The organism is Haloferax gibbonsii ATCC 33959, assembly GCF_000336775.1.
Taxonomy (GTDB): domain Archaea; phylum Halobacteriota; class Halobacteria; order Halobacteriales; family Haloferacaceae; genus Haloferax; species Haloferax gibbonsii.
Genome location: NZ_AOLJ01000001.1, coordinates 1 through 115,343, shown reverse-complemented (window position 1 = coordinate 115,343; position 115,343 = coordinate 1). Strand labels below are relative to the sequence as shown.

Annotated in this window: 90 protein-coding genes and 11 pseudogenes (1 of these 101 running past the window's edge); 43 read left to right on the top strand and 58 right to left on the bottom strand. The window is 55.8% G+C overall.

Annotation, left to right across the window (positions count from 1 at the left end):
- The 3 genes from C454_RS00420 to C454_RS00405 form a co-directional block, all read left to right on the top strand.
- Positions 1 to 719: the 3' portion of a hypothetical protein gene (locus C454_RS00420; RefSeq protein WP_004971401.1), read on the top strand. It extends 169 nt beyond the left edge of the window; only the last 719 of its 888 coding nucleotides appear in the window; its start codon lies off the left edge, out of view; its stop codon occupies positions 717 to 719.
- A gap of 677 nt (positions 720 to 1,396) precedes the next feature.
- Positions 1,397 to 1,837, top strand: a complete 441-nt coding sequence (locus C454_RS00410) for a DUF4231 domain-containing protein (protein ID WP_004971395.1) — start codon at positions 1,397 to 1,399, stop codon at positions 1,835 to 1,837.
- Between the two features lie 44 nt (positions 1,838 to 1,881).
- On the top strand, positions 1,882 to 2,349 hold the full coding sequence (locus C454_RS00405) for a TIR domain-containing protein (protein ID WP_049904856.1): 468 nt from the start codon (positions 1,882 to 1,884) through the stop codon (positions 2,347 to 2,349).
- A 56-nt stretch (positions 2,350 to 2,405) separates the two neighbouring features.
- Here C454_RS00405 and C454_RS00400 read toward each other — a convergent pair whose 3' ends face one another.
- The 3 genes from C454_RS00400 to C454_RS00390 form a co-directional block, all read right to left on the bottom strand.
- On the bottom strand, positions 2,406 to 3,095 hold the full coding sequence (locus C454_RS00400; protein WP_004971392.1) for a DUF6735 family protein: 690 nt from the start codon (positions 3,093 to 3,095) through the stop codon (positions 2,406 to 2,408).
- A gap of 66 nt (positions 3,096 to 3,161) precedes the next feature.
- Positions 3,162 to 3,542 (bottom strand): hypothetical protein, encoded by a 381-nt coding sequence (locus C454_RS00395; RefSeq protein ID WP_004971390.1) that lies wholly within the window; start codon positions 3,540 to 3,542, stop codon positions 3,162 to 3,164.
- 91 nt (positions 3,543 to 3,633) lie between these two features.
- Positions 3,634 to 3,822, bottom strand: coding sequence for a hypothetical protein (locus C454_RS00390; protein WP_004971389.1), 189 nt, complete (start codon positions 3,820 to 3,822; stop codon positions 3,634 to 3,636).
- A gap of 284 nt (positions 3,823 to 4,106) precedes the next feature.
- Between C454_RS00390 and C454_RS00385 the strand changes: the two are divergent.
- Positions 4,107 to 4,624: pseudogene (locus tag C454_RS00385) on the top strand (DUF7342 family protein).
- 43 nt (positions 4,625 to 4,667) lie between these two features.
- On the opposite strand, the gene C454_RS00380 reads toward C454_RS00385, so the two are convergent.
- The 4 genes and pseudogenes from C454_RS00380 to C454_RS00365 all read right to left on the bottom strand — a co-directional run.
- Positions 4,668 to 5,489, bottom strand: coding sequence for an SWIM zinc finger family protein (locus C454_RS00380; protein WP_004971387.1), 822 nt, complete (start codon positions 5,487 to 5,489; stop codon positions 4,668 to 4,670).
- Positions 5,490 to 5,491: 2 nt separating this feature from the next.
- A complete protein-coding gene (locus C454_RS00375) occupies positions 5,492 to 5,944 on the bottom strand; it encodes a hypothetical protein (RefSeq protein ID WP_004971386.1) in 453 nt (150 codons plus the stop codon).
- Positions 5,941 to 6,453: a winged helix-turn-helix domain-containing protein gene (locus C454_RS00370; RefSeq protein ID WP_004971385.1), complete on the bottom strand. Its 513-nt coding sequence runs from the start codon at positions 6,451 to 6,453 to the stop codon at positions 5,941 to 5,943. The genes C454_RS00375 and C454_RS00370 overlap by 4 nt, the downstream gene beginning before the upstream one ends.
- Before the next feature lie 77 nt (positions 6,454 to 6,530).
- A pseudogene (locus C454_RS00365) lies at positions 6,531 to 6,803 on the bottom strand (transcription initiation factor IIB family protein); the annotation flags it as partial.
- 116 nt (positions 6,804 to 6,919) lie between these two features.
- Here C454_RS00365 and C454_RS00360 point away from each other — a divergent pair.
- Complete coding sequence (locus C454_RS00360; RefSeq protein ID WP_004971384.1) at positions 6,920 to 9,457, top strand: HsdM family class I SAM-dependent methyltransferase; 2,538 nt, start codon at positions 6,920 to 6,922, stop codon at positions 9,455 to 9,457.
- A 2-nt stretch (positions 9,458 to 9,459) separates the two neighbouring features.
- Here C454_RS00360 and C454_RS00355 read toward each other — a convergent pair whose 3' ends face one another.
- A complete protein-coding gene (locus C454_RS00355; protein WP_004971383.1) occupies positions 9,460 to 9,768 on the bottom strand; it encodes a hypothetical protein in 309 nt (102 codons plus the stop codon).
- Positions 9,769 to 9,959: 191 nt separating this feature from the next.
- On the opposite strand from C454_RS00355, the gene C454_RS00350 reads away from it, so the two are divergent.
- Positions 9,960 to 11,663 (top strand): hypothetical protein, encoded by a 1,704-nt coding sequence (locus tag C454_RS00350; protein ID WP_004971381.1) that lies wholly within the window; start codon positions 9,960 to 9,962, stop codon positions 11,661 to 11,663.
- 84 nt (positions 11,664 to 11,747) lie between these two features.
- Positions 11,748 to 12,386, top strand: a complete 639-nt coding sequence (locus C454_RS00345) for a hypothetical protein (protein WP_004971379.1) — start codon at positions 11,748 to 11,750, stop codon at positions 12,384 to 12,386.
- A gap of 562 nt (positions 12,387 to 12,948) precedes the next feature.
- Here C454_RS00345 and C454_RS00335 read toward each other — a convergent pair.
- On the bottom strand, positions 12,949 to 13,848 hold the full coding sequence (locus C454_RS00335) for an OB-fold nucleic acid binding domain-containing protein (RefSeq protein WP_004971377.1): 900 nt from the start codon (positions 13,846 to 13,848) through the stop codon (positions 12,949 to 12,951).
- Positions 13,849 to 15,041: 1,193 nt separating this feature from the next.
- Between C454_RS00335 and C454_RS20975 the strand changes: the two genes are divergently transcribed.
- On the top strand, positions 15,042 to 15,263 hold the full coding sequence (locus C454_RS20975; RefSeq protein ID WP_004971376.1) for a hypothetical protein: 222 nt from the start codon (positions 15,042 to 15,044) through the stop codon (positions 15,261 to 15,263).
- On the top strand, positions 15,247 to 15,489 hold the full coding sequence (locus tag C454_RS19640) for an outer membrane protein assembly factor BamB family protein (protein WP_338072482.1): 243 nt from the start codon (positions 15,247 to 15,249) through the stop codon (positions 15,487 to 15,489). The genes C454_RS20975 and C454_RS19640 overlap by 17 nt, the downstream gene beginning before the upstream one ends.
- A gap of 58 nt (positions 15,490 to 15,547) precedes the next feature.
- Here C454_RS19640 and C454_RS00325 read toward each other — a convergent pair whose 3' ends face one another.
- The 8 genes from C454_RS00325 to C454_RS00290 form a co-directional block, all read right to left on the bottom strand.
- The gene (locus C454_RS00325) at positions 15,548 to 15,940 is read right to left on the bottom strand and encodes a hypothetical protein (RefSeq protein WP_004971375.1); all 393 of its coding nucleotides are present in this window, start codon (positions 15,938 to 15,940) and stop codon (positions 15,548 to 15,550) included.
- Positions 15,941 to 16,189: 249 nt separating this feature from the next.
- The gene (locus tag C454_RS00320) at positions 16,190 to 16,699 is read right to left on the bottom strand and encodes a hypothetical protein (protein WP_004971374.1); all 510 of its coding nucleotides are present in this window, start codon (positions 16,697 to 16,699) and stop codon (positions 16,190 to 16,192) included.
- Positions 16,696 to 17,292, bottom strand: coding sequence for a DUF7437 domain-containing protein (locus tag C454_RS00315; RefSeq protein WP_004971373.1), 597 nt, complete (start codon positions 17,290 to 17,292; stop codon positions 16,696 to 16,698). The genes C454_RS00320 and C454_RS00315 overlap by 4 nt, the downstream gene beginning before the upstream one ends.
- A 50-nt stretch (positions 17,293 to 17,342) precedes the next feature.
- Positions 17,343 to 17,678, bottom strand: coding sequence for a DUF7558 family protein (locus C454_RS00310; RefSeq protein ID WP_004971372.1), 336 nt, complete (start codon positions 17,676 to 17,678; stop codon positions 17,343 to 17,345).
- The gene (locus tag C454_RS00305; protein ID WP_004062225.1) at positions 17,678 to 17,968 is read right to left on the bottom strand and encodes a hypothetical protein; all 291 of its coding nucleotides are present in this window, start codon (positions 17,966 to 17,968) and stop codon (positions 17,678 to 17,680) included. Before C454_RS00305 ends, C454_RS00310 begins: the two co-directional genes overlap by 1 nt.
- Before the next feature lie 159 nt (positions 17,969 to 18,127).
- The gene (locus tag C454_RS00300) at positions 18,128 to 18,592 is read right to left on the bottom strand and encodes a hypothetical protein (protein ID WP_004971371.1); all 465 of its coding nucleotides are present in this window, start codon (positions 18,590 to 18,592) and stop codon (positions 18,128 to 18,130) included.
- Positions 18,589 to 18,840, bottom strand: coding sequence for a ribbon-helix-helix protein, CopG family (locus C454_RS00295; protein ID WP_004062230.1), 252 nt, complete (start codon positions 18,838 to 18,840; stop codon positions 18,589 to 18,591). Before C454_RS00295 ends, C454_RS00300 begins: the two co-directional genes overlap by 4 nt.
- A gap of 305 nt (positions 18,841 to 19,145) precedes the next feature.
- The gene (locus C454_RS00290; protein WP_049904864.1) at positions 19,146 to 19,568 is read right to left on the bottom strand and encodes a hypothetical protein; all 423 of its coding nucleotides are present in this window, start codon (positions 19,566 to 19,568) and stop codon (positions 19,146 to 19,148) included.
- Between the two features lie 248 nt (positions 19,569 to 19,816).
- Here C454_RS00290 and sugE point away from each other — a divergent pair, with 248 nt between their 5' ends.
- Positions 19,817 to 20,140, top strand: a complete 324-nt coding sequence (sugE, locus tag C454_RS00285; RefSeq protein WP_004967623.1) for a quaternary ammonium compound efflux SMR transporter SugE — start codon at positions 19,817 to 19,819, stop codon at positions 20,138 to 20,140.
- 175 nt (positions 20,141 to 20,315) lie between these two features.
- Here sugE and C454_RS00280 read toward each other — a convergent pair whose 3' ends face one another.
- The 10 genes and pseudogenes from C454_RS00280 to C454_RS00235 form a co-directional block, all read right to left on the bottom strand.
- Positions 20,316 to 21,512, bottom strand: coding sequence for a phage NrS-1 polymerase family protein (locus C454_RS00280; protein ID WP_004971368.1), 1,197 nt, complete (start codon positions 21,510 to 21,512; stop codon positions 20,316 to 20,318).
- A gap of 317 nt (positions 21,513 to 21,829) precedes the next feature.
- Positions 21,830 to 26,325, bottom strand: a pseudogene (locus C454_RS00275) (primase-like DNA-binding domain-containing protein).
- Positions 26,318 to 28,754: pseudogene (locus tag C454_RS00270) on the bottom strand (VirB4 family type IV secretion system protein). The pseudogenes C454_RS00275 and C454_RS00270 overlap by 8 nt, the downstream one beginning before the upstream one ends.
- A pseudogene (locus tag C454_RS00265) lies at positions 28,747 to 29,870 on the bottom strand (hypothetical protein). The pseudogenes C454_RS00270 and C454_RS00265 overlap by 8 nt, the downstream one beginning before the upstream one ends.
- A gap of 2 nt (positions 29,871 to 29,872) precedes the next feature.
- Complete coding sequence (locus tag C454_RS00260; RefSeq protein ID WP_049904853.1) at positions 29,873 to 30,934, bottom strand: hypothetical protein; 1,062 nt, start codon at positions 30,932 to 30,934, stop codon at positions 29,873 to 29,875.
- The gene (locus C454_RS00255; protein ID WP_004971367.1) at positions 30,927 to 31,799 is read right to left on the bottom strand and encodes a hypothetical protein; all 873 of its coding nucleotides are present in this window, start codon (positions 31,797 to 31,799) and stop codon (positions 30,927 to 30,929) included. The genes C454_RS00260 and C454_RS00255 overlap by 8 nt, the downstream gene beginning before the upstream one ends.
- Positions 31,796 to 33,706 (bottom strand): hypothetical protein, encoded by a 1,911-nt coding sequence (locus C454_RS00250; protein ID WP_049904852.1) that lies wholly within the window; start codon positions 33,704 to 33,706, stop codon positions 31,796 to 31,798. The genes C454_RS00255 and C454_RS00250 overlap by 4 nt, the downstream gene beginning before the upstream one ends.
- Positions 33,707 to 33,735: 29 nt before the next feature.
- Positions 33,736 to 34,152, bottom strand: a complete 417-nt coding sequence (locus C454_RS00245; RefSeq protein WP_004971365.1) for a hypothetical protein — start codon at positions 34,150 to 34,152, stop codon at positions 33,736 to 33,738.
- A 97-nt stretch (positions 34,153 to 34,249) separates the two neighbouring features.
- On the bottom strand, positions 34,250 to 34,498 hold the full coding sequence (locus tag C454_RS00240) for a hypothetical protein (protein ID WP_004968218.1): 249 nt from the start codon (positions 34,496 to 34,498) through the stop codon (positions 34,250 to 34,252).
- Positions 34,499 to 35,092: 594 nt separating this feature from the next.
- The gene (locus C454_RS00235; protein WP_049904851.1) at positions 35,093 to 35,467 is read right to left on the bottom strand and encodes a helix-turn-helix domain-containing protein; all 375 of its coding nucleotides are present in this window, start codon (positions 35,465 to 35,467) and stop codon (positions 35,093 to 35,095) included.
- A 226-nt stretch (positions 35,468 to 35,693) separates the two neighbouring features.
- Here C454_RS00235 and C454_RS00230 point away from each other — a divergent pair, with 226 nt between their 5' ends.
- The 10 genes and pseudogenes from C454_RS00230 to C454_RS19625 all read left to right on the top strand — a co-directional run bounded on the left by C454_RS00230 (position 35,694) and on the right by C454_RS19625 (position 44,306).
- Positions 35,694 to 36,014: a hypothetical protein gene (locus C454_RS00230; RefSeq protein WP_004971363.1), complete on the top strand. Its 321-nt coding sequence runs from the start codon at positions 35,694 to 35,696 to the stop codon at positions 36,012 to 36,014.
- A 671-nt stretch (positions 36,015 to 36,685) separates the two neighbouring features.
- On the top strand, positions 36,686 to 37,543 hold the full coding sequence (locus C454_RS00225) for a ParA family protein (RefSeq protein ID WP_049904850.1): 858 nt from the start codon (positions 36,686 to 36,688) through the stop codon (positions 37,541 to 37,543).
- Entirely contained in the window at positions 37,543 to 37,974 is a 432-nt protein-coding gene (locus C454_RS00220; RefSeq protein ID WP_049904849.1) for a hypothetical protein, read from the top strand. The genes C454_RS00225 and C454_RS00220 overlap by 1 nt, the downstream gene beginning before the upstream one ends.
- Positions 37,975 to 38,116: 142 nt before the next feature.
- The gene (locus C454_RS21315) at positions 38,117 to 38,269 is read left to right on the top strand and encodes a DUF7837 family putative zinc-binding protein (RefSeq protein ID WP_439650168.1); all 153 of its coding nucleotides are present in this window, start codon (positions 38,117 to 38,119) and stop codon (positions 38,267 to 38,269) included.
- Positions 38,270 to 38,806: 537 nt separating this feature from the next.
- Complete coding sequence (locus C454_RS00215; protein ID WP_081605166.1) at positions 38,807 to 40,090, top strand: orc1/cdc6 family replication initiation protein; 1,284 nt, start codon at positions 38,807 to 38,809, stop codon at positions 40,088 to 40,090.
- A 981-nt stretch (positions 40,091 to 41,071) separates the two neighbouring features.
- Positions 41,072 to 41,647 (top strand): DUF7342 family protein, encoded by a 576-nt coding sequence (locus C454_RS00210; protein WP_004971357.1) that lies wholly within the window; start codon positions 41,072 to 41,074, stop codon positions 41,645 to 41,647.
- Positions 41,644 to 42,090, top strand: a complete 447-nt coding sequence (locus C454_RS19630; RefSeq protein WP_081605161.1) for a hypothetical protein — start codon at positions 41,644 to 41,646, stop codon at positions 42,088 to 42,090. The genes C454_RS00210 and C454_RS19630 overlap by 4 nt, the downstream gene beginning before the upstream one ends.
- Positions 42,091 to 42,348: 258 nt before the next feature.
- Positions 42,349 to 42,600, top strand: coding sequence for a hypothetical protein (locus C454_RS20190; protein ID WP_152421501.1), 252 nt, complete (start codon positions 42,349 to 42,351; stop codon positions 42,598 to 42,600).
- A 212-nt stretch (positions 42,601 to 42,812) separates the two neighbouring features.
- Positions 42,813 to 43,541, top strand: coding sequence for a HEAT repeat domain-containing protein (locus C454_RS20185; RefSeq protein ID WP_152421500.1), 729 nt, complete (start codon positions 42,813 to 42,815; stop codon positions 43,539 to 43,541).
- A gap of 84 nt (positions 43,542 to 43,625) precedes the next feature.
- Positions 43,626 to 44,306 (top strand): annotated as a pseudogene (locus tag C454_RS19625) (IS6 family transposase).
- Positions 44,307 to 45,230: 924 nt separating this feature from the next.
- On the opposite strand, the gene C454_RS20180 reads toward C454_RS19625, so the two are convergent.
- Complete coding sequence (locus C454_RS20180) at positions 45,231 to 45,875, bottom strand: hypothetical protein (protein WP_152421499.1); 645 nt, start codon at positions 45,873 to 45,875, stop codon at positions 45,231 to 45,233.
- Positions 45,876 to 46,449: 574 nt separating this feature from the next.
- Between C454_RS20180 and C454_RS00200 the strand changes: the two genes are divergently transcribed.
- The 5 genes from C454_RS00200 to C454_RS00180 all read left to right on the top strand — a co-directional run bounded on the left by C454_RS00200 (position 46,450) and on the right by C454_RS00180 (position 51,836).
- Entirely contained in the window at positions 46,450 to 47,169 is a 720-nt protein-coding gene (locus tag C454_RS00200; protein WP_152421498.1) for an FHA domain-containing protein, read from the top strand.
- 165 nt (positions 47,170 to 47,334) lie between these two features.
- Complete coding sequence (locus tag C454_RS00195; protein ID WP_004971353.1) at positions 47,335 to 48,564, top strand: vWA domain-containing protein; 1,230 nt, start codon at positions 47,335 to 47,337, stop codon at positions 48,562 to 48,564.
- A 19-nt stretch (positions 48,565 to 48,583) separates the two neighbouring features.
- On the top strand, positions 48,584 to 49,819 hold the full coding sequence (locus C454_RS00190) for an FHA domain-containing serine/threonine-protein kinase (protein ID WP_004971352.1): 1,236 nt from the start codon (positions 48,584 to 48,586) through the stop codon (positions 49,817 to 49,819).
- A gap of 1 nt (position 49,820) precedes the next feature.
- Positions 49,821 to 51,329 carry a protein phosphatase 2C domain-containing protein gene (locus C454_RS00185; protein WP_004971351.1) on the top strand — a complete coding sequence of 503 codons (1,509 nt, stop codon included), beginning with the start codon at positions 49,821 to 49,823 and terminating at the stop codon, positions 51,327 to 51,329.
- A gap of 24 nt (positions 51,330 to 51,353) precedes the next feature.
- Complete coding sequence (locus tag C454_RS00180) at positions 51,354 to 51,836, top strand: CAP domain-containing protein (protein WP_004971350.1); 483 nt, start codon at positions 51,354 to 51,356, stop codon at positions 51,834 to 51,836.
- Between the two features lie 122 nt (positions 51,837 to 51,958).
- Here the strand turns inward: C454_RS00180 and C454_RS20175 are convergent, their stop codons facing one another.
- Positions 51,959 to 53,053, bottom strand: coding sequence for an FHA domain-containing protein (locus tag C454_RS20175; RefSeq protein WP_152421497.1), 1,095 nt, complete (start codon positions 53,051 to 53,053; stop codon positions 51,959 to 51,961).
- 125 nt (positions 53,054 to 53,178) lie between these two features.
- Here C454_RS20175 and C454_RS00170 point away from each other — a divergent pair, with 125 nt between their 5' ends.
- Positions 53,179 to 54,000: an IS5 family transposase gene (locus C454_RS00170; RefSeq protein WP_004971346.1), complete on the top strand. Its 822-nt coding sequence runs from the start codon at positions 53,179 to 53,181 to the stop codon at positions 53,998 to 54,000.
- Positions 54,001 to 54,021: 21 nt separating this feature from the next.
- On the opposite strand, the gene C454_RS20170 is transcribed toward C454_RS00170, so the two are convergent.
- Positions 54,022 to 54,225 carry a hypothetical protein gene (locus tag C454_RS20170; protein WP_152421496.1) on the bottom strand — a complete coding sequence of 68 codons (204 nt, stop codon included), beginning with the start codon at positions 54,223 to 54,225 and terminating at the stop codon, positions 54,022 to 54,024.
- A gap of 239 nt (positions 54,226 to 54,464) precedes the next feature.
- On the opposite strand from C454_RS20170, the gene C454_RS00165 reads away from it, so the two are divergent.
- On the top strand, positions 54,465 to 54,842 hold the full coding sequence (locus tag C454_RS00165; protein WP_004971342.1) for a zinc ribbon domain-containing protein: 378 nt from the start codon (positions 54,465 to 54,467) through the stop codon (positions 54,840 to 54,842).
- Positions 54,843 to 55,006: 164 nt separating this feature from the next.
- On the opposite strand, the pseudogene C454_RS00160 reads toward C454_RS00165, so the two are convergent.
- Positions 55,007 to 55,933, bottom strand: a pseudogene (locus C454_RS00160) (RNA-guided endonuclease InsQ/TnpB family protein); the annotation flags it as partial.
- A gap of 597 nt (positions 55,934 to 56,530) precedes the next feature.
- Between C454_RS00160 and C454_RS00155 the strand changes: the two are divergent.
- Positions 56,531 to 57,286, top strand: coding sequence for a hypothetical protein (locus C454_RS00155; RefSeq protein WP_152421495.1), 756 nt, complete (start codon positions 56,531 to 56,533; stop codon positions 57,284 to 57,286).
- Positions 57,287 to 57,900: 614 nt separating this feature from the next.
- Entirely contained in the window at positions 57,901 to 59,115 is a 1,215-nt protein-coding gene (locus C454_RS19620; protein WP_081605160.1) for an FHA domain-containing serine/threonine-protein kinase, read from the top strand.
- Between the two features lie 116 nt (positions 59,116 to 59,231).
- On the opposite strand, the pseudogene C454_RS20970 reads toward C454_RS19620, so the two are convergent.
- Positions 59,232 to 59,411 (bottom strand): annotated as a pseudogene (locus tag C454_RS20970) (cold-shock protein); the annotation flags it as partial.
- Between the two features lie 87 nt (positions 59,412 to 59,498).
- Positions 59,499 to 59,678: pseudogene (locus C454_RS20965) on the bottom strand (cold shock domain-containing protein); the annotation flags it as partial.
- Between the two features lie 371 nt (positions 59,679 to 60,049).
- On the opposite strand from C454_RS20965, the pseudogene C454_RS19610 reads away from it, so the two are divergent.
- From C454_RS19610 to C454_RS00140, 5 genes and pseudogenes are all read left to right on the top strand, one after another.
- Positions 60,050 to 60,256 (top strand): annotated as a pseudogene (locus C454_RS19610) (IS5/IS1182 family transposase); the annotation flags it as partial.
- A gap of 228 nt (positions 60,257 to 60,484) precedes the next feature.
- On the top strand, positions 60,485 to 61,000 hold the full coding sequence (locus tag C454_RS20165) for a hypothetical protein (protein WP_152421494.1): 516 nt from the start codon (positions 60,485 to 60,487) through the stop codon (positions 60,998 to 61,000).
- A gap of 70 nt (positions 61,001 to 61,070) precedes the next feature.
- Positions 61,071 to 61,322 (top strand): hypothetical protein, encoded by a 252-nt coding sequence (locus tag C454_RS20160; protein WP_152421493.1) that lies wholly within the window; start codon positions 61,071 to 61,073, stop codon positions 61,320 to 61,322.
- A gap of 21 nt (positions 61,323 to 61,343) precedes the next feature.
- A pseudogene (locus C454_RS19605) lies at positions 61,344 to 62,191 on the top strand (IS5 family transposase).
- On the top strand, positions 62,184 to 63,350 hold the full coding sequence (locus tag C454_RS00140; RefSeq protein ID WP_004971333.1) for an ISH3 family transposase: 1,167 nt from the start codon (positions 62,184 to 62,186) through the stop codon (positions 63,348 to 63,350). Before C454_RS19605 ends, C454_RS00140 begins: the two are co-directional and overlap by 8 nt.
- Positions 63,351 to 63,507: 157 nt before the next feature.
- Here the strand turns inward: C454_RS00140 and C454_RS20155 are convergent, their stop codons facing one another.
- The 7 genes from C454_RS20155 to C454_RS00110 all read right to left on the bottom strand — a co-directional run bounded on the left by C454_RS20155 (position 63,508) and on the right by C454_RS00110 (position 71,683).
- Complete coding sequence (locus C454_RS20155; protein ID WP_152421492.1) at positions 63,508 to 63,831, bottom strand: hypothetical protein; 324 nt, start codon at positions 63,829 to 63,831, stop codon at positions 63,508 to 63,510.
- A gap of 97 nt (positions 63,832 to 63,928) precedes the next feature.
- Positions 63,929 to 65,128, bottom strand: coding sequence for a tyrosine-type recombinase/integrase (locus C454_RS00135; protein WP_049904862.1), 1,200 nt, complete (start codon positions 65,126 to 65,128; stop codon positions 63,929 to 63,931).
- Positions 65,129 to 65,726: 598 nt separating this feature from the next.
- The gene (locus tag C454_RS00130) at positions 65,727 to 66,551 is read right to left on the bottom strand and encodes an IS5 family transposase (protein ID WP_004971331.1); all 825 of its coding nucleotides are present in this window, start codon (positions 66,549 to 66,551) and stop codon (positions 65,727 to 65,729) included.
- A gap of 439 nt (positions 66,552 to 66,990) precedes the next feature.
- Positions 66,991 to 68,169: an NAD(P)/FAD-dependent oxidoreductase gene (locus tag C454_RS00125; RefSeq protein WP_004971330.1), complete on the bottom strand. Its 1,179-nt coding sequence runs from the start codon at positions 68,167 to 68,169 to the stop codon at positions 66,991 to 66,993.
- A 528-nt stretch (positions 68,170 to 68,697) separates the two neighbouring features.
- Positions 68,698 to 69,672: a Gfo/Idh/MocA family protein gene (locus C454_RS00120; protein ID WP_004971327.1), complete on the bottom strand. Its 975-nt coding sequence runs from the start codon at positions 69,670 to 69,672 to the stop codon at positions 68,698 to 68,700.
- Between the two features lie 152 nt (positions 69,673 to 69,824).
- Positions 69,825 to 70,718 carry an ABC transporter permease gene (locus C454_RS00115; protein WP_004971326.1) on the bottom strand — a complete coding sequence of 298 codons (894 nt, stop codon included), beginning with the start codon at positions 70,716 to 70,718 and terminating at the stop codon, positions 69,825 to 69,827.
- On the bottom strand, positions 70,718 to 71,683 hold the full coding sequence (locus C454_RS00110; protein ID WP_004971324.1) for an ABC transporter permease: 966 nt from the start codon (positions 71,681 to 71,683) through the stop codon (positions 70,718 to 70,720). Before C454_RS00110 ends, C454_RS00115 begins: the two co-directional genes overlap by 1 nt.
- 119 nt (positions 71,684 to 71,802) lie before the next feature.
- Here C454_RS00110 and C454_RS00105 point away from each other — a divergent pair, with 119 nt between their 5' ends.
- Complete coding sequence (locus C454_RS00105; protein ID WP_049904846.1) at positions 71,803 to 73,875, top strand: dipeptide ABC transporter ATP-binding protein; 2,073 nt, start codon at positions 71,803 to 71,805, stop codon at positions 73,873 to 73,875.
- A gap of 349 nt (positions 73,876 to 74,224) precedes the next feature.
- Here C454_RS00105 and C454_RS00100 read toward each other — a convergent pair whose 3' ends face one another.
- Together C454_RS00100 and C454_RS00095 are read right to left on the bottom strand one after the other, a co-directional pair.
- Positions 74,225 to 75,841 (bottom strand): ABC transporter substrate-binding protein, encoded by a 1,617-nt coding sequence (locus C454_RS00100; protein WP_239639819.1) that lies wholly within the window; start codon positions 75,839 to 75,841, stop codon positions 74,225 to 74,227.
- A 446-nt stretch (positions 75,842 to 76,287) separates the two neighbouring features.
- The gene (locus C454_RS00095; RefSeq protein ID WP_004971318.1) at positions 76,288 to 77,067 is read right to left on the bottom strand and encodes an IclR family transcriptional regulator; all 780 of its coding nucleotides are present in this window, start codon (positions 77,065 to 77,067) and stop codon (positions 76,288 to 76,290) included.
- Positions 77,068 to 77,272: 205 nt separating this feature from the next.
- Between C454_RS00095 and solA the strand changes: the two genes are divergently transcribed.
- The 3 genes from solA (at position 77,273) to C454_RS19600 (ending at position 80,698) form a co-directional block, all read left to right on the top strand.
- Positions 77,273 to 78,433, top strand: coding sequence for an N-methyl-L-tryptophan oxidase (gene solA / locus C454_RS00090; protein ID WP_004971315.1), 1,161 nt, complete (start codon positions 77,273 to 77,275; stop codon positions 78,431 to 78,433).
- A gap of 66 nt (positions 78,434 to 78,499) precedes the next feature.
- Entirely contained in the window at positions 78,500 to 79,330 is an 831-nt protein-coding gene (locus tag C454_RS00085; RefSeq protein ID WP_004971314.1) for an IS5 family transposase, read from the top strand.
- Positions 79,331 to 80,698: an AMP-binding protein gene (locus tag C454_RS19600; protein ID WP_081605159.1), complete on the top strand. Its 1,368-nt coding sequence runs from the start codon at positions 79,331 to 79,333 to the stop codon at positions 80,696 to 80,698.
- A gap of 603 nt (positions 80,699 to 81,301) precedes the next feature.
- Here C454_RS19600 and C454_RS00080 read toward each other — a convergent pair.
- The 7 genes from C454_RS00080 to C454_RS20960 are packed head-to-tail and all read right to left on the bottom strand — an operon-like array spanning position 81,302 to position 100,060.
- Positions 81,302 to 83,278, bottom strand: coding sequence for a phospholipase D-like domain-containing protein (locus C454_RS00080; protein ID WP_004971312.1), 1,977 nt, complete (start codon positions 83,276 to 83,278; stop codon positions 81,302 to 81,304).
- A complete protein-coding gene (locus C454_RS00075; RefSeq protein WP_004971311.1) occupies positions 83,268 to 88,727 on the bottom strand; it encodes a DEAD/DEAH box helicase in 5,460 nt (1,819 codons plus the stop codon). The genes C454_RS00080 and C454_RS00075 overlap by 11 nt, the downstream gene beginning before the upstream one ends.
- Positions 88,724 to 94,213 carry a DEAD/DEAH box helicase gene (locus C454_RS00070; RefSeq protein ID WP_004971310.1) on the bottom strand — a complete coding sequence of 1,830 codons (5,490 nt, stop codon included), beginning with the start codon at positions 94,211 to 94,213 and terminating at the stop codon, positions 88,724 to 88,726. Before C454_RS00070 ends, C454_RS00075 begins: the two co-directional genes overlap by 4 nt.
- A gap of 39 nt (positions 94,214 to 94,252) precedes the next feature.
- Complete coding sequence (locus tag C454_RS00065) at positions 94,253 to 95,008, bottom strand: hypothetical protein (protein WP_004971309.1); 756 nt, start codon at positions 95,006 to 95,008, stop codon at positions 94,253 to 94,255.
- A gap of 2 nt (positions 95,009 to 95,010) precedes the next feature.
- Positions 95,011 to 98,370, bottom strand: a complete 3,360-nt coding sequence (locus C454_RS00060; protein ID WP_004971308.1) for an Ig-like domain-containing protein — start codon at positions 98,368 to 98,370, stop codon at positions 95,011 to 95,013.
- A complete protein-coding gene (locus tag C454_RS00055; RefSeq protein ID WP_004971307.1) occupies positions 98,367 to 99,230 on the bottom strand; it encodes a hypothetical protein in 864 nt (287 codons plus the stop codon). Before C454_RS00055 ends, C454_RS00060 begins: the two co-directional genes overlap by 4 nt.
- Positions 99,231 to 99,232: 2 nt before the next feature.
- Positions 99,233 to 100,060 carry a hypothetical protein gene (locus tag C454_RS20960; protein WP_239639818.1) on the bottom strand — a complete coding sequence of 276 codons (828 nt, stop codon included), beginning with the start codon at positions 100,058 to 100,060 and terminating at the stop codon, positions 99,233 to 99,235.
- A 349-nt stretch (positions 100,061 to 100,409) separates the two neighbouring features.
- Between C454_RS20960 and csa3 the strand changes: the two genes are divergently transcribed.
- The 4 genes from csa3 to C454_RS19595 all read left to right on the top strand — a co-directional run bounded on the left by csa3 (position 100,410) and on the right by C454_RS19595 (position 104,270).
- Positions 100,410 to 101,060 carry a CRISPR-associated CARF protein Csa3 gene (gene csa3 / locus C454_RS00045; protein WP_049904844.1) on the top strand — a complete coding sequence of 217 codons (651 nt, stop codon included), beginning with the start codon at positions 100,410 to 100,412 and terminating at the stop codon, positions 101,058 to 101,060.
- A gap of 61 nt (positions 101,061 to 101,121) precedes the next feature.
- Positions 101,122 to 101,595 (top strand): hypothetical protein, encoded by a 474-nt coding sequence (locus C454_RS00040; protein ID WP_193363447.1) that lies wholly within the window; start codon positions 101,122 to 101,124, stop codon positions 101,593 to 101,595.
- Positions 101,595 to 102,638, top strand: coding sequence for a hypothetical protein (locus tag C454_RS00035; RefSeq protein ID WP_049904843.1), 1,044 nt, complete (start codon positions 101,595 to 101,597; stop codon positions 102,636 to 102,638). Before C454_RS00040 ends, C454_RS00035 begins: the two co-directional genes overlap by 1 nt.
- A 1,170-nt stretch (positions 102,639 to 103,808) precedes the next feature.
- Positions 103,809 to 104,270, top strand: a complete 462-nt coding sequence (locus C454_RS19595) for a 6-pyruvoyl trahydropterin synthase family protein (RefSeq protein WP_081605158.1) — start codon at positions 103,809 to 103,811, stop codon at positions 104,268 to 104,270.
- Between the two features lie 24 nt (positions 104,271 to 104,294).
- Here C454_RS19595 and C454_RS00030 read toward each other — a convergent pair whose 3' ends face one another.
- The 8 genes from C454_RS00030 to C454_RS19585 form a co-directional block, all read right to left on the bottom strand.
- A complete protein-coding gene (locus C454_RS00030; protein ID WP_004971301.1) occupies positions 104,295 to 105,452 on the bottom strand; it encodes a BREX system ATP-binding domain-containing protein in 1,158 nt (385 codons plus the stop codon).
- Positions 105,452 to 106,348 (bottom strand): hypothetical protein, encoded by an 897-nt coding sequence (locus tag C454_RS00025; RefSeq protein WP_004971300.1) that lies wholly within the window; start codon positions 106,346 to 106,348, stop codon positions 105,452 to 105,454. The genes C454_RS00030 and C454_RS00025 overlap by 1 nt, the downstream gene beginning before the upstream one ends.
- Entirely contained in the window at positions 106,345 to 107,379 is a 1,035-nt protein-coding gene (locus C454_RS19590; protein ID WP_160163075.1) for a tRNA-guanine transglycosylase, read from the bottom strand. Before C454_RS19590 ends, C454_RS00025 begins: the two co-directional genes overlap by 4 nt.
- Positions 107,380 to 107,458: 79 nt before the next feature.
- Positions 107,459 to 110,353, bottom strand: a complete 2,895-nt coding sequence (locus tag C454_RS00020; RefSeq protein ID WP_004971299.1) for a hypothetical protein — start codon at positions 110,351 to 110,353, stop codon at positions 107,459 to 107,461.
- A 150-nt stretch (positions 110,354 to 110,503) separates the two neighbouring features.
- The gene (locus C454_RS21310) at positions 110,504 to 110,860 is read right to left on the bottom strand and encodes a DUF7344 domain-containing protein (RefSeq protein WP_455428720.1); all 357 of its coding nucleotides are present in this window, start codon (positions 110,858 to 110,860) and stop codon (positions 110,504 to 110,506) included.
- A 173-nt stretch (positions 110,861 to 111,033) separates the two neighbouring features.
- Positions 111,034 to 111,318 (bottom strand): hypothetical protein, encoded by a 285-nt coding sequence (locus C454_RS00015; RefSeq protein ID WP_004971298.1) that lies wholly within the window; start codon positions 111,316 to 111,318, stop codon positions 111,034 to 111,036.
- A gap of 224 nt (positions 111,319 to 111,542) precedes the next feature.
- Positions 111,543 to 113,276, bottom strand: a complete 1,734-nt coding sequence (locus C454_RS00010; protein WP_004971297.1) for a DUF262 domain-containing protein — start codon at positions 113,274 to 113,276, stop codon at positions 111,543 to 111,545.
- 199 nt (positions 113,277 to 113,475) lie between these two features.
- Positions 113,476 to 114,402, bottom strand: a complete 927-nt coding sequence (locus C454_RS19585; RefSeq protein WP_081605164.1) for a transcription initiation factor IIB — start codon at positions 114,400 to 114,402, stop codon at positions 113,476 to 113,478.
- 374 nt (positions 114,403 to 114,776) lie between these two features.
- Here C454_RS19585 and C454_RS00005 point away from each other — a divergent pair, with 374 nt between their 5' ends.
- A complete protein-coding gene (locus C454_RS00005) occupies positions 114,777 to 114,962 on the top strand; it encodes a hypothetical protein (RefSeq protein ID WP_049904842.1) in 186 nt (61 codons plus the stop codon).
- A 35-nt stretch (positions 114,963 to 114,997) separates the two neighbouring features.
- Here C454_RS00005 and C454_RS19580 read toward each other — a convergent pair.
- A partial coding sequence (locus C454_RS19580; RefSeq protein WP_004971294.1) for an SWIM zinc finger family protein occupies positions 114,998 to 115,343 on the bottom strand: 346 nt, incomplete at its 5' end.

The window sequence follows — 115,343 nt, the reverse complement described above, 5'->3', positions numbered from 1 at the left end:
ACCCGAACCTCGAAACGATGAGTTACGGGCTATGCTCAACCTGTACCCGGGACATCCGATCCGGCCTGGTGAAGAACAACCGGCCCTATATCTTCTTCTGCACGAACTACAAGGGAGAACGGCATCTCGCCGGGTACTACCATATCGGTTGGTACTCGCTTGGCCCTCCGCTACTCACCAACTACAGGAACGGAAGCATCCGGGACGACTACCGTCTTGTGGCGGACGAAATGAAATGGCTCTACCCGCCGATTAGCTTCGACACGGTAGCCGACGAGACTGGATTTGGCGGCATCCTATCTGGGTTTAGAAAGAAACTCGTCTCCCCTGAGACGACTGACGCCCTCCTCAGCTTGTTCGAGGAGCGGGAGGACTGTTCGCAGCAGTACCTTAACGAGATTCGGCGATTGGAGCTGGTCAATAAGCGGTATCACGAGTACCGATACCCGACCTGGGAACGGGAAGCCGGATTCAGCTGGGGGTCTGTCCAGAACTACGTCGAGATGATGCAGTCGGGCGAGGAAGAGGACACCAAGGAGATCCTCGAAACGAAGGTGGAGGAGATGGACGTCGATCTATCCCTCGTCGCCTCAGAGAGCGTGTCCGACTGGTACTGTCTGATATGTGACCACGAGTTTGAAAATGAGGCACCGCTGAAATTGTGCCCTAACTGTGATAACGGTGGAGGAATTATTCCCGAAAGAGCGATCAACGCATGAGCGACTCCACAGGACTCCTGGATCTGCAGAAACAGCAACAAGAACACGACAAAGGGCATCACCGCGATATTTTCACACTCCCGTATCCTGATAGGATGAACCACTACGTCCTGCACTTCTCGAAGTACGTGGGCCGGATGTCCCGTGACTATGCCGATGATGATATGCGAATCCAGCAAATCGAGAAAACACTAGCGGACAGCTTCATCGTCGGACTGGCAGCGGCGAATACCCTCAACCTTGACCTGCAGAGCGAACTGGAGGAGATGTTCGGTCTGGAAGCCGATGGCGTAGACGAATGGGGGAAAGCACTGAATCCATCGGAGGAGGTGATGGACTCGGAGGAGTTGCAGGATTGGCTGTTCGAGCGGATGGCTTCACCTGCTGGCCGTATGGCGAACGCGATGGAGTCGTTGGACCNGATGGACTCGGAGGAGTTGCAGGATTGGCTGTTCGAGCGGATGGCTTCACCTGCTGGCCGTATGGCGAACGCGATGGAGTCGTTGGACCACATGGAGCCGATGAATACTCGTGAGGTCCTGGAAGAAGAAACGGTCGAGATCGTGTCCGATCTTCTCATCGCCGCGGAGAACCTGGGGACTGACATCGAGCAGATACTGGATGACAGATGGACCGAGATCGAAGAAGAGTCCATCCTGTAAACCGGGGCTTCGTACATGGTAGAGAACTTCGACGAATTCTACGAGGGCTTCTATAAGCAGCAGTTCGAGTGGTACGACTCGAAGGCGATCAGCAACAAGAAGTATCATCGGTGGATGAAGATATCCCAGATTGTCTTGGCCGCGATCCTACCGGTTGCCGTAACCTTGTTTCCAGTGACGTCCAGCGCGTTCTGGAAGTACGTGATTATCGTCGCCTCTGTGCTACTTATCATCCTCGAAGCTCTTGAGTCGTACTTGAACTACCAGAAGAAGTGGATGAACTATCGAACCACCGCCGAGGGACTGCGACGCGAGGAGCAGATGTTCAAAACGGGGACGAAGGAATACGAGGGCGCGGAGAATCCTGAAAAACTGTTCGTTGAGCGGGTGATGGCGCTCACAAGTCAAGAGAACCGGTACTGGGAGATTACTACGCGAAAGGCACAAGAGGCCTAGTCACGTTGTGTCATTAAGCACGGCTTACCAGGCCGCATGGAAGAATGACGACCCGTCGAGTATTCATCAGTTACGAGGGAAGCGACCGGATGAAAGCGAAGGGCTTCCGGCTACTTCGTTGGAACAAGAACGTCGATGTCGAGTTCCAGGACCGCCATCTTCTAGACCCAGTTGACAGCACGAACGACCAGTACATCCGGCAGTGTATCCGGGACGAAATCCATGGAACCTCCACCACAGTCGTCTTGGTAGGCGAGAACACGAAAGACAGCGATTGGGTGGACTACGAGATCGAACGGTCACTGAAGGACGGGAACGGCCTGGTCGCGATCAAAGTTGACGACAGCATTAGCGACGAGGATGTGCCAGACAAGTTGAAAGAGAACGGAGCCGAAATCATCGATTGGAACCCAGACGAGTTCGGCGATGCGATTGAACGCGCTTCGAGCCAGCGTAGCAAGGTCGGCCAATCGACCGTTAGAGGCCGTGTTGGAACCGGTTGTGGCCGCTAATGGCCTCTATCTGGACATATAATCGGTAGTGATTGTTCTCAGTCCTTCTAGTCGCATCAACTCGGACCATCCTTTCTGACCCACCATGAGCGGTTCAGACTCGCCTTCTCGAAGGGTAATTCTCCAGTCGGAATGAGCAGCACCTGTCGGTCTTCGACCCGCTCGGCCAGCTTCCGTTTCAGGTACTGCCTCGCCGTCGACGGCGTGAAGACCCCCTTGTCAAGCATGTCGCCGACGACGTCTTTGAGGGCCGCGAACTGTCCCTGCAGGTGGCCGTCGCCGACCGGCTCGCCGTCGTACCAGCGCACCGTCGCGAGCGCGCCGTTCCCGACTGTTTCTCCCTGTTCGACTGTCTCCGAGTCGTACTGGAGCCCGAACCACAGCGTCCGATAGGCGGTCACCTCGAACGTCGTCGACACCACGAAGAACGCCTCGTGGTGGAGGTAGTCGAGATGGTCAGCGACGATCTCGTCGAGGGTGAGCCCGGTGGCACGAGGCTTCGGTTCGACGACCGTCGACGGTCGATCCTCGTCAGCGAGGTAGCCGTCGACCGCATCTGCCTCGAGGCCATCGGCCAGTTCCGCCAGCAGCTGTTTCGCCCACTTTGAGTCGGTGTCGTCGCCACCGAACGGCGACTCAGCCGAGATGCGGCGCTTGAGCTTCAGGTTCGCTGCGCCCCAGTGGCTGTAGTGGAGCGTGTACTGTCCGTCCGTGCGTTCGTACGCAACGAGTGCGCGGTGTCCCATCGAGCAATCACCTCACGGGGCGACCGCGACTGGATCGCCCCGCACCCCTCCCGGGGGACGAAAACGCTACTCGTCGATCGGGTCGGGGGAACTGAGGTCCGCGTGGAGGACTTCGCCGTCGCGAACGACGTACCGCTTGGCCAGGACTGGGAAGCGGCATTTGGTGAATCCCGCTGTCTGGATATCGAACTCTTCGTTGGCTTCGAGGTGGTCGGCGAGTTCTCGCAGGAATTCGTGGGTCACGATGCCGCCTTCGTAGTCCGGCAGGCCGTTCTCCCGCGCCTCGTACACCTCGAAGTCGTCGTAACCCCAGATGGTGAACTCTCCGTCTTCGGTCACCTCCCAGTCGAGCGTCCCGAAGCAGTAGCTCTCACAGAGCTCGCGGACTGCCTGTGGATCCGATACGATCGCGCTGGTCGACGTCGTCGCAGCTTGCAGTGTGGCCATATCTGGATTTTACGGGGTCGCCCCCGCACCCCTCTTGGGGGCGATAAACAGACGCGAGAAGCCCCTCGCTTGGCGTGGTCGGGGACTCTAGTCAGGAGTCTGCGTGGGCGTCCGCCCCGGCTCCGTCGCCCGGCCACATGAGAAAGCTCACCTCTTCCAAGAGATCTCTCGCGGTCTCGACTCGCTCACGATCCGCCTCGTCCAACCGGTCGACGTCGAGCCGGTTGAGATTGCTGAGGACACGGTGCATCCGGTAGCCTTCCTTGAACTGTTGGTCCATCAGAAGCGCCTCACCGCTCGCCAGCGCGGAAAGACTCCCAACCGGGACTGGCGTCGGGGGTGGAGGAGGTAAGATCGTAACCAACAAAACTCGGTGATACTCGCAGGCTGTTGGTTAATCAATATCCAGTACTAATGCTACTCGAGACTAGGGCCGTAGCGATCAGAGCCACACACCCGGCACTTCCAGATCGGCTGTCCCGTCCACACCTCATCCGGGATCGACTCGTGGGCCTTGAACCGATACTTCGTGAACCCCGGTCGGNCCCGGCACTTCCAGATCGGCTGTCCCGTCCACACCTCATCCGGGATCGACTCGTGGGCCTTGAACCGATACTTCGTGAACCCCGGTCGGTTAACTAGATCAGCGAGCAGGCCGCGCCGCCTGGAGCACGACCAACGAGGAGCACCAGGCGCTCGTCGACCAGGGCCAATTGCGCTGCGTCGAGGCGGGCGAGACGACGCGCTATCAGCCGGACTACACGCGACTGCTCTTCGAAGAAATCTGCACGCTCATCGAGGAGAACACGCGCGAGGAGTTGCGGAACGAATTGGTCGCGATAACCGAGGAGACCGAGGAGTGGCAGGCGACCTACAACGTCGAGACATGGGAAGACTTCGAACAGTCGCTCGCCGACGGCGACCTCGCAAGTAGCGAACTTCGCGAACGCCGCGACGTTATTGGACGTTGGGAGGAGTACCAGGAAGACCGCCGACTCATCAAGCACGCGTTGGCACTCTACTCAGATGTCGAAGCCCCTCGCGAACAGATGATCGATGTGGCTGACCGTGACACAAACTAATTTTCGCGGTCGTCGAACCTGCGGGCGTCATAGGGCGACACAGCTATTCGTCGGACTGCTCGCCCAACTTCTCTCGAAGCTCGACCGCGGCCTTCTCGAAATGTTCCGCGAGGAGCGGCGTTCCCGATGTCGCCCGCTCGTCGAGGAATGCGACGGCGTCAGTGATTGCATCAGCGTCCCGTTCTGCGGTCATGACACAGTCGACATACCCGTCGAGTGCCCGACTGAACGCACGCGAGAAGTGGTCGTACGCGCCGTCGACGCGCTCCATGTTGTCGTCGAGCGACTCAACGAGTGCCCGGTAGACGGTCGCCGCCGACGCGTCCCGCTCCTGCTCGCGGTACTCGCTCGCGAGATCGAACCACTGCGTGAAGTTGATGGGCTCGAAGACGACGGGGTACTCAGGGTTCGTTTCTTCGAACCGCCGGTCGATCGCGGTGCGATGCTCGTCGACCGACTGGCTCGTCGGCTCGCCAACACGGGCGAGAAACCGATCACGGAGATCCGTATTGGTCGCGAGTTCGTCACGCAGGAACGCACGGAGTTGGTCGGCGTCGGCACCGTCAAGTGTGGCGTCAAGTCGATCGCCTTCGTCTGCAGGTGGTTCGTCGACACACCGAAGCAACACGGCGACGACGTGCTTGCATGCTCCCGGCCCGTCGTACGGACAGTCGCACCACGGGGCAAACCCGTTGGTGGCGAGGTCAACACGGACATCGTACTGACGGCTGCCGCTCACGACTGCGGTTACAGTAGTGTCGATGCGGTGAATCCCGTGGATACGGCCCTCCTCACGGTATCGTTCGCCGCGTTCGAAGACTGCGTCCGTGCAGATGTCCCGGACTGCGTCCTCGGTTACATCCATCTTTACGGTGGGTTTGACGAACTATTCAGCCGATCCAGTGCATCATCCTCGTACGCTGTTCGCCACATTGCATGGATGGCACGCGTCACGAGTGACGCCTCGGTCACGTCGATACAGGACGGTTCGGCGTCCGTCGTCGTGGCCTCGGGCGGCGGGTGGAAATGGATCTCGGGGGAGTGTGTGTTCGGATGGCGATCGAAGCGCCAGTTGACGTCGTTGCTATCGACGTAGTGGAACGAATACATCCCCAGTTCGCTCCACTGGATATCGAGCCGAGCATTCTCGGCGTCGCCCAATCCATCGCTGAGACTGATCTGCAGTTCCGTAGGGGCGACGACATCATCATACGCCGTTTCGTCGACGAGCGGCTCAAGTTCGAGCCAGAGGTCACGAATCCGCTGAAGTGCCGGAAGATAGATCGGCCCGAACTCGCCGGCGCGGTCGTTACCGTTCATACAGCGAGCTGGTGGCTGGCCTCGTCGTAGGCGAGTGCAGCTTGGGCGACGGCGAGATTCTGCCGCGTCGTGCGCCACGCGGTGAGGTCGTCCCAGCCGTCCGTCTCGCCGGCGTCGAGTTGCTGGGCGAGTTCCTCGGGTGAGACCACATCGTAGCGGTCCTCGTAGCGCCGGATCTCGGCCTTCATCTCCTGGATGCTGTCGAGCAACTCGGGTCGAGTAACTTCCTCACGTAGCTCACGGATTCGGGACATCAACACCCGGTCGCTGTTGCGCTTGTACAGCGTCGTTTGGCCGTCCAGTTCGGTTTCTGCGAACCCGGTGTTGACGAGCGCCTTGCAGTGGCGACGTGCTGTCGGCTCGCTCACGAGGGCCCGCTCGGCAATCTCGGCTGCCGATTGCCCATCGTGGGTTTGTTCGACGATTTCGTACACTCGCTCGAACGGAGTAGTGTCGTCTTTCCAGTCCGCCTTGACCTGCTCGTTGACGTCGTCCCACGTCTCGGTCATACTGGATGCTACGCAGTCTAGAAACAAATAGTTTTCTGGGAAAATTATCTAACGGTAGTAGGTGTGCAGGTGCGTTGTCAGGCTACCTGCTCCTCTAACGTCTCGTGATGCGTCCGGACAGTCGTTGGCGTGACGTTCCCTGTTTCCGCGACGTCACTTTGCGTCAGCCATTGCCCCTCCTCGCGACCGGCCTTGTAGAGGCAGGCCGCTGCAAACCCGGCTGGATGGACGCCGGTCGTGACGCCACGCTCCTCGGCCTCCTCCGCGAGGGTTCGGGCCCGCTGTCGGATTTCGTCTGGACACTCGAGGTCCGACGCAAGGCGGGGCACGAACATGCTGGGGGAGACGCGGTCAAAGCTGCTTCTGACCTGTTTTCTAAGCCCGTGGTGTTGTTGTTCGAAGCTGGTTCGTATCCCCTTGATTGACCTAACGCTGAAGAGAGTTGGTGTCGAAAACTGTGACAATAATGATTCGTGAGCGGTCTCCGGAAATAGATCTTCATTCAGTTTCTGAGGAATTGGAGTCGGTCTCTGAGGTACTATCTGCGACGCTTGATAGAGGCGGTTTAGTCGTCGAGCTGGAGGACCAGTCTCTCCGGGTGATCCCTACAGATCGTTTCCATTCGGCGGAGGGAGAGCCGGAAGACACGGACAATGTGCTGTATGCAACTAAAAACGGCTTTATCGAGCTCAGTGAGGAGGGATTCTTTCAGTACGAACTTTCGGACTCCACGGACCACAGCATACTGCTAACCCAGATCGTTACCGGAGAAGGAAGCTCCAGAGAGATAGATTCGTTTGAGATGATGGATTTGCTTGCTGATGCAGGCTATTTGCCGCCTTACACTCCGGAGCCTCTGAGAGAACTGATGGCGGGTTGGGCCGTTTCAGAGAAGGACTATTCAGTGCTCGATATCGCTGCGGGAACAGGATCTCTAATGCAAAAAGCCGCTGAATACACAGAAGGCTCGAAATTGGTAGGCATCGAAATCGAACCACTATACGCTGATTTAGCCCGTAACAGGCTAAAAGAGAATGAGAACGCCGAAATAGTTACTCAAGACTTCTTTGAATGGCAACTACCTGGGACATCTTCAGGTGACGAGGAGGCGGAGAAGTTTGATGCGGTCATTGGCGACCCGCCCATGGGAAGGCTGTTCCACGTCAGCCCAGAAAGACGTGAAAGGATCCAAAAATGGGCTCCTGGCAGAGGAAAGATCGCTTCAGCAGCCTTTGTCACTAAATCTGTTTCACACCTGAAAGAGGGTGGTAGAGGGGCGTTCTTGCTTCCGAAAAGTGCATTGAAGCAGGGCTTATTAGAGGAGTTGACTGAAAGCTGCGGGATCCACCGGGTAATTGAACTGCCTGTTGGTCCGATAGGCAGTGCTCGTTCCACGGAGTTGGTACTGCTCACGGTAATCAAGGAAGATAGACCACGAGATGTACGTGAGACAGGGATTGGGAAATTCAATCAGACGGAGTTACCTGAGAACGCTCGGGGATTGTTCGAGCAACCGCTCGACATGATACTCCAGAATCGCTACAACCCCTACAACGTGGAGTTGGTAAAGGCGTCCCACGAGGATTTGGAAGCTAGGAACGTGGTGCGGATCCTGTCGAACCCGCCTATCTATGATATCATCACTTCTGACGGCTTCACTCGTTTCGGCGATCTCTCAGGTGTCGAGGCAGGAAGCGGGCTCAGTACAGGAAACAACGACTTCTTCTATTTCAGCGAAGAGGAACGAGAGGACTCCGGTATCGATGACAAGTTCTTCCGACCGGTAATCAAGAACCCATCCAGCGAAATCAGGGCTATCACCTCTGATGACATTGATCTGTACCTTCTAGATCTCCAGTCCTACACGGACGAACTCGAATCAGAGGGAGTAGAGATTACTGAAGCTAATGTAGTAGAGGAATTGAGAGAGGATGGCCACAACGAATTGGCAGAGTATATCGAAAATGAACCAAGGCGCTACAACCAGGAGGGCCCGGTATTCGAAGTAGATTATCGGGGTGTGTTCGAGAATCCAGACCTGGTTATCCCTAAGATTTTCGATAACCAGCGTTGTTACAGAGTTGAGGTTGAGGATGCGTTGTTTGATACTGCTATGATCGGATTGCAGGCAGAGACCGATGAGATACGGGATTCTCTGGCTCGGCTATTGAATACGCCGTTGTATAAGGAATTCTTCCAGACGTATGCCGATCCGATAGACTTGGACTGGTACCGGCTCAATTTTGGATCTCTACGAGATATCCCCATTATCAAGGGTGCCCTGAGCCAGGACCTGTTCAACCGTATGGAGCCGTTCTTCCCTCCCGAGGATGACGGAGACCTGGTCAGTTTGAACCAGCTCTTGATAGAGAGCTGTGAGAGTGATAGTGAGAAGGAATCAATCCGCCGGTACCTTGCGTCCAGAGATGATTTCGCATGGTCCTGGTTTATGACTCCATCTGAGTTTGAAGAGTTTCAACAGTTACTGGAGTCAGATGAGGAAGCAGCCCGTGAGTTCATTGTTGAACGGTTTGAGGAAGAGCTTCTCGACAAGGCTCGGAATACATTCGAGAATATCGGGTTTTTTGAGGATCGGAGTGAGTTGTTGAACGACTTATTGATGGAGTTTGAGCAGGGGCATTACAGAGGTTTTCTTGCTGGTATTGTTCTCCAATTTGAGGGGGTGCTGGGAGATTTAGTGGAAGAAACAGGCGGGGAGATTATCGAGAAGGATCATGAGACGAAATTCAAGATGCCGGGAAGAGGCCGGACCCAGACGAAGAATCTGGGTAGTCTGATATCGCACTTCTTTGATGGCGTATTCAGCACTTTCTTAGATGAGACTGTAAGGCAGAGACGTAACAAGATCGCCCACGGCGACATTATCGAGAACAGCCGCGAGCTCTCGATCTACTTCTTCATATCATTCTATGCACTCTGCAACGCTTCTCTGAACGAATACGTGCGGCTAGCTGAGGAAGATCAAATCGGAGTATCCGTCTGATATCATCCGAGCTGAGCTATCCGTGACAGGAGACCCTTGTTTTGGTTGATGTTGAAGGGGAACCCGTTTTGGAGTGTTTCGTCGGCTTTGATTTGGATGTGGTTGCCGTCTTGTGTTGCGCGTGCTTCGCTGGGTAGTGTGCGGGCGTATTTTCTGACGCTGCTGTAGACGCCGAGTGAGTCGTCGAATTTGGCGATGAGGTTGCCGTTCCGTCTTTTGAATTCGTCGAAGCCAGTTTCGTAGATGTCTCTGGTTGCCATCGTTCTCACCGTGTTCAGGGAACTCGCCAGTACAGCGAGCCCCTCACCCATTGAGGGGACAATAGACTCTACGCGGGAGTGAAGTGCCTATACCGGGCGTAGAAGACCTCCCTCAACACGAGACACCATTTACAGCAAGCAGTCTGCTACTCAAGACATATGTCACTTTATTGGTTCAGGGATTAAGAATCCGGAGTCAGGTGTTAAACACCTACGGAAGATATAATGAGAATCAAGCGCTGATGTACGTCTACGTGCCTTCTATAGAGACTATACAGGAACATTGGGAGAAGGCTGAAAAAGAACCCAGAGAAGCCTTTAGCTTCACCTCCGACTTAGAGATCTTTATCCGGTTTATCGACGACAGCCCAGAGACAGCGAACGAGAAGATCCCAGAAAAATTAGGGCCGATAACCCATTTCCACCCTCTGATAGCAGCAATCGAAGCCCTGCGCCAGTGGAAGATCAACAATGGATCTTACGACCACGCACGAGCCGCGAAACACCTCCTCAGCAAATCGCTTCAGCAGGGACTAAGAGAGGAGCACGATTCGATCATCGTCAGATCTCTTCAGGAACTGGTCGATCTCCAGGCCAAACTATCTCACGACAACTCGTCTGAACTCTCCACCGCTGTCGACTTCTTAGACGACAGATACTACGAAGAGGAGAAAGGCACGAGAACCGGATTCGAGGAAACGATAGACCTCGTACTTGAACACACGGACCCTGACAAATCCTTCGACCGAGGTCTACTCCAACGGCTCTTTGTGATTTGTATCGTCCGTGCGAACCGGTATAGACAGGAAGACCACGAACTGGGGGAGAATGTCACCGACCAGAACGCCTGCCGCGATTTCCTGGGAAAAGCCATCGAGATCGGAAGAGCACTCGATATCGACGACGCCGGCCTCAAACGGAGATACACGGAAGAATACTGGCGATACGTCGAAACACAAGGCGAGCGAGACGCCTTGCTGAAAGGCAATATAATCGACGAGGCTCTTCGTGACCCGATCGTATCTGAAACGCTGGACGACGATGAAAAGGTGGAGTGGAAGAACGAGATGCAGGACTCGATCCGGGAAGGCGGACGAGAGCTGAAGAACTCCGGGAAGAAAATCCAGAAAGCAGCCCCAGGAACGCTGAAAGCACAGTCAGAAACTCTTCAGGATATCTTCAAAAATATCGCAGTCCACGACAACCCTACGAAGGCACTCTACTGGCTTGTAAACGAGTTCGAGCTGCTCCCACCGTTTGGAGAACAGGACCCGGAGCACTTCGCGCTAATTGATCACGTAGACAACCTTCACCCGCAGCTGTCAGGCCACCTCACTCAGGTCGGTCCTGACGACGACATCACTCAGGACTACGCTCAAGACCTACTCCAATCCCATGTAGTGATCTCCGGAGCGGTCATTAGACTGATCGAAGAAGGATGGCTTCGAGAACGGGACTTCTTCCGTCTACTGAACATGGTCTCCGGGCTTTCAAACCACACCATCTGGTACCTTACGGATGCCGTCAACCACCTTTTCGACAAAGAATATGCCGCCTCCATCCACATCAGCATCCCCCGACTCGAATCAACCCTCTACGAACTCCTGAACGATCTCGGAGACGACGTCGTCCGGCAAATGGACGGCGGCACCGGCACAAGAACACTCACACCACTCATCTCCCAGATCGACACCCACGCAGGAGAAGAATTTCAGGAATACATCGAGTACGCGTACAACGAGAAAACCGGAGAAACCGCCGACGGCAACATGAGAAACCGGACAGCGCACGGTCACCTTCGAATAGGACAGGACCACCACATCAACGCCGTCATGCCAATAGTAGACATCCTCCGGATCGGTTACCAGCTCAGACCTACCCCCTTCGTAGCGAAATTCGGCCATCCATGTAAATATCTCTACGTCAACGGTGGTCCGCTCCCGTAACCAAAGGTTCAGGAATCCGGTGACTATCACCGTCAGTTCGCTTAAATACAAGCTTCTCATATATATTTGCCAAGACGGTGCTACGTGGCCGTGTTCGGGAAAATACAGTCCGGGCTGACTCAACTCTACGCAAAGAACCTGGGAGGAGTTACCGACACCGGAGAATACTCTGCCAGCGGGATCTCACGGACCGTGTACTGGTTCCACGACGAGAGTAAACGGATGGGAGACTACTCTCCGCTCGGCACCCTCCTGATGAACGAGCAAGCCAAAGAAGACTTCTCAGAAGATGTCGTCGACTACGTTTTCCTCCATGAGGTTGGCCACGACCAGATGGGATTCATTGGGAGGGCCCTATTCTGGACGTTCTACCTAACGTTCGGCCTGCTCTTCCTCGCCGGGATAATGGCCTTACCACGCACACTCGTTGTAGCCTTCCAGTTCGCACCCTCCACGGTGATGCTGCCTGCCTACCTGATCATAGGGCTCGGAATCACTATCGCCGCCATACTTCCGTTCGTAGCCGTTTGCTGGATCGATGAGACACTGGCCGAACTCTTTGCTATCTCCAAGATCGGACGATCACAGTATCGATCCGTACTCGACGAGGTCAAGGAAGAATCCGATGCTGGACTCCTTCACAATATCCGCCTCCGAATCCAGTACCCGCCCGAACCACTGATTCTCTGGATCGCACGTAAGCGAGGGATCGGCGGCCAATAGAACCCTACACCCGTGAGAGAATTTATCCGACTCCGTCTGAAAGGGAACAGGTAAGGAATGGTGGGTGTCCTCGGGACAATTCGATACGTCATCAACACCTATCTCAGTAGTGCCGTCGGTAACTTCTTCCAGTTCGGCCGCCAGCAATTAGCTCTTCTCGTAGTATTCGCCCTCGCCGGATCAGCACTCCTCGGTGTCTCACCGGTAGAAGCCATCAAAACAGTGGGAGCGATAAGTCTACGCCGAACTACCGCTCTCTGGGGAATCACCTCTGTGCGGCGAGCTGTCACCACTGGCCTAATCGAGGTTCTAGTCTGGGAAGGAATTGCCTTCCTCGGGTGCGCTGTCAGCGGCCTCCGGCTATACCAAAACACGGACTGAACCACAACAATCCCTCCGAACTCATCTCCTTGACTGTCGAAGCATGGACAAGTTCTGACGTGATTGGCTGGTTACGAAGGTCGTGGCTGCGCGCGCAGCGAAGCGAGCACGGAGCGGTGGGTGGGGCGGTGGGGTCTGGGTTGGTCCGGCACACAGCAAAAAAGAGGGCAGCGTCAGCTGGCTATTCTTCCCACCACCGACCGCGCTCAGGGAAATGCAGGGTCGACCACCCAGTGACGGCCAGTGAGACGCGTCCCTCGTACCAGTTCCGTGCCGCCCCGTGAATGCGAACCTGCTCGCCTTCCTCGATCAACGGTGCATCCGACTTTTCCCAGATTGTCACCCGCGTTTGGCCACTGTCGTCCGTGATGAGTCCGACCTGAGCGATGCTCGGATGGGAGGGATCCCACAATTGCGTCACACGACCCTCGATGCTCACCTCTTTGCGATTGACGTCCTCGAGCTTTCCGATGGGAACCACCTGCCCCGGCGCAGTCTGCAACTCCTCGAACACCCCGACGACCGCGCTCATCAGGTCTTTCCCACCGACGACGGCTTCACCCAGCCGCCGACCAATCGCTGCTCGCGACCAGCCATCCAGCTTCTTTGCCAGCCGCATCGACTGCTTGTTCACCGCCGCCAACTGCTCCTGCGTGAGTTCTGCACGGGGATCACCTCGTTCCGGGTCAGCCATCGGGTTCACGCTCGCCGCCCGCTTCTGGAACTCTGCACGCCGCTCAGCGCTCCGCTTCGCCGCAATCTCTCGCGTCCGCTTCTCCCGACCGTCCTGCGTTCCCAGCTCGGCCTGGGCACTGATGCGCTCCAGTTCGGCTTCCCGCGCCCGAATGCGCTCTTCCTGTTCGAGGGTGACGCCGTGAATCCGCTCGTTGCTCGTGTCTGCGATCCCGTCTGGGTGGTTCGCATCCACCTTCGCCTGCGTCTCCTGCTCGACCGCCGCCTCGAACTCCGGCGTCTCGTCGACGACCGGGAAGCCGTCTTCATCGACCGCCTGACCGCCCGCTTTCTCGAATGCCTGTTCATCGACCGTAACGACCTTTCCGCTAGCGTTGTTACTAGACATTGGAGTTCACCAACTCCGAAGGCGCTCACGCGCCCGACACCGCGATGCCCTTACATCGCGGTTTTCCGACGACACCGACCGACAGAACCATCTGCGCGCTCTCGCTCGCGCCTTCGCGAGCGCCCTACCGGGCGCGAGCGAGAGCGCGCCTGCATGAGGTGGCCCCAACCAGCACCGCGCGCCGACCCGCCCGGAGCGAGCGACCAGCGGAGAAAGCGTGGGGGGTGAGCAGCCACGCCGCGCAGCCCCCCGCGCTTTCCCGCTGGCGTCGAGGGAACATGCACTTTAGCCCGGCAGTCCGCCCGCTACTGCAGGCAGACCGCCCGGAATGGTCGGTCGCGAGCGACGCGGAGGGCGGAACGCGGCGAGCGGTGCGAGCCGTATCGTACCACACTAGCCAATCGGTAGAGCGCGCTTGCCCAGCAATAGCCCCCAGGGCGGGACTGAAAGGGGCCGGGGGGCTCGACGTCCCCCGGCGACGCAAGCACCGCAGGAAGGAGGCGCGCAGCGAGTCGCGGTCGTCGAGCCCCCGGGGGCTTTCGAGGAGGTCCCATTTGACGCTAATAGCTGTTTGTCCCTCCAGAAGGGTTTACCCCAGCGCTAGCCAAAGCGTATATAGCCCGCTGACGCGTCGACAGCTCCTCCAACACACGACGGCCGGCGGAGGTATCCTGGCCCTCGCCCGCTGTACCACCCCGAACCTTCCCGAGCACTCAGATGGCGAGTCGGTTTCGAAACCGTTCACGAACGACGCGTACACCGGAGCTACACGACAGTCGATCGCTGGCTGCAGGAAGGTCACGATGGTGGCCGAACCGGGAACGCAGCCTCCAAACTCTTAAACGGCGACGTCGACGTCGCCTCTCTGGACGATGGACAAACAGGTGTTTGAGCGACCACAAGACCATTAGCTGTACTGAACAACAAGAACAGATATGCGCCGCCGTACCGTCCTCGCGACGACAGGTGGACTCCTCACGGGCGGCCTGGCTGGCTGTCTGGCTAGTCCGGGCAGTGGAACCGATACTCAGGGGGACCAAACGCCGTCGACTGACGACTCCATCCCCGCAGGGACATGGCCCCAGATCGGCTACGACGCCCGGAACACACGCCACACACCGGAAGCGCGTGGCCCCCGTGACGATGCGACGATTGCGTGGGAGCAGCTTGGCGATCGAGCAGTGTATCCCCCAGTGGTTGACGACGACCTCTATCTCACTGAGGCATGGACCGGTGGAACAGCGTTCGCGCTGGCGGCGGATGACGGGACAGAGCAATGGTCCAACAGTGACCTGCCCCCAATGCGCTGGGCACCGGCGCTTCACGAGAACCGGCTGATCGTCATCACCCGCACGGAGGAGAACGTCGTTCGACTCCACGCGCTGGATCGCACGACCGGTGATATGGACGTATGAGACCGACACGGGAGCTGTCCTATCGCCGACTGTCGCGGGGGATACAGTGTACTTCAGTCAGGGTGAGGAGCTTGCAGCTGTCGCACGGGCGGACGGGACACGTCGATGGCGACTGGACATCGGGGAGCGGACTGGCCCTCCGGTTGTCGTCGGGGAGACGGCATATATCCAGACGAATCCGGGGCATAATTACGAGAGCCGGCTACTCGCGGTTCGGGAGCCGTAATTTTGGCAAGTAGGCGCTTGCGGTGCGGCCCGGGTGTACACACCTGCATCAGTATAAGTTAGAAGAGATTTCGAAGCCGCTCTTTCAACGGTTTGTACTGCCACCCGCAGCGATGGCACGTGAGATAGTCATCCTCGTCGTATCGGCGGACATACGCCTGACAGTTGGGACACACTCCCTCTTCGGAGGTGGTTTCGTGGTACTCCGATTTCTGCTGTGAGAACACGTGAATGTCCCGCCCATGAACGGACGAAACTGCGAGATAAACATAGTTGTCTCCCTGATAGACCTCCCGAGCAGCGTCAAACCCAGCAGACTGGTCGACGCCATCTGCTGTCGCACTCTCGACGATCCAGTCTGGGGGATCAGCGTAATACTCCCACCCCTCATCTTCGACGGCGTCAATCAGTTCCTCCTCATCTGCCCGTCGTTGGTGCCCTCCATTTGGCATACTGAGGGGATATCTCAGTTGCTGGAGTTAGTTGTTGGTGGTAGACCCAGCTGCAGACCGAAATCTTACTATGCGAAATCGACTCTGGAGCAACCCGCCTCCTGGCGGACTCAGAAAGGGCGAGGCCGCCTCGGCCGTCCCCCGACCCCGCAAGCACCGCAGCCCCGAGGCGCGCAGCGGCGGTCGCGGGACGTCGAGCGGCCGAGGGCTTTCGAGGGTCCTCTCCCACCGAATCAGATTAGCAATCAGTCAGCTGTCACCGGCAATCAGATCCTCGATGAACCGAAACCCGTTCACGTACGTCACCGAGTCCCCGTACCCTTCACTCCCGAGTACGGTTTCAGCCCCCTCCCCAGCCGCAATATCGGTCGTGTAGATGTAGACCTCGGTTGCCGTTCCCGCGCTGAGGTGTTGGGCAGCCAGGGCGGCGAGGGCGGCGTCCGCACGCTCGACCTCGTCGGCAGGGCGGTCGTCGGCGTTCGCGATGTACCGCTGGACGCCGTCCATCACCCGCGAGACGACCGGCTCTGAAAACTCCAGCGGCGGCGCGACCGTCGCCCAGCCCTCGTCGATCGCGGTGTCAACTGGCACGTCCTCAACGTCCGGATCGTCGACGGTCAGCTCCTCGTACACTCGTTCGGGCAGGACGAAGGCGATGTCGTTCCGGCGAGCGAACCCCCGGACGGCCTGGTACCGACTGTTCGACGGTTGCCCCATCGCGACGAACAGGCCGGTGTCAGCGATGTGGAGCCGGCTCACGCGTCGTCAGCGCTGTCGCCGTCGATGTCCAACTCGTCGAGTCCCGCCCCTGTGTCCTCGATGGCGTAGTGCTCGTGGACGACGGGCCGGAGCGCCTGGAGAATCATCTCCGCAGCTAGCGGCGAGATGTCCAGATCCTCGGCCATCAGGCGGTGGGTTACTTCCCCACGCTCCCGAGCGACGGCGTAGGTGAGCGCGGTCGCGAGGCCGGCGACGCCGTGGCGGTCGATGTAGGTGTCGATGTCCGCGTCCGTCTCCCGGCGGCCGACGGCGTCGATCAGCGCCGGCGTGATCGTGTACTCGCGGTCACCGGCGGCCGTCGTCACGGTCAGGTCGATCTCACGGGCGGCGTACCGGCGCGGCTGCTCGTCGTCGGTGACGTCGACGACGCCGGCGTCGACGAGCCGGTTGACGTAGCTGTAGGCCGTCCCCTGGGCGAGTTCGAGGTCGTCCATCACGTCCTGGACGGTCGCCTCGCCCTCCCGAGCGAGGTACGCGTACAGCTGAGCCAGCTGTGGCTCCTCGAGGAGGTCCGCGACCGAGAGGAAGTCGCGAACGATGTCGCCGTCAGAGCGATTTGAAGTGCGTGACACGGATCGTTCTTGATTACAGTTTACAGCGAATCAGTAAAGAGTGTTTGGGGTCACTCCGCCGGCGTCGCGACGAGATGTTCCTCGAGGTCGCGCGTCCAGTACGTCGCGAGCCCGCCCGGACTACAGCGGGCGCACAACTGCAACGGGCCTTCCAGATGCCCCAGTTCGACCCGGAACCGGGTGAGGGCTGCGAGCGTGTCGACGACCAGTCCACAGCCGTCACAGGCGACGTGATCGTGCTCGTCGGGATCCGGCTCCGTCTGAATCGCGCAGTCGACGCAGATCGGGTGGGTGACCCGCTCGTCTTGCCCCCAGGTGTGGGCCTCGCCAGTCTCGGTACCGGGCGGGGCGTCGCAAAACGCACAGCCGACGAGGTTCTGCTGCATCACTCGCCCTCCCCGTCGGCGTCGCGGCCGGTCGTCCAGCCACGGTGGAAGACGGCCAGCTGTGTCGTCGAGTCGAACGTGGTGCCGCTCGGCTCGTGAACCAGAACTTGGTCCTCGGGAACCAAAGTGACGACGGCCGCGTCGACGAGGTCATTGACCAGGCGCTGGGCCGTCGCGTCGTCGACGTCCGCCGTGTCGACGCCGATGGCGTCGCGGTCCTGGGTGAGCTGTTCTTTCTCGAACTGTTCGTAGTCGCAACTCGTGTCGTCGTGCGGATCGGGACTAGGCATGGAGAGTCACGCAGCGCACCCTATTGCGCGCTGCACGCCTCACGGCGTGCACGAGAAACAGCCCAGTCGGAGAGTCAGTCCAGTTGCAGGTTGCGATAGCCGACAACGGCAACGCCGTCGATGAACAGAACAACCTTCGGAAAGTCGAGAACCGACAAATTAGCTCTCATCGAGGAGTGAGATACCGTGCTCAACCACAGCGTCAGTAACGAAGAGACTCGTTTCAGTCTGGAGCGCTCGCATCAGCTCAGCCGCCGCTGATTTCTCGAGTTCTCCCCGTGTAGACGCAAGCACGAGAATCCCAATCGAGCCATGGACTTCCACATCGCGATCGTTCGCAGCGTCTCGTGCTGCAAGGTCGTCAGTCAGGAGGACGGCAGCGCGTTCAGATGCGACGGCGAGTGCAGCTGTCTCACCGGGGTCCAACTCGACGCCAAGGCCGGTTGTATCACTCTCGACCAGTTCGTACTCAATGGTTTCGAGCGCAGGTGGGACCATCCCCGCCTCGAGTTCTTGGTAGACAGTCTGTGGAATCAGTAGCTCGTCGACGACTGAGAGCAATGCAAGCGCGTCAATCTCGTCGAGATGAATAATGGGGCCCGCATCAGCAACCGCGAGGATCACGCATTCAGTCCCCACCGAACATCGTCTTCGACGGCCTGTACCTCCTGCTCTGCTCGCTTGACACGATCTCGACCGACGAGGTTGATTGCGGTCTCGCGGTCGATGTCGTCGTCGATGTATCGCGAGAGGACGAGGTCAACCCAGAGATCTTCGACGCCGCGTTCCAACGCCTGTTCGAGGATCTCTGATTCGGGGATACCCCGCGCTTCGGCGATTTCTTGCACCCGTTCAGTGAGATCCGTGGCCATGGGTAAATGATTGCTCTGTGGTGACTTAAACATCTGTGGACCCCCTCTAGGGGTTCTCAGAAACGACCTTGGACAACCGTTTCGTTCATGCTCACATCGACAGCATCCGAACCACCACTCTTCGCGAGATGGAGGTTCCGTTGGCGCTCGCTGCCACGCCGTTAACCAACATCGCGGAAGTCTGCGGTTCTGTGTTGGTTAACAATATAGTGGGCTCAGAACTGATGAAGAGACATCNCGCTGCCACGCCGTTAACCAACATCGCGGAAGTCTGCGGTTCTGTGTTGGTTAACAATATAGTGGGCTCAGAACTGATGAAGAGACATCACGCGGAACGTATCTGGCTCAGCATTCGGCGGCTCGTCAATTCGGTCAAGGGATAACCGCGAGAGTCGGTTAACCAGCTCGTTACGAACTGTTCTACGGCTGACTATTGTTTCGTCCCAGCCGAGACGGTCGTCGAAATACCGCTTCTGGAACCGCTGGCCGGCGTCTTCGACGCCGATGAACTGCGTCCGCTTCACCCCCGCTAGGTTCGTCGAGACGAACTCAGCTCCGACGTCTTCGTGGGTAAGTTCGACGAGTACACGCTCGACAAATGAGACGATGCCAGTCGGACTTCTGTTGTGAGGGAGCGCCAGTTCGAGATCTGTCCACGGTTCGTCGCTCGGTTGTTCAGTATGCTCGCCAGAGAGTCGTGATCGCTGTTGCTCGTGGTCGGAAGACATAGATTGCATGGGGTGCTGACTCCTCCACCCCTCAATGGAGGATAAAAACAGCCACAGCAATTGTTCACGTACTAACGGAGTTCATTCAGACACCCCTACCGTGAGGAATATCTTCCAGACAAAGAAGACGATCAGGAATGCGGATCCGCGAGTACACAGCCCAGCGCCCGTGCCAAGGTTAGTTGAATCGGTCTCATTCAATGGATAGCAGAAGCTATAGACAGATTGGACAGCGAAGCAGAGACGTCATGTCGTGGTATATCCTCATACTCGCAGGCCTGTTTGAGATTGGTTGGGCAATTGGACTCGAATATTCGGACGGACTCTCAAAGCCAGTGCCAACAGTCGGTACTGTTGTCGCTCTCATCATCAGTATGGTACTCCTGGCTCAAGCCGTCAAAGATCTCCCTATCGGGACAGCATATGCTGTCTGGACAGGTATCGGGGCCGTTGGGACAGCCACGCTTGGAATTATTCTCTTTGATGAACCAGCCGCTCTCGCCCGAATACTCTTCATCGGCGTGATCGTCGTCGGTATCGTCGGTCTACACGCTGTCTCGGGTGGACACTAAACCACTAGTTGTCATTTGCATCGTCTGAACCCTGCCTAGACACAATTGTCGGGACACACGCACATTGACTGGCCGGCTGTTTCGCAGGACTGCTCGTCTGAAGGAGAGAGTTTCAACAGGGCCGCGTCGTCAGCAGAAGTATCTCACTATCAACCCATGTTGCGGTGACACGGTCTCACTTCAACCATGATCGTGTTCGCTCCCACATTGATGCAGATTCCGTGTCAGGATCTTCATCCTGGTCACGCGGTGCTACTGCCTCGACACGCTGCTCAAGCCGGTCAACAGTCGCTTCCAACTCCTCGATGTACGCCTGTTTTTCCGCGAGGGTTGCCTCGAGCGTTTCAACTCGCTCAGTCAACACCCGGTTCTTCTCGGCGAGATACGCTTTGTCCTGCGTTGATTGCGGTCCCACACTCTGTTTCGTCGTAGTTTCGTGGTCCTCACGAGGCTGCGTGTCTGGGTCGTAGAACTCCGACGTCTGCTGGACTGCTCGCTCAAGTGTCTTCTTACCGTATGTCGACCCGTCTGCATAGTGGACTTCGTCCCATTTCTCGCGGTACAGCCCCGAGTCCCGAAAGAGGCGGTCCATCTGTGGGTGGTTCCCGCCCGTCCAGAACGCGAGCAGACAGCAGAGTGCCATATCCGCCTCCGAGTGGCTCTCATACCCACTTGTCTGCCCTCGCCACAGTCGATCGAACTTCTCACCGTTCGCTGCCTCCCTCGCTTTTGTCAGCACAACCTCGTCATTGAGGGCAGGCTCACTCGCGTCATCACGTGCTGCTGCGGGTGGTGTTGTACTCGGTGGCTCCACTGTTGACTCAGTATCGGGCTGGACGTATTCACGATGAACATCGACAAGTGCGTCCTGTCGATGTGTGATCTCTGTCGGCGTCCCCGCAACGTGGGCACCGGTTACTGTGAAGAAGCGCGCCGTATCGTAGCACTCGACACTCCCGCGGCGATTCCGTCCTGCAGGAAGTTCACCCGCAACGAGGATGTGGAAACCCGTTCCCGATGGCGACACCTCCGTGTAGGAATCTAGCTGTGTGATTATCGCCTGTGCGTCGTCGTCAATCGTACCCGTCTCAGGGTCTCGACAGTCGTCTAAATCCACACCGACAAACGGGTCGTCATCGGTGAACACAAACCCAATCCCATCAGTGTCGTCTGACTCGACAGCCGCAACCGCAGTATTGAGATCAGCCCATGTCACGGAATCGGTTGCCGAACCGAAGCCGCCAGTCGCAGGGTTGACGGGGACCTTCGTCGCTTTGTCATCTCGCATCTCACTCCGCCAGCAAACCCACTGCTCACGCTCGCGAAGTTCGGGTGGCAGCTGGTCTATATCGAGGTCAATTTCATCACACATTCGTTGTTCCTCGCTGACTCGCAGTCATTTCAGAGTCCAAATACGTCTGCATTGTCTGCTCACTTTGACAATACCCAGTTCCGACGGGGTCCCCCCTGTCTATACTAGTCGGATTCTGTCGTAACCGACAATCCGAATCTGTCCAAAATACACCGTTCAATCCCGCTATTATCCGAATTCTATCGTAACGGCTGTCGTAACTCTGGATGGGACTATCGTAACCTGTCGTAACCATCCGTCTGAACACTCCTTTAACCGGTTTCTGGCTGAATCGGCCGTTGTTCGTCTGACCGGGGACAAACGCTGACAGACCAGTATCAGTCATTAGATAATTCCTCCTGAGTGAGGGCGAGCCCATCGTAATGACGAGTTGTGGCATTCCCGTCTTTCTTGACCGTGCTATCGAACTCGACGTGCTGTCTCAGCCGGCGTGTGAACCACCGCTTTGAGTCCGGTGAAAGCCCCTGTTCAGTCACCCACGACTGATAGCAGTTGTAAACCCGTTCAGAGGAGACAGATCCGTGGGCTGTCTCACGGAGGAACTCCTCTGCGAAGCAGCCCACAACAGCATCAGGGTCGTCTGCAAGCTCCGATACGTCGACCAGAGACTCGTCCGACTCGTCTGATGTGGGGGTTGCGGCTCTTTCGGCCGCTGCGGTATTGGATCGGGTTGGCTGTGCGACGAGATCCAGCTCCGAGAGGTCACTCAAGGGCCGTACTGTGCCGTCCCGATAAATCACTGCGTCACCGTCGTTCCGAAGAATGACGATAAGATACTGCTCACTACTGAATCCTGGATACAGCAGTTCATCTTCGGGGACGAATGGCCGCTTGAGCTTAGTCCAGTCAGCAGTAAACGCCTCTTTCGAGTCGTAGACATACTGCTCGCCCTCCGCGTAGACGACGTACTCATCGGCCACCGAATCATAGCTGTAAACCGCAGGCAGTCGGCTCTTCGAGAGTTCGTCTAATGACTCAACTCGAAGCAGTTCACCCCCAGCACCGTCTTCCAAAACAAGATCCCCATCGACTCGTGACCAGATCGTCTGTGCGCTCTCAGGCGACACGGGTCGAAGTGCCGTCAGACCACCCTCCTCGCTCGCACCACCATTGAACGAGATCGTTGTATCAGTCGTATAGAACCGCGTGTCTCCTGACTGGAGTTCGCGAAGCGGTGGCGACAGCACCTGTTCGACACGTTCTGCCCAGTAGGGTTCCGGCTCACCAGCCCGAACGACAAACATCGGGATTTCCCCCGCCTCCTGTGCTTTGCGGAGGTTCGTGAGGACTTTCGCAGGCTTCCCTGGCGTTGTCGTCTCGACCTCGATGGCAAACGGAGCGTCAAACGCAGGGTGCGTCGCACACCCATCCGGTTTCTCGCTCCCGTCTTGGCTGAGTATCGATACTGTACAGCCATGGGTCGTCAGCTCTGCTTCGATTTGCGCGAGAGCAGCGTCATGCTTCGAACTACCAGCAGATTGGACTGTCCCAGTATCAGGGGTAGCAACCGCTTCGCCCGCTTCAGTGAGACGAATCACGAGTTCGTCTTGATCGAGATGAACCGTCGTTTCAAGGAAGCGAGAGCGCTGGCGAATCGTCGATAGTTCGTCGTACGTCGGTGCATCACCACCCGATTCGTCACACAGACGGCGGAGTTCATCATCAACGGTTTCGACTGGAACCCAGCCGTTCGTCTCACGTTCGGACAGCCGAAGTTGCACCGCTCGAACGACTTTCGCAAGAGCCGTGTCGAGTTCCCCATCGGTAATGTCAAGCGTGGTACTGAGTTTGTCGGGGAGTTCTGCCGTCGGTGCCTCAGTCGTGGTCACGCCGTACGTCTCGTCAACGTGGCCCTGCATCCGACTGAGTGTCTCACTAAATCGAGACTCCTCACTCTCGGTAAGAGGGCGGTCGCTCTCAGGATGCCCATCCGGAATCGGAAGCGGAGCGAGACTGAACGGATACGGTCCAGTCTCACCGAAGATCGGACTTGGAAGATTCGCAATCCACTCACCACGCGGAAGTGACCGGATTCGGTTCGCGAACGCTGTTGGGTCCATTTCCTCGTGAGCCATCGCCCGGGCAAGCTCGCGGTCAACGTTGATTTTCCCCACAATCGGACTCCCGATATTGTTGAGAACGTTGAGGTAGGCGCGCCGTCCCCCTTCCGCTTTCATTTGCTCGGGGAACTGCATCGAGAGCCCGACTGACAGCCGGAAACTCCGCCCTTGTTCGAGCAACGTGTTCATCACGTCCGAAACAGCAACCGACGCTGCCTCATCAATCAGGAGATTAACCACGTAATCGTCCGGCCGCTTACCGACATCCTGATTCTCTTCTTTCAAGGCGTCCTCAAGGTTGGTCAGAATCACACCGGTCATGACGCGAGCGGCATCCTCACGGAGATCACCCAGATCAAAGAGGATCACCGTATCGTCGTCGATGACATCGCGGAAATCAAACCGTGGCTCAGTGTTGTTGAAGATTCGACGCAGATGTGTGTCGTCCGAAATAACTGAAAGACGATTACCGACACCACCCAACACATTCGAGAAGGTCGTCTTGTCTGCCTGTAACTGTCGTCGGAGTGACCGCGAGACAGCCTCGTCACTCGACTTCGGAGCAGCACTCAGATCTGGCTGGGGTGGCCCTGCCTGCCAAAGTTGATCAAGCACATACTCTAACTGCCGATGAGCGAAGTAGTCCGCTGACTCGCGATACTGGCCGTTTTCGCGACCATGCGTCTCATCGAACAACACTTTGATCAGCGACTTAATCAACCCAGGTGCGACTGTCGCCCGCTCGTAGCGGTCAACCCCCATAACGAGTTTCAGAATTTCCTCGTAGTGGTCGGCCTTGCGCTGGACAGCGTCTTCCCGCCGGAGTCCGTTTTCAAGCGACGGCTCGAGATTGAAAAACGAGAAGCCGGGGAGGACATCTGGGAGAGAGAAGTAGATAACATTCTCGCTGAGGTCGTCCAAGCCGAAACGCGCAGCATGCGCACGCATGTAGTTCTCCGCCATACCGTCGCCCTTCGGTTCGATGAGAATCGACGGCCCAGTCGTCGTCTCGTAGAGTGAGAGGAGTTCATTGATCTGTGCCTTGGACTTACCGGCCCCAGTCGTCCCAAACCGGCCATAGTGTGTCGGTAACAGTCCGGGAGGTATTCGAGTCGGTTGCTTCTCCGCTTCACCAGTCTCATCAAGCGCGTAGCCGATTGCCATGCCCTCACGGAACTCGGTCATGAGATCCGGATTCGGACGGGCAAGCGGGTTCCGGCTCTGTTGCTCAGCACGCGTCCCACGAGAACCCTCCATTGTCAATCGTTCCGACGAAGGGACAACCACGAAGTTCGCAAGCTCAGCCCCACAGAGAACCAACTCCGGCCGGGTCTTACCACGTCCAGTCGCTACCTCTCGCGAGAGGAGTCGCTGGAGCGCTGCTCGCGCGTTTTGTTCTTTCTTCGATTGTCGGAAGCCACGATCTCGAAGTCGCGTCGCTTCNGAGCGCTGCTCGCGCGTTTTGTTCTTTCTTCGATTGTCGGAAGCCACGATCTCGAAGTCGCGTCGCTTCGATCTCGTAGAACGGGCCGTCGAGTGGGTCAAAGACCGGCGCGAGTGATGACAGGCGGTCATCAAGGGCATCGCGACCAACCTCACTCGTTGGTACGCCAATCGCCCGGATATTCGTCGTGTACGAGCGCTTGGGATTGACCGCATCAATCGCGTCAAGCCGCTTGACGACGATGTCACTCAACTCATCACGAGTCCGCCGTTCGTACTCTAATTCGGGGTCAAGCAGGTCGCCAAGGATCTTCTGCGACAGCGTGTCCCGGCCATCATTCAAGTCCTCTTTGCGGAGTTCCGCATCCGCTTGCCAGCTCTTTCGGCGCTGAAACACGACTTGGAACGCGAGCGGTTCGCGTGCATCGTTCAGATGGTCGATCAGCGATGCGAGCACAGCCCCCGGTTCGTCGACCGCCGGCAGCGTGCTCTCGTCAGGCGTCGCCGTCAGCGGTGTCAACGACGACATCCAATCCTGTTTCCGAACTGCCGACCCACACCACCGCACGCCCTGTGGTGAAACGGTGTCGACCGCGGGGCGGGCGAGAATCGTCCCGTCTGCGGCGACTGTCGGCTTCTCGACCGACGTGGGCGAAACCTCGTCAGCGAGGGAGTCAGTCGTTTCGAGTTCGACAACTGTCTCTCCGACCGACACCAGTCCGTCCGCCGTTCTGCCACCCATCTCGTCGGCAGCGTCCGTCGGTGAATCCCCAGACTCACGTGTCATGGTTGTGTCGCCGTCGGGCGTCACGTCCGCGTCGCCATCTGCGGTCGAGTACTGTTCGTCGTCGGCGAACTCGTACTGCAGGTCACCCTGCTGGTAGCGTTCGACAAACTCCTCGTGAGACAATGCAACCGGATGAATCAACTTCGACGCGACATCCACCTCGACACGCTCGATGTCGAACGTTTTCGGATAGATCGACCGAAGCCGCTCTTCGAGTGTTCCGAGATAGTCGTCAGCACCATAATAGAACTCGACCGGCGCATCTTGTCCCGTGCTAAGCGCAAGGAACTCGAAGCGCGGTGGTGTCGCGGATGTAAACGGGTTGAGTTTCGACCACAGCCCCGAGCTGTCAGGGGTCAGTTTGTGGAGACTCTCGAGCGTTTTCGGGATGCCACGAGGAGTAAGTTCCTCTNCCCGAGCTGTCAGGGGTCAGTTTGTGGAGACTCTCGAGCGTTTTCGGGATGCCACGAGGAGTAAGTTCCTCTGAAGTGGGTGTCACGCGGAGATACTCACGCTCACGCATCGTCGGTACCTCCAAACTGGCCGTTGTCAGTTGCTGTTGAATCAGTCTGCATGTCTTGTGACTCTCCGTTTGCTTGCTGCGCTAACTCCGTCCGAAAGGCCTCAATCTCGGGTGAGACTGCCGTCTCACCAGCACCGGGCAGCGACGCCCGCCGCTGCTCGGTCGGGTCGAAGTCGATGACCTCCGTTTCCTTGGGCATCGCTTCGACTCTGATACCACGCCACTCGCCGTCGACGCCGACAAGTGCCTCGGAGAAACCAGCGTCTTCGTTCCCGGGCACCGCGTCCTGTACGTACCGCATCTGGGCGTGATTCAGGCCGAACTCGTCGGCCCATTCCTTGTCCATCCCATCCAAGCGATGGAACTGCTTAACGGCACACTGGTCAAGGATAGCCTCACTTTCAGCGTGCTCGAAGAACTCGTCGACGGTCTGGGTGACGAGACGAATCGAGAGGTCGTGGTGGCGGTGGTGTCGAAACACCGTTTCGAGGAACGCCAGACTCGCGGCGTCCTGCATGATGTACCGCGCTTCGTCGATGACAAACACGACCTCTTTGTCCGTCTCTTTCGCTCGCTCGTAGACGAGCGAGATGAGCAACTGCATCGTCAGNACCTCTTTGTCCGTCTCTTTCGCTCGCTCGTAGACGAGCGAGATGAGCAACTGCATCGTCAGCGCCGTACTGCTGTCGACGCTCCCCTCCTGCTGGGCGAGGTCGAGATAGATGACTTTCTCGTCGCGGATGTCGAACTCCGATTCTTTTCCGAGGTTCGCGTAGCGGCCCGCTTCTTCGAAGGGCCGCAGTTGGTCGATCAACCACGTCGCGTCGTCGCTAAGTTTCTCGGCTTCTGCGTCCGACCGAACGACGAACGATTCGGGGTCGTCAACCATCTCCTCAAAGACGTCTAACATTTCCCGAATCGTCGGGCTAGGGTTTCCGTGCGTCGTGATATCACCCGTAATGCCATGACGCTCGTAGGCGTGTCTGAGACCGAGTTCGAGTGTCGTTCGCCGGTCGCCGAGTGAGATGCCACGGAGAGCGAAGAAGTTCGTCAGGAAGCTCATCGCGTCGTCGAGTTTCTCGTTGAACGGGCTCGCGTCTTCACCCATTGCTCGTTGGACGTGTTCGGGCGTCTGGCGGATTTCGAGCGGGTTTAGTCCGAGTGTCCCACCGACGGTAATGCGCTTGGCATCGAGTGCTTCGGAGACGCCCGCCCAGTTGTTGAGCGGTTCGAGAATGATCCCGATGCGGTCCTTACTCTGCTCAATCGACCGGATGAAGTTCTCCTTCGCACCGAACGATTTGCCAGAGCCGGTATCTCCCACCGTAAACATCGCATAGCCGTTATCGCGGGCGAACGGGTCGATGACGACCGGGCTCTGGTTGTCCTTGTGGATCCCGAATTCGACGCCTCCTTCTTCGAGAATCGTCGCGTTGTGTGGCGACGCTAAGAGGGAACCAACAGCACCGCCGAGGGCAATCGACTCCCGACCAAAGACGTTGTCGCCNGCCTCCTTCTTCGAGAATCGTCGCGTTGTGTGGCGACGCTAAGAGGGAACCAACAGCACCGCCGAGGGCAATCGACTCCCGACCAAAGACGTTGTCGCCAATTGGCGCGGCGGACTGGAGTGCGAGGTCCTGCCGGCAGATAGCCGTCTTCGGCGTGAGATTCGCCGGTTCGTCACGGAGCGCGCTTTTGACTGCTCTGACGGCGTCTTGGAGGTCGTCCGTGTCGTCGGCGCGGACGGTGACGAACAGGCCTTGGTCGAACACACTCGCGCCGCTCTCGACGGCCTTGTACGTTGCCGCCGCCTCGTTCGCCCGCTCTTGGAGGTACTCACTCCGGACGCTCTGTTCTAAATCCGCGTCGACCTGCAGGTCGTCCGCGATATCCTGTAGTTCGTTTCGTGCGCGTTGCTGGTTCTTCGGCGTGATGTGCGCCGTGAGGTCGAACTCGACGTCGGTCAACTCGAAGAGGTCGCTCAGATAGCCGTCGTTCGGGTAGTCGGCGTAATCAGCGATGTACAGCGTCGTCGTCCATTGCTCACCGACACGGGCAGCTCGCGTCTCCCATTCGATTGCCGCCGGNATGTACAGCGTCGTCGTCCATTGCTCACCGACACGGGCAGCTCGCGTCTCCCATTCGATTGCCGCCGGTGCTGTCGCCGTCTTGTGTGACTCCGAAATGTCGTCGAGAAGTTGGCCTTCTGCCTCGCCGGCTTCAAGCGTCTCTTCGTCGAGGACATCCGAAAAGTCGACTTCCGGCTCGTCGTCGGTGCCGTACCGCTGCCAGAGGGCTGTCCCGCCGACGCCGAGCACCACGATAGTCCCCAGATAGAGTGCTGCACCTTCGGGGGAGGTTGGCTGTTGAGCCCACTGGGTGAGTTGTGAGAGAATATCACGACTCGACTGCAACGGGAGGTTACGCATTGAACGCCTCCTCCCGGCGTGAGCGGCCGAGAATCGGCTGTTCGCGAATTACGTCTGCTTCGGTCTCGAAATCGTGTTCCTCGCCGTTCCAGAAGTCCATATTCATGACGAACAACTCGACCGTGCTGAGTCGGTGGGCAGACCAGCCGGATGCCTGCTGGATGAACTCGGAACGGACATCCGCAATCCGGTCGTCCAGCTTCTCGAACATCTGGGCGCGGCGTTCGACGTCAGAGAGGTCCTCTCGTCGTGTGACGAAGGGGTTGAACAGGATGCCAATCACGGGGAACTGCGTCAGCTTTTCAGCCGGCGTTCCCTCGTCACGGTATCGGTCGTAGACTTCGAGTGGCGAAACTTCCACGCCGATGTAGTATCGAACCTGCTGAATGCCGCGGTCACGCATTTCTTTGGGCCGCGTCTCCCGATACTCCTCGAGTAGTTCCCGGAAGATCGGGTTCTGTGTGACGTCTTCGTCGGTGAGTCGCTCCTCGATTGTCTCAGTGATCTGTTCGACCGGGAATGACCGGGTTGTTGCGTGGAATTTGAGCTTCGAGTCGAGTTCTTTGTTGGCGAACTCGGTGCCTGCGTCCTGGAGNGTTGGGCCCAGTCGTCGGCCATCGCGAAGTCCATGTTCCCCGGGTCGATTTCGATGAACGCCTCCATCGCGCCGTCAGTCCGCTGAATCGCGCCGGCGCCGGGCCACGCTCGCTCGATATTCGTGAGGTCTTGGGTTCGTTCATCTGGTGTGAATGGCGTGTAGTTCGCGAGTCCACCCTCGTTGCGCACGGTCTCGTTCGTCTGGCTGTCTGGCTGGGCTGGCGCGCTCAACGTAACCCGGGGCCGTTTGGCGTAGCGATAGACGTCTTTCGTCCAGGTCCACGCGTTCAGATGGTCGGGGGTGACGTAGACGATGGCTGCGCCCATCCCGAGGCCGCTTGCGATAAGCGGGACGGCGAGTGATTCGATGCCCGTGAGGCCGGCGAGGAGCAACCCACAGATGGGGAGAGCGATGAGGACGCCAACGTCGCCCTCTTCGATGTTGAGGTAGGGGATGCGACTCGCTTCGCCGAACTGGTCCATGATACGCCGGGCGGCTGTGTCTTGATCTGTCGACATGGTTAGCGGGTGCGGGGTTCGTTTTCGGTCCGCCGGTACGACGGCAGTCCGTCGCTGTCATCAGTCGAGTCACGCTGTGCGGCTGCTCGCTGGGCGAGTGCTTGGCCGGCGGCGGCTTTCGGCCCCCAGCGGGCGGCCGTCGTCGCGACGCCAGCGCCGCCGACATACGCGCCGGCTGCGACGCCGCCGACCAGGGCTGCGCCTCGCGTTGCACCACCAATTACCTTCGCGGTGAGGGGTGTCGCGTACGTGAACGTCTTCCACGTGAGATAGAGCGCGATTAGTGGAAGTGACGTTGCTACAAGATACCTCAAGAATGGACTACTTGGAGCAAGAGCATTCTGTGAGAACAGTAGGTCGTACCCTTTGAATACGACTGCTGCAGGGAGAGGAAGTACTGCAAGAGGAACAAAACGTTTGCTGAACCCAACTGCGATATCAGAGATGACCGGGAGGTTACCGTAACCGAGGGCGAACGCAATCGGCATCCCATACACGTAGACATAGATGAGAACTTCACGGATGTAATAGAACGCCTCAAGAGACCACATTGACAGTCCGCCAGCAACACCGAATAAAAAGGCGAGAACGGGGTTAGTTAGCGACACCTCTAGAAGTTCGAACATCGTGTCTCCAAGTGAACTCAGACTCGGCATCAAGGCGATCGTGAAACCGTCAACGAGGTAGAGGGACAGAATACTAACCCAGTACCAAGATACGATGAGGAGCGCACCAACCCACGCAGTTTTCTTAGTGCGTCTTGCCTCGTACGCACTCCCGATATTGAAAATTCGGAGCGCATGACGCCCCTGAACACACATTACCAACAACAACAGCGAGATCAGCATAATCTCACCGCCAACTAAAGCGTCTTGTATCGCAGGCCACGGCCCATTAGACGCTGTTCCAAACACAATTGGCCCATCAGTACGTGGAGTCGGAGTTCCAAACATACCCTCCGTGAGAGACTGATATCCAGTTCTCAGACCCCGCATGAACAGGCCAGTCAACCAGCTAAGCGCCTCTTTGAATCCCTCAAGTACAACGTCAATTAGATCAACCATCGTGCTCTCCGATGGAGATACTGCAACCCTCAGTACTAGTCGAGTCTGTATACTGAACGTTGTAGGTCTTAGACACCTCAGAAGCAGCTACACGTGTTTTGAGGATGAGGTTGAACTCACCACTCTGCTCCCCGTCTTGACACGAGATATCTGAACCGGGAACAAAAGCGAACGGAGACCGAAAGCTGTAAATCGTGAGTTGCTTCCCGGCTGGAATAACAACTTCAGCTACTTCAGAGTCAGACTCGGGGTCATAGATCCCACTAACATCGTCATGGTTGGCGTAGTTCGTCCCCTCTTCATCGGAGGGATACGGAACGTCTCCGATGAAGAGTAATTTCGTGACTGCGTTTGGCCCCGTTCCACGGTTCTCAACAGTCACAAACGCCTCATCAGTAACTTCGTCACCCGAAGAGTTCCACATCTTCTCTGGCTGATTTCTCCCAATCCCCATCTCGACGATGCTGAGGTCCGGTTGAATCGAAAGTGAACTCTCAGCAACAGTTTCGTCACCATCCAACGCGACGACACGATACTCTCCGGGCTCGTAGGCAGTCCCGATTTCGAACGAAACCTGTCGTGCGCCGGCGGCAAGCCCACGCTTCCCGAACAGTTCCCCATTCGGTTGGATGAGGTTCACCTGTTCGACGGGTGCGTCAGCATCAACCTCAACAACGATGGCTTGCCCCTCGACAGCGATGCGTGAAAGCGGGCCAGCACGCTCGGTTGTCGTCGACGTCTGGTCAGATGTCGTTGTGCCCGAGTTACGGTTACCATCGAGGCAGCCGGCAACGCTGGCGAGGGCGGCCCCGCCGAGGGTTCGGAGGACGGTACGTCTATCAATCGGTGAATCGGTTGGAATCATTGGTTTCGGTAGTAGCTATCTGTCGGACCAAACATGCGGAGGAGTCGGCGACCAGCGTAGAACGTCACGACGAACGGAATCGCCTGCCAGCCGACCTCGAACACGAACGCAACCCACCCCTCGAGAGTTCCGAGTGGGTGCCAACGAACGGAGGCCGTATCACCCACATACGCCGGGTCGTGGCCAAGCCACGTGCCGGGGTGGTAACGGGCGGTGTAGATCCCCGGCTCGTCGAGGGTGACGACCGCGATGCCACTCTCGTTGGTCTCAACGCGCCGGTCACCAACGGTGATGTAGCCGCTGTGTGACGACCCGCCAATCGGGTACTGTCGATCGCTTCCATTCGACGCGATTGGCGCACCCGTCTGATTATCGCGCAACTCGACTCGGAGCGTCGCGTTCGACGTCGTCTGCGAAACGAGCTCAACAGAGAGGTTACTCTCNCCCGTCTGATTATCGCGCAACTCGACTCGGAGCGTCGCGTTCGACGTCGTCTGCGAAACGAGCTCAACAGAGAGGTTACTCTCGCGAAGCTGGCGCGCTGACCCGACTTGGGGGTCGACAATCGTGGCATTCACGCCGCGAACGATCCCACCCACCCGAAGCGCCTCCCGATCGACGGTCTCTGCGCGGACGGCCAATCCGTACGTGGGCGTGTACGACTCGTTGACGACCTCGACAGTCACGTTCTCGCCGATCGTCCCGCGAGGTGACGCTCGTTCAGCCCCCCACGTGTCGATGATATCCGGGCCATCGCGAACCGGCTCTGCTCGCGGCCCGATCTGTGAGGGATACGCGTGAACTCGGACGGGAATCGCATCCGACTGTGCCGTGGTTGTCGTTGACCCGGTCGATGTGACGAGGGTGTCCCAGTTCGTGTTGCGAGCGGTGTAGAACCGCCACACACCACGGACCCGAGAGTTCTCATCGTCGGTGAGCGTATAGCCCTGCCACGGCCGGGACTGGAAAATCGCGACGCCAGTATCCCCGTTCGGGTACTGCGCGTAGTAGGGGTACGCCGCGAGGTCGTAAATCTCGGTATCGAGTGTATCCGAGACGGTTCGTGTCTCCGTCCGGTAGTTGACTGTCGTCTTAGATTCGCCACCAACCGTTGTCTCGACGGTCTTCTTGAGCCGGACTGAGATGTTCGCTTCGAGCGTGAGATTCGCGCTCCACGAGTGAGTAGTCTGATACTGTAATTCTGGCGTGTGAGTGCCGCTCGCAGTTGCNGAGATGTTCGCTTCGAGCGTGAGATTCGCGCTCCACGAGTGAGTAGTCTGATACTGTAATTCTGGCGTGTGAGTGCCGCTCGCAGTTGCGACTGGAATGCCATCGATTTTCAGACGGATGTTCTCAATTTCGTGGGAGACGAGTGCCCAGTCGGTAGTCCGATTACCCGTTTCGGTCCCAGTTGGAACGCGAACACGATAATCGACGAGCCCGCGAACTGTCCCGTTAGGAGCGATATAGAGGGGTGTCTCACCTGCATCGAGATGGCCACGCGTCGAGGGTGTGACCGCGAAAATCGTCGCGTGCGCATCATCGATGAACGTCCCATCTTCGAGTGACGCGTGGGGTGGGTAGGTCGACGTGTCGGGCCCGCCGGCGTCGAGATCAGCGAAGTCGTTGCGCGTCCACGTCGCGGCCGTTGCCGGCGGGCGCGTGAACGTGATGTCAGTCCCGTTGGCGAGTTGGTGGAGCGCCGTTCGGTCATCGCCGTACTGCTGCTGGTAGGCCTGTTGGCTGACGTAGCGGTCGCTATCACGAGACCAGAGCGTTGCCGACTCGTTTTCCGTGAGGCCGTTTGTTTCAGTCCCTGGTCTCGGGGGCTGTGCCGTGGCGAGGCCGATAATGGAGCTCGACACGAGTAAAGCGGCTACCAGTACGGAGGGTACTCGATGCTCCATGGGAGGGCAAAGGTGGATTGGTGGGGCGCTTACCAGGGAGTGAGATTCATACAGTCCCCAAGTGGGAGGCCCATAATCGACGCCACAACGGAATACAGCGGGCCGAGCACTGCCAAGATGAGGGCGGATTTGAGTGCTGCGCGCTTGTGGACTTTGAGTCGCTTTTTCTGTTCGGGGCTGGCGGTGAAGATCTCAGCGAGGGAATCGGCCTGCCAGATGACTGCCAACCCAATGAAGCCGAGCGTCGTCGTGATCTGGAAGAAGCCCTCGACCATCTCCGGCAATTTCTCAGCGCTGCAGACCACGCTGTCTTGTGCGGCAACTGGCTGGACAGCAGCGATCGTGAACAGGACGCTCCCAATTGCGACGTGTCGGAGGATGGATCGGGAGGGCCATTGCTGGTCGGCGGAGCGAGCGTCAGCAGAGGACTGGTGTGAGTCAGACATGAGGTCACTCGGTGTGGTCGTACACGAGCGCTTGGAGGTCGGCGTAGCGACTCGTCATGGTTGCAATCTCATCGAGCNGTGTGAGTCAGACATGAGGTCACTCGGTGTGGTCGTACACGAGCGCTTGGAGGTCGGCGTAGCGACTCGTCATGGTTGCAATCTCATCGAGCGAGTAGCCCAACTCACGCGCTTCGGTGAGTTGTGCGCGGAGTTTGTGCGGCTCAACGTCGCGAAGTTGCATCTCGTCGCGGAGGGCTTGCCGATAGAGGGCCGATGCGTTGAGATGGTCGTTCCACCTGAGGAACAACTCATCGATGTCTTCGACGGTGACTGAGCGGGAGATCATGTGTTCGGTATCGTTCCNGGGCCGATGCGTTGAGATGGTCGTTCCACCTGAGGAACAACTCATCGATGTCTTCGACGGTGACTGAGCGGGAGATCATGTGTTCGGTATCGTTCCGCACCGATTGTCTTGCGGTGCGTACATGTCAATCAGATTGGTGGAATATTATATATTTACTGGCCGATACGAAGTGTGGTAGCATGCCAAACTAGGTACTATATTATCTGGCTGAATTAGAACACCGACGCTCCCGTACCTAACGATGCAGAGGGATGTCACTCGACATATCGTGTCTGTCGAGAGGAAGCGCTATCTGTGAACTCTGAAGTGACCTGAGCAACTGCACGCTCGATATCACTATCCATCAGCGAGACGATGGCCCACGGCGAAACAAACGACTCACAGTCTAGCGTTCCGGTCTTGTATGCGCCAGCAAGCGGAAGACTGTCCGAGTACTCCTTCGTCGAGATCCCGAGTGCAATATACTGGTTGCCGGCAAATGGATGACTCGAGTCGCTGAGGATGAGATACGGACGTCGAGGAGTATGCCCGAACGGATCTGTGGCGACGACAATTACCCCACGCCATACATCAGATCTACTCCGCACCCGAGTCTGCATCTTCATACTCATCGAGATCAGGGAGATTTGCATCCCAGTCCGGATTCTCGTCGTAGTAGTCGCCCTCAAACTGCTCGCTCACGGCGGCCAAGCCAATCAAGCTCGCAGTATGTGCATCGTAGGCGTCGGGATTGATCGCCCAATACTTGCCCTTGTGACGCACAAACCCCTGATTATGGAGTCTGCTGAGCGTCGTCCCAACACTTCCTCGTGGGATGTCGAGTGCCTCAGCAATCTCACCTGCTCGATAGCCTGTTTCTGGAGTCGCTGCGAGGAAGCGAAGAATGGTCCGCCCATTCGTATTCGGTCCTGGAAGATCCGATGGCTGGTAATTTTCGAAATCAACGGGCATATGTAACAGTATGTAACGGGGAGTAATAGACTTGGTGGAGTAGCTGTTCCAGAGTACTCTTCTGAGATGAGACCGACGGAACACACCGACAAATTACGACCGAAAACACACCTATTCACCAGTTTCGGGGGCGTTACAAACAGAGAAGAACAGGGGTTCAGAATTGCTATTAACCAACGAAATTTTTGATTAGTGTCTCTTGTTGGTTAACACGAGGTAGCAGCCGATGTCTGACGAACCACCGACACCGCCGACAAATCTCCCCAGCGAAGTCGTCAATGCTCTCAATGAATCACCACCGAACCGTCTTCGAGACGTTGCCCGCTATGCCGAAGAGTTGGCCGAACACAAGGAGCGCGAGGTTCGTCTCGAGGAAGAGCCACCGGAAAGGGAACTCGAAAAACGGCCCGACGATCTACCAGACGATGTCCCCACAAAGGCGACGATTACGATCAAGGAGATCAACGACAATCGGTACTACTACTGGCAGTGGCGAGAGGGTGACAAAATCAAATCCAAATATAAAGGCCCAGTCAACGACAACTGAGTTGGTTCTGGTTAGGCCTCCTCATTGGGGAGAGTTATTACTATAACTTTGAGATACAGGTGCAGACTATAGTTATGAATTGTAGTTGTAGTTCGCTTGCTACTGCTGAGCTATTCAGTTGATGCCTTTAATCTGACCGATTGACGTGTGCTGCTGGAAAGTACGCCTATTCTTTACGCCGTTCTCACACGACCACACACTTGATAATCTTCTCCAGAGCCTCATTTGAGCATGGAACTGCTCAGTGTCTATTAGAATACTGAACGACTATCGCTGAAGAGTATAGGTGGGAAATACAACTATAGTCTGCAACTGCTCTTGTCTATATCGCCCCTCAGGATGGCATTGATTGTAGAATTGGTATAGCTAGATAGTATAGTCATACACTATAGCTATAGCAGAAGTGGTGTCTGGCCTACACACTCGTCAACCCCCAGTCAAGAATCACAGGGATATAGTCAGGATATAGGGGTATAGGTGACCAGCGAATCCCTACTGTTAGGATTCTTAACGCCGAAATTCCGATTTAGTCCACAGATTATGGTTCGGATCATCAATGGTCAGCAAAACCAATAGGTATAGCCATACACTATAGCTATACAATATAGTTGGATGATGTCGCTACAATGTCTGACCTAGATTTATATTCATGTCTACTGTATACTCTTGTAATGCTCACTTATGCCCCCGTCTCGGAGGCTGGCGGCGTCGGCAAAACGACGACTACCGCGACGCTCGCAGCGAGTCACGCACGCGCAGGACACGAGGTCCTCGTAATCGATATGGATACACAAAACGGGAGCCTCACGTACTTCTTCGGCCCTGACTACGATCGCGGTGACCCAGAAGTCGACAACCTCGTCCGACATCTCGTCGGCCGTCCGAAAGGTAATTTCCACGACCTCACCATCGAAGTCGAGAGTGGGATCGACCTCATTCCCTCGCACAACATGCTCGAGGACCTCCATGAGTTCCTCCTCAACGAGAAACAGCAGGCCGAGAACTTCGGAGAGTCCTACAGTATGTACCACCAACTGCATCGTGTCCTCCGTGAAGCGAACGTCCGAGATGAATACGATGTAATCATCGTCGACTCTGCTGGTAAGGCAGGTCCCATCCTCTACAACGCTCTAGTTGCTGTCAGAAACGTCGTGATACCGTTTGAGGCGACTGCAAAAGGACAAGAGTCGATTGAAGGGCTCGATGACCTCGTCGACGGGTTGGAACAGAGCATCGACGTCGATGTGGGAGTTCTGTCAGTCCTCCCTATCGGATACAAAGACACACGTGACCAGCGGGAGATCCTCGAAGAACTTCGTGAAAGTGGCTTCCCTGTCCCGGTCGTGATCGGGGAACGTGGCTCTCTGATGGAAGGGTGCTGGAAACAGCAGTGTAGCCCATATAGATACGTGGAGGAACATCGCGACCGAAAGCGTGACTACGAACTCAAGACACTTGACCAATTCGATGAACTCGCCCGATATCTCGAGAAACAAGCCGAGCTTGAAGCTCCCGAGGTGACTGCGTGATGGGACTCAAATCTGGCTCACGAGATGCTGGTCTCGACGATTCTGAAGGTGATGTTGAGCAACCTGAAGAACAAGGAATCAACGAAACAGTAGACGACACCGCTACTGAACCCCTGTCCATCGACACCGAAGAGACCGAGACGGAGTCAAAAGATAAGTTAGACCACAAATCCGAATCTCAGCGGCCGACGATGGATTCACTCCCGTACAAGCTCCGCCGTGATAAGGTAAATGAGGGTCGCGAGCAGGTTCCGTACTTTCTTCGTGAAGAGGTAATTGATGGCGAGGCCGAGCTTCAGGATACACTCGAAGAGTTACTGGATGAGAAGGTCTACAAATCAGACTACCGAGAGGCTGCGATGGTTGTTGCCCAGCGGAACCCCGAGCTAATCGCAGAAGTTCTTCGTGAGTGGGGATACGACCTGAGATGACTTGTTGAGACGTAGTATCTCGTGATTCAGTAAACGGCCTTGGGTGGACACCACGTTGGTACTTGGCCAAACATCTTTGCTGTGACACCACGTGGTTACTACTGGAGACAATCTGTGTCACACACGTCTCCACAACTCCCCCATGACGACTGATTCAACGATACTTGGTCGGTGCCCTGACTGTGGTGACGAGCTTGCGCCGCATCAATTGCTGATTGAGTTTGAAGAAGCAGATGGTACAACCGGCGTGTTCGCGGAGTGCTACTCGTGTGATGACGTTGTTCGACCGGAGTGACCCCTTTTCTTTGTTGTATATCTGTACGCAGGAATCGACTGTTACACATCGATGATGGGGGGTGCCGTATATGCAGGAGAGTACCAGTCGAGGGCTGCAGGAGATGTTCGGTTTACACATCGATGACGGGGGGTGTGACTGACAAATTAATTGAATGACAACAACATAGTAGTATCCAAACTCAGTCGAACTGCCTGATTTTACACTTCGAACACGGGGTGTGGGTCGCTACAATATACTTCGTAGCCGGTACTCACCCAATAAAATCCAGAATGTCGAATTCAGGAGTTAGATCAAACAACGCGGAGAGATATACATCGACTGAGGTCAATCTTTTTAACCCCTCCGACACACAGCAGAAGTATGGCCGGCAGCAACCAGGGTGGTACTGATCAATCTACGTTGGAAGATGAAAGAACGCAATCACAGACAGAAGACGCGTCCAAGGTCACTCAGAGAGACACTGCTGTCGACAACGCGCCCCCCAAAGTTTCCGAAGGCGAGGCTGAGAGAAGCACACAGCAGTCGATCCGAGATATGCTCAACGAGGATGGTGGCGGGTCAGTCTTCGTCAACCGTGACCTCGTCGAGCCCGACACCATTATCGACGAAGAGCGAATCGTCGGCCGCGACGACCAACTCGAGTCCGTCGTGTCGTTCTTGAAACCAACACTCCAAGGAAACCGGCCGCCAAATATGCTTCTCTACGGCCCTGCCGGTACTGGTAAATCACTTATTATCGGCGCCGTGACGCAGCAGATCGTCGATCTCTGCAAATCGAGGGGTGAGAGCTTCGGGGTTGTCGATATCAACTGCCAGCCGATCAATACCCTCGACCAAGCCGTCTACGAACTCGTCCAGACAGTCGCAAAAGACGTCGGCGCAGAAGTGGGCGTGCCCGAAACTGGCGTGTCGACTAAACGGAAGTACCGACGTCTCTACGAACTTATCAACACCCACTACGACTCGGTCATCTTCATCCTCGATGAGATCGACCTCCTAGTTGGACGCCGTGCTAACGACGAACCCGCCTACTCGAAGTTGCTCTACCAGCTCTCGCGAGCCAGCAACACGAACGAGATTGAGGGACGAGTATCCGTCGCAGCGCTGACGAACGATCCGAAGTTCATGGAGGACATCGACGGCCGAGCCGAGAGTTCGTTCAACCCCCGAGACGTATACTTCCCGGACTACGACGCTAACCAGTTGCGCGAGATACTCCAGAATCGCCGCGACGCCTTCCGAACGGATGCGCTCTCTGATGACGTGATTCCACTCGTCGCTGCCTTCGCAGCACAAAGTCACGGCGATGCTCGGAAGGCCATCGACCTGTTCCGTGGCGCTGGCGACCTCGCCGATGAACGTGGTGACGATAGCGTTGAGGAACACCATGTCCGCGAGTCACAGGAAGAGATCGACAAGGATCGTTCACTAAAGCTCGTTGAGGGACTCACGACACAGAAAAAGATCTCCCTGTATGCTACTGCTGCCATCGCACATTACGCAAAGCGCTCAGGAAGTTCCGTTCCGAGCCCCGTCGGATTCAAAGTGTATCAGTGGGTAACGGACGAACTCGACGCGGATCAGATGACTCGGGAAACGTACGTCAAGTACATCAAAGAGCTGTCCACGTATGGATTGATTTCGACGTCAAGGAAGAGTCGAGGTCGCGGTGGCGGGATGTACATGGAGTTCACCTTCACGGGTGACCCCACGGGTATCATGAAACGGATCACGGAGGATACTCGTTTGGAGAGTATTGCCGAGCAAGAGGAACTCCTCCGAACGGTGGTCAATGCACAACTGAAGGACTTCCATTAGAGCTGAGGTGGACGCTTTTCGTGGAGGACGAGTGTAGACACACCCCCCGTCGTCGATGTGTAAGTTCCCAACCCCTCCCCCCGTCATCGAAGTGTAACTGATATCGACAGAGTGACTGGTTGTACGAAACCTATCAAGGCAGTCTAGTGTTACTGAACGAGGAGTTCAAGTCGCCAATACTGCAGGCCATTCTCGTGAGAGTCTACTGATTAGGAAGATCGCTCGCCCAAACGAGGGAGGAAGGCTTTGACGAGTTATCTCGAGTCAATAACGCAACCCCCTCCCCCCGCAATCGATGTGTAAATCACCGATAGACGATGGGTAGAGACGACAAAGCGAACGGACTCAATCAAGAAGAAAACGTCTAACACTAGTGTTACCAGGGAAGAGAGGGACCAAAACAACGGTCATTCAAACCAGCAGATCTTGTTTGGCCAGATAGAGTGTCTCTTATTCAATATTTAGTTTAGCTCCACTACGGATTTGGTTAACTCGGTAGATACATAAAACTTCGTCAGACAATAGTTATAAGTTCTAGAGAGGTTATTTCTGGACCGTTACAGCCTCTCGTGCGGATATACGGCTGTTACGTTCGGTTTACCCTCATTACGTCTCTTCCCCCCACTCCCATCTCACGGTTTTACACATCGATGACGGGGGGGGAGGGTCTTCAATCTCGACCTCGATGAACACGTCAGTCGTCGGGTTGAGTGTGCCAAATGGTTCGTTGCCCAAACCTACTTCCTGCGGCGAGATCCTGTCTTGGGTGGCGAACTAACGCTACTCAATCTCAACGTCCAGATGTCTCATTTTCGATGTACTTGTAATAAAGCACTACACCAGATATGAGACATCGACAACTATGTTAACCAACAACTGGGCGTATCTAGCCGGCCTGTTGGTTAATACAGCCTCTCGAATCATGCAAACGGAATAATCCGTGCCAGCAAGATTTATTCCTGTTAATCACGTGGTGTGAGTATGGAAGAACCGCGCTCTGAACTACAGGCCAATGCCGAGGAGCGAACTAAAGCGCCAGATTTCGACGTCCTGACCTCGCCAGAGGAACTTGTCCGTGGAGAGCGGACGCGAGACGACTTCTTTGACGCTGTGCTTGGGCTCAGCACTCCAGCGACCGCCAGCGAAGTTGCTGACCTCGCAGGCCACGGCGTTGACGCCGCGAGAGAGTATCTTGAGTGGTTCGAACAGATGGGTATCGTGAAGCAGGTTACCGAGTCGCCGGCCACGTATGTACGCAACCAATCATACTTGAACTGGCGACGGGTCCAAGCGCTCCAAGATGAATATTCAACGGCGGAGCTCCTTGACTTCTTGAAAGACGAAGCAGCACGGACAGAGGAGTTGTCCGAGGAGTTCGATGTCGCGTCGCCGGAAGCGGTCTCTCTCTCAAAGCATGCATCGACTACTGATCAATCGATAGAGGATGTTTGGGAGGCCGTTTCTGCGTGGAAGACCGCTCGCCACCGGGTTGTTCTGCTTGAGCGGGCATTAGCAACCGAGTCGGGTGACGCTGCTGATCAGCGAACGGCGGTATGACAGGGTGGGATGAGTGTAGTGGGTCCCATTCAGTTTCAGGTGCCCCAGTTGATTTTGACCGCTTGGACGTCATCCGAAACCGATTTGCTACCGACGAGCGGTTCGATCAGATAGTCGACCGACCTGAATTCGCCCCTGAGCGGCTGGTCTGCGTGTACGATACACGGTTCTACCCATCGAGTGTTCAAAATGCTCGAGTAGAGATTGTCTGGTTCGAGAACGGTGACTTCTCGCTCCACTACCACGAAGATCACGAGCAGGGAACATTCGATCATCGATGGGACCGCCACCCGTCGGAGCACAACGCTCGCGACCACATCCATCCCGGTCCAGATGCACCGACTCCTGGAGATGATTTACTGCATCCCAGCGATTGGCGCGATGTCCTCTCAATGGCTCTTGTCGAGATTGAAGCCAGGCAGCGTGCATTCTGGGAAGGCTGACCCACCCGTTATGGTGTCAATCAATCCGTCTGTTGTACGCTTCATCGAGGTCTGACCTGACTCGAAGGTCGAATTGGGGTTGAACTCGACTCACAGGGTACATGTCCGGATAACTCGCTTAGGTGGAAAAGTGCCAGTACAGGTTAAAGTGTGTTGGTTACTGAAATATAGGCCCTCTCGCGCCAGAAATGTTGAAAGAAGTACAGAAAGAAGTTATTGTTGAATTCACCATCCATGATGTCAAATGCAACCTAGCAGATGGGGGAACAGATCGAAACCACGGTTATTGATGAGCGAGTGAGTGGGGAAGTGATGGGTCCCTCTCAGAAAGGGTATATGGAAATGTCAATGATTGGTGCATTGAACGAGCATCTTTCAGATAAAAGAGAAGCAGACCCTGTGAGAATGTCAATAGACATACACAGAGTCATTCATGCTGATACTGGAGCGATCGACGAGTTTGATACTGATGGAACAGGCGACTCATCATCAGACACTAAAATTTACTAGCGATTTCTCTGTCTGAAATGTTAGCAGCAGACATTGTGTAGCGCTCTAATACCGCTCCAGAGACACTAATGCGAAAGCGTTCGCTATCCAATTCCAGTAGATATGAAGGGGAAGTTCACTACATCCTGTATCGCGTTTAGCGTGAAAACCTCTACGACACACTTTACCATCTGTCACTACTTATTTATGTCCCTAATCTCAAATAATGTAATATGTTTGGAAAAAGTGAGATTGAGAAAGCACAGGAGATGAAGAACCGAGTGAAACCAGGTGTTACTGGCGCCGGTGAAGCGTGTGAGACTTTTTCTGAAACACGTAAAGCGATTGATTTACTCCAGCATACTAATCCAAAAGTGCGCACGTGTGCTGCTCAAACGCTGTACTACGTATCCAACAGGAGCGAGACCTCGTATAAGAATGTGCGAGGATGGGAAGATCAACTTATCAAACACCTCGATGATGGCAATGAGGAGGTGACACGGCGGATTCTTGGAGCATTATGGAGTATCGGAGTACAGGAACCGGACCGGATACGTGATTACCTTCCAGCATTCGCCAGTAAGCTCGAGGCCCCATCGGAAAAGGTCCAGTATCAGGCAGTACTCGCTATGCAAGTAATTGCGTACACCCACCCACAGTATGTCGAAAAACACCGTGAGAAGCTAGGGCGCATTGCCGATCGCGGAAATAGTGCAAGTGCTGCTGCTGAGTTGGCTATTGAAATTATCAATGCATCGACTGTGAAAAAATGCCCCAAATGCGGGTCTTTAACGTTTGATTCCGAGGAGCAATACTGTTCTAAGTCTGGCAAGTATTCTTCAGGTTGTGGTGTTGCTTACGAAGTGATTAGGACTGAATCAACAGGAGGGAGTTCGAGTTCAAACACGGAAATTTGGTCAAACGATCCGGCTTCGGACACGGAAATTTATCGGAAAGAATGAAAAAAGAGTCTGATAAACAAGAACTCACGGTACCGTCTATTTAAGCCAGTTTGAGGAACGAGCAGGTCGTTGAGTGTGTTTGGGATGAAGCTCGCAGACCTGCTCAGCGGGTGCTTTGCGGCGGATTTAGAAGAAACTTGGGAGCGTGAGCGGACAGCGACGCCCGTCAGGGCGTTTGCTGTCCAGCTCCACGCGACCGGATGTTCGCTCAGAGAAATAAAATAGATTCTTCGATACCTCAGCGTTGAACGCTCGCACCAAGCTGTTTGGCAGTAGGTACATCGGCTTGCTGACAGCGGTCACAACCCGTCTGAGGCGAAGCCGAAGCGGGTTGCGGTCGATGAGACCGCTGTCAAAATCAATGGCGGGTGGTCTTGGTTGTACGCCGCAATAAACATCGAGACAAAGCTGATTCTTGACGTCGAGTTGTTTGGACGGCATGGTTCCGACCCGGCTGCTGCGTTTCTCCACCGACTCTCGGAGAAACACGATCTCTCAGACGCTGTGTTTCCCGTTGATGGCTACGGTTATCAGACTGCCCTCTTTCGATTAGGATTGGGCGGTCGGCTTGACTACGTCGAGCGAAACCTCATCGAAAAGTGGTTTCACACCCTCAAAATGCGAGTCGACCGCTTCCATAATTCGTGGGTGGGCAGTCACGGGAGCGTCCGCGAGTGGCTTATACAATTTGTGCAATACTACAACTTTCAAAGACCGCATCAAGCGCTCGATGGACGAACCCCAGTCGAGGAGGTTACTAACTAGACAGTGCCGTTCGAAGTAATCAGACTAATTGTGGGGGAGATCACTAGGTTGAGCTCTGGTAGTTGTCGAGGTATTGGTACCTTTTCCTGACAACATTGTCCTACTCAGATTTAAATTACAAAGATATCCTTGTAATATGTCTAAGGAATTATATTCTAAAATTGCATATTGAAACTAGATACTATTGGTATATCTCTGTTGGCCATACCCAGGTTTCGGTCGTAGACGTCCGGATTGACTAGTTCACAGCAGCCGAGAGATTCTATACAGCGTCGAGTGCTGGTAGACGGTGAATCCGCATATGGAGGGGTAGCCGTGGCTGATTTTTTAACTCGAGAATCTGATTTTAGACTTCTGGCCGGACGAGATTGGAGAAATCCAGTTCGCCACTACTGTCGTACAGGTCTTCGAACGGCGGAAGGATGTGGGGCGAGGTTGCTGACCAATACGACGATGTGTCGGAACTACTCGTCGGCTGAATTCAGTTGTTTTCCGAAGCGGACCGCCCGGTATATCCAGCGCTGGATACATAGGCTTGGTCCGGTGCTCCGCTTGTGGGATTGAAGAACGAGCGGATGCGCTCGTATGTGCCCATCATGGTCACGTCAGTATCTTTAGGGAGGTGCTTGATGTACTCAGATCTGAAGTTGTCGGGTAAATATTATTTTCTCCACAATGGCTTTGTAACCCCCTTCACGTCTTACGATCTGCTGAGAGGCTAGCTTCAAACCGGATCGACGAAATCTGGTAGAAAGAGTAGCCCTTTACAATGTCAACGCTGAAGATTTCAACAGAGCCTCCACAGTATCAATCATCTCGTCCAGATCAACGTTTAGCGTTATAATTTTCGCCGCATTGGGACAGTAGCTCGATTTTTTGTTAGAATTTGTTCCCACAGTAACCACAAAAATGGAATTATTATTTTTACTTTCTGAATATCTCTGTGGTCCTATTGATCGCAGTGGACGAGGCGCTCGCTGTACCATCACTAGTTTTTCCCTCCTCCCCGTTTTTTCGCGTCTCACTTGTGCTCGAGTCTGGGACAGCAGGGAAATATATCACCGTCAGTATTGTACGCGTAGCGAACGCTACAATAACAGCAATAAAAATGATGGTCATAAAATTTGATAATAATCCTGCGAAAGCGAATAGGCCGAACGCAGGGAAGAGCGCAAACAGAAGGTTTCCATCGTAACCGGATGGTTGAGATGGACTAGAGACCTCATAGAGTCTTATTTCAGCACTTCCGACAGTCGAAGTTATATACTTTATCCTAGTATCTTTGCTTTGCATTAAAAGTAATATTATCAAAACAAACATAAATATAAAATATATTAGGTATTCAAAGCCTTTCAAGACGCCCGCCAGAACAGAAATATCTGTCATCTCTCCTCGTTCGATCTCAACTGCCGCTGAACTCGGTGAACGACCAACCAGTCCGAATCCATCAACGGCAGTGTACACATCCGAATATATTCCCTGTGCAGGAGTATCAGCAAGAACGAGAAGCAAAAAAATCCCCACAACAATATAGACAATCCGAATCGGTGAAATCCTGAGCGTAACCATAGTGAATCTATAATACTACTATAACTACATAAATTGGATGGACAGGTACTGTCTAGTTAAGCGAATTCGGTCGTGTGAGTCGCTCTCGGTGTCAGTCTCCTGCAGACGTCGCTCACGCTTTTCCGAATCGTCCGCGAGAACGAATCGCCTCTCCGTCTCGCCGATGTGATTCTCGAAGAATCGAGGCACGAACCCCCTGTTGGTTCCCGACGACTCGTATCGAACATCACCCGTTTCGAGGTTGAGAACCGCGTTTAGTCGGTCTGGCTGAGCGACTAACCACGGATGGCTCCGTGTAAAAGAAAGCGTCACCACCAACCGTATACTAGAGCACTTCGCGACCAGTCATGCGGTCGTACCCGATGACGCTGGTCTCGTCAAATATTCATATCCGATTCTCGGTCATCTCGTCGAGTGCAGCCGGTACATCAGCGAGTATGAGTGTTCTCACGTTTCGCCGCTCTCCACATCGATGTCCGGTTTCTGCGTGGGCGAGACTTCGGTGTTCGCTGGGTTCGAGATCACAGTAGAACTGAGCACAAAGAATATAGCTGGCAAGTGATAGAAACTATATATGGGTTCAGTTGAATGTGTGCGGCCCGACTGCGACGAGACGTTCGACGGAGCGAAACACGGGGGCTCTTGTCCGGAGTGTGGCACACCCCACCCCGACGTCACGCAGAACACTAACTCCGGTGACAGCAACGGCGGCGGCGGTGGCGGTGAACAGACCACACCCACGGCGCCGGAGATAGCCTGCCCTGACCCGAGCTGTGGCGGTGTCATCTCTCAGGGTGAAGGCTTCTGCTCTGACTGTGGGTCGGGCCGCGACGAGGAATTTTCCGACTCACTAACCTGTCCGAACGGGCACGAGGTCGACCAGTCCGACCAGTTCTGCTCAACGTGTGGGGAGCAGGTCGATACCGGAGGGTCGAACGGTGGCGACACGGCCCCGTCGGTCGCGCTCGCTATCGGGTCCAGCGAGTACGGCGTCATCACCGACGGACAGAACACCGTGAACGACGACCAGAAGAGCCCGGATGTCTTCGGCACGGATGCACGGCGTGCCGCCCAGCAACAGGGTGTGGACCAGAATACTGCCCTGCAGATCCACCGCGACTACCTCGCGTTCCGTGTCGACGGCGATACCTGCTACGTCGAGAACCAAGGACGCAACCCTACAAGATACAACGGGGATGACTTCCCGCAAGGCGAAGAACGAGAACTCGCTGACGGCGATACGATCGAACTCGGGGCGGGCGCTGTGACGGCCGAGGTTGTGATGAAGAACTAGCCGACCGACGCCTCGGTCTCTCCGTCTGTCCGCCCAAGAGTGCCCGCGGAACTCCTGGGTGGGTGACCTCGTGGCGCCCGCGACTTTCGATCTGTTTCTTCGTCTGCCATTCGAACCTGTCGAGCCAAAATGATTAAATAATTGGAATGATAAATCTGCGATAGAATGACGATCACAATGAACGTCGACCTTGACCGTCCGTACGTGCCAACCGACGAACGGTCGACCGTCTTCACCGAAGTCGATATCGACCCCGGGAATCAACCCGGGACTGCCGCCCGACAGATCGTCATCTGCATCGACCGTAGTGGCTCCATGGGCTCGGTTTTTACTAGTGGCACCACGGAGAAGATTGAGCAGGCGCGGGAGGGGGCCAAGAACGTGCTCGGCTTACTCAACGACAATGACCACCTCGGAATCATCTCCTTTTCGAGTACGGCAGAGGTGGAACAAGACATCGCGAAGTTCAGTAACCTTGACCTTGACGACGTCAGAGGCCGCATCGATCGGATCGACGCCTCAGGCGGGACGGACATTTACGGTGCACTTGAGAAGTCCCGAGATATGCTCCTCAACCTCCCAAGTGGGCAGACAACGACCAAGCGCATCCTGTTGCTGTCTGACGGTAGTGACAACGACAAGGAAGCACCCGACTTCGAACCCCTAGCTACTGAGATTGGGGACAAGGGCATCTCTGTCATCTCTGCGGGGCTGGGCGATGGTTACGACCAGCCGACGATAAAGACTATCGGCGAGGACTCGCAGGGCCGGTGGGACCATGTTAGTGGGGCCAGCGAGGTGCTGAACTTTTTCGGAAAGTCGATCGAGGACGCCGGCAAGACCCGGATCAGCAACCCGCAAGTTCGTATCGAGTCCGTAGCGGGCGTCGAGGTCATCAAGGCCTGCCGACGGCGCCCGCAGGTTCAGGAAGTCAATCTGCAGGGAGGGAACGGCACCTTCGCCGTGGCGCTCCCAGACCTACTGAACCGCCAGCAACAGCAAGTGATGTTCAAACTCGAAGTGCCAGCCCGGTCCGACGGAACGGTCAAACTCGGAGACGTCCATCTCGACGCAGGCCAGGAATCGGTGTCGTCAGACCTGGTTATCGATTACACCGGGGACACGTCGCTGTTGCAACAGCGCAACCTTGGCGTCTGGGCACGGTTCCAGGACGCCGACGCCCGCACCGTGTTAGCGGGTGCAGACACGCAGGCGGCAATCGACGAGGCGAGGCAGAAGACGGAACTCATCGAAACCGTCGCCGGCGACACGCAGATTGCCTCGAACCTCCGGACCAGCGTCACGAACGTCGAGAACGGACAGAACGACCCCGAACAAGCGAAGAGGTCCAAACAGAAAGCGACGGAAGTCCCCGACGAGAACCAGTTCAACTGACCACTACCGGCATCACACAATGGGCATCACTCCATCGAAAGGCTCCCGTCTCGGGAACTACGTACTGAAAGACCAACTCGGCGTGGGCGGGTTCGGTAACGTCTGGCTTGCCGAGGATACCACCACCGGTGACCAGGTGGCCATCAAGATCCCACGGTACGGCCAGGTCAACGAAACCATCCTAGACAAGTACGTCAGCCGGGAGGAGCAGGCGCTGTCCAAGATCCGTCAGGTCGGTGGTCACCCGAACCTGATGAACCTCATCGACACGGTGACACAGAACGGTAGTCTCTGTTTGGTCGTCGACTTCGTATCTGGTGACGAACTTGGCGACGTCGTCGAACGGAACGGCGGCCTCCCGGTGGAGAAGGCGCGACAGATCGGCATCGAAATCTGCGATGCGGTGTCGTTTCTCCACCAGCACGAGCTGGTCTACCGGGACCTCAAGCCGGACAACGTCATCCTGGACGGGCTGGACAACCCGACGGTCATCGACTTCACCACGGTCAAGGAGGTCGATCTGGCGGCCATCTCCCCGACGAAACAAAACGGAGGCTCCGGCGTGGTCGACCCGACCGACGTCGGCGGCTACGAACAGTTCAAGCCCCCGGAGATCGTCAACTCGGGACAGGGCGACCAGGGTCCCTGGAGCGACGTCTACTCCCTCGGGAAGACGATCTTCTTCATGCTCACGAACCAGGATTTCGGCACGGACGGGTTACGACCCAGCGACGTGGGGTCGACCTCCTGTCCGGACTACATGGACGAGATCGTCGCCCGGGCCACGGCCACGGACCCGGACGACCGGTACAGCAGCGCGACGGGGCTGAAACACGCTCTGGAACGGCAGGACCCGAGTCCGCCAATCACCGCCAAACTGTTTGAGGTGGGCAACGGCACGTACGACATAAAGGACGGACACACCATCGGCCGTGACGAGGATCCGCCGACGAACACCACCGTCTCCGCGGAGTACGTCTCGCGCGTCCACTGTCGGCTCTCGCGGGACGCCTCGGGGAACTGGTGGCTCGAAGACGAGAGCACGAACGGGACCTACCTCAACCCCTCCGGCGACTCGTCCGACGGCGACTGGGAGTGGCTATTGTCGCCCGACGGGCAACAGCGGTATCGGAGCAAAGGTCGGACCGTTGAGGCGACGACGGATTCGAAGCGCCTGACCCCCGGCGACACCTTCGTTCTGGTCGACCCGAACTACGACGAGAGCCCGTGGTTCATTTTCCAAGGTGAGAACTAACATGTACTACACGAGCAGCTGTGACATCGGCAAGCGCAAGAGCGAGCAAAACGAACGGCTCCCACCGGCCGAAGCATACGTCAACGAGGACAGCGTGTCGGTCCTCTCGTTTACGGACAACCACCGGGACACTAACCGCGAGGTTGGCCTGTTCGTTTTGGCCGACGGTGCCGGCGGTGAAGACGCAGGTGACGTCGCGTCGTACCTAGCGACGTCGACCATCAGCAAACACCTCTCTGAGTACGTCGTCGACCGACTCGCCGGCAATCCTGACGGGGTTGGCGTCGACTTTCCGGAGAGGATCCTCGACACGGGCGACGAGCGGTCTCCGACCGCGGCGATCGACGACGCCGTCCAGGCCGCACAGCGACGGATCATCGAATACGCGCGGGCGTCGGAACCGGACGATGTCGACCCGAACAACCCGTTCCGCGCGTACACGACGGTCGTGGCGGGGATCTACGACGGAAATCGCCTCCACTACGGCTGGGTGGGCGACAGTCGGGCGTACGTGGTCAATACGGCCGCGGAGCGCATCTCACCGCTGACGAAAGACCACTCAGAGGTCCAGCAGCTCCTGGACGCAGGAGCCATCTCCGAGGTCGAAGGGATGGTTCACACGAACAGCAACCTGATCCAGCGAGCGGTCGGCGGCACGTCACTGAGCGACCCGACGGACGGCGTCGAAGTCGACACCGACTCGGTGTCGCTCTACGAGGACGACGTCGTTCTGTTCACCAGCGACGGCCTGATAGACGCCTATCCCGACATCGACTCCCTCAACCGCCAGTATCAGGCGGCGTACGGCGACCAGGTCGAGGACGTCGCCCAGACGATCCGCGAGACGGTCGTCACCGACGACGACATCCGGGAGATTGTGGTCTCCAGTGACTCCCTCGACGCGGCCGCCGAGCGGTTCATCGAGTTCTCCAACGAGAAGGGCGGGAAGGACAACATCGCCGTGATCCTCGCGTCAGGGTCGGACCTCCCGCCAACGCCGGAGGACCTGCCCGCGCGGGGATTCGAGGAGTCCGCCGAGGCCGACCCCGCGGCCGACGTGGCCCAACGGGAGACGACCATCCTCACCGCAGAGGACGAGACCGCCGGCGCGACGGAGAGTCAGTCGGATCCGGCGCCCGACTCCGCCGGTGATTCGACCGGGGAGAGCGGTGGCTCCGACGAGGCCCCACAGGGAAACGGCTCGCTCGTGCGCTTGGCCTCTGTCTCCGAGTCGTACGTCGTCGCCGACGGTGAGACCATCGGCCGGAGCAGACGCGCCGACGTCGAAGTCGGCGCCTTGACCGATGCATCGCGGGTGCACGCGCAGGTCTCCGTCACGGACGACGGCGTGGTGTTTCTCGACCGATCGATGAACGGCACCTACTACTGCCACTCGTCGAACGACGAGTGGGAACGGGTACGGGAGACGGAGACGCCTGTGTTGCGCGACGGCGACGTCATCGCTCTCGGCGACGTGGCCGAAGAGAACGTCTTTACGATCGAGTTGTGACTCCGCTCCCGAGTCCGCACATCGATGGACACCGAGCCAATCCACGTTGAGACGCTGGTTCACCACTTCGTCAACGAGGTTCGGACGGACCACGGACTCTCCGAACTCGCGTACGACAAGGACCTCGAGCGCATCGCCCGCGCCCACAGCGAGGCCATGGCGGACCGTAGGTTCTTCTCACACACGACGCCCGACGGCCGTAGCGCCTTCGACCGATACGTCTCTCACGGCTACTGGTCGTCCACTCAGCGGCGACGCCGGTGTGGCGAGAACATCTCCCGCCGAACCTTCCGTCTCTCCCGGATCGAAGGCGTCTCCGAACGACGCCGAGCGAGGGCCGTGACCGAACTGGCCCGAACCGTGGTCGACGGCTGGATGGGCTCCGCGGGACACCGGCGGAACGTCCTGGGACAGAAGTGGGAACGCGAGGGTGTCGGTGCTGCCATCGACGCGTCGGGGTCCGGGTCGGACACGGTCCGGCTGTACGTCACCCAGAACTTCGCCTGAGCGGGCTTCGCGGCCATCGTCTATCCAGGCGCGCCCGGTGGTCGGTGGTACGCACACCGCCGGTGGACAGGTCTCCGGGGCGCCCGTGCCGCCCCCGAAAGCCGACCCGTCTCCGGCGTCAATCAGGAGACTCGGACGACCACGGTGGCCGTGCCGGCGAGTTCTAGCTCCGCGCCGTTGCTTACCTCCCGCGGTTCGCCGTCGGAAATGTCCACGCCGTTCACCGTGGTTCCGTTCGAACTGTTCAAGCCCTCACCTCGACGGTTCCCGGGGATGGCACGCTGACGTCCAGGTGGGTTCCCGAGATGTACTGCCGGTCTTGGTCCGACACCTGGCCGGCGAAGTCGTTCCGACCGACCTGCGCCGACTGCCCGACGGTGAGGTGTTCGGTGACCGACTCGCCGCCGACGACGTCGAGTTCGACGGTGGTCGTCGGCAGCCCGGTTTCGCTCGACTGTCCGGGCGCGGGCGTCGTCCCCATGCCCGCGTCGTCGTCTTTGATCACCGTCCCCCCCCTGCTGGACGCTCGTATCGCCGGTGATGGTCGTGTAGGTCTGCTTGATGCTCGTTCCGGTGGACTCCGCTATCGGGACCATGACGAGCAACCGGAGGAGGGCACGTTCCAGCTCCGTCGTCTGTGCGTGATTGTGGAATGCCGTGTACACGACAGTTCCCCTAGACACGGGGAACTTGTACGCAAGTATGTCCCCAGTCACTTGGTTTCGAATGAGCGGCTGGCTCCCAGACGGCATTGAGGTGGGCTTGTACCACCCATCGAGGTCGAATTCGAGGTCGATGGTCTGTCGGCCGAGCAGCTCGACCAGTTCGTCGTCTTCGACACTCGCCGTGATGATCTTGCTCTGGGTGTTGGTATCGAAGTTTGCCGATGTGAACTCGGTCAACAGTTCGCCGGCGTAGTCCGATATGAGCGCCGCGCTCCCCTCAGAAATGAACTCTTCGAAGGCGGCCAGCGAACCACCGCTGACCCCGGAAGCCAGCCCCTTCACAACGTCACCGAGGGACGACCCGGAGCCCGCTCCGAGTTCCTGGAGCACACTCATTGCCGTGCTTGCGGCGTCGTTTCGCCACTTCTGGTGGCAGTTCACCATGAGGATGGATTGCTCCGCGTTGCTCAGGTCGACCGCGGAGAGAGACGAGTGGTTCACCCCGAGATTGGTCAGTATCTCACCCATGTCGTCGTACCCGGCCTCACTCACGTATACTGGTGGAAGGTCGGCTCTGTTTAGTCAACTAGGCACGGGCGAGAGTTGTCGACGTGTGGATAAATAAGGCTCTGTTGAAATCCTCAGAGAATTACAGATTCGAGCGGTAGTTTGACCGAATGCAGGCCCTCCCAAAGTCGCAGTTGCTTCGGTTCGTTGAGCAGGCGTATCACTTGGCTCGTCGTGCGGTTGCTCGCTACTCGTCGAAGTTCTCGAAGCAGCGGTACACACTTCACCAGCACATCGTTTTGCTCTGTCTCAAGGTACGAAAGAATACGACGTACCGGATGCTTCTCGACGAGCTGATCGAGATGCCTCGGATTCGAAGCGCCATCGATCTTGAGGAACTCCCATCCCCCTCGACGTTGTGTAAGGCGTTCAATCGCCTCGATATGGCGGTTTGGCGCGTCCTGCTCAACCTCTCAGTCGCACTCCTTCCGACCAACGGTGTCGTCGGGATTGATGCCTCGGGGTTCGACCGGAGTCACGCCTCGAAACACTATACAAAGCGAGCGAAGCTGACGATTCAGCAGTTGAAAGTCACGCTTCCTGTGGACACAAGGTCGAACGCGATTCTCGACGTACACGTAACGACGACACGAAAACACGACTCGAAGATCGCGCCGTCGCTCATCAAGCGGAATACCGACGAAGTAGCGATTCTCCTCGGTGACAAGGGGTACGATGACCAGAAGATTCGTGCATTAGCTCGTGAAGATGATATTCGTCCGGTCATCAAGCATCGAGAATTTTCGCCGCTCCACAAGGCGTGGAACTCCCGGCTTGACGCTGACCTCTACGGGCAACGTAGTCAGAACGAGACGGTGAACTCTCGTCTCAAACGGAAATACGGCGCATTCGTCCGCTTACGACGCTGGTGGAAGCAGTTCCGTGAACTCGTTATTGGCTGTCTCACCCACAACATCGACAAGACACTCTGAACATTCTACAGAGCTGGCACACTAATCAGGCCGTCGAGATTGTACGACTGTTTCGACTCCAGAGATAACGAGAAGGAGGCTACCACCAACTGCAACCAAATTAACTGGTCTGTTTTGTATCTCTGGCCCAAGTGGGTTCTGAAATGCACCAGTAATTCCGAGAAGAGTAAGACCGACTGCGCCAAGAATGAGAGTCCCAATCCCCCACTTGAGTTGGTCGTTCATACTCGGAAGATGCTATCGGATAAATAAAAAACTGTGCCAGAATCGGCGATTGGTTCGCAGTTCTACCCAACAACTGCTTCAGAGAGAAAGGTGTCGATCCAATAGGACTTCAACAGAGCCAATTTTTCAAAACCGCAGCGGAACCTCTCATGGGAGTTGGCCGTGAGACACTTTTCGGCTTCGACGACGCAATGGGACGTCCACAATGGAAATTTACCGGTAGTGGCTTCTCACGCATGATGACTGGAAGCGAACGGGTCATCTACGGCAACTACCTCCTAGACAGAGATACCGGATCAGTCGAGAAGTATCTAGACGACGGAACGCTCCATGTCACGTCTGCCGGTGCGCTGTACGCCGCCGGACCGACGCTCACTGCCTACGCGCTGGGGCCGGAGTCGACGTTCGGATCCGGACAGAGCAGGCAATCCAGTGACACGCAAGTGTACAGGGGCGGAGCGACCGACCCGCCCAAGACGAACGTCTACGACGGTACGCCTACCGAAACGGCACCGTCGGATAGTGGCGTCGACATCTCATTCTGCCCGTCCTGTGGAATCAGCCTGGAGGAGTTCACCTCGGTTTCCTTCTGCCCAAGTTGTGGAACCGAAATCTGACGCCACTGGTGCTGCGTAGTCTCCCGCAGAAGGGGGCGTTACATGGGCCGCTGGCGGCTACCAACACTGGACTGCCGCAATCTTTGGCCATACTCACAGCGTGGTCCGGGCAGCACTCGACAGAGTGTGGTGGTCTCGAGTCGAGAGCGACCGGCAATCAGTCTCTAGTAATAGACTGGTGACCCCCCGCCGTTCAACGTTCCACCGCTTACACGCACGTCTACTGGTGCGTCTCCGCCTCCCGACTTGGGCGAGGAACGGAGTCTGTGTGTTCGCTTCTGAGCGTACCGCGTCCCGATGTCGCGACGTTGTAGTCCGCATTCACTTCGTGCCCACACTTCTGGCATTGGAAGTGTTCTTCATGGAGCTTGGCCTCATGTGTGAACCCGCAATCCATCCGAGAACAGCATTGAGAGGTGTAATTTGGGCAGACCTGCTTCACGGAAACACCCTGTTCAGGGGCTTTCTACTCGACGTACTTGAACAGGCGTCGGAACGCCCAGACGTGGTGCCACTTCGCCTGTAGGAATTGTTCACGGATTTCAGTCAACTCCTCGAACACCGTTACGTCGCAGTCGTGTTCAACGGCTTCGGTGACGGGTTCGTTGGCGACGGTGTGGATGTACTGTTTCCGCCATGTCTCTTCGCGCTTGCCGAAGTGAATCATTGTGCGCGGCTTGCGTGCCGCGCTATTGTATCTCACCGCGTCACTTCTCGAACTCACGACACCAGTGGTGGTAGTCGTCTCCTTGCCAGAAGCGTTCAGTAGAAGAGACGGTGAGACTGTTAACGCCGAGGTCGATACCGAAGACTCTTTGATGCTCAGTATCTTCTGAATCCTCTGCTTCGTCACCGTCGTCCTCTTCAGATTCGCACTTCCGTGTGGTGATATGGATGTAGAATACGTCGGCAACTGCGTCCTACTGGAGCGTGCTCGCACGGAGCTTGAACTCTTCTGACAGCACGTACCGCTCGTATGATGTTGGACTGTCAGAGAGAAGTTCGAAGTCACACTCGACACGCCCGTTGACAGTCGAGAGTGAGACTTCGTGCTGGTAGAATGTGGCGCTCCGTATGTCATAAAGCATACTCTACGACGTAAAATCCGGCTATCTGGCTCTGTTGAAATCCTTCAGCGTTGACATTGCAGAGAGCGCTCTTTCTGGCTAGTTTCCGTGAATCACAGTGAAAACTAGTCTCTCAACAAATCGCAAGACGGCAAGAGGGTTTCAACAGAGCCGGCTATCTCACTCGCTTCTCGTTCTTTCACCGTTCGACACATCCTTTGACGGGACAGTGCCCACAGTTGTCGTGCTGGCTTCCCCCCAGATATTATATCCACTGCAGAGATTATTTGTGCCTATATGGTAGCGCCAATTACACAGTGGGACCCAGCACTCTTGCGACAAATTGGTCTCGCCCTCTGTGTCGTCGCAATGACTGTCTTGGGGACGCACCATATCCCGAATCTCAGACAGAATCAGCGGCTTCGATTCCTCCTTAGTGCGTCAATCGTATTGATGCTCTTCGAAGGAATGGATCGGTTTCCCGTTATTACCGAACTCACGACCATTGCCATCGCCGCTGGTGCGGTAGTGATACCGTTGGTAGTGTGTGCACGAACGTTCTGGCTAATCGTTTCAACAGAATAACATATGATTTTCCAAATTAGTGCCATTACAGACCCGGTGCCGAGTACCCTGCCAGTCTGGTTGATTACGCTGGGCATCGAGTCGATGTTCTTGGGAGTCGTCATCAACGCTGTGAAGCAGCAAGGGCTCTACTCACAGTATACTCGGCGTGAACGGCTTGTCGGCGTTCTTGGGCTGGGTTTAGGCTACTTTTTTATTGCGCTATCACTGATCCAAGGCAACTTTGGCCTGTACGGAACCTATCTGTTCATCCTGTTTCGAGCGGTCGAAGGAGCAGCGGCCGTACTCATCTTCGTCCGGTTACTCACGTTCTTCCGCGGTGGGTACTATTCATCAAGTGTATTCACGAAAGTTCGCCACATTCTCGTGGTATTCTTTATAACAACTCTGGGGGTCTCACTCCTCCTCAAAATCCTCATTGACGGGCCCTTCATTGGGAGCCTCTGGTACAATCTCTCGCTTGTGTATACGGTGCTCGTCGTGGTGTTAACGCTCATTTCTGTCCGGTGGCGGCTTCGCAAGGTCCAAGCAGACACGAATCTCGGTGTTACTGGCGGAATCGCGCTTGGAGTCGCCGGCGGCCAAATCTATAGTTTCAGTCTTGCCAGCGAAATTGCGATACTCCTCCTCGGATCGCTGGTGTACACGATTGGATTCTGGAGTGCAGCCAGTCTGCTGTTTTCCTCAGGAATCTGGGGCTTGTTCAGCAGTTCAACCTGCTCACAGTGTGACGCCGACTTGTCACAATACAATGACCCGGAGTTCTGCCCGCAATGTGGAAACTCAACGTGAGGGTGGTGACAGAAATGGGATTACACTAAAGATGCCGCACATGTCTACTGATAGAATGAGCTAGTTATCGGTATGAAATCCGCGAAGTCACTCAAGAAAATAGCTGTGAAGAGTCCACGACAGGTTGGTAAGCCAAAACATCTGAAAGCGGTGAAATGTCATCTCCTTAGCGGGGACGATACTGAACAGATCTATGCGTCCGACGCCGCAGTCAAGCTCGCATATGCTGAGCCACACACAGCTCTCAAGATTCGCGACGCGCTCGAATCTGTGGTAAATATGCGCCCGAATAAAACAGTTGTCGACCGAATCCAACGTGCAATGAGACATATTGATTCGAGTATAACCATGCCCGAATCGGAGTATCCAGCAACTATCGAAGACAATATCGATACTACGAACGAGGACACCAAGCTTTACCGAGGTTTCCGGTCGTCATCCAACATAAACTACTGTTCTGCCTGTGGCACGGAACTGCCCACCTCTGGGCCAGTGAATTATTGTCCGGGGTGCGGGAATCAGATCTCATAGAAAATGTCCGAGAATGTCTACATCGGTCGATCATTTCAGTATGTAACTTCCGTTGGCTGTTCTACCACGGTCTCATAATTGCCATGACATGGAATCTCAGTCATGGTGATATAGTTGACTCCCGATTTGAGCTTCTTACACAAGTCGGGAGTGGGGGGTTTGCAACGGTGTGGAAAGCCCATGATGATTACACTGGCGAGTCTATCGCGCTCAAACTCCCTGATGACTCCTCACATGATCGTTCGGTGGTCGAAACACGGTTTGAGCAAGAAAAGAGCATTCTTAGGTACCTGTCGGGGTCCATGACGGCGTCATGTATCGCCCATCTTGTCAACGCACAATTCACTCGAACAGGCCCGTATATCGCATTGGAGTACATCTCCGGAGGAGACCTCGACGACCTGCGCTCATCGCAGAGCGGAGAAGTGGATACGCGATCCGAGTCGCATCCTCTCTTTGCTGTAGCACAGATGATGGCGTTCATCCACCTGAATCAGATCCTCCACCTCGATGTCAAGCCCAAAAACATCCGTCATCGAGAGGATGGGACGCTTGCCCTAGTTGATTTCAACACCAGTGTCCGAAGCTTCACAGGCGATTCAACGCTGTTTTATGCCGATCGATATACACCGCCTGAGCTGGCACCAACTGACCTTCGCAATGCCGAGACAGGTGCTTGGTCAGATGTCTACAGTGCTGGTAAGACGATTCACTATTTGTTAACGGGGCAGTCATACGACTTGGACGAGACGCCCGCAAGTGGACTTGATCCCCGAAGCGATGGTGCGTCCTGTACGCAGTCAGTCTCTAAGGTGATTCAGTCGGCAACAAAACGTGACCCTGCTGCACGCCCATCAGATGGCGGTGAACTTCTCCAGCAACTGCGAACGGCTGCTGGGCTGTCGAAGCGAACTGCAGTATTGAGGGAGTCACGGGGAGACATTACAGTTGAGATTACGCCAGGGGACAGCGTGGGCCGCCCACTGGGGCAGGAACCCACGCCTGAGATCAAGCTCATAGATGGCCAACAACACATCTCTGAACAGCAATTTCGAATCGAGTGGGATGGTTCTCGGTGGGTGTTGTATGATACCAGTCTAAATGGCACATACATCAATGATGGCACTGGGTGGACGTGGATTCTGAGTGATGAGGGCTATCAACAACAGCTTTCGGCCGGGCGTATCGACCGCACTGCAGACCAACCACACGGAGGTGCAATACTCACCGACGGGACCACGATTTCTCCCGTCGATCCTGAGTACGGGTTTGAGCTCGTCTTTTCGACAGCCAAGTGACTTACTGATTATTGATTGTCTGGGTCGAAGATTTTGGTGGCTTCATCCTTTCTATCGGTGTTGTCCGAATGGATAGCCGTCTCTTCATTAGCGGTGTCACCGCTGTTCATATAGCGGACATCGGTTGCACGCGGTCCCTTCTCGGCTTGTTCGTACTCGAACAAGACGTACCGACCTTCTTCGATACTCCCAATCGAGTGGTCTTTACTGTGGAAGAACACGTCATCTTCAACACTGTCAGTTGAGATGAATCCGTACCCACCAGTCTCATTGTAAAATGTAATCTCACCGGGCAGTTGATTCGGGGAGCTGGGTGGTGTTTCTTGATTCGGTTGATCAGCCGGTTCTGTGATTGTCTTCTCCATGTCGATGACTCTCGGTCCTTTCTCAGCTTGCGCATAACTGAATCGTATTGAGTCCCCCTCTTTGACTGTGGACATTGAGTCAACATCCGCGAGGTGGAAGAAGACGTCTTCTCTGACGTCATCTGTAGTCAAAAACCCGTAATACCCAGTATCGATCAAAAAGTCAACCGTTCCGGTGCAGTTCAGTTGGTTGGCCATCAGTAGGTTAACATATACATTTACTATCTGAAAAGGATACCCCCAAAATACTGTTATGAAAAATCCACCCGCGGACTCTGCTTGGGATACACTTAAGCCGCCCGGTAATTGCTGTACACTCTGGATTTCTCGCCAAATCATGGGACCCCCGGCGTAGTCTGACTGCTTTCACAATCACCAGCAAATACTTCACCGGAAGTCCTATCTGCGACGGGTGAAACCATCGTTAATCCGATATTTTCTCACCCATACTATCCCAGAAACTACTGATGGCGCCATTTCAGATGGCCAACCCAACTCACAGATTTGATGATCCCAAGACGAATCGGTCAACACCCTCACCAACACTCAAGTGGGAACCGTCATTCCACAGCCTCGCCGCTGACAAAGGCTACGACTGAATGGATTTACGCGAGAAACTGCGAGAAGAGGACGTGAGACCGCTGCTTAATCATCGCATCTTCCGGCCAATCAACCACGCGCACAACGCGTGGGTCGATGGGCCTCGCTACCGCCAACGATCGATGTGTGAGACCGTCTTCTTTGAGAGTAGCGTGAGTGCAAACGACCCGATGAGAAATTTGTAGATGTCGATAATCCGACTGTAGTAGTAGTCTGAGTTTGTAGAACTCATATGGTTTAATGTCTCTACTGTTGAATATTCAATTCGGTAGAATAAATCTACATATTGGGGGATTAATCACATAGGAAATTAGTTGTAATATATGCGCTTGTTTCTGGGAAGGTTGCAGAAATATAATCCACATTACAATATCTTCTTATTCTATTCAATTTTATTGACACCCATGCAAAGGTTTGATGTCACAGGGGTATATCAAACTACCCGTCTCGAAGTGAGTAATTTACTGTCAATTCATATTGAAACTTCAGATCCTGCCACTAACGAGCGGTTTTCCTTTGAAATACCTGACGAATACAAAACGCATCTGAGAGAGGGTAGTTCAATAAAAGCTGGACGTGGACAAGTCGTCGAGTTTAGACAGGTCTGGGGAGAAGCGAATAAAGTCAAAATAGAAGACCTCGACACGTCGAAAAAGTACTCTGCAATCACAGACCACGATTTAGACTTAGGGGATAAGCGTCTCTTTTTACAACTCAAAAAGGGGCTCATTCGAAGTAGTTTGTACTATGTCTCAGATGAATGGATACGTACGACGAGCACGGACTCGTCCACAAGCACAACGGAACGTTCGCAGAGTGAGACGCAGAGCTCCAACGAAGCAAATACAGACAACACTGATACTGAACTGTATCAGTCGGATAGTACAGACACGGACATCTACAACTCTGGTGAGCAATGAATCTCCGAGAGAAGACAGCCGGTGGACGATGGCACAGCGCGACCCAAAACGGACAGGTCATCAACCGTTGATGGGAGTCCGCATCTCTCCAGAAAACCGAACTACAATTGACGTCGGTATCGACACTTGGCATGCACCTGTAGTGTCGAAGGATGGAATGGTTCTCGTAGAATCTGGAACATTCTCTGGCAGTACTGAAGTGGACATCAACACTGGAGAGAGAATAACTGACCACGAGTTTGGCAACAGACTCCCTGCAATCGATGAGAACGGCTCTGTAGCTTCGCTAGACGGAACGGCTACAACCGCGTTATTGCCGTAGAATACGAAGAGGCAGATTGCTGTGGTTTCTGAGATCCGCCTCTTCACCCGTAATGCGGTCGCGAAAGCTAAACTAGTTGTCGCTAATCCTGACGAACCTGCCGCCCCCGTAGGGGGCGGCGGGTTCGCCGAATGGGCGATGCTCGCGCTTCATGCACTCCGCATCGAATTCGGGAAATCATATCGCGTGACGCTTGATTGGCTCAGCGAGATGCCCGGTGTTCTCGAAGAACTTGAACTCACACGATTGCCTCATCTCACCGTCTTCTGCCGGTGGTTCGCTCGGATTTCGGCGAAGACTTGGTGTGCGTTTCTCGACGCGCCGAGAAACGCACAGGCCACGCCGCACTCGATTCGACTCGTTTTGACCGTGACCAGCCGAGCAGACACTACGCTAACCAAACGCATTACGACGTTCGGACGCTGAAAGTTACGGCACTCATGGATGTCGAATCGCTGTACGTCACCGACATCCACCTCACGACTACCATGAGGTCCGATTTCCGAATCGGACCGCAGGTCACCCGCCGAAACGCGGCTGACCTGCTCTCATTGGCCGCAGACCGTGGCTACGACGACAAAGCCTTCCGAGACGAACTCCGAGCGAACGGGATTCGACCGCTGATTAAACATCGCATCTACTGGGCGCTCGGTCACGCCCATAACGCCCGCATAGATCGTGATCGGTATCACCAACGCTCAATGGCTGAAACCGTCTTCTCATCAATCAAGCGCACGCTCGGCAGTGCCGTGCGTGCGCGAAGCTGGTGGCTAGAGTTCCGCGAAATCATTCTCAAAGCTACCGTCTACAACCTCAGTACTTCACAAAGCCGCTTAGTTAGAAGGTCTGCTTGCAGAAGGTGTGTCTAAAACCCAACAAGCAGACGGTTCAATCCACGAGGACCTGCTCCTTAACTTCCTCGTCAACGCTCTTGACGAGGAAGTTGCTCTCACTCTCGGTGAAAACGCTGAACTCCATGCTGAAGACCTCTACGAGGTCATCGTCGGCGCCTGCGCCGACGGGACCTCGGTCTCAACCCTCTGTGAGAGAAGCGAAGATGCACCCCACAAAAACTCGGTTCTCTACCATCTTCGCACCAAGTTCGACCTTGAGACGCTCGAACAAGTTGGCAACACGCTCCTCCAGAAGGACGTTCTCGACGTTCTTCCTCAGCAGGTGGAGGTCGTTTCAGACCTCCACCTGCGGCCCTACTATGGAGACGAAGACGGCACCGACGGTCTCTATCACTCCCAAGCGAAGCGTGGAACCACCGCGTTCCACGCGTACGCGACACTGTACGCACGCGTGAAGAACAAACGCTACACGCTGGCGGTGCGCCGTCTCGAAGACGGCGACACCGCCAGCAGTGTCCTCGCAGAGTTCCTCGGTATTCTTGACGGCCTTGACCTCGGTGTCAAGGCCGTCTATCTTGACCGCGAATTCTACGACAGCAAGTGTTTGACGCTGCTTCAGGCGCACAACCACGCCTACGTCATGCCGATCGTCCGCTGGGGACGGACGATCAAGCAAGAACTCTCGGAAGCCTGGAGTCGCGTGATTCAGCACAGTCTGACGGCGAAACTCGACGGTCACAGCTGGACCGTCGAGTTTCCCGTCTACATCGACTGTACCTACCAAAACGGACGGTACGACGACCACGGGGTGGCGCGTCACGGCTACGCCGCTGACGCGCCGTTCATCGACTCACCACGAGACGCTCGATACCACTATGCGAAACGCTTCGGTATCGAGGCGAGCTACCGGCTCTCCGAGCAAACGATTGCGACGACTACGACACAGAATCCGGTCGTACGGCTGTTGTACGTTGTGGTGAGTTTGCTGTTACAGAACGTGTGGCGGTATCTGCACTGGGAGTACGTGGCGACGCCCCGCCGAGGCGGGCGTCGCCTCTGGAAGTGGTCGTACAAGGAATTTACCAACATGATGCGACGGGCAGCGTGGACGGCCCTCGCGGTGCGTCGGGCCGTCCACGCAAACCGACCACCAGACGACCGGTTTACCCGGTAACTCCCGACCGGGCTAGCCAGCGGTGTGAGTGGCGACGCTGTCGCGTCGGCGGCTGACCGCCGCCGACAGCGACAGCTCTCCATCGATTCGTCCATGATTCTCTCGTCGAGACCGTCAGTGCAACTGCTCCGACACAGAACTCAGGCTTCAGAAACAGCTAGCCGAGGATGCTTTGTGAGGTACTGAGTCTGTCAAGGTATAGCCGAACAATATCTACCGAATTTTCAGCGTCTAGTTCGGCTGCGACTGTATTGATGAACGTTTCACGTTGCTTGTAGGCGATTTCCTTGGGGGACTCATCTTCAGTAGCACGTTCAAAGGCAGTTCTGAGTTCAGTTGTCGTGACCGCTGTTTCATCGGCAACCTCCTGAGCTGCAATCAAAGGAGCATTAGCTTCAGCACTGGAGTCTCGGATCCACTCCCAACCCCGAGAGCCGGCTTCGACAGCAATCGCAATGGCTGCACTCTCGATAAAGGGCACTAACAGTTTCTTACTGTCTTCTGCTATATGTACCCAACGGTGATCTAATCGGCATCTATCTTCGAAGATACTTACTTTGAAGCGGTCGGCTCACACTCTAACGACTAAACGCCGTCTCCAACTTCTCATACATCTTTCTCCGCCGAGCCTTCCGCTCTTGCTCCCTAGACAAATAGTTCCGAAGCACAACCTCCGTCGACGAACTACCCTGGTCTTCCGCAACTCCCTCAAGCCCCTCTAGAACTTCTCCAACAGCTTCCTGATACGCCGAGTACCAGAACCGTCGTCCCATCTTCGGCGTGGGTGTATCTCCATCAACAACCACTTCAGCACTGTCAGCAAGTTGTTTGAACCGACGACGTATCGTACTAACTGATACGTGTCCCGTCGACGACGACCGAGACGGAAACAAGTACCCGTTCCAATTCTCACGGTCAGAGAGCGCATCAATCCGACCAGCGACGACGTCGACGCCATACAACAGTGTCACCTCACCGGGACCGTTCTTCCGCTCTCCACCTCCAAACGACAGATGCGGGTCCTCTGCGTCCAAGACCACTTGGTCGACGTGCAACGCGGCAACCTCGGAGGGTCGTAACCCCCAGCCAGCGAGCGCAACGACGAGCAACTCAGCTTCAGGCGAATCCACCTCACTGTAGATTCGACGGACCTGAGAGGCCGACAACGCTTGCGGGTCGGGTTCTCCCGCTTCCCAGCCGAACTCCTCACCGGCCTCCGAGAGCGGGTTGTACTTCGCGTACTTCCGGCGTTTAACGAAGGCGTACCACGCTCTGGCGACGTGCAGATATTCGAGCTTCGACCGATCCGTCGATAGCTCCTCGTCGAACACGTCGAGAACAGCGAGACAGCGCTCGATTTCTCCCGGTTGCTGGTCGAGGTCAGACAGCGGTTCGAGCAACGCAACCGTCCCATGCAACTCTCGATAGGTCCGAACCCACTTCGCCAACCGTGTCCGGTGGGTCTCGACGGTACTCTCCGCCCGTCCACCACGAGTTTGTATCGAGTTGAGGTACACTTCTAGAGCGTTGACAGTATTCTCGTGGTTGACGTCCCATTCCCACTCATCAGAACTCTCGTCTTCGAGACCGACGACATCGACGAAGAATTGCTTGGGTGTGAGGTCGTGGTGCTCACGCAGCGCGTACGCGATTCCGCTGTATCCGTGTTCGGTGAGCCAATCGTAGGTCGGAACGTCGTGGTCCTCGTCGAATCCATCGCGATATCGCTTCGGTGCGATGTCTTGCCAGTAGACGCCGACGAGTTCGTCGAGGCTCATCTGGGACCATTTGTAGCGGCGTTCTCTCGTCTCCTCGTCTGAAGCCGTCTCTTCGACCTCCAAACCCTGGGAGTCGGACTGCTGATTCACGCCTTCTCACCGGAGAGTAACCTGCTCGCTCCGTGCTGAGGTAATTCTGAATCTGAGATTTTCACTGGTCTACGACAATCTCAAACCTAGTTAATACTTTGGCTTATGCGGGAGTGGGACACACACAACGCCGATTAGTAATACAGGGCTGTTATCCTTGCCACACAGCGTATATCTTATGCCGCTATACCAAATCAACAAAAAATTTGGCCACTGGAAAGCGGTGGATGGAGTCCACTTTACGGATTAAGATTATATTGTTGGCATTACTTTGCTTGGAGTAACGGAAAATGAGTACTATATGGACCACAAGGTGGGTGACACTCTATTGATTTGCTCATGAAACGGCGACAAGCTTGTGCCGCACTTGCCGTTGGTTTCAGTAGCGGATGTGTCGGTAGCGTACTTCCATCATCGAAACGCTCCGTTCAGATATATTGGGGGTCTGAGGCAGAGAACCACACAAAAGCAATTGAACGTGCTCTGTTGAATAGATGCTGAGTCACGGTTACAGCGGCTCACACAGCGATTCTATGTTGATGAGAGCGAACATCAAGACAATTTCACGGAACTGCCGATACCAGCCGAGCGCTCGCACGGCGTCGCCGAGCGAGCGCTTGGCTGTCGAGTACGACGTTTCGGCCATCCAGCGCTGAGAGTAGCCGTTTGCCCGGTTGAGCGCGTTGTTCAGAGCTGCTTTCGGTGACGACCCGCGGTAGTGAACGAGGTACTCAACGTCATATGCAGCGATCTCGTACTCGGTGTGCCAGTCTTGGAAGCCGTTGTCGGCGGCGACCGACTGCAGGTCGTCCGCGTTTCGGCGGACGACCTGCGGTCCGGTCTTCGTATCATGCTTCCACCGTGCTGTGATGTGAACGTCAAGAACCGCAAGCGACTCCACATCAGTTACTGTCGTCACTTTCAGCGTCTGTACAGTGCTCCCCGACCGCTGGCGGAAGTACGACGATGCACGCCGACGGTCGAAGAACGTGCTGTCGAGAGCGGCGTGGCCAGACTGCGGGTGCTGCTGCGCGGAAACGCGCAGCAGCGCCCGCCACACCCACATTTTCAGCCGATCGAACGATTTGTAGATCGTGCTGTAGTCCGGCAGGTCGTGCCGATCTAGGCCGAGTACGTCGCGAATCTCGGTCAGGTACTTCAGCCGATTCGGCGTTTCACGGTAGCTGTGGCCCTCTTCGAGCCGAAAGCAGTGCAGAACGACGTGGACCCAGCGGGCGAACCCGCCGCTGGCGGGCTCGCCCGCGTGCTTTCCTAAAGCTTGTTTGGCTAGGTCACGACACTGCTCAATGAAGTCAAGGAGATCGATTTCCATGGACAGAAATTGATTTCCTTGGCTTCACCCTTCTAACGCGGTGATATCGACTGATTAGACCGCTATTCAACAGAGCACAAAATTCAGTTGCAGAATGTTGGAGACAACTGGAAGAGGGCAGTAAGCGGTTCTTGGACCCTTTCTACGAGATCGCTGCTGCGGTTGACACTGCACTTGAGTGACTTCTCATTTCCAATATGTGTGATTACTTCTGGTAGGGTCTCCAGTCAGAGACAAGCAGACCAAAGGGCTGATGCCTCTCGACGTCACGGTATCCAAATATCACAGGACTGGTTGAGCTACGTTTCTCAACAAGACCTGACAACGAACATCTGCTCAGAGACTCCACTTTCTGACTGGTAAGATTGGATTTCGGGCTTCAATCCCCTCTAAGACCAGTGTGTCTATCCGAGGCATTCGCAGTCGGTCGTAGAGGACATCACGAGCGGGGTTCGGTTATCATGGGTAGGTCGTACTCTGGGTCCTCTAGGTCGAAGCGGTCAATGGCGAACCGGTCCAGAGAGAACTCTGTCTCTGTCCCAGTCAAAATCGACTGCACTGCAACGGCGATGACAGGTGCTAGTGACACAGCACCACGACTGCCGTCAGCGACAACCAACCCGTCAACATCGCCGACTTCGTCAATGACGGGTACTTGGTCCGGCGTGATGGTGATTCCCTCCGGGCAGTGGTGTTCACCGCCGTCGACGTACTCCAGTCCGCCGTCGAATCCTGTAAAGAGTTGTGGGAGGAGTTCAGCGACTTTCTCTTGTGCCTCCTTTGGGAAGTCTCGGGGAATGCTGTCGAGATCCTCAATCCAATACTCGTCACCGACTAGGAGATCGCCGTCGGCGTTCGGCCCAATAAGCGTCCCGCGGCCGGACGTCGTCGGTACCGACCCGCTGAACGCTGGGTCGCCCCGGACCGCGGCCGCGCAAATGACGAACGGCTGGACGGGAAGATCGGTGAACTCCGCGACCAGCGACTCAGTGTGCGTACCAGCCGCGACGACGACGCTGTCACACTGAACGAGATCGCCGGAAGCCATCGTCACGCCGGTGACGCTGCCAGTTTCAGTCTCGATTCCCGTAACCTCCGTCCCGAACTCGAATTCCGCACCCTTTCGCTCGGCGCGTTCTTTCATCGCCTTGAGATACGGGCGCGGCTTAACGTAGCCCGCCTCGGTGTCGACGATGCCGCCGACGAAGCCTTCGAGGTTTAATACGTCCGGATATGACTCAGCGAGTTCGTCGACATCGAAGTACTCGATTCCGGGGATCTTCTTGGCATTCTTACGCATCTTTCGTGTTTCAGGACTGCCAGCCTCATCCTCGTCGACCAGACTGATGAATGGTTGAGCGTGGAACTCGAAATCACCTGTCGCCGACAACTCCTCGAAATAGTCACGGACTTTCACTGCTACGCCTGGAATATGCTCACCTTCAAGGAAGAACCACCAATCCGAGATAAATGCGCTCGCGTTCGCCGACGCGCTCTCTTCAAGTTTACCTTTCTCTAGCACCAGAACGTCGTAGTCGTCTGCGAGATGGTCGGCAGTGCTGCATCCGATGGAACCCGCACCTATGACGACAACGTCGTAGCTGTTTGCCTGCGGCATACGTTGAGTCATCAGTTGATAGCATTTATTTCTATTGATGGTGGCATTTCCTGCTACCCAAGTACGGACATGAGCTCCACCTGTGAGAGTTTGTAGTACACAAATCCTACCAAGGATACTATTTGATACAGTCCAGGAATCAGTTGGGACAACTGGACAGTGGATGGGTTTGGGAATCCGATTAGGTCTGTACTACCAGTACTTCACACTCGGTGGTGGGATAGAAGCATTATTACCGCAGTATTGTAATTCCCTGTTTGAGATTTACAAGCACTTCTGTTGATCCCACTCAGATGTCGGGAAACAGTTGAGCAGAACTGTCGACACAGTAGTGCTGACGCTGCTGCTCTTATCGCATTCGTGTCAAACTCTATTAATATAGACTCCAGTTCATTTCGAAGTTTGGCCGAAAAAGGTGTCCATCAAAGAATCGCTGAGCGCCGCCGGCTTGCTCGGGGCAGTAATTGAGTTGCGGCCAGTTCAGAGATGGAGAGACGTGGAGCCGATTCGCGCTGTCGGTTCTAGGTTTCAGACTACGGCGATGGGTTCACCACGTGTGTCGCTTCGACGGATGGCGTCGACTAGTTCCATGTTCTGGGTAGCGCGCGTCAAGTCCGTCCGGGGCGTCGTGCCCTGGTCAAAACAGCGCGCAAAGTGGAGGACTTCCTTCTCATAATGGTCCACTGGGTCGAACGTCTCTGTCAGCGAGTTACCGTCGATCTCACCCCGAATCGTTGCCCCGACATCCTTTGGCGTGTCGAAGGCGTCTCTGACTTCGATCCAACCATTCGCCGCTTCGACGCGGTAGAACTGGGTGAGTGGCGACTCGAAACTGGACGAGAGCTGTGCCGTCGCGCCCGAGTCGTACTCGAAGATGGCCTTCATGTTCGTGTCCGTCCCGCAGCCGCGGGCGTCAACAAGCGTTCCGTAGATCGATTGGGGTGTCCCGAGCATGGAGCGCACGAGGTCGACAGGATAATAGCCGATGTCCATCAGACTCCCACCCGCCAAGTCGCCGTCGAGACGGATGTCGTCTGTTCGGTTGAGGTGGAAGGAGAATCGCGCGGTGACGGAACTAATCTCCGACAGGTACTCACTGACCAGTTCGAGCGCACGTTCGGTCCGCGGATGGTAGGCGTACATCAGTCCCTCCATGACGAGACAGTCGGTGCCTTTCACGTAGGAGCGGAGGTTGTGGGCCTCGTCGGTATCCGCGGTCAGCGGCTTTTCACAGAGGACGTGTCGACCATTGTTGACGGCCTGTTTCGTCCACTCGGCGTGGAGACCGTTCGGTAGGGGGTTGTAGACGGCGTCGACGTCGCTGTCGGACAGCAGCGACTCGTAGGACTCGTAGACCTCCCTGATGTCACACTTTTCGGCCACCTGCCGCGCCCGAGAGGGGTTCCGAGAGGAGATGGCAGTGACTTCGTGGTCCGTACGTTTGATTCCGGGAATCACGTGTTTGACGCCGATATTCGCCGTGCTCAAGATTCCAAACTTCACATGTGAAGGGTGACAGGTGAGAAACTTAGGCGTACCGGTTCGCCAGTGTATCACATGCTAGCTGAGGGTGGTTGACCTCGATAGGTCCGTCGAAAACAAGCGTACGCGAAAAAGCGTTCGAGGAGCGAGACGACGGGTAAGACGACCCCTGTTCAGTCGGAGTGTACCTTGGAGTCCATTACGTCGCGGAGTGCGTCGCCAATCAGATTGAAACCCATGATGGTGAACCCAAGTGCCAAGCTTGGCCACAGCATGAACCAGATCGACGAGTGCAGGTGACTACGCGAGACGGAAATCATGTAGCCCCAGTCGGGGAACGGTGGCTGCGTACCGAGGCCGAGGAACGAGAGCGATGTCCCGATGAGGATGCCGAAGCCGACACGGATTGACGCCTCAACCAAAATGGGCGAACTAACGTTCGGAAGAATCTCACGGAACGCGATGTGGTAGAGGGATTCTCCGCGTGCCTCCGCGGCCGTGATGTATTCCTCGTTCTTCACTGAGAGGGTACTGCTCCGTGTGATACGCGCAATACCGGGGGTGAAGACGACACCGATGGCAAGGATCGTGTTTACGATGCCGGAGCCCAGTACTGTCACGACGAGCAGGGCCAGCAACAGCGAAGGGATGCTGAGCAATGTGTCCATCAGCCTCATCATCAGCTCATCGAACCGGCCGCCAAGGTAGCCCGAGACGATACCGATGGGGACGCCGAAGACTAGTCCGAACGCAGTCGAAGCGAGTCCGATGATGATACTCGCACGGCCACCGTAGAGTACCCGTGACAGCAGGTCGCGGCCGTAGCCGTCGGTGCCAAGGAGGTACTGTCCACCCGGCCCCGCGAACTTGTCGGCGACGTGGATCGCCGTGGGATCGTATGGTGCAATCAATGGTGCCGCGAGACTCAACACGAGGATGGGTGCGAGAAAGCACACGCTGATGAACCCTTTCCTCGTGGAGAGTACCCCGAACACGACGCTCGAAACACGACTTGTCAACAGTTCCGTAATCCGTACCGACTCAGTAGTTGATTCGCCAGTTGCCATTATTCTTCCTCACCGTATTCGATTCGCGGATCCAGATAGGTGTACAGCACGTCAGCCGTGAGATTCGAGAAGGCGTACACGATGGCCAGTAGCATGACCGTCACTTGGATCACCGGCAAGTCACGCGCCTGAATCGACCGGACGAGGAGCCTACCGAGACCCGGGAAGGTGAACACCTCTTCCACGACGACGATACTCCCAAGAAGGTAGCCGACGTTCAGCGTGAGCAGGGTGATCGTCGGCAGCAGTCCATTTCTGAGTGCGTGCCGGGAGATAACTTTCGTCTCACTCAATCCCTTAAGCCGCGCCGAGCGCACGTAGTCCTTCCGCAGAACTTCCACGACTTCCGACCGAGTCAGCCGCATTACGTGCGCGGTCAAGATAATTGATAATGTGACGCTTGGCAGTATCAGATGTTTCGCCCACGTGACCACCCCAGAACTCAGCGGCTCGTAGCCACCGTAGGGGAGAATCTGAAAGACCGGCCCGGTGAAGAGCGCAATGAACGCCGTCCCGATGACGAACTCAGGCAGGCTGACACCGACGTAGCCACCCGCGCTAGCCAAGAGGTCCCAGATAGAGTCCTGCTTGATCGCGGCGAGTACACCTAGTGGTATCGCTGTTACCGTCACGAGAATTGATGTAATTGCTGCAAGTTGTGCCGACCGGACAAGGCGGGGGAAGATGAGTTTCGCGACCTCCTGACGGTTTGAAAAGCTGATCCCCCAGTCGCCGGTCACAAACCCGACCAACCAATCGAAATACTGGACGTACCACGCGCGGTTCAACCCGAGTTGCTGCTCAATGGCGGCTATGCTTTCTTCTGTCGCCTGCTTGCCCAAGATCATGACTGCCGCGTTACCCGGCAGCAGTTGCGTGATGGCGAAGATAATCAGGGAGATTAACAGGAGGGTCACCCCGATATACCCCATCCGCTTGACTAGGTATGCGCTAAATGCGGACATGCTACATGAGTTCAACCCTCACATACTATCTTATATCTTTCCCCCTATGAATCTCATAGGCCGTCACCGGACACTGTGAGAAACATATTTGTATGAGACTGTATACAGTAAGCGTAAGAATGAGTGCTGTTAGTGAGACTCATACTAGTCAAGACGACCGTTCAGTGCTTTCCGTCGATGATCTGTCCGTCGAGTATCGAACCGACGACGGGGCGGTTAAGGCGGTTCGCAACGTTTCGCTCCATATCGAACCCGGCGAGACGCTCGGTATCGCCGGCGAAAGTGGGAGCGGCAAGAGTACGCTCGCACTCGCAATACTCCGGTATCTGGAGGGAAACGGCCGAATCACGGGTGGAACAATCGAGTACGACGGGCGACCCGTCCTTGATCTCTCCTCACGGGAACTCAGAGAACTCCGGGGGAACGAGATCGCTCACGTTCCGCAGGACCCAAACACGTCACTGAACCCGAGCATGACGGTCGGCGACCAGATTGCGGAGGTTGTCCGGACCCACCGCGATGTCTCGCGGTCGGAGGCAATGGAACAGACGTACGAAGTACTTCACGAGGTCAATCTCCCGGACCCGAAGACGAACGCCTCACAGTATCCGCACGAACTTTCCGGCGGCCAACAGCAGCGTGTCCTTCTGGCCATCGCCTTGGCGTGCCAACCGAAACTTCTCATCCTCGACGAACCGACGACCGGACTGGACGTTACTACGCAGGCAAAAATTCTCGACCTCATCGACGATCTCATCGAGGAACGGGACACAAGCGTCCTGCTCATCACGCACAACCTCGGCGTGATTAACCAAATCGCCGATCGGGTTGGCATCATGTACGCCGGCGAGATCATGGAGGTGGGAGCGACGGACGAGGTGTTCCGTTCACCGACGAACCCCTATACCCAGGGGTTGCTCGCGTCGCTACCGCAGGGAGAGGACCGCCGTCTAAAGCCGATCCCAGGCCAGATCGGCGATCTACGGACAATCCCGGACGGCTGCGTCTTCGCCGATCGGTGTGAGTTCGCTACTGACGAATGTCGAGAGGGTTCCGTCGAGAAGGTGAGCGTCGACGGTAACCCATCACATATGACCCGATGTCGGCGGTGGAAGCATGCGGTGGCGAACCCCATCCAAGCGGACACCCAGACGCTTGAACGCGGGGAAGGGTCGGAACGGCCGACACTCATCAAAGCGCAGAACGTCACGAAATATTTCGGCGAGAGTTCGTTCCTTGACCGCGTATTCGACGGTGAGCCACCGGTCAAGGCCGTTGACGGTGTGGACCTACACGTCCGCGAGGCGGAGACGCTCGGTGTCGTCGGCGAGTCCGGTTGTGGAAAGAGTACCTTGGGGTCGGTACTACTGAACCTCCTCCCGTCCACAGACGGGAAGATCTCCTTCCGGGAGACGACGTTCGATGAGATGGAAGACAGTGATTGGAAGGAGTTCCGTTCAGAGTGTCAGGTAGTGTTCCAAAACCCGCATTCAAGTCTAAACCCGAAGCATACAGTCGGGGAGGCGATAAAGCGGCCACTAGAGCTGTTCACCGATCAGTCCGAGGACGAACAGCGCGAGCGTGTCGCCGAACTCCTGACACGGGTCGGTCTCCAGCCGAGCTACGCAAACCGCTACCCGCGGGACCTCTCCGGGGGAGAGAAGCAGCGCGTCGCCATTGCCCGTGCATTCTCGGTCAACCCCTCGTTCGTCGTGCTCGATGAACCCGTCTCAGCGCTTGACGTAAGCGTCCAAGCAAGTATCCTCAACCTGTTGACCGAACTCCAGGTGGAGTACGGTACCTCCTATCTTCTCATCAGCCACGACTTCAGCGTCGTTAACTACATCAGTGACCGGATAGCCGTCATGTATCTCGGCAACTTCGTTGAGGTTGGCTCGACTGAGTCGGTCTTCGACCCCCCCTTCCACCCGTATACGCGCGCGCTGCTGTCAAATATTCCGTCAGCGGACCCGAGCGTGGAACGAGAGCGGATCTACCTCGAAGGCGACGTTCCGAGCGCGCGAGACCCACCGTCGGGCTGTCCGTTCCGAACCCGGTGTCCGCAGAAGATCGGTGATGTTTGCGAACGGGACGTCCCGACGCTCGAAGCCGTCAACCCTGACGACCCGAATCACTTGGTCTCGTGTCATCTCGACAGCGAAGAGATGACGCCGACTGAGGACCTGCTGTAACCCGTGTCTCTGCTATAAAACTCGTCGACAAACCATTTCATTCTCCGATCATCAACTGTTTCGGAGGCGGTGCCACCGTGAGATACAACACCTGGTTGACGTGACAGAAATTGTGTGCTATCGCTGGTTAGAACAGGGTCCGCCACTTCGCTTAGTGGGATTGCATCGGAAGAGACGTTGCGCGGTGACTTGACGCGAAGGGCCCCGTCGCGCTCTGGGGGCCGTGTGTCGGTTCGACTCGGTTCGAACCGGCTCATGGTTCGTTAATTGCCATGACCGCACGCAGAGTCTGCGCGGTGTAGATGTCGGTTTCGGTGCTCGTCAGACGGTGTCCTCTCGCGAACTTCGATTACTTTGTCGGCGCGTCCGAGCCGAGTGCGTACTCATCTGGGTAGATCTGGTAGGCGAGTGGGTTAAGATTGTACTTCTCGACATAGTTCTTCGAGGCCCCGATGGTGTCGATGTAGAACGATATCGCGTACGGTCCCTCGTCGCGCACGAGCTTCTGCGCAGTCTGCATGTACTGCTGTTTCTGGTCTACATCGGTCTCCGCGATGGCCTTGTCGACGACCTCGTCGAACTCTTCGTTCGACCAGTCAGACTCACCGTTCCAGTTGCCCTCCGAGTGCAGCATGAGCTTCATGAAATTCGCTCCGCTGATACGCATCCCGTAGGCACCGACGTAGAAGGGTGACTTCTTCCAGACTGTCGCACTCCAGTTGTCATAGCTCATCGTCTCCAATTCGAACTCAATACCGGCTTCTTTAAGCTGCTCTTGCATCAGCACAGCGGTCCCCCGCATATGTGGGATATTGCTAGCTGTCTGGAGCGTGAGGTCGAATTCCTCGGTGAGGTTAATGCCATCGGGGTAACCTGCCTCCGCGAGCAGTTCCTTCGCCTTCTCGAGGTCGCGCTCGGGTGCGCCGATATCCGAGTAGTACTCGTATGCCGGCGATAGCAGCGAGTCCTGACCGATGGTCCCGAGACCATCCTGAACCGCGTTCAGGATCGCCTCGCGATCGATGGCGTGCTTGACCGCTTGACGGACCCGTGGGTCGGACCACGGCTCAACGCTCACGTTCATCACGAAGTTCGCAATCTCGCCGCCTGGTGTCCGGTGGGCAGTCACGCTGTCAAGACTTTGGAGCTGTCCCCACTGACCGTAGCCGGGCTGCCAGATGATGTCGATATCACCTGATCGTAGCGCATTGACTTGGTTGCTCTTCTCGGGAATGGTGATCTGGCTGATACGGTCGATGTACGGGAGCGACTCACCATCGTCACCTGTTCGGTAGTAATCGTCGTACGCGACCCCAACAAGCTGATCGCCCGGAGCGAACGACTCCAGCGTGAAGGCACCTGACCCGTGTTCTTCGGTCCCGAGTGCTTGGCGCTTCTCGGCGTCGGTGACGATGTCCTCCGGGACGATAGAACCCCAACCCTTCGAGACGAGCTTATGGAAGTCGGAGTTTTGGGTCCCAAGGGTGAATTTGACCGTACGCTTGTCGACAGCCTCGACCTGCTGGATATCGCCCATCGTCCCCATGCCGGGGCTCCCGACTTCCTCGTCGTATACCGTATCGAACGTCGCTTTCACGTCGGCGGCGGTCACCGGACTTCCGTCGTGGAACGTTGCCTCACGCAGCGTGAACGTCCACTCGTCGGAGGTATCGTTCGACGACCAGTCCTCTGCCAAGTCGCCGTACGGTTCGAGGTTAGAGTCGACGCGGGTGAGCGTGGAGTAGAACAGCTTCACACCCCACCGTTGGGGGAACTTCGACTGCATCATGACCGGGTTGATGGTCGTCGTCTCCGGCGTGATGGCGATCCGGAGATGGCCACCGCGTAGGTTGCCGGAACTTGATTCGGACGACGAGTCGGTGTCCTGATCCGAGTCCGAATCCGAAGACGTCCCCAGCGTTCCCTCTTGGTTCGAGCCACCTGTGCAGCCGGCGATTCCTGTCACAGCACTTCCACCGAGCAGTCCTAGGTACCGCCGTCTATTAAGCGCAGTATCCGAATCCATTGCTAACTCATATTGCATTGCACGTCAAAGACTAACATGCATATTAATAAATATTTTGGTGGTCGGGAATTCAGCCGTTCCATAGAGACGAGAGCGGTTCAAACCCGAGCGACCTGGTCGCACCACCGAAATCGTTGACGTCCTCAAATCTTATGCGCGCAAGGCCGAAGTCCAGTCACAAGAAAGGTGTTCACCCTCTGGTGTACCAGTGATTTGCAGTACGCAAATCGGATTGCGACAGCAATGCCACAGATCATTACATCCATATGCCTGTAATAGATACGCTAGTGAGGTACACCAGTGCCGGCACCTCGCGTTTATGTGTCACAGAAACGCGGACACGAACATCGAAAACGACTATGTTTGTCATCTACAAATGTCATGTACTATTGGTTTTGAAGCGTAGTGATGTTCACACTGATGATGTTGGCAGCCTCCAGCACTTGCTCGCTCAGTTCGTCGTGGAGACGGTCGAACGTGAATCGACTCTTCGGTCCCGAGATGCTAATCGCCCCGTAGAGAGCCTTATTGTTCTCGATGGGCGCGCCAATGGCGCGCGTTCCGATGATCTCCTCCTGATCGTTGATGGCGTAGCCTTGTTCCCGTATGGTCTCGAACTCATCAAACAGTTTGTCGGGGTCAGTGATGGTATTCTCGTTCATTGATGGCAACCCCTGTTCTTCGACGACCCGCCGCGCCTCCTCAGGCGGGAGATGTGCTAAATACGCCTTACCCGTGGAACCCCAGTGGAGATAGTCGTGTTTTTTGAGCTTCATGTTGTTGAAGTCCTGCGAGATACCCCTCTCGCCGCGTGCCTTGTGCAGGAAGACGCCACGGCCGTGTTCGCAGGTCATCAGGTGCGCGAACTCGCCAGTCTCCTCCGCGAGGTTCTCCGTAACCTCCTTTCCGGCTCGGTATAGGATGTTGTTGTCGATGACGTGTCGTCCCTTGTTGACGAACTTCATTCCCAGTTCGTACTGCCCGTTGTCTTTGACTAGATAACCCTCTTCGTGCAGCGTCGCCAGATGGTTGTAGGCACCGCCGGGCGAGATGTCCAGTGTCTCGGCGACCTCAGTAACGGTGGCCCCACCGTTCTCCTCCAAAACGTCGATGACGCTGCAGGTGGTCTCGACCGTCTTCAGTGTCCGGGGCGAACTGTTTCTCATGTCTGCGATATGTTTAGAAGCCAATTCACATATTCTTTTTGCAGGATACAAACGAGCGACAAGCGAGAAAGCCCTGACGGGCCGCAACGGATCGCATTGAGACGCGATGGACTGTTCGACCACCCCGGAGATGGAGAGCCACGACGAACCAGTCATATTTACCTAATGCTATGGCTTTAACACTATTCTTCTGCAACGACTGACTATGCGATCGAGCAGTACACAGTACGACGTCATAGTCATGGGTGTCGGCGGTATCGGTAGTGCAGCCGTCTACCATCTAGCACGACGAGGACTCGATGTCTTAGGGTTAGACCAGTACAATATCCCGAACTCCATCGGCTCGTCACACGGTGACTCGCGGTTGATCCGGCTGACGAACCACGAGGACCCCGAGTACGTCCCACACGTTCGGCGGTCAATCTCTCTGTGGGAGTCCCTAGAAGAGGAGTACGGCGAACAGCTTCTCCACCGCACAGGGACAGTCGACGCCGGCCCAGCTGACAGCGAGACTGTGCGAGGATCCCTCAAGGCTTGTACGGACTACGACCTGCCGTATGAGCATCTCTCCGCCGGGGAGTTGTCGGAGAAGTTCCCCGGCTTCGAACTCCCTCAAGAGTTCGAGGCGGTCTACCAACCAGACGGAGGGTTCATCAACCCCACCAAGTGCGTCCAGGCACACGTGGAACTCGCCCAGGAACACGGTGCGACCACGCACGCCCACGAGACAGTGGTCGACTGGGAGTCAACGGCGAACAGCGTCACCGTCGAGACGGACCGGACGACCTACGAGGCTAACCACGTTGTCGTCACGGCCGGCGCGTGGACGCAGTTGCTCGTCGAGGAACTGGAAGAGACATTGACGCCTTGGCGAGTTATCGTCGGCGGTTTCCAGCCGGAGAATCGAAGCCAGTTCACGGCCGACTCTTTCCCCGTCTTCTCTATCGAGGACGAACAACAGAGCTACTACGGAGGTCCTGCAGCGGGGACATCGGGGTTCAAATTCGGCCTCGTTGACAACCTAGAGGATGTTGCGGACCCGAACGACTTCGACCCCCGGCCAACTGAGAAGGAGCGCGAGCGGTTGCGGACAGTACTCCACGAGAACGCTCAACGGTACTTCCCTGAAGGGGCGAAGAGTATCAAGCGGCTGAAGACCTGCATGGTCACGCACACGCCGGACCAAGACTTCATCGTCGACTATCTACCGTCAGATCCCAACGTCGTCGTCGGTGCAGGATTCTCCGGAAAGGGCTTCAAGTTTAGCTGCCTCATGGGTGAGTTGCTGGCGGATCTCGTGACTGAGAGTGACCCGGCTGTCGACATCGACCTGTTCGACATCGACCGGTTTCAAAGGCTGTGTTGAATCGCTAGACAGCGTCGGGGAAGGTCGCTAAATCAAAGGAGTTGAAGCGGAAGACTGCGAATGTGCATGACGCAAATCTCCCGCTTCACTAGCGAGATTGTCCCGATTTCTAAAAGAGTTACTGGCGATGGAGACGAATCCGCCGCCCCGGAAGGAGGCGGCGGATTCGCTGACTACGCACTTGTTTCCCTCCACTGTCTGCGGATTTACCTCGACACGTCCTACCGAATGACGATTGACCTTCTCAAGGAGATGCTACAAATAACCGGGGAGATCGGCCTCGAAGCGGCCGATCTTCCCTCACCATCCACGTTGTGTAAAGCGTTCGACCGGATCAGTATGAGCGTCTGCCGAGTGCTGCTGCGCCAGTCGGCGCAGCTTCACGACCCCTCGAAACACGGTGCTATCGACGCTACATTCTACGAACGTTCAGCTGCGAGCCGCCACTACTGCCAGCGAATCAGCTACCACGTGCAGAAGCTGAAAGTCACGAAGCTCGTAGATACAGACTCTCAAGCCGTCCTTGATGTTCATTGTTCAACGAACCGGAAAGGAAGCGATGCAGACCTCGCTGAGCAGATCGCCCGCCGGAACGCGGGCGATCTGCGGTCTCTCGCCGCTGACAAGGGATACGACAAGAAATCGCTCCGCGAATCCCTTCGTGACCTCGGGATTCGCCCGCTCATCAAACATCGCATCTTCGCACCGTACGACCACGCACACAACGCCAGAATCGACGAACAGCGCTACAATCAGCGCTCGATGACCGAGACTGTGAACTCGGCTGTCAAGCGCTCGCTCGGCTTCGCCGTGCGAGCGCGATCTTGGTTCCGCGAGTTCCGAGAAATCACGCTGATGTGTGTCGTCTATAACATCAAGCGTGCCGTGAAACAGTGAATTCCACTGCTGTATGGCGATTCAACACAGCCCTTCACCTTCTTTGGGAACGCGTATCTTGATGCCGTCACCGCCCCTTCCAATCCCGAGTACAAACCAAGAGAGTTGAGGCACTCGCTTGAACTGTCTCAGCCTAAACTGCTCGTTACGACTAGTGAATTGGCTGAAACAGCGGTTGAGGCAGCAGAGGACACATCTGTCGAAATAATCGTCACAACTGACGAAAGCACGGATTTCGAATCGCTTCACCAACTCGCTGCGACAGCAGATAAACTGTCGGCCACACATGATTCTGGTTGTGATGCTGTCGGGCTCCATATGTACACGTCGGGGACCACTGGACCACCAAAAGCTGTTGAGTGCACACACGAAAACTGGACGTTGAGCGCGATTGATTTCCAGAAACGAATGCAGTTCACTCACGAAGATACGCTCTTGACAGCATTGCCGTTATTCCATGCGAATGCTCAAGTGTACTCAACGCTTGGTGCTGCGGCTGCCGGGGCAAATGTCGTAATCTACCCTAAATTTTCATCATCTAATTGGTGGGATTGGTGTCGGAAGCACGATGTTACAGAGTTCAATGCGATGGGAAGTATGCTTAAGGTGCTCGACAACAAGCCTGCAGAATCGTCAGACTCAGATAACCCGGTTGAGCGCGTCTTTTCTGCTGGAACTCCAGCAGAACTGATTGAACCATTCGAAGACCGATTTAGTCTGCAAGTTGTCGAAGGATATTCACTGACAGAAGATACAATGCTTGTATTGAATCCGGTCGATAAATCCAAACGGCGTATTGGGAGTGTTGGGCTTCCACCTGCGGAAAAGCGGATTCAAATCGTAGACAAAGATGGTAATCCGGTTCCCCAGGGAACTCGAGGGGAGATCGTCATGGATTGCCCTGCAATCATGAAGGGGTACTACCGCCAACCCGAAAAAACTGCAGAAGCAATTCAAGATGGGTGGTTTCACACTGGAGACTACGGCCGTATTGATGAAGATGGATTTGTCTATTTTCTCGACCGCAAGAAAGATATCGTCCGCCGTGGGGGAGAGAATATCTCTTCGTTTGAGGTTGAAGGGGTAATCAAAGCGCTTGATGCCGTTGATGAGGTTGCGGTTGTACCCACACCTGACGAATATTATACTGAAGTTGTCACTGCATTAGTCAAAGTTAAAGACGGATATGAGATCACCGAAACTGATGTCATCAATCAGTGCGAGCAGCACTTATCACACTTTAAAATTCCACGTTACGTTAGTTTCGTTAGATTATTTCCCTATACTCCTACTGGGAAGATCCAAAAACAACAACTCCGAGAAAAAGAACGAGAGGATGATATAACCCATTGGGACAGAAAAAATTAATAAGTGAATTAAATTTATAATGCCTGTGGCTGGTTATTCATGGTAATCTCACCGACTAGAATTATTGTTAAATCACTATATTGGCAGAATATTCAAAAAGATAAACATACGTATGGTAGAACTAGTATAAATTATCATACATACATTATATAAATTTTCTATTATATTTCACCACGTGTGGCTTATAGAACTGGGAACCGAATCTGAAGTGCAGAAAGAAAGTAATGTGGCAGTCACTACAAGAGAGAATATTATTTCGTGTCGTCATCTGTCCTGAAACAGATTCACACTGGGTTTCGTCCATTTCAGCTTTCAAATCAGGTGTAGCGTACCAGAGCCACATTAGTAGATGTCAGAATACCCGCTGCTATCCGAACTATACACCCTACTGTTTCCAGAGAAACGATGTCGGTATGCAGATGACTTAACATCATATTCAATTCAATGACGATAGAAATCTTAGGGGTGTTAAAGCGGGCGGTCAGAGGCACAACCCAACGCCCGCATCACAGCGTTCTCGGTCGACTATTAAATCGTCCACGTGAGCGATCGAACCACCTCAAAAAAATGACCGCTAGGAGCCTCAATTGCGGTCTACTGCAATTACGTGTAGTAGGAAGGGTAGAAGGAGCGACGAGGGATCTCCTGCAGACTGCTGAGATCGACTTCGTCAGCCTCGGAGAGCTCCCAGACGTGGTCGAAAAAGTCGATTGCGGCGGCGACGAAGTTTGAGTTCTCCGTATAGACCCCACATTCGGGATTCCAGTTGTAGCTGTTCTCCATGAAGTTCGCCGAACCGAGGAGTGCGGCACCCTCAGTTGCGTGTCCAATGGTCTGAAGTTTTGCATGGATGCCAAACTCAGCGAGGTCAGTTTCGTCCGTCTCGCTTGTGATCCGCTGATATTTCTTGTATCGGGAGTACGTCCGGATAGTGACATTCTCGCGGTTCTCCTCGAGATCGCCGAGGAGATTGTCGCGGAGTCGTTCCCACTCCCATCGACGTTTCGTGTGCCGAGTGAGGAGGCGAAGTTCGTAGCCGTCCCGGAGGAGACTCCGGAGCTGTGAGGTGTACTCGGAGAAAGTGTCGTCATCGTATGGTGTCATGATGCGGACGACGCGTTCGTCAAGGTCACGCTCTTGGCCTCGTGTGAAGAGGCGATCCGTCATTTCGGTAAAGCGGCGCAGATCGTTATCCCGCTGGCCCTTCCAGCGTTTCAAGCGCGCACGTTCTCGTCGTAGTGCGGGCTGGTCGTCGACGTACTGCTCCATGCGTTCCTTCCCGAGAGCTTCTGGGTCCGGGAGGGTATAGACGAAGTATGTCGGGGCAACAAGATCGTCGTCAACACCCATGACGAGTGATTCGATGATGTTTTCCCTCATTCGCGGTGCTTCCCTGAGCGTGACATCGGTGAGAGCGTCGAACCACGAGAGTCGCGTGTGGAGTGCGTCGAAGAGATCATCGCGGAAGCCGTCGTAGCGATCAGTCCCCTCCGGGGCGGACGGAACAGCGTCGAAGGTTATGAGGAGATCATCTCGGAGCGAACAGTCGACACCCGGAAGGTTGGAGATAGTACGGTAGAGTGGGTAGGGATCGAGATCCAGGGTATCGGTGAGTGAAGAGAGAGCGACCGAGTGGAGGGTGGGATGAGTGTGAATCGTGGCGATGAGGTCGAGTGTCTCCGTGACAGCCTCGTGGGACGGATCGTCTGGAAACACGTCCTTGACGAGGTCGCTATCGACGGTCGCGTCGTCGCATTCGACAGAGTGGTCCTCTGGGTCGAGAGCGGTCTCGAAGATTTCTGCGTGGTGGGCAACGGCGAGTCGGGTGTCTTCGATCGCGTTGGTAAGTTCGGCAACCGGGGTTCGTTCTGGTGAGTCGAGCTCAATGGTGGCAAGTGCGTCGAGTGGGGCCGTCTGGTCGACATCCGCTGGTGTGATAGTCGTGTTAGTGTAGGTTGTCGCGACGCGGGCGATGAGACGAGAGTTGTCGAGTGCCGTGAGCGCGGTGATGAGCGTGATTGCCGCGTTCGGGCGTTTCGTGTGCCGTTCAAGTCGGTCGACCGTCTGGGTAATCGTCTCACGGTTGAGGATGACACCTTCCGGATAGAGGCTGATGAACGCAAGTGAGGCGAGGAGTGGTGCAATGAAGACCTCGTCTTCCGCGTCACGGACGAGCGTGTCGAGTTCACTTCGTGGGAGGCGATCCGTATCGATGGTGGCGAACTCACGGAGGAGTTGTTGGATACGCGGTAGGCGTCGAGTGGCGACGAGGCGAACAGCATCAGCGGGTCGTTCGCTCGCCAAGACGAACCGTCCGCAGTCGGTCAGTTCGTGGGTATCAGTAACGAGTCCGAGTTTGGTGAGGAGGAACAGATGTACATCAGCAACGGTTTCAGGAGCGCGCTCATCGTTCGTCTGGAAGACGGTAGCGATATGATGTGGTCTGAGTGCGTACGTGAGGTTGGTATCGGTTGCGACGGCGCAGACGGCGAGGTAGATACTCTCGGCTGAGACGCCCCAGAGGGACTCTGGGGAGCGAGTACGGATGTCGGCGACCTCGGCAGGGAGGCTATTCGTCATCGTCCGCCTCGACCTCGCGCTGAGTGAGTGTCAATCCTGCGTCGATGAGCGCCATGAGGTCTTCTTTCGCGATTGTCTCAGGGTCGTTCTGATTCTCACAACCGTACTGGTAGATGCAGAACGGACAGCCATTGTCACAGCTACATTCGAATGCGTCTTCGATGAGGCTGATTGCAGTGTCGAATTTCTCCCGCGTGTTACCGGACCCCATCGTTAGGAGGACGGTGACACCGCTACCGCCAGTTTCGTTGTCGAAGATGTAGGTTCCGTCCTCACCGAGCGATTCGGGGACGGCCCGAACGCCGACGCCGCCAATGTACTGAAGCGCCATTCGGACTCCGTGCGAGAAGGCGTGCTCCAGGTCTTCGTCGTCGAACTGGATACGGACAGCCTTCGTGTCGAACTCGGTTGCGAGGCGGACGACGTCCGTGTTCTCAGTCGAGTGTTCGGGATGACGCATACAGTAAGCCGTCTCGTCGTCGCGTGCGATGACCCCATCACAGTTTTCCTTTCCACAGAGTTCGAAGACGTTCGGTAGCGGATCTGACCCGCCACCAACGTAGTGAGCTTTGAACTGACGGACGGACGAGTTGATGGTGACATCTCCGTAATCGAACCGTCCTACAGAGTCACCGTCGTCGGTCGTGATGGCGAACGCTCTCTCTGGTTCGGGGTCGAACGCAGTCACATTCGTTTCAGTAGGTGCGTAGGTGTCCTGCACCTCGGAATCCGACTGGTACAGCCGAGTCGGGAGGAGGGGGTCGCCGTTCGGCAGTTGACCGAGTACGAGGTCGGACTTGTACGCGGTGACGCGCTCGGGGACGATCGTCTTCAGGCGCTTGAGGTCGGAGCCGCACTCCTCGCAGGGGCCCTCACCAAGGTCGTATTCGGCGCCGCACGTCGGACAGATCGCGGCGGTGCTCTCGAGTTGAGAAGTCTGATAGGAGTGGGCGCGTACGCCGGTGACGACGTAGCGCTGATTGTCCGAATGGAGATAGGCGGCACCGGGATGGAGTTCGGAGAGCGCAATCCTGATTGGCCGAGAGTGCAAGTCGGCGGTCACAGACTCGAAGTCTTCACCGATAAGTTCGTATTCTACTGTATCCTCGACGGAGCGGAGACTGAACGGCGTGGTGCTGTGCTCTTCGAGGAACGACCCGTAATCCATCCGTGCAAGTCGGTCCAAATACTGGTTTAGATTTGCGCTCCGACTCTGTAGTCGATCACGCTCGTCGCGCTGTTCAACGCGATCATTCGAGTTCTGTCGGCGGCGGTTTCGCCGGCCACGTGACTCCAGATTGAGTTCGTTGAGCTGTGTTTGGACCTTATCGAGTTCGTTGAGGATGTCGTCCTCAAAATCGAAGTAGCTCTCGACGAACTCGTCGACGAATGTCGTCATCGCCTCCTCTATGACGTCCTCGTGTGCGTTGACCGCAGAGACGACACGGCCGTCGCACTCCGGACGACTACACGGACCCTCGTAGCCGGCCTCGTGCTTCCGACCGCAATCACGACAGTAACTGAAGCCGAGAATGTCCTCAAGCCAGTCGCGTACTTCGGTTCGATGTTCCTCGTACGCCACCTTGAGCGTCTGGAGAGGGGCTTCCTCGTCGACGAACTGGATCGCATCGTTCTCGCTCGCGAGAAGTGCGGTGAAGGTCACGATGTCATTTGGCCGCGGTTCACTCCGTGGGACGAGATCGTCCTCACAATAGAGTTCGTCAACGACATCGCTGCTCTCGCGACGCCACGGAATCCAGCATTCGGCGGCGAAATAGTCGAGGATTGCCCACGTCAGCGAGATACGAAGCACCTCTTCGTTCGTCTCGTTGAGTGGGACAGGCTGGGGTTTAGCCTGAATGAGTTCGTTCGGCTGTTCGTAGTAGTAGTAGTCGATCGGGTTTCGCTGACTGATCGAGTGGACGAGTGACGACCCGGACTGTCGGCCTGCTCGACCGATCCGTTGGAGGTACGAGTTCGTGTTTGGCGGGGTACCGTAGAGGAGGAGCGCATCGAGGTCACCGATGTCCATCCCAACTTCCATCGCCGGTCCAGAAGAGAGGAAGTTGGGGTAGCGACCCTCCCGGAACTGATACTCGATACGGCGGCGTTCGTCCTTCTCTGTGAGCCCGAAGTAGGCACGGGAGACGAGCAGTAGGGGGTCCGAATAGTTCACGCGGTAGGCTGTGAGGTCGAAGTGAGGGTGCGTGAACTCGCTACGGGCCTCGTAATCAGCGCTGAACGTGACCGTGTCGAGGTCTGGGCCGTGGTCAGCGAAGACCTCATCGAGCGTCGAGTAGAACGACTCCGTTGCGGGAACGTACGTTATTGGCGTCTCCGCGTCGACGGTCGTGCAGCAAACACAGGATTCGTCAAATCCGATGAGATATCCGGAGTCGGTCTCGATGCGACGGAGGACGTCCTGATCGATGAGGGATTCGACGTGTCGACCCGCATCCTCGATATCGTCACTGAGCGATTCGACGTACTGCTTACTCTGCCCGTTCAAGGCCTCGATGACGGCCATCTCACCCGAATCGAAGTCGCTCAAGTCGATGTCAAGGCTGACATCAAGTAGGCCATCGGAGGGAAGATGGTCACGACTTCGCCAGCGGTTGTTGTAGCGCCCGCGAAGGACGCGTGCCGCGACTTCCTCCTTCAGGAAGTCCTCGACGGACTGCCGATAGCCCGTCATAGCTTCCAGTAGCCCACCATCGCCCTCAGTGAGCATATCCTCGTACTCCACGGCACGTTTGATGACTGTGGACTGGAGTTCAGCGAGCGAGACCCAGTTGTCGTCAGCCTCATCGAGTGTGTCAACGACGAGTTGTGTGACGAAGAGCGTCTGCTCAGGTTCGGTGAAGTTCCGGTTGAGTTCTTTCATGTCCGACTGGCTGTCAGCGAATGAGAGCATCTTCGCCTCCCGGAACGAGTCAGGTTCGTTGACGTCCGCGGTCTCACGAAGGAAGTACTGCGCGGTCGTGACAGCGGTGTTCCCGGGGCCGCGGATCATCGACTCGTAGCGCGATGACTTCCGGTAGGTCTTCCGGGGGTCGTAGCAGGGAACGGCACCGTGGAACGACGAAGGTTTTCGAATCTGGCCGAGTTCGTCGACAAGTTTGTACTCGCGGAACCCGCGAACTGTCGGCGAGATCGCAGGGTCATCACAGCGACACTCAGCACCCAGCAGGAGATCGGTGTCGCAGTTCGAGCAGTGGTCAATTGCATTGATGTCGAGCAAACCAGTGCGCGCGAATCGCCGTTTCCCACAATCACAGGTGTTGGGCGGTTCGCCGAAATAGACTGCATCACAATCAGGGTCGCTGCACGACCAACCGAGATAGCGCTTCGGACGGAGCATCCCTCCGCAACTGCACTGGTGGCCGGCCTCCTGTTCGTGGGCGTCGCCGCAGTCCTCACAGTAAAGCACCGAATCGTCGCTGAGCGGTTCGAGGTCGTTTGAGTGGCAGTTCTCACAAACAACCTCCGTCCCGGTCTCCTGTGTGACGTCACACTCGGGGTTCCGACAGACGAGGTCGTCCTGATCGTCGCTGAGGACCATGGCGGTGTCGCAGTCCGGACAGTGAGTAATCCGGTCGATCTTCTGTTGATTCCAACACCCAGAACACTCGTAGTAGGGGCGCCAGACCGTCCGGATCGTCTCCGTTCCGCAACTGCACGTATGGTCTTGGAAGTACTCGAAGCGGCCCTCACCAGACGTGACGTTGAGTGGGGAGAGCCGTTCGCAGTCCGGGCAGAACCAGGACTCGAGCGCCTCCTCACCGCAGTGGTTGCAGTAAGCGAGTTTTGTAACGAAGTGATGGCCGCACTGAGTGCACTCTGACTGCGGCGTGTCGTAGACGGCGGCACAGTTCACGCAGGTGTAGTAGCCGTCGAGCGGCCAACTGAAGAGGTGAGCCCGACTCTCGAGGACACCGGATAGCTGACCGAGCGTGACGAAGTTATCGACGAGTCGGCCAGCCTGGTCATCGGTGAGGTCGTACGTCTCCGAGAGCGTCTCGCGAAGGTCCGCAGGACGCTGCGCCTCCTCGTGAAGCGTCGTATAGAGCGCGCGGACGATGTCGAGGTCGTCGCCGCGCTCGTCGAGGAGGGTGTCGTAGAGTCGGTCGCCGGCGATGCGCCGTCGTTCGCCAGAATCAGCATTACTGGGGAGTTCCCCGATAACATCTGCGACTAAGGATTCGGCGGGCGTCCACTTCGAAGACGTATCGGCGAGAAGACCCGGGTCGGCGGTGCGTTCAACGAGCGGGGCAGGGAGGTCATCGGGGAATTGGCACTCAAGCGTCCGTGGGTCCTCTTCGACAACGGTGATGTCCGCGTCTGTGAAGGGGTTGATGCGCTGGAAGATTGCACGCTTGTTCTCGACGGTCGCGCTGGCGCCGACGAGTCGGAGATCGTCGTCCACGTCATCATTGAGTCCGAGTAGTGAACGACGAGAGCGGAGATAGCGCCGCATGAGTGTCGCGGTGAACGAACCGAAGAGTTCGGAGTACTCGTGGATCTCATCGAAGACGACATACTTCGGCTCCGTGACGAACACGGCCTGTTCGTCTTGCTCGTTGATATTGAACAAACGATAGTTGACGGTGTCTGGGTTGGTGAGGAGGATGTCGACTTCAGCGTCGACGATTTCCTCGCGCGTGAGTTCGATGAAGTCGAGGTCGACGTCCATTTCGGTGGCCGAATCGTGTGTGACACGATAGCCGTCCTCGGTCCGTTCGACCGTTAGTGAGGACGAGCAGTTGCTGCATGGACACTCGAAGTACTTGAACGAGGTGTCGAGATACGAGTAAGCGTCCGGGTCGTTGTGCGGGGTGTCACCGTCGAAGATGCCGACGGTGATCCGGTCGGTACCGGTTCGCGTCTCGTTGAGCGTAGAGAGGTACCCGATGAGGCGCTTCAGTTGATCCTGTGCAAGCGCTTTCGTCGGATAGGTGAGGACACACTTGACGCTCTGCGGATCGGCGTCGTGGTAGCCAGCTTTCGCCTCACAGATGTACTGGAGAATGGGGATGAGCCAGCTCTCGGTCTTGCCGCGACCGGTCCCGGCGGTGACGAGGGTGTGGTCGTCGGCGAGTATCGCGTCCGCTGTGTCCTCTTGGAACGCGTAGAGGCGCTCGAAGCCAGCCTCAGAGAACGTCCGAACGATATCGTCGTGGAGGCCGTCAGGCGCGTCGTCGGCGATTGACGGCCGGGTTTCGGCGAACGCTGGCCACGGAGTGTCACTCTGCCGTGGCAGATTGAGGGCCTGGAGGAATGGACCGCGCGTCCGCATGAATTCGGGAAGTCGATCGTGGAGCGACTGCTCTGTCCCGCCCTCGTAGCGCGAGATGATGTCTTTGAGCGTCGCGGTGTTTTGGCTGGCGACGTAGTGGTCGCCATATGTGCGCTTCAGGTCTTCAGCATGCTCAAGTGTGTTGTGGGTCATGGGTCAGTAGCTGGCGAATCGGTGGTAATTGTATCGACCGGTGCAATCGTCGGCAGTCCGAGCTTGAAGTAGTCGAGAACGCTGCCGCGAGCGAACGACCGTGGCTGGTTGTGTTCGTCACAGCCGTACTGGTAGAGGCACAATGGACAGCCGTCCTCACAGTTGCAGACGAAGTGGTCACGGACCAGTTCCATCGCGTACTGGAAGTTCCGGAAGTCACCAGAATCGCGTTCGACGAGGAGTTTGGCGATGTTCGCACCACCTTCCTGAGCGTCAAGCAGATCGACATGGTCGTCGGCCGTCGTTTCGTTGAGCTCCCTGATATTTACTCCGCCGAGCGACTGAAGCGCGACGCGGAGGCCGTGAACAAATGTATGCGACTGCTCGGTGTCGTCGAGTGAGACACGGACGCCACTCGTCTCGTAGGAGTACCCAAGGCGGACGTACTCAGAGTCGGCACCGCGTCGATTCGGACTATGTTCGGGATCCGCGGAGCACTGCGCGTGCCCCTCGTCGTCACGATAGATTATGCCTGTGCAGTTCCCCTCGCCACAGACCTCGAAGAGAGTCTGGCGTGGATCGGTCTCGCCGTTCTTGTATTTCGCGCGGTAACTCTGGGTGTGCGTGAGAACGGTGTAATCCCCATACTCAAGCGACCCGATCGGCGCGCCGTCTCCATCGTGAACGCGGAAAGACTCAATCGGTTCAAATTCCAAAATGGACGTCTCGCGTTCCGCATAGGTGTTCTGTACTTCCTCTGCGGGCCTCTGGTATAGTTTGCGGGCTGGCTCACCATCCTTGCTCATGCGGAGATCGTCGCGGTGGGCTTCGACGCTGTCCATCGCGACGAGTCGACGGCGTTTGAGCGGGGCGTCGTGGTCACAGGGGCACTCGGACGTGGTGAGGGGGTGCGACGTGTGGCACGCACTGCAGACCTTCTCCTCGGCGAGGTGGTCGGCATCGGTATCGGCGTCCACGACTTGCTCGCGGAGTGTTGAGGAATCGAAGTCGTCTGTTCGAAGGTGACTGACGACGTATGTCTCGCCGTCGTCGAGGTACGCCGCTGCGGGGTAGAGTTCCTGAATGGCCATGCGGACGTTCCGTCCACCGTAATTACCACCGACATCGCGACGAGTGTACGCGCCGTCCTTTTCGGTGACTAGCGTCAGTCCGACGTTGTTCGAGACGTTCCGCATGGTGAACGCGAACTTACTGGTGCGTGCGTTCTGGAGGAAGTCTGAATAGGATTGTCGCTCGAGCGTGTCGAGGTGGTCCTGAAGTGCACGGATACGTTCTGCAACCGCGCTCTCGCGACGGCGAAGCCGCGTCGCCTCATCACGTCGAGCACGCCGTTTCTCTCGACGGAGGGTCGTCCGCTCCTGGCTCAGCGCCTGCTGTTCCTCGATGAGTCGGTTGCGGTACGTCCGATACGGGTTGAGATAGCGGTCTTGGAAAGACGCCACCGCCTCGTCGACGATGTCGCCGAACTCCACCTGCGCGTCGAGGATTCGGCTATTGCATCCGTCCACACGACAGGTGTCGACAGTGTCCGAGCGATCGTATTTCGCGCTACAGTCGGTACAGTACTGGTACGCAAGCAGGGAGCGCAAGTAGTCACGAATCTGTCGCTCGTTGTCGCTGACAATCGTTCCGAGCGCGGCGAGTTTCGAGACATCGGTGTCAAGGCCAAGTTTCGAGACGGGTAGCGTCATTAGATGCGTGAGCTTCCCGTAGTCGGAATCGTCGGTATCGGTGTCACGACGTTCGAAGTCGTCCCCGCCTGAAACAGTGGCGTTCGGACCCCAGCCGTCGACCTCCCAGGGCACAACGAAGTTCGCTGCGACGTAGTCGAACACAGCCCACGAGAGTGAAACACGGAGGACCTCCTCATTGTGCTCGTTGAGCGGGACGGGTTTCGGATCTGTGCTTATGAGGTCCGTCGGTTCTTCGTAGTAGTAGTAGTCAATCGGGTTACGCTGGCTGACGCTGTGGACGAGTGAGGAGTGCGAACTTCGACCGGCGCGGCCGACGCGCTGGAGGTACGCGTTCATGTTCGGCGGCACCCCGTAGAGGAGAAGCGCATCAAGGTCACCAATGTCGACACCGAGTTCCATCGTTGGGCCTGAGGAGAGGAAGTGAGGGTAGTTGCCCTCTCGGAAGAGATACTCGAGTTCGCGACGCTCGCGTTTGTCCGTCATCCCGAGATAGACTTTTGCGATTAGGATTCGCGCCCGAGAGTACTCGGCGCGGTACGCCCGTTGATGGAACTGAGGACTGGTTGGGTCGGCCCGCTCCTCGAGTGTGGTGTCGAAGGGGACTAGGTCACGCGATTGGACGCCGAGCTGGCTGAGCCACGACGGCGAGAACCGGCCTGACCCAGGATTGTACTGGATGCTGTCGGCGTCACCTGCGAGCGTCAACTCAAGCACCATCGGGTTCAGTGAAAGATAGTCGTCGCTTTCCCCGTCAAGGACGCCGCGCTTGATTAGCGCATCGATGACGTCGCCGCGTGTGCTGTCTCCGAATCGCTCCGGGAGTGAACCGACGGGACAGCCGTTCCCGGTTTCGACGACGCCCCGGAGGAGGTCACGCTCGGCATCGGAGAGGTCCGCGAGTACCCCCGGATCGACGCGGACGTCGACGAGGCCGTCCGAAGCTAGCGAGCCACCCCGCTCTCGGAACCGTTTCGTGTAACTGTGTGGGACCGCCCGTCGACTAAGTCTGTCCCGGATTGCCTCCTCGGTGTCCATGAACCGGCGAGAGCGGTCGACGAGATGCTCCTTCAAGTCGAACGAGACGTCCTGGAGGGCACGGGGTGGACTGAGTTCGTCGTGAAGGGTGTCGATGCACGCCAACGATTCCGTGAGCACGTTATCGAGCGTCAGCCACGAGTCGTCGGCAGTACGAATCGCTTCGACGAGTGCTTGATCGAGGAGTGTCTCAACTTCCGGTTCGTTGAAGTCCCGTCCGAGTTCCTTCATGTCGCGATGGGAGTCGGCGAACGACAACATCTTCGCCGACGAGTAGTCCTCATCGTCCGCGACCCCGCGGAGCAAGTACTGAGAGGTCGTGACGGCGATGTTGTTCGGACTGCGGACCAACTCGTCGTAGCGCTGTCCGATCCGATACCCGAGTCGCTGATGACGACACGGGACGACTGACGTATGGTCGCGAACCGGAACGATGCGTCCGCCGTTAGTGATCGTCTGATAGGACTGAAAGGCGTCGGCCTGCTGTTGGTGCTCCGGATCGTCACACTGGCAGGATGACCCAGAGAGGACGGCGGTATCGCACTCAGTACAGTGGTCATTCTCGAACACCTCAAAGAGCCCCTTCTTGACGAACACCTCCGTACCACACTCACACTCCGTCGGGGGAGACGGCGCGTGATAGTCGCGCGTACATCCCCCGCGGACGCATATCCAAGGGATGAGCCGGGTGTTCTCGACCGAATGCCCACACGCGCACTGGCGTGGGATGTCTGTGGCATCGTACGTCTGCCCACAGGACCGGCACTCGACGGCCGCGTCACTCCGTCGGAGGACGCGTTGCTCGGAACCGCAGGCGGAACACCCTGAGTCAGCGGATTTCGCTCGGCCACATTGTGGGTTCGTGCACGTCCACTCGTTGACAGAGGTACGCGTCATCGCCGCATCACATGTGCAGGTCTCAATGACGCTGCGCTCTTCCACAGCGCCACAGGACTGACACTCCAGTTCGGGCGTGAACGACACTCGAAGCAGACGCACCTCGTCATCGCGTGCGGCCTCACACCGCCCACAATACTGCTCATCCCGCGAGGCGAAGCTTCCCTCTTCGGACGGCGTATAGGACTCGAGTTGATCACACTCGGGACAGTACCACGCCACAAGAGCTTCCTCAGCGCACCGACGGCAGTACGTCGCACGCGTGACGATGCCCGAGTCACACTCCGCACACGAGTCATGTGGGGAACGATAGACGGCCGCGCACTGTGCACAACTGTAGAACCCGTCGAGCGGCCACGAGAAGAGGTGGCTTCGGTTCTCCAGTAAGCCCGAGTACTCGCCGAGCGTGCGGAAGTTTTGGAGGGCAGTCTCCGATTGTGCGTCGGTGAGCGAGTACTCTGTCTCGAGAGTGTCGAGGAACGCCTCGCGAGTTCGTGGCTCGTCGGCAAGTTCTTCGTGGAAGTGCTGTATAGCGTGTACGACCGGATCGTTCGACTTCGAGGTGAGATGCTCGAAGAGCGCGTCACCGACCAGTTCGTCAAGGCTCTCGTTGTCGATCGTACTCGGGTCGTCGATGGATGGGTCGAACGAGTCGAGCGGGGCCGGGTACGATCTCTCACCACGAACCGCGCGACGTAATTGCACCACCGTTATCGGTTCATCGTAGAGTGCGTCGGGTACGTTCTGGAGTGGCGGTGGGTCTAGTTCGCGGGGGTTTTCATCGACGTGCGCGACGTCCGCCGCTCCGCTGATACGCCGGAACAATTCGACATCGTTCTCGACGGTGGCACTACTCGCGATCACCTGCGGGGCGTCGACATCACGTGTCCCGCGTAGTGCTCGGATACGCTTCGTGAGCATCGCCGTATAACTCCCGAAGAGACCGTCGTAGGTGTGGACCTCGTCGAAGACGAAGAACTGTGGCTCGTAGACAAACGTGTCGTGTTCGTCGCCCGCGTTCGTGTTGACAAGTTTGAGGTTGATCGTGTCCGGGTTCGTGAGTAGGATGTCAACACCCTCCTCGAGGATCTCTTTTTTTGTCAATCGGAGGAAGTCTAAAGGAACGTCGTCGACACACTGCTTCTTCTCGGGTTCAAGTTCGTAACGCTGGCCGGCATTCCGGACATGAACACTCTTCCCGCAGTTCTGACATTTCTCGAGCGCGTCGTTGTAGCCCGGACACTCGAAGTACTTGAACGTCGCATTCAGGTAGCCCTCCGCACGCGAGGACATATTTCCCGGCGTGTCCCCGTCGTAGATCCCGACAGTGATGCGGTCGTTCGTCGGGAGTTCCGCGTTGATCCGATAGAGGTACTTGATCAGGCGCTTCAACTGGTCCTGGGCGAGCGCTTTCGTCGGATACGTGAGGACCGCTTTAACATCATCAGGGCAACTCTCATCGACGTTCCCCTGATTCGCATTGAGGATGTAGTCAAGGATGGGGATGAGCCACGCTTCGGTCTTCCCCCGGCCGGTCGCGGCCGTGATAACAGTATCCTGCCCGTCGAGGATCGTCTCTACACTCCGCTCTTGGAAGTCATAGAGTCGGCGGAACCCGATATCCTCGAACGCGAGACGGACAAGCGGATGAATCCCCGCTCGCTTGCTGAACGAGAGCCAAGACTTTGTGCTCCAGTTCGCAACATTAAGCGCCTGCAGATATGGGCCGCGAAAGCCGATAACGGATTCCTCGCCGTTGTTAGTGGCTTCAAAACGATGGGCGACGTTTCGCGCCGCTCGACCACCGGCACCAATGAAGTGTTTCCGATAGGCGTCCATCGCCGCTTCCGCACGTTTAGCAGGATTCTCCATTGGCGTCTATAGACTCACCTTGATTGTCGACCGGAGTTCGGGAATATTTAGCATCTCATTGACGCTCGCATCTGAAAGGTCATCGAGGTCGACTTGGCCCTCCTCACTAAGCGTCTTCAGATCTTCAATCGTTTGATCGCTGAGGTCGTGGTGTCTCTGGAAGCCCTTCCAGTCCGTATCGAGGTTCTCGAAGGCCTTTTCCAGTCCCTGCCACTGTGTCTTTAGGCTGGAAACCGAACCATTGGGATTGAGGATAGACCTGATGAACGACCGATACCGGCTAATCGTGTCCATCGCGTCTGGATCCTCGCCGACGATCTTCTGAATGCTCTCCGCGGTGTTCGCGTCATCGAGTTTTCGACGCTGAATCTTTTTTAGGTGATCGTTGATGGATCGTCGTGCGTCGTTCACGTCCTCACGTGTCTCTCGGACCTCGTCGATATGATTCGACAACGATTGGCCACTTTCGTCGATCATGTCGAGAACGTCATCCTGAGAGACGCGTGTAATCGAGCGTGCCTTGTCACGGGCACTTGTCGCCCTCGACGGGGGGGAGTGTCCGAAGACCTCTGTTAGGATTCCCGCCTGCTGTTCGAAAACGTCAAGCGAACCCTCGAGTTTGTTAAGCGCCTGGTTCAGTTCCATCAGGTGTTCTTCGGCTTTGTTAACTCGAGCTGCCGTGTTCGTTCGCGTGTCGTACTGGTCCGCCTTCTGTTCGAGGCTCTCGAGTTTTGACTCGAGCGCTGTGGACTGTATAGCCATAGTCAGTTCCCTCCAAGTGTGGTTTCGATGGCATTCCGCCGCTTTTCGTACGTCTCAAACTCTGAGAGATCTCTGACGCGGTCACGGAAACCGACATCTTCTGGGAGTGTGACGCCATCTGCTTCCTCGATCATCTCTGCGATCGCTTCGTAGATCTCCCATGCCGATTCCGTCGCTCGGCTCTCCTCATAGTCATGAAGCGTCGCGATGAGTTTGTAGCCATATTTATCGGAGATATCCTCGAACGTCCTCATTCGCTGACGGAACTGCCCTAAGTCGATCTTTGCGTCGCCCGCTACCGCTTCACGGGCTTCTTTCCACGACTCGTACTTGCTCGCGTCCAGTTTATCGAGGACGTCATGGAGTTGCGTGAGTGCATCGTGGAGGTCGTCCTGGTCGTGGTTCGGTTCATAGTAGGTGGTAACCCTGTCGATGGTTTCAGTGACGTGCACGGCGTTCTGTTCGGCCGAGACATCGTCGAGCGTCGTCGCATAGGCCTTCACACGGTCGAAGAGGATGTCGACGCCGTAGCCAGTCGATCGAGTGGTGCTGATCTGGTAAGCGCTGGAGAGATCCGCTGTGTCGATCTGCATGGCCTGCAACAGGTACTGATCGAGGTTTTCGGAGACGTTCTGGATAGCCTTCGAGAGACGTTCGCGGTCAACGACGTTCGACTTGAGGAGAAACAGTCCTTTCGAGAGATGGTACGGAGCGTTTCGAGACTTGAGAAGATCCAGCGTCGCTTCTCGTAGGGCAGACGGCTGTTCGTCTTCGGCACCGGGGATGAATCCACCCTCTGGAGGTTTCTCGAACATCATCTCGGCTTCGATCTCGCGTTGACCGGTCTTCGCGTTGAGAATAAGAAACTGCGCGAGTACGGTGAATTCCTCGAGCGTCATCGGGTCAATACACGCTTCCAGATCGGCACGCATCTTCGCTCGGAAGTCGGCGACCTGTTTGTCCGTCCACGCGCGGAGGAGATCGTAGTTGAGGTCATATTTGTCTTCTTGGGGGAACTCGCCCGACTCGCTAATGCCGTACCAGAATAGCGGTTCGTAGATATCGTCGTATTCAACACCGAAGTCGAGCTCGAAGCTCATCCCCTGACGCTCGTCTGCGCCGACGATTGTGACCGGAATGTCAGCTCCACGTGTGTAATAGATGCCATGGACACCGTCGTTACGCGCGTTGAGGTTGCCGAGGAGAGTCGGGTCGTGCCACTCGTTTAGAACGCCAGCGGTCCCCTTACGGAGGACTGTCGAACTGTCGTAGGCGTCACCAACCTTGATCCAGTTACGGTACTGGAGGAGGTACTCTTTGACCGTCGTCGAGTCGAGGTCAGTTCCAACGGGAATGTGGATGTCTGAGCTCTCGATGTCGATTGTCGTCTCCTCGCGTGCGTCGCCATAGACTGCCTCGACGGTGGCCGACCCAGTATCCGGCGCGTTGAAATGAATCTTCCCGTCACTACGTGTTTCGCCGAGTTCGTTATCGTCGATGGAGACTCGCACACCCCTTCGTGGTTCGCCATTTACACGTGCTGTGACGGTGACTTCGTCACTCACCGCTGGCGTCTTCGGGTTGACCGTGACCGAAATAGACGTATCGTCAGATGGTTCCACGACGGTAACGGCTGTTGCGTCTGTCTCACCATCTTTCTCAGCCTGGAACGTAATGTCTCCCTTCTCGTTCGGAAGCCGAACGGAAGCGAAACCGTCGGAGTCGGTCGTCGCGATCTCGCTACCGTTGAAACGAATCGTAACGTCTTCCTCGCCACGGTTGTCGAGCGTCGCCCGTAGCGTGATGTATTCGCCGGGATGGAACGTTCCCTCACTGACCCCGAGATTAAGTGTCGGAGCCGGGACGTCCGCTTGTAAATATGCCCAGTCGTCGTCGATATTGACATCGGTCAGCGGAACGTCAAACGTCTCAGGGATCTGGCGGTGAACGCGGAGTTGGCGATCCGTCGTTGCGCTCCCGTACCACTTGCCGAGTCGCTGGAGACTCTCCGTGTACGAGAGATCGACTGGGGAGGGGAACGGTTCCACGTACGGGTTATCCTCGATCGCGTCGAAGGGTGGAACGGTTGAGCTCAGGCACTCTCGAATGACTCGCATCAAGAGTAGGCGGGGGGTTCGACGTTTGTTTCCATCCTGAATGAGATGGTTGTAGGACTCCTCGATGAACGTCTCGTTGAACGGGTACAGACTGTCGAACGACTCGAGGACACCATCGGCAAGTGACTCGTCCATATCTGACTCATCAAGGATAACCGACATGTATTTCCGGGCGAGTTTGACGGTGAGGTCATCGTCGAGGAAGTACGCCCGACCATCCTCGTCCGTCGTACTAAGGTACCCTTCTGCACGGTCCTCCATGTACGTGCTGATGCCCTGGCTCGTACCCAAGGCACGCGAGAGGTCATCCTTCTCCCAACCGGACGTCCAGCCAAGTACGACGTCGTAGTGACCGCTGTCGAGTTGGAAGATGTGATCGAGGAGTTGTTCTTTGAGGACAGTGAATGTCGTAAGATCCTCACAGATGAGGACGGGACGGAGATTTCGTTTCTCGTATTCCTCGGAAAGTTCCTCGAGTTTCCCTTGGAAGTCTTCGACACCGAGGTTTCGGGAAAGGATTTCGTGGACTTGGCTCTGTAAAGCGGGAAAGAGTGTATCGCTTCCCTTCGTCGAGCCGAAGGCCGCCATTGAGAGGTCCCTGTAATCCTTCTTCGTGATGAGGTCTGACATCCGCTTTTCGCCCTCACTCGTCGCGGATTCCTGATACTCCGCGATATTTTTCTCGAGGATTGACGAAAGGTCGGCTGCATTCGATCGATCTACAGTAAGGGCATCGATTTCGTCTTTACTGAACTGCTCCATCCCCGCACCGAACGCTTGAAGCGTGGTAATGATCGCGTCGGCAACCTTCTCGGGGTCGAGGTCCGAGACGTTACTCACAGTAACGTCGGTGTCGATCGGTCCAGAGATGATGTCGAGTATATCGCCGATCCCAGTCTTACTCCGGGACACGTGGAGTGCGATGTGTGTCTCGTCCCCCTCATTTGGATCAGCGCCGATCTGGTATTCGAGCCACTGACAGAGCTGGCTTTTCCCACTTCCGGTCTCGCCACGGAGGATGAATATCCGATTGTCGTCGTCGACCTTTGATTTGAGGATAGCGTCTCGGAACTCCTCCTGCGTGACGAATTCGTCTGTTCCCTCGTGCGGGAAAAGGTAGTCTGCTCGGATCTTATCGATGTCTATGTGTGTCTTCAGGAACTGTTCGCGAGATTTTTGATGAGCTTCCGGCGTCAGGTAGTCACGGACGACGCTATCATCCCAGATTTTGGACATTCTACTCATTGCGTGATCACCTGCTCAAACTGCGAGAGCGGATACTGATAGGTGGGCGAGTCAGGGAGTGTAGCTAGGTCGTAGACGTTGACCGACCGGGAGCGTTGTGTGTGCACGGATTCAGGGAGCGTGACTGTGTCTCTGGCGTCGGACATCCCACGGAGTTCGAGAACGTCTTCGGACTCCATATTTTGAAGGACATCAGAGATCGCAGGATGGACCCGAGGCGAGCCAGTCGTCGTCTCGAAGACGTTGAAGAAGTTCTCTTCAATCCATGTGAGAGCGCTATACAGGTCTGTGCTGTCCTCCTGTTGTTCATAGAGTTCGAGAAGATCATAGAGAAGGCGACGACACGGACTCAGGATCACGCCGCGTGTTTTCGTCTCGGAGACTAACCCGAGTTGCGTACTGAGCGCCCGCCACATGCGGAGTTTGGTCTCGTTCCATGCGAAGTCGTACTGGTCAAGTTCACCCTTCACCCGCGGGAGGAGAACGTCGAGAGTGACCGACCGATCGGCGGTTTCTAGTGCGACATTCTGAATCCGCGTCAGATGGTTCTTCGGGAACCGTTGCTGGCGGAGGTGATAGAGGAACCGTGCTTCGAATTCGAGATTTGGGAACATGTCACGGTTCAATGGGGAGACAACACGGTCGTCACCGCCGCGTTCGATGAGGTCAATCGCGTGCAAGAAGCTGATGCAATTGCGGACGTTGTCCTCCTTCTCGTGTGCAAAGTCCGAGACAATGCTCTGAACCGTCCGATTGCTCACGAGCGACTCGTAAACGGCCTTTAGTTCGGCTGAACGAACTGTGTTGTAGTTGATCAGCACTCGATCCGGCTTGTTAACCGCAAATTGATAGTCAGCCATAATTAGCGAAGGTGAGGGTCGGTCTGCTGGTATTCTTTTAGCTGTTCTTTCTCAAACTCGCAAACACGGAGTGCATCGAGCATCTGATTCGCGACGTACCGGGTTTCACCACGCTCAGTCCACGATCGGAGTGCGTCACTGATACGCTCGGAATACTCGTCAAGGACGTTCTCGAGATCGTGCTCGATGAAGTAGTAAAGCGGTTCCCAGACGGGACTCTCTGCGGGTGCACGCGTGTAATCGTAGATGTTCTCGAGAGTGTCTGCGGGTGCGTCGTGCTGTTTGTGGTACTCGGAGGCCCGGTGATAGTGGAGATTGCGTGTCTGAGACGCCGGTAGTGCGGAGTCGACGTAGTCACCGAGGTAGTCGGCAGAGAGTTTCTTGTAGTCTTTCACAGCGACGTCGTAGTCGTCAACGATAGACCGCCCCGGCTTTTGGATGTACGTCGGGAGACGAGGCGAGGTTGTATCGGTGACTAGGATGTATCGCTCGCGTTCTTCGGTGGCACGTTGGAGTAATGCTCGGACGAGTTCTTCCTCGCCGTATTCCTCGACTCCTTCCTGAGTGGTGATATGGACGAGAGGGAACTCGATGTCATCGACGGTGTCCACAACGTCCCCCGAAGAGTAGTGAGTGTAGTCAATGAGTTTGAAGTCATTGTCGTAGATGTCCGCATGGACGACGGTGTCGATGCCGAGTTCTACGAAGAAAGGTATACTCCGGAGTTGTGCACGTGCGTGTTTGTTGCGCTTCTGGAGTTGCGGGTCCCGCATGACGACGGTCGATGTCGTCGTCTTCAGGATATCCTCGATAGAAGGCAGACTAGGCACGTTCTCGCATGGGGAAGGTTGTGTCATAAATCCATGGTTGGGATTATCGTTTTTGATGCCATGAATCGGTTTGGTTACAATTGGCACCCTCGTTGCTGCATAGCGATTCGTGGAAATGGATAGAACTATTAACGTATTATATCTGTCGTGGGAGCAACAACTATTGCAAACTAGAGAGAAATACAACACATGAGGGCATAGATTCCGTTTGTTTCACTCGCGCAAATATAGTGAGTCCATAGAGATACTCGATTCCTAAGAGTGTGGCCACTCCGAAATAGTACACTAGACTAGAACTGTTTCATATACGCGCAACAGTACTATATACGAGGAAGGGATGTCATAGGCAATGCGATCGTATATTGCACCCATAGGATACGATAGCACCCGCGTAACACGGCCTATACTCAGTCAGGGCATCGAGCGCAACACCCACATCGACCTCTTGATTCCGACCACAACCACAGATGATAGCCGCGGTACTCAAGCAATTAACGACGTTCGTCGGATGATCGAACAGATCGAACCAAGTGTTGACATTGAGACGACCGAGATACCGCACGACGATTTCGAGGTGGCGATCCAAATTTGCGGGACACTCATCGATGCTGCCAACGGGGAGGTTGTCGTCATCTTCGGAGGTGGAGCCCGGGATATCTTCTTACCTCTCACCGTCGCTGCGCTCTCGCGGACACACCATATCCACGCAAGCTATCAGTTCAGCGATATCGACGGCGAAGTCCGGGAACGAACCCTCCCCGACCTCACGGCGAACGCACCGGCACAAACGGAGCCGACACTCGAGACCATCGTCACACTCGACACGCCGGTCTCACTTACTGAGATCACCGAGGCCATGGATGTCTCGAAGAGTACCATTACCCGACACGTGAAGCTCCTCGAACGACAAGGACTCGTTACCTCTGAAACGCACGGCAAAACGAAGGTTGTTGAACTGACCACAACCGGACGCATCCTGATCTCTCGAACACGTTCTTGACTGGTCACCGAATCTAACCGCACCACCGTAGAGTTTTGCCTTCCGGTCGAGACGATACTCTATGGACAGGGCCTGGGTCACATCGATGAGTCCGAACGTTGAATCGGTCGCGAACCCACTCGCAGCAGCCTGTGAATCCGGATATGTCCCAGACGAGATCTACATCCTCGGAAATCCAGGACTCAGCAGCTACCTCGATAGTGTCACATCGGTGCTAGAACGGATCGTCGTCGAATATGGGAGCAAAACACCTGAGATCACCGTTACGAACCTCGACAATGAGACGGAGTTCGGGCGGATCGTCGAACATTATCGCACACCGGTGCTATCGGCACACGAGACCGACGGGACAGTAGCCGTCGACGTTACACCAGGACGAAAGTTCATGTCCGCGATTGCGTTTCAAGCCGGAATCCAATACGACGCCGATCATGTCTTCTACCTCTACCTCTCCGAAGGCCAGTTCTACGGGCGTATTTTCCCCGACGTGCCGAATCAGGCGCTTGACCTTATCGACTTCCAGGTGGTATTCTGATGTACCTCGAGCGAGCGCACGTCACGCACTTGCTTAATGCCCTGTACACTGAGGGCATCACCTCAGTCAGCGTGAAACACCCATGTGAGGATATCGGGGAATTACTCCGTCTCGATATCTCGAATCCGGTCGATACGACCGTTCGATTCACACAGGGCGCACTCACCTATCAAGATACCCGTGAGCAGATGCAGACAGCCTACGGTGAGCGTGTCTATAACGATCTTCCGGATGCTGAAACGTATGTGCGTGCGCTCGTCGCCGCCGGGGTTGTCGACATAGAGAACGTCGACGAAGTCGAGACGTTCTTCCATCGATACGGCTATCCAGATCTCGACGCCGGACACAAGCCGATCGTGCTCGGCATCGACACGAACTTGATGGCGTGGAGAATGCCCGATGTTTTAGAACTTGACCCGACGACGTACAGTAATTCAGCAGGCCGCAGTCCAGTTAACGGATTTGCACTTGCAACGGGAGTCTACGACGAACTCAACTGGCACTACAACCATTATGAGACGCGGTCGCTCGAGGACGCATTCGGTCCGGAATTCGCTCGACTTGACAACCAACCTGCTGGTGCGAATCGAGAGGGACTCCTCGGCCTCTACGAATACCGGCAACTGCGTGACCATCACTACGCAGACACGATCGAGAGCGAGAAGGGAGACGAGTCGATCGTCGAGGCCTACGTCGAGTACAACGCTAATAACCGCAAACGAGTCATCCTCCTCAGTAACGACTATGGGTTCGTTGAACAGGCACGTGACGCCGATATCCTAGCGCAGCACATTAGCTTCCCTGTCGACACCCCACGGAAAGTCACCGTGACGTGGGATGAGCTTCATGACCTTCTCTATATCCTCGCAGTACTCTTCGGTATTCTCGAGTTCCCCAAAGTAACCGTATACGGTGTCTGGAACGGAAAATCGGGAGATGACTGGAAACGATGTCGTCTCGATATTGACTGTCGGAGCAACCGTGTCAAGGAAAAGCTACGTAGAGATCGTGCCATCACGACCGAATACGAGACGAATCGATAGACTCGCCACGCCGAACCAACAGTGAGGACGAGCGCCGGTTGAGGAGTTACTAACTAAACAGTGTTATCTGATTATATTGACTAATTATTTGTTAGTTGCTATGTTAGTGGTAACGGGATGTCGGTATCGTCAGCCAAGCACTTAGCTACGATTCAACCAGAGTGGGAGGATTTGCCGCTAGCGTGTGAGTTGCTTGAGTTGCGATACAAGGAACCAGAACACGATCTACGTGTGTTAGCATCGGATAGAGGTAATGTTGGTAGTAAAAAAATTCAACAAGTCATCCGTCTATTAAGGCTTCTCGGTCTTCTTGACGAAGGGAAATTAACGAGTACTGGTCAATGGTTAGCAGTAGTATTTGATCAACCGGTACAGCAGAGTTACTTCGGTTCTAAGTTGGGAATTGGCTTGAAATCCACACTCTCAACAACCGAAAAGGTGCTTCTCTGGATGGTTATTTACTACGAACACCATCTACCGGTGTTGGCCACTCTCCACCAACTTTCCACCGAGGTTGTCCCAACAAAACAGGATTCACCCGCGGTTCAGAGGCTAGCGGAGCGAATTAGCGAACTCTATCCGAGCGTCAATAGTATGAATTCATGGACGCCGCGTGCAAAAGTACACTACAAATGGATGACACACCTTGGATTATCAAGGGTTCACTCAAACAGATATATACTAACGGCGGACGGTAAAGCTGTGTTTGAACAAGTTGAGGCAGAGTGCCCTAGTGAATGGGAGTCAGCTTCTGTCTACCAAGGTACTACGCTATCCGACTTTTAGTGGTGTTTGTCTGATTATTTCAATGTGTTCCAAAGGTGCTGCTTTGCTTCTAGAATACTCCTCAACTACATCCATAAATCGTCTCATAGTCAGCGTCTGCAGCATCACCAAGAATTCGACTACTAAGCGCTAAAATTCGACAAACAATTTTCTGTGAACGCTGCAAGATCAGATTCAAACCTTCGAGGAGTAGCGGGCGCAACTGAACCAAGTGGAACACCTGCTCGTCAAATTAGAGTAACCGTGACTCCGAGAGAGGTTGCATCGGGTCAAACTATCGGACGAGCGTATTTCCTACTGGGGATTTCAACAGATCCACTTATGCGGATTTGGTTCACTTTCAGTCAACAGAACACTTTTCCACCACCTAGATAATATTGGAGTATGACTAGACGAATATCAGAGGAATCAGAGTCCAGTCGAACCACGCTATCTGATGCCGGTGAACGAACACTCCATATCGGACAAGACCGGCCGATTCGAATCAGTTCAGGCCATCGACTTATTCACCATGAGGGAAAGTGTTCTCGACCACACGGACACAACTACGAAATATCCGTCACAGTCACGGGCACGCTAACAGAAGAGGGATGGCTCGTCGACAAGGCAGATATAACGAGTACTATCGATGAGTGGGACCACCGCTTCCTTCTGGAGAAGGGTGACCCACTCATCGATGCATTTACTCAGTCAGGAGATGGCGATGCCGTCGTCGTCCTTGACCACCCACCGACAGTAGAAGTAATGGCTGTTGTTCTCGAAAACCGACTGCTCGAGTCGTTACCGGACAACATATCGGATGTCTCCATAGAGATTGCAGAGACGAATGAGCTCTGTGCTGAGTAAATGTCTTCACGCATCAATCCAGAGTTAGATGACCTCCTCAACTACGTCGACGGAAATCGTCTCATAGTCAGCGTCTGCAGCATCGTCAAGGAGCCGACTACAGAGCGCTAAGATTTGACGAACATTTCCCTGTGAGCGCTGCAGAATCAGATTTAGACTCTCTTCAGTAAAGGGTCGTAGCGACTCTTCCGCACCACCGTCTACGCGCTCTAACGAGAGATAATCTGCGATGAGATCAGACAGATGCTCGCTAGTGAGTGGCTTAAGCGTCACTTCTTGGCCGATACGCTCGCTGAATGCATGGTATTCGCTCATGACATCCTGCCACACTTCGGGTGCACACCCGAAGAGCAAGCAGAGACCAGAACTGTTCTGGTCCATGAGGTGACGAACACTATTCAGCGTCGCTTGTTCGTTTTTTGGAGAGAGTCGAGCAATACTCTCGAACTCATCGACAAAAACGAAGACAGCCGTATACCCTAACTCGAGAAGCATATTTTTGAGCGCTGTAAATGCTCGAACCCCCATCGTATCATCATCAAGGGCGCTGTGAATCTCCATCTCTTTGCGCTGCTCGTAGCGGATTCCCTCAGCTGTCAGCCACTGCCAAGCGTAGAGGTTGGTATCTTCGTAGATCATATGAACGATGGCACGAGCGAAGTCGGCGAACTTTGTGATATCGCTTAATTGCTTGATTGCTTCAGGGATGATCTCAGACAGCAAGACGTCTCCCTCGTCGATGAGCGATCGCATCGCTGCTGCACTCGCTGGAGACTCGTCCGTACATTCTTGCGTGATTGAGGCAAGGAACTCGTAGGCTAAGTTCTGAAGGTGAGTGAACCCGAGGTCGTAGACAAACTCATGGTAGATGTCGAGGAACCCCTCACCAGGTTGTGCGACATAGCCGACAACGACGTCATCGCGATCACGAAGGAGCGAGCGAGTGTACTTTAGCGTGTGCGATTTCCCGTTTCCGTATTTGCCAGTCACGACGAGGTGTTTCGACTTCCCAGTAGACAGCACCGAAGACACCGTCGAACTGATTTTCTCTGAGACGTGGTCTTGGCCACAAAATATCTCGGGGTTCTCTGCGGGGACTGGACTGTAGGGGAATGGGTTTCCGCGAAGGTCGTACTGTGAGTAGTCTCGCTGCTGATCGGTGATGGTGAAGTTGTTGGACATTAGTGTGCCTCCTGCTCAAAGGTGATGTCGCGGTCGTGAACCGCGAGATAGTAGTATTTCTTCCCGTACAATTCGACGCCTGACATAACTTGCTGTGTTGACTGTGAGGTAGTGATTAGTGGCCCTTCATCCGCAAGCTCGAGTTGTTTGATGCCTAGTGCAGCGTCCTTGGCAGCAGTATCCATGGGTGCTCCCGAGAGTTCGAGTTTTCCGACGTTTTGCTGGCACAGCGCAAGGATTGCGTCATCGAAATCGTCCCGCTTACAACCGATTCGCTCACAGATCTCCTCTCTGAGTTTTGGAATTGAGAGATACCGCTGCCGTAAATTAACACCAGCAGTCTGTTCAAGATCGTCGTATGCGTCAAGCACGATGAAATGGAAGTTACGAGGGATTTCGGTTGTCTGGGAGAGGTAGTAGTTCCCTGTGAACGCATTTCGCTGTACGCTTCCGAGACGTTCAGCCCAGTCTCCAACAATTTCGATGCCGGTTTGGTTGAACGAGTAGGGTGAGTATTCGTGAGTCTCTTCGAGATGCTCTAAGAGGCTGTCAAGACCAACGTTGTCTACCGCGTCGAGCGCTTCAAGAAACGCACCGTAATGCGGACTCCGGACGGCAAGGATTGAGCTCGCTTTGTCCCAATCTTCGGCTCGAATAGCAGCTAAGAATGATTCGCCGATACTTGTTGTAGTATAGATGGCGCCGTCGATATCCTCCTCTTCAGATAAGAGCGAGATCCGCGTCGCTTCGAGAATTGTTTCGCGGGCGCGGCGGTGGGTCACATCGAGGATGTCTGCAAGTTCCTCTGTCGACTTATAGCCATCTTCGCAACTATAGGTGAGTTCTACCAACCGACTCAGCGTGACCGGGCGTATCGTCGGTCGTTCGTCGCTCATGTGAGCCTCCGGACTTGTTGCTTTGCAGTTTCGTATGCACGCTTCGTGACCTCGTTTCCGTTGAACCTGAGGTCGAGATACTCTTCGATGTCTCGTCCAGATTCAGCAACGTACTGGAACCGCCGCAGTTCGGTCGCTAACGCCCACAGGTTGTGTTGCACGAGTGCAGAGCGGTCCTCGCGAATCTCCGCGAGTGTCCGTGGTCCACAGACTGGACACGGACACGGAAGTCGCTCTAACTCCTCGATGTTCCGTAACTCTTCACCACCGAACCCTGGTATCAGATAGTTCCGATTTCCGGCACTCCGAATGAACGCTGACGAGTCAAAGCTATCAACACCCAGATATAGTAATAGTGGTTGGTATACAAGCCCACCAAGTCCGTAGACGTGGAGGTGCTTGTCTGTTGCAGTTCGTGCTGCTAATATCAGCTTAGTTACTTTTTTATAATCTGTTCGAATTGGAACCATGCTCCCAAGAGCATAACCATCAAAGTCTCCGTGTTTTTCGAGGTGTGCGATGGAGTTCCGAACCGTCTCGGGGTCATATCCGTGCACACTTGCGAAAAGGACTGCGTCACCAGGGTGTTGGTCACTCGCCTCTAGTGCATATTCGATACTCTGGTTCACTCGACGCTGATTCTCTGCTGCTCGGTTCTCACGAGAGAGTGGAATGTCAACAGTTCCGTAGATGTCCGCACCTAGTCGTTGCTGTGCTTCGAGGGTTTTTGCTGGGGTAGTGTCGACTTCCTCCGAACTAAAATCGAAGCCACCACTATCAGCAAAAACGATCGTTTCGTCCGGAACATCCATCTCTTCCCGGAGTGTGACTCCATTTGTCAACCGGTCCCACATCGGTTTCCGATTCCGGATTGCCCGGGTATTGACCATGGCGACTGGTAAGTCAGGAATTGATCCAATGTAGGGGGGAGTATTGTCACTCGACCGTTTTCCCACATTACGGACGGGGAAGAGAACAGGTGTCTCTAGTTCTCCGTGTGGGAGATCGAGTGTTCGTCGTCTGTATAACATGCCTCCCGCTCGGATAGGCTGTTGGCCTACTTAGATAATGGCCTAATAGAAAGATTACTGACAAAGCCAGCATTGTCAATTAGTACTGCTCAAGTGCTGCTTGTGTTGGCCCCTCTACGACTTCCCGACAAAGTGTTTCAACGAGATCTGGGTCGAGTGAGTCGACAGTCCCAACACGGCGAGCGAAGTTCTTGAGGTATACCCCCTTCAGGCCAACAACAATTGTGCCGTGATTTTTTGCGTCTTCAGTTCGTGCACCAACTGACACAATATTGTCATATTGGTCGTTGACCAGATCACGATTAAACACAACACCGATCTGGTCCGCAGGAACGTCTCGGACGAGCGAGTCAATGTCAATGCTCGTGTAATAGTCACTTCCGAGTGTGAAGAAGACGACGTCGTAATCACTCTGCTTGAGGACGTCCTCCAAGTCGGGGCGGATATTCAACTCAGACGAGCGGTGGCGAATCTCGCTGACGTTCATCGAACTGAACGTGACTTCGTATGGCGGGAGCGGGTCATATTCTGACACGAGTCCGAAACCGGCACTAATGAAATACCGACTAACCTCGTGCCCGTCATCGCGAAGTGTCCGAACAGCCTCTCGAACATACTTTTGCTGGCGGCCAGTATACAGGTCGCGTGCTGCAATCTGGGGAACGTTATCTCGTTCGAGGAGTTCTTCTCGTGAATATTCAAGCGTCTCCTCTGCATCGAATACCGGTGCACCGTCCGGGAACTCCTTGCTCCCAGAGCATTGGTCGACAACGAGAATATTCAGGCCGTCAGTAGGGTCCAATTGGGGGACGTGCGGGACGAAGTCATCACCAACAACGTAGTCTTCACCACACGCCTCCAGAACCTCGCGTCGTAGGTCCGCTGGACTGGAGAATGCCTGTAGTTCGCAGTCACTTACCTCAACCGCCTGTGTGAGCTCAGTATCGACGTCACCGTCTGGCGTGACAAGGAACAGGTGCTGGTAGCGGTTCGCCTGCTCTTGAAGGTTCTCTCGCATCCGTGTTGGCGCAAAGGAAACAGTTTGGCCCGTCTCTGTCCACCACTCACGGACACCTGCCGCATCGAACACACCGATCTCAGCGACCGGCAGATCATGGACGGCCTCCCAGAACGCTGGCTCTTCGTTTTGGAGATAGTCTTCAATCGTATCATACCGACTGAGCCCTGCAGATCCCTGAACCGCTACGAGAATCTTCGGAATCGAATCAGTAAACTCGTCGTAGAACCGGCGTGTGTTGTGGAATCCACGCCGTCGGTTCCGGTCATTCCCACGGAAGATGCAGACTTCAATACCGTGTTCGCTGCAGATTGGGCACTCACAAGATTCCCAAGGTCGGTTCGCGAGCGTGCGACGGTAGTCTTCGAGGAGGTCATCATCACCGATCCACGTAGCGTAGTCCTCGACTGCAGTCCAGATTCTCTCAAGCGGCGTCGGTTCGGCGTCTTCAATAAGTGTGGGTATTCGCGGGAAGTCGGCGAATGCAGTCGCTGCAGTATTCAGTAACTCGTCGTACTCCGCGAAGGGGACTGGGTCTTCGGGACTGTCTTTGCGCAGCAGTTTCACAAGCTTTCCACGGAGAGAGTCGCTGAAACTCGCCTGCAACTCGCGGGCGTGTGTGAAGTCGTCACGGAACGCCTCTTCAATATCTTGCAGAAGCGACTGGTCATACCGATCTTCATGGCGGTGTTCTCGAAGATACTCTCGCGTCTCGGGGATAACCGCCGCTGCTGTTTCGTACCACGTGTCAACAGCCGCTGAGAGCGATCTCTTGGCGTCGTACGCTCGCAGCGCAACTAACAGTTCTCGTCCACGGAGCGACTTTTCGACTGACTCGTGCAACGAATCCCGATTCGAGGGGTATCGGACACGAATCGCGTCATACCGCTCGTCGTTGGTTAGTCGATAGTTGTCACCACCAGTCCATGCCGAACGAAGCATGCTGGCGCTGTCGAAGCTCGTCATTCCAGAACGACCGACTGCGTCGAACCCTTCGGTCTTCGCAAACCCGAACACGTGGGTATCGATCCGGCAGGTGTGTTCGCGCTCGAATGCTTTGACTGACTTTCCGACACTCTTCACGATTTTTCTGACGTCGTGGATCGGACTCCCAGCAACACCACCAATTCCGACATAATCGTAGCCAATCTCGAGAACATGCTCAAGCGCCTCAACATAGGAGGACGGATCCCATCCCTGGATGGCAACCATCAGCCGGAATGAATACTCTCCGGCTTGGTACTGCTTGTACATCTCTTGGGCATTGTCGAGCGTTAATTCGTATCGGAACGCAGCGTCGTCAGCACGATAAACCGCCCGCGGGTCTGAAGCTAATGTAGAGAGGACAGTATCAACCTCACCTTCGAAGTCAGACTGTATGAAGGGGCTGACAGCCTCATGTGTCCGGAGACTCGGTTCGTAGTCATCGACGTAACTTGGCCACTCGTCTGGCCATTCATCGACCATCAGGTCGACGACATCGGTTATCCGGTCAGGGATATCTGTTTTAGAAAATCCATCGCTGAAAGCACGTTCATCGAGATACAGACGACCTTTGTCTTTTCCAGACCCTAACACGAGATGATCGATTGTGACGCCCACAGAGACATCGAGCGTTTCGTAGAAATCCAGCATCTCCGCGTTGTCGTACGGGGGGAAAGGGAGAGATTTGTAGCCCCACGCACCACAGTCACTGATTGTTGGAAGCCAGTCCGGAATCGACAGGACAGGGTCGTCGTAGACACCGTGTTTCCGTAATCGCTCAGATTTGCGGTTCGTCGTTTCGACCTGCTCGCGCGAAATTAGAACGCCATCAATCGGGGTCGTGCCATACTCAAAGATATCCCAGATGTAGCTAAGTTCCCGCTCTGAGCGGTCAATCGCAGAGAGTTCGTCGTGCTCGAAATCATAGTGAGCATCGACAGCGTCGTCCCATTCTGGAACGTAGAATCGCACAGATTAGATCACCTTACTAGCCATAACTCCAGCTCTCCTTATGTATGTCTCTATCTCTGATTCATCGAGGCGTATAAACGAGAATATCTGTGGGCACTACCAGTATTCGTGAGGGATGTTTTAGCGTCTCAGACACCGAGAGGTTCTGCGCTACTGGTGGAGAGTTCGCGGTAGACTCACCAACGAAACGAGATACGCATAGTAGAACACATCGGTTAAAACACCGATCTCTTTGCCACGCTCGTCATATTGAATGAGTCCATGCTCGTGCATCCGTGGTAGGTGATTTTGAATTAGACCGTTGTATACTGATTCATACGCAGTAGAAGTCACCTGACTCGGCGGCGTGTTTGTTTCAATGCCACAGATGACCCGTGCAACGTGACGGACACTTACTGTCTGGCCGCAACTAAACAGCGAGAGGTAACGGACAACGAGGAGCCGACGACGGTTCCCCAGCAATGCAAAAACTTCTGCTGCAGTAGGGCAGGAGAATTGGGTACTCATACGCACCGATCACCGGCAAGCCATCGTCGGTCGTAACTACGTCGCCACAACGAAGTTGATACAACTGAATCGTTCGTGTTCGAAGCTTGTTGGGTGCTTACTGACATGCTCCCACCCCTCTGGAGCAAAAAATCAACTAGAAGCGCCAGCAGTTATTGACACGGACCTGGCCCTCAATCAAGGAACTCGAGGATGATGTCTTCGAGACAGAGGATCGCGAGGTGAGTTACACCATCAATCGGGTTTGGCCCCGCGAGCTCGTCGAAGGGAACGGGGGCATCAAACTGTGTGGCGATACTCCACGGGCAGAGGTTGAAATCATCCTGCATTGCAGTCGCCGCCTCGTATGAGTCATACTGTTCAGCGACCGAGCGGTACTCCTCAATATGCTCATCCACAAAATCGCGAACTGCCGCCGAAGACTCAAAATGAATCGTCTCAGATTGGTGCCCGCTCATATTTCAACCCGATGGTTGTTCAAGACTTGAACCTTCGGTAGTCAGTTGACTACTCACCAAATGCCGTTTTGATTTTCTCGGATACATATTCTATTCGAACACCACTCTCAGAGCGTTCCACCCTGAATTGCTGGTGCCCTCACCATTTGGGGGCCACAAAACTACCGCAAAGACAGGAGGAAACTGGTCTCAACGAACAGCTAACACAGTACTTGGGACCGAGACTACACGAATCGTTCGAAATCCCAAATCTGAACCCCGATTTCCGCAAGGTGGTCAGATCGGTCTTCGATCTGTTCGATAGTCCACTCGTCGTACTGTTCGCGAACCTCTTGCGTCATTTGGAAATCAGACAGTTTATACTGGTCTTTCTTTTGTTCGAACGGATTGTCCTTCGCGGACTCGTTCAGACGTTCTTCGAGGAGCGTGAGATTGCCGAGGCGATTTCGGTACTGGTTGAACTCCGCCTTACCGACCCCAAGGACGTCACGCCATGAACTGTATTTTTTCGCGGTGAACGCTTGCTGTGGGGCGATATGTTCAATGTCGACTGTTGCGCGGTCGTAATCCTTTCCTTCGCCAGATTCCATGTAGTGTCGCCGCTCAATCGTATCAAGAAGGTATTTTGTTTGTGCATTCCGGCTGAAGTCGCTATTCGCAAGCCGTGAGCGGAATTCATCGTCACCAGGTGCCTCCTCAGCTAGACGCATTTGGATCGTTTGGACGGGGTCAGTCGTATCGAATGCATCAGAACAAAGCTCGGAGAAAATCCGGTCCAGTTTGCTTCCGGTTTGGTTACCTGAAACGCGCCAACGGACCATGAACACTTCAAGCAGTCGCAGAACACTCAGAATCTGATCGTACTCATCGAACTCCTCGAAGATACGGAGCATAAGCGTCCGAGAGTGTGACGACTGGATATCATTGAGATTTCGAAGACGGCGGTTGATTCGCTTCTGTGCTCGCCCACTAAACGCGTCAACGTTGGCTTTCGTGAATCCAACGTACAACTCAGAGGTCTCAACCATTCCATCGACATACCCAACGAGATCGGTCTCGTCAGTTGGGAGTTGGTTTTCAATGAGATCCCGGAACGTATCGTAGAGTGTCCGTGACGTCACACTCCCCTCGATATCGGGGTCCTCCCGGGACATCATATAGTGCCGGAAGAACCGGTCCGGGTTGTTGATCTCATAGACGACGTTCTCGAGGACGTGTTCCCACTGTTGTCGGATATGCTCGTACGTCTCTCGGTCGGTCCCACCGTACTTCTCAGACGCGACCTGCAACAACGCGTTTTTCATGAGATCGACTGCCGACAGCTCTAGGCCACGATTGTTGAGTGTCTCAAACAATCGAAATGCAGACGCAGTACTGTCACACTCAACAACGACGAGCGTCATCGACCCGAGAAGTCGCTTCCGCAATTGATCAATCGTCTCGACATCACAGTCGAAGACCTGCTCTTGGAAATATTCGTACGCTTGCCGAAGTTGGCTATCCTCATTGACAGTAGTGGGGTCACCGTCAAGGATAGACTGATAGTCGTCATCTTCGAACCGACTGAGGCTAAGTTTCGGGTAGCGATCGTTATCGAAATCGGTCTCGTGGAGATAGTCAGAATCGATTTTGTCACCTAACCCACCATCCGAATGCTTCCGATAGAAGTCACGCATAACCCGCAGTAGCAGCGAAATTGTCGTGATTCGCTGTTGACCGTCGACGAGCTCTAACTCGTTGAGTTCGTCGTACTTTTTCTGATGTTGAATGACGACAATTGATCCTAGAAAATGCGTGTCATCTTCGTCGATATTCGTGAGATCGTTCCAGAACTCCACCCATTGCGACTCTTTCCAAGAATACAGGCGCTGGTAGTCGGGTACTGTAAAACGGTTGCTTCGGGTGAAGATATTCTGTAGATCAGCCTCCGAAGCCGAGATTTCAAGATTACTTCCCATTGACACGGGGGTATCGGCACTGATAAAATAAACGTGACGACGTGATCCCGCAGCAACGTTTAGTACCCTAATTTTGGGATACCTCAGTCAGACCTACGATAATGAATCACCTATTTTACTTTTCTGAAATAAAGATAGTTATTCAGTACTGGTGTCAACTGTATAGTTAACATACCAGAATTACGGACCACGAGGGATATTACGCATCTACTCCACACAATGTTTGGTGATGCGTTCGAACCGTTTCGGTTGAAGTATCACTCACCGCTGCAACACGCGCCTGCGTGAGTGGCCAGTCTCGTTCTGCCGCCGCGGTGTACACACACGCTGCCGCGACCGCATGCGGGTTCGCGCCTCGATGAGTCCACTCATCGCTTGATGCCTCGGCTAACGACCGTGCTCGTCGCTGAATCTGGTCCGTCACGTCAAGTGCGTCTGCCACTCGCGGAACGAACTCAACCGGTGGAACTGGCTTCGCAGGCAGCCCGAGTTCTGTATTGAGTGCGTTATACGCCGATCGGACGCGCGATTCAGCCACCCGTGCGAGTGGGACGAGTTCAGCGAGTGTCCGCGAAAGCCCCGCACATCGACAGGCTGCATGGACGCTCGCAGCCGCGACTGCTTCCATCGACCGTCCTGGCAACAGATCCGCCTGCTGAGCAGATCGGAAGCACCGACAGGCTTGGTCACGCAGGCTATCAGGGAGGTCGAGTGCACCGGCAAGTCGCCGGACTTCGTCCAAGCCATGCGCGAGCCGACGTTCACGACTCGACTGGTACCGACTCCGACTGTGCTGGGTGCGGAGTCGGGAGAGTTGCTGTCGGCGCTCGCCCGGTATCGGTGTCCCGTTCGCGTCGACATGTCGGCCGATTTCAGTAGCGAGACCGTGATCGTGTCGAGTCGGCGTTCGCGGCGCGCCCACTCGTTTTCGCTCCGTGCGCTCGAACGATCGCCACTCCGGGCCGCGGTCGATGCCGTGCCCGTCGATGATGAGCCCACAGGACTCACACCGTTGCTCGCCAGCGTCCGTAATGACCTGACCACCACACTCTGGACAAGAGGCGTTCCCACAGGATTTCCCGCACGATTCGTCGAACTGTCGCTCGTAGACATCTCGTGTCGCCATCTCGAACACCGCGCGACGCATCTCGCTGCGCCCCGCACCCGTCAGGGGCTCAAAAAACGCCGTCGCCGTCTCGGACAGGTTGGCTTCGGTTGGCGGTCATTAAATGACTGAACCACAATACCAAACATGCTAGCAGGTGGACTGCCGTTGCAGGCTCGTCGTGTCACACAAGACGCGCCCTGCTCTGCAACGGGTGCGAAATCGCGTACCAAGCCATCCGCGCCCACCCCTTGATAACTCCCTCGTGGGCCTCGTGCCCACCGCGTTTCGCACACTCGAGTTATCGATATCTGTGGGCCACGAGTCGCGGACTGCGGTCGTAGGAATCTCTCACCAGGCGAACAGTTAACTGAGACAACAAATTACTATCTGGTATGAGTAGCTCACCATGGACTGCGAACTTTGCGACTGAAAAAAGCGAATGTGCAGCCGACGTCCAACGCCTCCTCGAGAAGTACCCACAGCCAGTCGTCTACGAAGTCATGAGCGAACTGCTCCGTCGAGAGATGCGCGAGCAGTTTGCTGATGCGTACACTGCGTCCCAACAGTCCGACGACTAACGAGTACTAGTGACGTACGAAATACTCACTAACGACTATTCAGACAGATCACGCCGCCCAGCGTCGACGCAGTTCCAACAGGGAAGAGTTTCAGATAGCTGTTCACACTCGCAGGGCAGGTCTGTTGTGTCATCATCGCCGCTCGATGTTGACCCACCATCTGCGACGACACGCATCTGCACGGCGAGTTCGAGTACTTGGGGACGAATCGCGACTGCAACCCGATGTTTACACGGGCCGTCACCGCTCGCATCAGCAGGACATGAACACGAATGGGGGACGCCATCCCGAATTCGAACGCGGTACTCGTGCGCGGTTGGGTCAGCATAGCTCTCGTTGCGTACACGGACATCGCCATCAAGGAGTTCGAACGCGAACGCC

What these genes read in the sequence shown, in the direction of transcription:
- C454_RS00410 (WP_004971395.1), top strand. Translation starts at nt 1,397, where the DNA reads ATGGTAGAGAACTTCGACGAATTCTACGAGGGCTTCTATAAGCAGCAG.
- C454_RS00405 (WP_049904856.1), top strand. Translation starts at nt 1,882, where the DNA reads ATGACGACCCGTCGAGTATTCATCAGTTACGAGGGAAGCGACCGGATG.
- C454_RS00400 (WP_004971392.1), bottom strand. Translation starts at nt 3,095, where the DNA reads ATGGGACACCGCGCACTCGTTGCGTACGAACGCACGGACGGACAGTAC.
- C454_RS00395 (WP_004971390.1), bottom strand. Translation starts at nt 3,542, where the DNA reads ATGGCCACACTGCAAGCTGCGACGACGTCGACCAGCGCGATCGTATCG.
- C454_RS00390 (WP_004971389.1), bottom strand. Translation starts at nt 3,822, where the DNA reads ATGGACCAACAGTTCAAGGAAGGCTACCGGATGCACCGTGTCCTCAGC.
- C454_RS00380 (WP_004971387.1), bottom strand. Translation starts at nt 5,489, where the DNA reads ATGGATGTAACCGAGGACGCAGTCCGGGACATCTGCACGGACGCAGTC.
- C454_RS00375 (WP_004971386.1), bottom strand. Translation starts at nt 5,944, where the DNA reads ATGAACGGTAACGACCGCGCCGGCGAGTTCGGGCCGATCTATCTTCCG.
- C454_RS00370 (WP_004971385.1), bottom strand. Translation starts at nt 6,453, where the DNA reads ATGACCGAGACGTGGGACGACGTCAACGAGCAGGTCAAGGCGGACTGG.
- C454_RS00360 (WP_004971384.1), top strand. Translation starts at nt 6,920, where the DNA reads ATGATTCGTGAGCGGTCTCCGGAAATAGATCTTCATTCAGTTTCTGAG.
- C454_RS00355 (WP_004971383.1), bottom strand. Translation starts at nt 9,768, where the DNA reads ATGGGTGAGGGGCTCGCTGTACTGGCGAGTTCCCTGAACACGGTGAGA.
- C454_RS00350 (WP_004971381.1), top strand. Translation starts at nt 9,960, where the DNA reads ATGTACGTCTACGTGCCTTCTATAGAGACTATACAGGAACATTGGGAG.
- C454_RS00335 (WP_004971377.1), bottom strand. Translation starts at nt 13,848, where the DNA reads ATGTCTAGTAACAACGCTAGCGGAAAGGTCGTTACGGTCGATGAACAG.
- C454_RS00325 (WP_004971375.1), bottom strand. Translation starts at nt 15,940, where the DNA reads ATGCCAAATGGAGGGCACCAACGACGGGCAGATGAGGAGGAACTGATT.
- C454_RS00310 (WP_004971372.1), bottom strand. Translation starts at nt 17,678, where the DNA reads ATGCAGCAGAACCTCGTCGGCTGTGCGTTTTGCGACGCCCCGCCCGGT.
- C454_RS00305 (WP_004062225.1), bottom strand. Translation starts at nt 17,968, where the DNA reads ATGCCTAGTCCCGATCCGCACGACGACACGAGTTGCGACTACGAACAG.
- C454_RS00295 (WP_004062230.1), bottom strand. Translation starts at nt 18,840, where the DNA reads ATGGCCACGGATCTCACTGAACGGGTGCAAGAAATCGCCGAAGCGCGG.
- C454_RS00290 (WP_049904864.1), bottom strand. Translation starts at nt 19,568, where the DNA reads ATGTCTTCCGACCACGAGCAACAGCGATCACGACTCTCTGGCGAGCAT.
- sugE (WP_004967623.1), top strand. Translation starts at nt 19,817, where the DNA reads ATGTCGTGGTATATCCTCATACTCGCAGGCCTGTTTGAGATTGGTTGG.
- C454_RS00280 (WP_004971368.1), bottom strand. Translation starts at nt 21,512, where the DNA reads ATGTGTGATGAAATTGACCTCGATATAGACCAGCTGCCACCCGAACTT.
- C454_RS00260 (WP_049904853.1), bottom strand. Translation starts at nt 30,934, where the DNA reads ATGGTTGATCTAATTGACGTTGTACTTGAGGGATTCAAAGAGGCGCTT.
- C454_RS00255 (WP_004971367.1), bottom strand. Translation starts at nt 31,799, where the DNA reads ATGATTCCAACCGATTCACCGATTGATAGACGTACCGTCCTCCGAACC.
- C454_RS00245 (WP_004971365.1), bottom strand. Translation starts at nt 34,152, where the DNA reads ATGTCTGACTCACACCAGTCCTCTGCTGACGCTCGCTCCGCCGACCAG.
- C454_RS00240 (WP_004968218.1), bottom strand. Translation starts at nt 34,498, where the DNA reads ATGATCTCCCGCTCAGTCACCGTCGAAGACATCGATGAGTTGTTCCTC.
- C454_RS00235 (WP_049904851.1), bottom strand. Translation starts at nt 35,467, where the DNA reads ATGCCCGTTGATTTCGAAAATTACCAGCCATCGGATCTTCCAGGACCG.
- C454_RS00230 (WP_004971363.1), top strand. Translation starts at nt 35,694, where the DNA reads ATGTCTGACGAACCACCGACACCGCCGACAAATCTCCCCAGCGAAGTC.
- C454_RS00225 (WP_049904850.1), top strand. Translation starts at nt 36,686, where the DNA reads ATGCTCACTTATGCCCCCGTCTCGGAGGCTGGCGGCGTCGGCAAAACG.
- C454_RS00220 (WP_049904849.1), top strand. Translation starts at nt 37,543, where the DNA reads ATGGGACTCAAATCTGGCTCACGAGATGCTGGTCTCGACGATTCTGAA.
- C454_RS21315 (WP_439650168.1), top strand. Translation starts at nt 38,117, where the DNA reads ATGACGACTGATTCAACGATACTTGGTCGGTGCCCTGACTGTGGTGAC.
- C454_RS00215 (WP_081605166.1), top strand. Translation starts at nt 38,807, where the DNA reads ATGCTCAACGAGGATGGTGGCGGGTCAGTCTTCGTCAACCGTGACCTC.
- C454_RS00210 (WP_004971357.1), top strand. Translation starts at nt 41,072, where the DNA reads ATGGAAGAACCGCGCTCTGAACTACAGGCCAATGCCGAGGAGCGAACT.
- C454_RS19630 (WP_081605161.1), top strand. Translation starts at nt 41,644, where the DNA reads ATGACAGGGTGGGATGAGTGTAGTGGGTCCCATTCAGTTTCAGGTGCC.
- C454_RS20190 (WP_152421501.1), top strand. Translation starts at nt 42,349, where the DNA reads ATGGGGGAACAGATCGAAACCACGGTTATTGATGAGCGAGTGAGTGGG.
- C454_RS20185 (WP_152421500.1), top strand. Translation starts at nt 42,813, where the DNA reads ATGTTTGGAAAAAGTGAGATTGAGAAAGCACAGGAGATGAAGAACCGA.
- C454_RS20180 (WP_152421499.1), bottom strand. Translation starts at nt 45,875, where the DNA reads ATGGTTACGCTCAGGATTTCACCGATTCGGATTGTCTATATTGTTGTG.
- C454_RS00200 (WP_152421498.1), top strand. Translation starts at nt 46,450, where the DNA reads ATGGGTTCAGTTGAATGTGTGCGGCCCGACTGCGACGAGACGTTCGAC.
- C454_RS00195 (WP_004971353.1), top strand. Translation starts at nt 47,335, where the DNA reads ATGACGATCACAATGAACGTCGACCTTGACCGTCCGTACGTGCCAACC.
- C454_RS00190 (WP_004971352.1), top strand. Translation starts at nt 48,584, where the DNA reads ATGGGCATCACTCCATCGAAAGGCTCCCGTCTCGGGAACTACGTACTG.
- C454_RS00185 (WP_004971351.1), top strand. Translation starts at nt 49,821, where the DNA reads ATGTACTACACGAGCAGCTGTGACATCGGCAAGCGCAAGAGCGAGCAA.
- C454_RS00180 (WP_004971350.1), top strand. Translation starts at nt 51,354, where the DNA reads ATGGACACCGAGCCAATCCACGTTGAGACGCTGGTTCACCACTTCGTC.
- C454_RS00170 (WP_004971346.1), top strand. Translation starts at nt 53,179, where the DNA reads ATGCAGGCCCTCCCAAAGTCGCAGTTGCTTCGGTTCGTTGAGCAGGCG.
- C454_RS20170 (WP_152421496.1), bottom strand. Translation starts at nt 54,225, where the DNA reads ATGAACGACCAACTCAAGTGGGGGATTGGGACTCTCATTCTTGGCGCA.
- C454_RS00165 (WP_004971342.1), top strand. Translation starts at nt 54,465, where the DNA reads ATGACTGGAAGCGAACGGGTCATCTACGGCAACTACCTCCTAGACAGA.
- C454_RS19620 (WP_081605160.1), top strand. Translation starts at nt 57,901, where the DNA reads ATGACATGGAATCTCAGTCATGGTGATATAGTTGACTCCCGATTTGAG.
- C454_RS20165 (WP_152421494.1), top strand. Translation starts at nt 60,485, where the DNA reads ATGCAAAGGTTTGATGTCACAGGGGTATATCAAACTACCCGTCTCGAA.
- C454_RS20160 (WP_152421493.1), top strand. Translation starts at nt 61,071, where the DNA reads ATGGGAGTCCGCATCTCTCCAGAAAACCGAACTACAATTGACGTCGGT.
- C454_RS00135 (WP_049904862.1), bottom strand. Translation starts at nt 65,128, where the DNA reads ATGAGCCTCGACGAACTCGTCGGCGTCTACTGGCAAGACATCGCACCG.
- C454_RS00130 (WP_004971331.1), bottom strand. Translation starts at nt 66,551, where the DNA reads ATGGAAATCGATCTCCTTGACTTCATTGAGCAGTGTCGTGACCTAGCC.
- C454_RS00125 (WP_004971330.1), bottom strand. Translation starts at nt 68,169, where the DNA reads ATGCCGCAGGCAAACAGCTACGACGTTGTCGTCATAGGTGCGGGTTCC.
- C454_RS00115 (WP_004971326.1), bottom strand. Translation starts at nt 70,718, where the DNA reads ATGGCAACTGGCGAATCAACTACTGAGTCGGTACGGATTACGGAACTG.
- C454_RS00110 (WP_004971324.1), bottom strand. Translation starts at nt 71,683, where the DNA reads ATGTCCGCATTTAGCGCATACCTAGTCAAGCGGATGGGGTATATCGGG.
- C454_RS00105 (WP_049904846.1), top strand. Translation starts at nt 71,803, where the DNA reads ATGAGTGCTGTTAGTGAGACTCATACTAGTCAAGACGACCGTTCAGTG.
- C454_RS00095 (WP_004971318.1), bottom strand. Translation starts at nt 77,067, where the DNA reads ATGAGAAACAGTTCGCCCCGGACACTGAAGACGGTCGAGACCACCTGC.
- solA (WP_004971315.1), top strand. Translation starts at nt 77,273, where the DNA reads ATGCGATCGAGCAGTACACAGTACGACGTCATAGTCATGGGTGTCGGC.
- C454_RS00085 (WP_004971314.1), top strand. Translation starts at nt 78,500, where the DNA reads ATGACGCAAATCTCCCGCTTCACTAGCGAGATTGTCCCGATTTCTAAA.
- C454_RS00080 (WP_004971312.1), bottom strand. Translation starts at nt 83,278, where the DNA reads ATGACGAATAGCCTCCCTGCCGAGGTCGCCGACATCCGTACTCGCTCC.
- C454_RS00075 (WP_004971311.1), bottom strand. Translation starts at nt 88,727, where the DNA reads ATGACCCACAACACACTTGAGCATGCTGAAGACCTGAAGCGCACATAT.
- C454_RS00070 (WP_004971310.1), bottom strand. Translation starts at nt 94,213, where the DNA reads ATGGACGCCTATCGGAAACACTTCATTGGTGCCGGTGGTCGAGCGGCG.
- C454_RS00065 (WP_004971309.1), bottom strand. Translation starts at nt 95,008, where the DNA reads ATGGCTATACAGTCCACAGCGCTCGAGTCAAAACTCGAGAGCCTCGAA.
- C454_RS00060 (WP_004971308.1), bottom strand. Translation starts at nt 98,370, where the DNA reads ATGAGTAGAATGTCCAAAATCTGGGATGATAGCGTCGTCCGTGACTAC.
- C454_RS00055 (WP_004971307.1), bottom strand. Translation starts at nt 99,230, where the DNA reads ATGGCTGACTATCAATTTGCGGTTAACAAGCCGGATCGAGTGCTGATC.
- csa3 (WP_049904844.1), top strand. Translation starts at nt 100,410, where the DNA reads ATGCGATCGTATATTGCACCCATAGGATACGATAGCACCCGCGTAACA.
- C454_RS00040 (WP_193363447.1), top strand. Translation starts at nt 101,122, where the DNA reads ATGGACAGGGCCTGGGTCACATCGATGAGTCCGAACGTTGAATCGGTC.
- C454_RS00035 (WP_049904843.1), top strand. Translation starts at nt 101,595, where the DNA reads ATGTACCTCGAGCGAGCGCACGTCACGCACTTGCTTAATGCCCTGTAC.
- C454_RS19595 (WP_081605158.1), top strand. Translation starts at nt 103,809, where the DNA reads ATGACTAGACGAATATCAGAGGAATCAGAGTCCAGTCGAACCACGCTA.
- C454_RS00030 (WP_004971301.1), bottom strand. Translation starts at nt 105,452, where the DNA reads ATGTCCAACAACTTCACCATCACCGATCAGCAGCGAGACTACTCACAG.
- C454_RS00025 (WP_004971300.1), bottom strand. Translation starts at nt 106,348, where the DNA reads ATGAGCGACGAACGACCGACGATACGCCCGGTCACGCTGAGTCGGTTG.
- C454_RS19590 (WP_160163075.1), bottom strand. Translation starts at nt 107,379, where the DNA reads ATGTTATACAGACGACGAACACTCGATCTCCCACACGGAGAACTAGAG.
- C454_RS21310 (WP_455428720.1), bottom strand. Translation starts at nt 110,860, where the DNA reads ATGAGTACCCAATTCTCCTGCCCTACTGCAGCAGAAGTTTTTGCATTG.
- C454_RS00015 (WP_004971298.1), bottom strand. Translation starts at nt 111,318, where the DNA reads ATGAGCGGGCACCAATCTGAGACGATTCATTTTGAGTCTTCGGCGGCA.
- C454_RS00010 (WP_004971297.1), bottom strand. Translation starts at nt 113,276, where the DNA reads ATGGGAAGTAATCTTGAAATCTCGGCTTCGGAGGCTGATCTACAGAAT.
- C454_RS19585 (WP_081605164.1), bottom strand. Translation starts at nt 114,402, where the DNA reads ATGGCGACACGAGATGTCTACGAGCGACAGTTCGACGAATCGTGCGGG.
- C454_RS00005 (WP_049904842.1), top strand. Translation starts at nt 114,777, where the DNA reads ATGAGTAGCTCACCATGGACTGCGAACTTTGCGACTGAAAAAAGCGAA.